Source organism: Burkholderia sp. Bp8986 (genome assembly GCF_003854225.1).
Lineage (GTDB): Bacteria > Pseudomonadota > Gammaproteobacteria > Burkholderiales > Burkholderiaceae > Burkholderia.
This window is the reverse complement of the sequence record NZ_QTQM01000027.1, coordinates 1-102,440: the sequence shown is the minus strand read 5'-3', so window position 1 is coordinate 102,440 and position 102,440 is coordinate 1. Positions and strand designations below refer to the sequence as shown.

The 102,440-nt window shown below is 67.7% G+C and carries 94 protein-coding genes, 1 pseudogene and 1 riboswitch; of the genes and pseudogenes, 54 read left to right on the top strand and 41 right to left on the bottom strand.

The genetic code is table 11. The features are described 5' to 3' along the window. The first annotated feature begins 113 nt into the window (after nucleotides 1–113). The 6 genes from DID99_RS23165 to DID99_RS23140 all read left to right on the top strand — a co-directional run bounded on the left by DID99_RS23165 (nucleotide 114) and on the right by DID99_RS23140 (nucleotide 7,613). Complete coding sequence (locus DID99_RS23165) at nucleotides 114–626, top strand: chemotaxis protein CheW (RefSeq protein WP_124486486.1); 513 nt, start codon at nucleotides 114–116, stop codon at nucleotides 624–626. After that, nucleotides 623–2,050, top strand: coding sequence for a protein-glutamate O-methyltransferase CheR (locus DID99_RS23160; RefSeq protein WP_124667584.1), 1,428 nt, complete (start codon nucleotides 623–625; stop codon nucleotides 2,048–2,050). Before DID99_RS23165 ends, DID99_RS23160 begins: the two co-directional genes overlap by 4 nt. A 45-nt stretch (nucleotides 2,051–2,095) precedes the next feature. Beyond that, entirely contained in the window at nucleotides 2,096–2,800 is a 705-nt protein-coding gene (locus DID99_RS23155) for a chemotaxis protein CheW (protein ID WP_124667585.1), read from the top strand. Further along, nucleotides 2,797–5,112 (top strand): hybrid sensor histidine kinase/response regulator, encoded by a 2,316-nt coding sequence (locus DID99_RS23150; RefSeq protein WP_124667583.1) that lies wholly within the window; start codon nucleotides 2,797–2,799, stop codon nucleotides 5,110–5,112. Before DID99_RS23155 ends, DID99_RS23150 begins: the two co-directional genes overlap by 4 nt. Continuing rightward, the gene (locus DID99_RS23145; RefSeq protein WP_044846626.1) at nucleotides 5,109–6,128 is read left to right on the top strand and encodes a chemotaxis response regulator protein-glutamate methylesterase; all 1,020 of its coding nucleotides are present in this window, start codon (nucleotides 5,109–5,111) and stop codon (nucleotides 6,126–6,128) included. Before DID99_RS23150 ends, DID99_RS23145 begins: the two co-directional genes overlap by 4 nt. 60 nt (nucleotides 6,129–6,188) lie before the next feature. Further along, a riboswitch (Fluoride riboswitch) is annotated at nucleotides 6,189–6,292 on the top strand. A gap of 79 nt (nucleotides 6,293–6,371) precedes the next feature. Further along, nucleotides 6,372–7,613, top strand: a complete 1,242-nt coding sequence (locus DID99_RS23140; protein ID WP_124667582.1) for a voltage-gated chloride channel family protein — start codon at nucleotides 6,372–6,374, stop codon at nucleotides 7,611–7,613. An 89-nt stretch (nucleotides 7,614–7,702) separates the two neighbouring features. Here DID99_RS23140 and DID99_RS23135 read toward each other — a convergent pair whose 3' ends face one another. Both DID99_RS23135 and DID99_RS23130 read right to left on the bottom strand, forming a co-directional pair. Continuing rightward, nucleotides 7,703–8,416 (bottom strand): riboflavin synthase subunit alpha, encoded by a 714-nt coding sequence (locus DID99_RS23135; RefSeq protein WP_124486482.1) that lies wholly within the window; start codon nucleotides 8,414–8,416, stop codon nucleotides 7,703–7,705. A 229-nt stretch (nucleotides 8,417–8,645) separates the two neighbouring features. Next, nucleotides 8,646–10,508 (bottom strand): ABC transporter ATP-binding protein, encoded by a 1,863-nt coding sequence (locus DID99_RS23130; protein ID WP_124646457.1) that lies wholly within the window; start codon nucleotides 10,506–10,508, stop codon nucleotides 8,646–8,648. Between the two features lie 486 nt (nucleotides 10,509–10,994). Between DID99_RS23130 and DID99_RS23120 the strand changes: the two genes are divergently transcribed. After that, entirely contained in the window at nucleotides 10,995–11,876 is an 882-nt protein-coding gene (locus tag DID99_RS23120; protein ID WP_124486480.1) for a Dyp-type peroxidase, read from the top strand. Between the two features lie 100 nt (nucleotides 11,877–11,976). Here the strand turns inward: DID99_RS23120 and DID99_RS23115 are convergent, their stop codons facing one another. Continuing rightward, complete coding sequence (locus DID99_RS23115; protein ID WP_124646458.1) at nucleotides 11,977–12,378, bottom strand: OsmC family protein; 402 nt, start codon at nucleotides 12,376–12,378, stop codon at nucleotides 11,977–11,979. A gap of 118 nt (nucleotides 12,379–12,496) precedes the next feature. Then, nucleotides 12,497–13,417, bottom strand: a complete 921-nt coding sequence (locus DID99_RS23110) for a LysR family transcriptional regulator (protein ID WP_124646459.1) — start codon at nucleotides 13,415–13,417, stop codon at nucleotides 12,497–12,499. 479 nt (nucleotides 13,418–13,896) lie between these two features. Here DID99_RS23110 and DID99_RS23105 point away from each other — a divergent pair, with 479 nt between their 5' ends. From DID99_RS23105 to DID99_RS23075, 6 genes are all read left to right on the top strand, one after another. Beyond that, nucleotides 13,897–14,970 carry a helix-turn-helix domain-containing protein gene (locus DID99_RS23105; protein ID WP_124486478.1) on the top strand — a complete coding sequence of 358 codons (1,074 nt, stop codon included), beginning with the start codon at nucleotides 13,897–13,899 and terminating at the stop codon, nucleotides 14,968–14,970. Next, a complete protein-coding gene (locus tag DID99_RS23100) occupies nucleotides 14,919–16,235 on the top strand; it encodes an Nramp family divalent metal transporter (RefSeq protein ID WP_124667581.1) in 1,317 nt (438 codons plus the stop codon). The genes DID99_RS23105 and DID99_RS23100 overlap by 52 nt, the downstream gene beginning before the upstream one ends. Before the next feature lie 80 nt (nucleotides 16,236–16,315). After that, nucleotides 16,316–16,903, top strand: a complete 588-nt coding sequence (locus tag DID99_RS23095) for a phosphatase PAP2 family protein (RefSeq protein WP_124522618.1) — start codon at nucleotides 16,316–16,318, stop codon at nucleotides 16,901–16,903. A 446-nt stretch (nucleotides 16,904–17,349) separates the two neighbouring features. Next, nucleotides 17,350–18,138: an SDR family oxidoreductase gene (locus DID99_RS23085; protein WP_124486474.1), complete on the top strand. Its 789-nt coding sequence runs from the start codon at nucleotides 17,350–17,352 to the stop codon at nucleotides 18,136–18,138. A 34-nt stretch (nucleotides 18,139–18,172) separates the two neighbouring features. Continuing rightward, nucleotides 18,173–19,189, top strand: a complete 1,017-nt coding sequence (locus tag DID99_RS23080; RefSeq protein ID WP_044846614.1) for an NADP-dependent oxidoreductase — start codon at nucleotides 18,173–18,175, stop codon at nucleotides 19,187–19,189. Nucleotides 19,190–19,361: 172 nt separating this feature from the next. Continuing rightward, nucleotides 19,362–19,865 carry a thioesterase gene (locus tag DID99_RS23075; RefSeq protein WP_124646461.1) on the top strand — a complete coding sequence of 168 codons (504 nt, stop codon included), beginning with the start codon at nucleotides 19,362–19,364 and terminating at the stop codon, nucleotides 19,863–19,865. A gap of 9 nt (nucleotides 19,866–19,874) precedes the next feature. On the opposite strand, the gene DID99_RS23070 is transcribed toward DID99_RS23075, so the two are convergent. The 4 genes from DID99_RS23070 to DID99_RS23055 all read right to left on the bottom strand — a co-directional run bounded on the left by DID99_RS23070 (nucleotide 19,875) and on the right by DID99_RS23055 (nucleotide 24,418). Beyond that, on the bottom strand, nucleotides 19,875–20,927 hold the full coding sequence (locus DID99_RS23070; RefSeq protein WP_044846613.1) for an AI-2E family transporter: 1,053 nt from the start codon (nucleotides 20,925–20,927) through the stop codon (nucleotides 19,875–19,877). Between the two features lie 231 nt (nucleotides 20,928–21,158). Beyond that, complete coding sequence (locus tag DID99_RS23065) at nucleotides 21,159–21,743, bottom strand: YSC84-related protein (protein WP_124486471.1); 585 nt, start codon at nucleotides 21,741–21,743, stop codon at nucleotides 21,159–21,161. Between the two features lie 51 nt (nucleotides 21,744–21,794). Next, nucleotides 21,795–22,181: a YqjD family protein gene (locus DID99_RS23060; protein WP_044846611.1), complete on the bottom strand. Its 387-nt coding sequence runs from the start codon at nucleotides 22,179–22,181 to the stop codon at nucleotides 21,795–21,797. Between the two features lie 338 nt (nucleotides 22,182–22,519). Next, nucleotides 22,520–24,418 carry an ExeM/NucH family extracellular endonuclease gene (locus DID99_RS23055; protein ID WP_124667580.1) on the bottom strand — a complete coding sequence of 633 codons (1,899 nt, stop codon included), beginning with the start codon at nucleotides 24,416–24,418 and terminating at the stop codon, nucleotides 22,520–22,522. Between the two features lie 209 nt (nucleotides 24,419–24,627). On the opposite strand from DID99_RS23055, the gene DID99_RS23050 reads away from it, so the two are divergent. The 9 genes from DID99_RS23050 (at nucleotide 24,628) to DID99_RS23010 (ending at nucleotide 31,673) form a co-directional block, all read left to right on the top strand. Then, entirely contained in the window at nucleotides 24,628–24,981 is a 354-nt protein-coding gene (locus DID99_RS23050) for a YciI family protein (protein WP_044846610.1), read from the top strand. A 125-nt stretch (nucleotides 24,982–25,106) separates the two neighbouring features. Beyond that, entirely contained in the window at nucleotides 25,107–25,526 is a 420-nt protein-coding gene (locus tag DID99_RS23045; protein WP_044846609.1) for a YciI family protein, read from the top strand. 35 nt (nucleotides 25,527–25,561) lie between these two features. Beyond that, nucleotides 25,562–25,978, top strand: a complete 417-nt coding sequence (locus tag DID99_RS23040; RefSeq protein ID WP_124486469.1) for a VOC family protein — start codon at nucleotides 25,562–25,564, stop codon at nucleotides 25,976–25,978. Further along, nucleotides 25,975–27,243, top strand: a complete 1,269-nt coding sequence (locus DID99_RS23035; protein ID WP_124522626.1) for an RNA polymerase sigma factor — start codon at nucleotides 25,975–25,977, stop codon at nucleotides 27,241–27,243. Before DID99_RS23040 ends, DID99_RS23035 begins: the two co-directional genes overlap by 4 nt. Nucleotides 27,244–27,487: 244 nt before the next feature. Further along, complete coding sequence (locus tag DID99_RS23030; RefSeq protein WP_040140994.1) at nucleotides 27,488–27,910, top strand: rubrerythrin family protein; 423 nt, start codon at nucleotides 27,488–27,490, stop codon at nucleotides 27,908–27,910. A gap of 125 nt (nucleotides 27,911–28,035) precedes the next feature. Then, complete coding sequence (locus DID99_RS23025; protein ID WP_124646463.1) at nucleotides 28,036–29,373, top strand: heterodisulfide reductase-related iron-sulfur binding cluster; 1,338 nt, start codon at nucleotides 28,036–28,038, stop codon at nucleotides 29,371–29,373. 44 nt (nucleotides 29,374–29,417) lie between these two features. Beyond that, nucleotides 29,418–29,999 (top strand): DUF3501 family protein, encoded by a 582-nt coding sequence (locus DID99_RS23020; RefSeq protein WP_124486466.1) that lies wholly within the window; start codon nucleotides 29,418–29,420, stop codon nucleotides 29,997–29,999. A gap of 151 nt (nucleotides 30,000–30,150) precedes the next feature. Then, the gene (locus DID99_RS23015) at nucleotides 30,151–30,504 is read left to right on the top strand and encodes a hypothetical protein (protein WP_185640889.1); all 354 of its coding nucleotides are present in this window, start codon (nucleotides 30,151–30,153) and stop codon (nucleotides 30,502–30,504) included. A gap of 227 nt (nucleotides 30,505–30,731) precedes the next feature. After that, nucleotides 30,732–31,673, top strand: a complete 942-nt coding sequence (locus tag DID99_RS23010; RefSeq protein ID WP_124486465.1) for a transposase — start codon at nucleotides 30,732–30,734, stop codon at nucleotides 31,671–31,673. A 129-nt stretch (nucleotides 31,674–31,802) separates the two neighbouring features. Here the strand turns inward: DID99_RS23010 and DID99_RS23005 are convergent, their stop codons facing one another. Continuing rightward, nucleotides 31,803–33,329: a mannose-1-phosphate guanylyltransferase/mannose-6-phosphate isomerase gene (locus DID99_RS23005; protein ID WP_124646464.1), complete on the bottom strand. Its 1,527-nt coding sequence runs from the start codon at nucleotides 33,327–33,329 to the stop codon at nucleotides 31,803–31,805. 426 nt (nucleotides 33,330–33,755) lie between these two features. Here DID99_RS23005 and DID99_RS23000 point away from each other — a divergent pair, with 426 nt between their 5' ends. The 10 genes from DID99_RS23000 (at nucleotide 33,756) to DID99_RS22955 (ending at nucleotide 46,684) form a co-directional block, all read left to right on the top strand. Beyond that, nucleotides 33,756–35,129 (top strand): undecaprenyl-phosphate glucose phosphotransferase, encoded by a 1,374-nt coding sequence (locus DID99_RS23000; protein WP_124486463.1) that lies wholly within the window; start codon nucleotides 33,756–33,758, stop codon nucleotides 35,127–35,129. A gap of 67 nt (nucleotides 35,130–35,196) precedes the next feature. Next, nucleotides 35,197–36,612, top strand: coding sequence for a UDP-glucose/GDP-mannose dehydrogenase family protein (locus DID99_RS22995; protein WP_124486462.1), 1,416 nt, complete (start codon nucleotides 35,197–35,199; stop codon nucleotides 36,610–36,612). 49 nt (nucleotides 36,613–36,661) lie between these two features. Beyond that, complete coding sequence (locus DID99_RS22990; protein WP_124486461.1) at nucleotides 36,662–37,105, top strand: low molecular weight protein-tyrosine-phosphatase; 444 nt, start codon at nucleotides 36,662–36,664, stop codon at nucleotides 37,103–37,105. Next, nucleotides 37,099–38,277 (top strand): polysaccharide biosynthesis/export family protein, encoded by a 1,179-nt coding sequence (locus DID99_RS22985; RefSeq protein WP_044846601.1) that lies wholly within the window; start codon nucleotides 37,099–37,101, stop codon nucleotides 38,275–38,277. Before DID99_RS22990 ends, DID99_RS22985 begins: the two co-directional genes overlap by 7 nt. 50 nt (nucleotides 38,278–38,327) lie before the next feature. Next, the gene (locus DID99_RS22980) at nucleotides 38,328–40,553 is read left to right on the top strand and encodes a polysaccharide biosynthesis tyrosine autokinase (RefSeq protein ID WP_044846600.1); all 2,226 of its coding nucleotides are present in this window, start codon (nucleotides 38,328–38,330) and stop codon (nucleotides 40,551–40,553) included. A gap of 62 nt (nucleotides 40,554–40,615) precedes the next feature. Continuing rightward, a complete protein-coding gene (locus DID99_RS22975; protein WP_044846599.1) occupies nucleotides 40,616–41,575 on the top strand; it encodes a glycosyltransferase family 2 protein in 960 nt (319 codons plus the stop codon). A 148-nt stretch (nucleotides 41,576–41,723) separates the two neighbouring features. Beyond that, nucleotides 41,724–42,860 carry a glycosyltransferase family 4 protein gene (locus DID99_RS22970; RefSeq protein WP_124646465.1) on the top strand — a complete coding sequence of 379 codons (1,137 nt, stop codon included), beginning with the start codon at nucleotides 41,724–41,726 and terminating at the stop codon, nucleotides 42,858–42,860. A gap of 10 nt (nucleotides 42,861–42,870) precedes the next feature. Continuing rightward, nucleotides 42,871–44,337, top strand: a complete 1,467-nt coding sequence (locus tag DID99_RS22965) for an O-antigen ligase (RefSeq protein ID WP_044846597.1) — start codon at nucleotides 42,871–42,873, stop codon at nucleotides 44,335–44,337. Then, nucleotides 44,334–45,518, top strand: a complete 1,185-nt coding sequence (locus DID99_RS22960) for a glycosyltransferase family 4 protein (protein ID WP_124646466.1) — start codon at nucleotides 44,334–44,336, stop codon at nucleotides 45,516–45,518. The genes DID99_RS22965 and DID99_RS22960 overlap by 4 nt, the downstream gene beginning before the upstream one ends. Before the next feature lie 41 nt (nucleotides 45,519–45,559). Next, nucleotides 45,560–46,684: a glycosyltransferase family 4 protein gene (locus DID99_RS22955; RefSeq protein WP_124486456.1), complete on the top strand. Its 1,125-nt coding sequence runs from the start codon at nucleotides 45,560–45,562 to the stop codon at nucleotides 46,682–46,684. Nucleotides 46,685–46,825: 141 nt separating this feature from the next. Here the strand turns inward: DID99_RS22955 and DID99_RS22950 are convergent, their stop codons facing one another. After that, the gene (locus DID99_RS22950) at nucleotides 46,826–48,061 is read right to left on the bottom strand and encodes an MFS transporter (RefSeq protein ID WP_124667579.1); all 1,236 of its coding nucleotides are present in this window, start codon (nucleotides 48,059–48,061) and stop codon (nucleotides 46,826–46,828) included. Between the two features lie 158 nt (nucleotides 48,062–48,219). On the opposite strand from DID99_RS22950, the gene DID99_RS22945 reads away from it, so the two are divergent. Then, nucleotides 48,220–48,678, top strand: a complete 459-nt coding sequence (locus tag DID99_RS22945) for a helix-turn-helix domain-containing protein (RefSeq protein ID WP_124571626.1) — start codon at nucleotides 48,220–48,222, stop codon at nucleotides 48,676–48,678. A 294-nt stretch (nucleotides 48,679–48,972) separates the two neighbouring features. On the opposite strand, the gene DID99_RS22940 is transcribed toward DID99_RS22945, so the two are convergent. Next, nucleotides 48,973–49,740, bottom strand: coding sequence for an AraC family transcriptional regulator (locus DID99_RS22940; RefSeq protein WP_124646468.1), 768 nt, complete (start codon nucleotides 49,738–49,740; stop codon nucleotides 48,973–48,975). A 26-nt stretch (nucleotides 49,741–49,766) separates the two neighbouring features. Beyond that, a complete protein-coding gene (locus tag DID99_RS22935) occupies nucleotides 49,767–50,108 on the bottom strand; it encodes an FKBP-type peptidyl-prolyl cis-trans isomerase (RefSeq protein WP_044846591.1) in 342 nt (113 codons plus the stop codon). 591 nt (nucleotides 50,109–50,699) lie between these two features. Here DID99_RS22935 and DID99_RS22930 point away from each other — a divergent pair. Both DID99_RS22930 and DID99_RS38510 read left to right on the top strand, forming a co-directional pair. After that, nucleotides 50,700–51,617: a metal-dependent hydrolase gene (locus tag DID99_RS22930; protein WP_124522642.1), complete on the top strand. Its 918-nt coding sequence runs from the start codon at nucleotides 50,700–50,702 to the stop codon at nucleotides 51,615–51,617. A 437-nt stretch (nucleotides 51,618–52,054) separates the two neighbouring features. Next, nucleotides 52,055–53,527, top strand: coding sequence for a sigma-54 dependent transcriptional regulator (locus DID99_RS38510; protein WP_124486452.1), 1,473 nt, complete (start codon nucleotides 52,055–52,057; stop codon nucleotides 53,525–53,527). 974 nt (nucleotides 53,528–54,501) lie between these two features. On the opposite strand, the gene DID99_RS22910 is transcribed toward DID99_RS38510, so the two are convergent. Beyond that, a complete protein-coding gene (locus DID99_RS22910; protein ID WP_044846588.1) occupies nucleotides 54,502–55,284 on the bottom strand; it encodes an ABC transporter substrate-binding protein in 783 nt (260 codons plus the stop codon). A 233-nt stretch (nucleotides 55,285–55,517) separates the two neighbouring features. Here DID99_RS22910 and DID99_RS22905 point away from each other — a divergent pair, with 233 nt between their 5' ends. Continuing rightward, entirely contained in the window at nucleotides 55,518–55,937 is a 420-nt protein-coding gene (locus tag DID99_RS22905; protein WP_044846587.1) for an MbcA/ParS/Xre antitoxin family protein, read from the top strand. 2 nt (nucleotides 55,938–55,939) lie between these two features. Then, a complete protein-coding gene (locus DID99_RS22900; RefSeq protein WP_124646469.1) occupies nucleotides 55,940–56,638 on the top strand; it encodes an RES family NAD+ phosphorylase in 699 nt (232 codons plus the stop codon). A gap of 100 nt (nucleotides 56,639–56,738) precedes the next feature. Here the strand turns inward: DID99_RS22900 and DID99_RS22895 are convergent, their stop codons facing one another. Further along, the gene (locus DID99_RS22895) at nucleotides 56,739–57,464 is read right to left on the bottom strand and encodes a metallophosphoesterase (protein WP_124667578.1); all 726 of its coding nucleotides are present in this window, start codon (nucleotides 57,462–57,464) and stop codon (nucleotides 56,739–56,741) included. 136 nt (nucleotides 57,465–57,600) lie between these two features. Between DID99_RS22895 and DID99_RS22890 the strand changes: the two genes are divergently transcribed. Next, nucleotides 57,601–58,254, top strand: a complete 654-nt coding sequence (locus DID99_RS22890) for a DUF1345 domain-containing protein (protein WP_124486449.1) — start codon at nucleotides 57,601–57,603, stop codon at nucleotides 58,252–58,254. A 254-nt stretch (nucleotides 58,255–58,508) separates the two neighbouring features. On the opposite strand, the gene DID99_RS22885 is transcribed toward DID99_RS22890, so the two are convergent. After that, the gene (locus DID99_RS22885) at nucleotides 58,509–59,219 is read right to left on the bottom strand and encodes a class I SAM-dependent methyltransferase (protein WP_124646470.1); all 711 of its coding nucleotides are present in this window, start codon (nucleotides 59,217–59,219) and stop codon (nucleotides 58,509–58,511) included. Between the two features lie 301 nt (nucleotides 59,220–59,520). Here DID99_RS22885 and DID99_RS22880 point away from each other — a divergent pair, with 301 nt between their 5' ends. Further along, the gene (locus tag DID99_RS22880; protein ID WP_124646471.1) at nucleotides 59,521–61,185 is read left to right on the top strand and encodes a DUF3459 domain-containing protein; all 1,665 of its coding nucleotides are present in this window, start codon (nucleotides 59,521–59,523) and stop codon (nucleotides 61,183–61,185) included. Nucleotides 61,186–61,222: 37 nt separating this feature from the next. Here DID99_RS22880 and DID99_RS22875 read toward each other — a convergent pair whose 3' ends face one another. The 5 genes from DID99_RS22875 to DID99_RS22855 all read right to left on the bottom strand — a co-directional run bounded on the left by DID99_RS22875 (nucleotide 61,223) and on the right by DID99_RS22855 (nucleotide 65,916). Next, on the bottom strand, nucleotides 61,223–61,807 hold the full coding sequence (locus DID99_RS22875) for a thiamine phosphate synthase (RefSeq protein WP_124646472.1): 585 nt from the start codon (nucleotides 61,805–61,807) through the stop codon (nucleotides 61,223–61,225). Nucleotides 61,808–61,829: 22 nt separating this feature from the next. Further along, entirely contained in the window at nucleotides 61,830–63,170 is a 1,341-nt protein-coding gene (locus DID99_RS22870) for a hemolysin family protein (protein ID WP_124486445.1), read from the bottom strand. 76 nt (nucleotides 63,171–63,246) lie between these two features. Beyond that, nucleotides 63,247–64,026, bottom strand: coding sequence for a sensor histidine kinase KdpD (locus DID99_RS22865; RefSeq protein ID WP_124522648.1), 780 nt, complete (start codon nucleotides 64,024–64,026; stop codon nucleotides 63,247–63,249). Between the two features lie 67 nt (nucleotides 64,027–64,093). Further along, nucleotides 64,094–65,017 (bottom strand): DMT family transporter, encoded by a 924-nt coding sequence (locus DID99_RS22860; protein ID WP_124646473.1) that lies wholly within the window; start codon nucleotides 65,015–65,017, stop codon nucleotides 64,094–64,096. Between the two features lie 41 nt (nucleotides 65,018–65,058). Next, nucleotides 65,059–65,916: a LysR family transcriptional regulator gene (locus DID99_RS22855; protein WP_124486442.1), complete on the bottom strand. Its 858-nt coding sequence runs from the start codon at nucleotides 65,914–65,916 to the stop codon at nucleotides 65,059–65,061. 109 nt (nucleotides 65,917–66,025) lie between these two features. Here DID99_RS22855 and DID99_RS22850 point away from each other — a divergent pair, with 109 nt between their 5' ends. The 3 genes from DID99_RS22850 (at nucleotide 66,026) to DID99_RS22840 (ending at nucleotide 69,074) form a co-directional block, all read left to right on the top strand. After that, nucleotides 66,026–66,409 carry a tautomerase family protein gene (locus DID99_RS22850; RefSeq protein WP_124486441.1) on the top strand — a complete coding sequence of 128 codons (384 nt, stop codon included), beginning with the start codon at nucleotides 66,026–66,028 and terminating at the stop codon, nucleotides 66,407–66,409. Nucleotides 66,410–66,548: 139 nt separating this feature from the next. After that, nucleotides 66,549–68,180, top strand: coding sequence for a CHAD domain-containing protein (locus DID99_RS22845; protein ID WP_124667577.1), 1,632 nt, complete (start codon nucleotides 66,549–66,551; stop codon nucleotides 68,178–68,180). A gap of 48 nt (nucleotides 68,181–68,228) precedes the next feature. Further along, nucleotides 68,229–69,074, top strand: a complete 846-nt coding sequence (locus DID99_RS22840; protein ID WP_124486439.1) for a TOBE domain-containing protein — start codon at nucleotides 68,229–68,231, stop codon at nucleotides 69,072–69,074. Nucleotides 69,075–69,256: 182 nt separating this feature from the next. Here the strand turns inward: DID99_RS22840 and DID99_RS22835 are convergent, their stop codons facing one another. The 4 genes from DID99_RS22835 to DID99_RS22820 form a co-directional block, all read right to left on the bottom strand. Further along, complete coding sequence (locus DID99_RS22835; RefSeq protein ID WP_124486438.1) at nucleotides 69,257–69,958, bottom strand: sulfate/molybdate ABC transporter ATP-binding protein; 702 nt, start codon at nucleotides 69,956–69,958, stop codon at nucleotides 69,257–69,259. A gap of 106 nt (nucleotides 69,959–70,064) precedes the next feature. Further along, nucleotides 70,065–70,742 (bottom strand): molybdate ABC transporter permease subunit, encoded by a 678-nt coding sequence (gene modB, locus DID99_RS22830; protein ID WP_124486496.1) that lies wholly within the window; start codon nucleotides 70,740–70,742, stop codon nucleotides 70,065–70,067. Between the two features lie 10 nt (nucleotides 70,743–70,752). Next, a complete protein-coding gene (modA, locus tag DID99_RS22825; RefSeq protein WP_124667576.1) occupies nucleotides 70,753–71,550 on the bottom strand; it encodes a molybdate ABC transporter substrate-binding protein in 798 nt (265 codons plus the stop codon). Nucleotides 71,551–71,686: 136 nt separating this feature from the next. Further along, nucleotides 71,687–72,385, bottom strand: a complete 699-nt coding sequence (locus tag DID99_RS22820; protein ID WP_124667575.1) for a phosphatase PAP2 family protein — start codon at nucleotides 72,383–72,385, stop codon at nucleotides 71,687–71,689. A gap of 248 nt (nucleotides 72,386–72,633) precedes the next feature. Between DID99_RS22820 and DID99_RS22815 the strand changes: the two genes are divergently transcribed. Beyond that, nucleotides 72,634–73,728: a PHB depolymerase family esterase gene (locus DID99_RS22815; protein WP_124486435.1), complete on the top strand. Its 1,095-nt coding sequence runs from the start codon at nucleotides 72,634–72,636 to the stop codon at nucleotides 73,726–73,728. Between the two features lie 96 nt (nucleotides 73,729–73,824). Then, nucleotides 73,825–74,001, top strand: coding sequence for a DUF3563 family protein (locus DID99_RS22810; RefSeq protein WP_006753395.1), 177 nt, complete (start codon nucleotides 73,825–73,827; stop codon nucleotides 73,999–74,001). Between the two features lie 108 nt (nucleotides 74,002–74,109). Here the strand turns inward: DID99_RS22810 and DID99_RS22805 are convergent, their stop codons facing one another. From DID99_RS22805 to DID99_RS22785, 5 genes are all read right to left on the bottom strand, one after another. Next, on the bottom strand, nucleotides 74,110–74,529 hold the full coding sequence (locus tag DID99_RS22805; protein ID WP_040139352.1) for an organic hydroperoxide resistance protein: 420 nt from the start codon (nucleotides 74,527–74,529) through the stop codon (nucleotides 74,110–74,112). Nucleotides 74,530–74,681: 152 nt separating this feature from the next. Then, the gene (locus DID99_RS22800) at nucleotides 74,682–75,134 is read right to left on the bottom strand and encodes a MarR family winged helix-turn-helix transcriptional regulator (RefSeq protein ID WP_044845259.1); all 453 of its coding nucleotides are present in this window, start codon (nucleotides 75,132–75,134) and stop codon (nucleotides 74,682–74,684) included. Between the two features lie 159 nt (nucleotides 75,135–75,293). Continuing rightward, nucleotides 75,294–76,103 (bottom strand): BPSS1780 family membrane protein, encoded by an 810-nt coding sequence (locus tag DID99_RS22795; protein WP_124522658.1) that lies wholly within the window; start codon nucleotides 76,101–76,103, stop codon nucleotides 75,294–75,296. Continuing rightward, nucleotides 76,094–77,092 (bottom strand): homoserine kinase, encoded by a 999-nt coding sequence (locus DID99_RS22790; RefSeq protein WP_124667574.1) that lies wholly within the window; start codon nucleotides 77,090–77,092, stop codon nucleotides 76,094–76,096. Before DID99_RS22790 ends, DID99_RS22795 begins: the two co-directional genes overlap by 10 nt. Before the next feature lie 107 nt (nucleotides 77,093–77,199). Then, nucleotides 77,200–77,607, bottom strand: a complete 408-nt coding sequence (locus DID99_RS22785; protein ID WP_044845262.1) for a hypothetical protein — start codon at nucleotides 77,605–77,607, stop codon at nucleotides 77,200–77,202. Nucleotides 77,608–77,747: 140 nt separating this feature from the next. Between DID99_RS22785 and DID99_RS22780 the strand changes: the two genes are divergently transcribed. Then, nucleotides 77,748–79,274 (top strand): AMP nucleosidase, encoded by a 1,527-nt coding sequence (locus DID99_RS22780; RefSeq protein WP_124646476.1) that lies wholly within the window; start codon nucleotides 77,748–77,750, stop codon nucleotides 79,272–79,274. 119 nt (nucleotides 79,275–79,393) lie between these two features. On the opposite strand, the gene DID99_RS22775 is transcribed toward DID99_RS22780, so the two are convergent. Together DID99_RS22775 and DID99_RS22770 are read right to left on the bottom strand one after the other, a co-directional pair. Continuing rightward, nucleotides 79,394–79,684 (bottom strand): hypothetical protein, encoded by a 291-nt coding sequence (locus DID99_RS22775; RefSeq protein WP_044845263.1) that lies wholly within the window; start codon nucleotides 79,682–79,684, stop codon nucleotides 79,394–79,396. A gap of 394 nt (nucleotides 79,685–80,078) precedes the next feature. Beyond that, a complete protein-coding gene (locus DID99_RS22770) occupies nucleotides 80,079–80,837 on the bottom strand; it encodes a TIGR00730 family Rossman fold protein (RefSeq protein ID WP_044845264.1) in 759 nt (252 codons plus the stop codon). Nucleotide 80,838: 1 nt separating this feature from the next. On the opposite strand from DID99_RS22770, the gene polA reads away from it, so the two are divergent. The 3 genes from polA (at nucleotide 80,839) to DID99_RS22755 (ending at nucleotide 86,521) form a co-directional block, all read left to right on the top strand. Further along, nucleotides 80,839–83,592, top strand: coding sequence for a DNA polymerase I (gene polA, locus DID99_RS22765; RefSeq protein ID WP_124667573.1), 2,754 nt, complete (start codon nucleotides 80,839–80,841; stop codon nucleotides 83,590–83,592). A 280-nt stretch (nucleotides 83,593–83,872) separates the two neighbouring features. After that, complete coding sequence (locus DID99_RS22760; protein ID WP_044845266.1) at nucleotides 83,873–85,207, top strand: NAD(P)/FAD-dependent oxidoreductase; 1,335 nt, start codon at nucleotides 83,873–83,875, stop codon at nucleotides 85,205–85,207. 438 nt (nucleotides 85,208–85,645) lie between these two features. Then, on the top strand, nucleotides 85,646–86,521 hold the full coding sequence (locus tag DID99_RS22755) for a dienelactone hydrolase family protein (RefSeq protein ID WP_124667572.1): 876 nt from the start codon (nucleotides 85,646–85,648) through the stop codon (nucleotides 86,519–86,521). A gap of 49 nt (nucleotides 86,522–86,570) precedes the next feature. On the opposite strand, the gene DID99_RS22750 is transcribed toward DID99_RS22755, so the two are convergent. Next, nucleotides 86,571–87,440 carry a sulfurtransferase gene (locus DID99_RS22750; RefSeq protein ID WP_124486430.1) on the bottom strand — a complete coding sequence of 290 codons (870 nt, stop codon included), beginning with the start codon at nucleotides 87,438–87,440 and terminating at the stop codon, nucleotides 86,571–86,573. Nucleotides 87,441–87,556: 116 nt separating this feature from the next. Continuing rightward, the gene (locus DID99_RS22745; RefSeq protein WP_044845269.1) at nucleotides 87,557–88,663 is read right to left on the bottom strand and encodes an aromatic ring-hydroxylating dioxygenase subunit alpha; all 1,107 of its coding nucleotides are present in this window, start codon (nucleotides 88,661–88,663) and stop codon (nucleotides 87,557–87,559) included. 270 nt (nucleotides 88,664–88,933) lie between these two features. On the opposite strand from DID99_RS22745, the gene DID99_RS22740 reads away from it, so the two are divergent. The 4 genes from DID99_RS22740 (at nucleotide 88,934) to folE2 (ending at nucleotide 93,057) form a co-directional block, all read left to right on the top strand. Next, a complete protein-coding gene (locus DID99_RS22740) occupies nucleotides 88,934–89,227 on the top strand; it encodes an exodeoxyribonuclease VII small subunit (protein ID WP_044845270.1) in 294 nt (97 codons plus the stop codon). Next, nucleotides 89,224–90,108, top strand: a complete 885-nt coding sequence (locus DID99_RS22735; RefSeq protein WP_044845271.1) for a polyprenyl synthetase family protein — start codon at nucleotides 89,224–89,226, stop codon at nucleotides 90,106–90,108. Before DID99_RS22740 ends, DID99_RS22735 begins: the two co-directional genes overlap by 4 nt. 80 nt (nucleotides 90,109–90,188) lie before the next feature. Then, nucleotides 90,189–92,093, top strand: coding sequence for a 1-deoxy-D-xylulose-5-phosphate synthase (dxs, locus tag DID99_RS22730; RefSeq protein ID WP_044845272.1), 1,905 nt, complete (start codon nucleotides 90,189–90,191; stop codon nucleotides 92,091–92,093). Between the two features lie 154 nt (nucleotides 92,094–92,247). Further along, nucleotides 92,248–93,057 carry a GTP cyclohydrolase FolE2 gene (folE2, locus tag DID99_RS22725; protein WP_124486428.1) on the top strand — a complete coding sequence of 270 codons (810 nt, stop codon included), beginning with the start codon at nucleotides 92,248–92,250 and terminating at the stop codon, nucleotides 93,055–93,057. 134 nt (nucleotides 93,058–93,191) lie between these two features. Here the strand turns inward: folE2 and tsaD are convergent, their stop codons facing one another. The 4 genes from tsaD to DID99_RS22705 all read right to left on the bottom strand — a co-directional run bounded on the left by tsaD (nucleotide 93,192) and on the right by DID99_RS22705 (nucleotide 96,517). After that, the gene (tsaD, locus tag DID99_RS22720) at nucleotides 93,192–94,232 is read right to left on the bottom strand and encodes a tRNA (adenosine(37)-N6)-threonylcarbamoyltransferase complex transferase subunit TsaD (RefSeq protein WP_124646477.1); all 1,041 of its coding nucleotides are present in this window, start codon (nucleotides 94,230–94,232) and stop codon (nucleotides 93,192–93,194) included. Nucleotides 94,233–94,669: 437 nt separating this feature from the next. Next, on the bottom strand, nucleotides 94,670–94,978 hold the full coding sequence (locus DID99_RS22715) for a YciI family protein (RefSeq protein ID WP_124522667.1): 309 nt from the start codon (nucleotides 94,976–94,978) through the stop codon (nucleotides 94,670–94,672). A gap of 12 nt (nucleotides 94,979–94,990) precedes the next feature. Beyond that, nucleotides 94,991–95,635, bottom strand: coding sequence for an FMN-dependent NADH-azoreductase (locus tag DID99_RS22710; protein ID WP_124667571.1), 645 nt, complete (start codon nucleotides 95,633–95,635; stop codon nucleotides 94,991–94,993). A 51-nt stretch (nucleotides 95,636–95,686) separates the two neighbouring features. Beyond that, nucleotides 95,687–96,517 carry an alpha/beta fold hydrolase gene (locus tag DID99_RS22705; RefSeq protein WP_124522671.1) on the bottom strand — a complete coding sequence of 277 codons (831 nt, stop codon included), beginning with the start codon at nucleotides 96,515–96,517 and terminating at the stop codon, nucleotides 95,687–95,689. 121 nt (nucleotides 96,518–96,638) lie between these two features. Between DID99_RS22705 and DID99_RS22700 the strand changes: the two genes are divergently transcribed. After that, a complete protein-coding gene (locus tag DID99_RS22700) occupies nucleotides 96,639–97,685 on the top strand; it encodes a GlxA family transcriptional regulator (RefSeq protein ID WP_124522673.1) in 1,047 nt (348 codons plus the stop codon). 126 nt (nucleotides 97,686–97,811) lie between these two features. Here the strand turns inward: DID99_RS22700 and DID99_RS22695 are convergent, their stop codons facing one another. Continuing rightward, the gene (locus tag DID99_RS22695; RefSeq protein WP_260426290.1) at nucleotides 97,812–98,855 is read right to left on the bottom strand and encodes an MBL fold metallo-hydrolase; all 1,044 of its coding nucleotides are present in this window, start codon (nucleotides 98,853–98,855) and stop codon (nucleotides 97,812–97,814) included. A 108-nt stretch (nucleotides 98,856–98,963) separates the two neighbouring features. Between DID99_RS22695 and DID99_RS22690 the strand changes: the two genes are divergently transcribed. Beyond that, nucleotides 98,964–99,857 (top strand): LysR family transcriptional regulator, encoded by an 894-nt coding sequence (locus DID99_RS22690; protein ID WP_124522674.1) that lies wholly within the window; start codon nucleotides 98,964–98,966, stop codon nucleotides 99,855–99,857. A gap of 180 nt (nucleotides 99,858–100,037) precedes the next feature. Here DID99_RS22690 and DID99_RS22685 read toward each other — a convergent pair whose 3' ends face one another. The 3 genes and pseudogenes from DID99_RS22685 to DID99_RS22675 form a co-directional block, all read right to left on the bottom strand. Continuing rightward, nucleotides 100,038–101,027: a dienelactone hydrolase family protein gene (locus DID99_RS22685; RefSeq protein WP_124646479.1), complete on the bottom strand. Its 990-nt coding sequence runs from the start codon at nucleotides 101,025–101,027 to the stop codon at nucleotides 100,038–100,040. A gap of 136 nt (nucleotides 101,028–101,163) precedes the next feature. Beyond that, nucleotides 101,164–102,243, bottom strand: a complete 1,080-nt coding sequence (gene hppD / locus DID99_RS22680; protein WP_124646480.1) for a 4-hydroxyphenylpyruvate dioxygenase — start codon at nucleotides 102,241–102,243, stop codon at nucleotides 101,164–101,166. 26 nt (nucleotides 102,244–102,269) lie between these two features. Continuing rightward, nucleotides 102,270–102,440: pseudogene (locus DID99_RS22675) on the bottom strand (electron transfer flavoprotein subunit alpha/FixB family protein); the annotation flags it as partial.

Genomic DNA, 102,440 nt, shown 5'->3' with positions numbered 1-102,440 from the left:
GAAGCCGCGCAGCAGACGGCCGAATCGCTGCGCCAGTCGTCGCAGGCGATCGACGACCTCACGCTCGTCGCGAACCAGTTGCGCACCAGCGTGTCGCGCTTCAAGGTCGACGCGTGACGCGCGTCGAGTCGCACGGCGCCGCGCACGCGCTGTTCCTGATGTTCGAGCTCGACGGCGAGCGCTACGCGCTCGACGCGGCCGACATCGACGAGGTGTTGCCGCTCGCGACCGCCAAGGCCGTGCCCGGCGCGCCCGAATGGATCGCCGGGCTGCTGATGCGCGGCGGCCAGCCGGTGCCCGTGATCGACGTGCCGATGCTCGCGCTTGGACGGCGCGCACATGCGTTGCGTTCGACGCGGCTGGTGATGGTCCGCTACCGCGCCGGGCAGCTCGACCGCGAGCGCGTGATCGGCCTGATCATCGAGCGCGCGACGCAGACGCTGCGGATCGACCGCACGGCGTTCCGCGCCAGCGGCGTATCGACCGCGCGCACGCGCTGGCTCGGGCGCGTCGCGAACACGCCCGACGGGATCGTGCAGCAGGTCTCGGTGTCCGACCTGATCGACGACGTTGCGCGCCTGTATCTGTTCGACGGCCTGCCGGGCCACGGAGGGGAATCCGCATGAAAGAATCCGATTCGCGATTTCGCGGCTGGCTGCTGCGCGAGACCGGCATCGACCCCGATTCGCTCGGCAACGATTTTCTGAGCCGCGCGCTGACGGAGCGCGTGCAGGCGCTGCAGGGCGACGGCGAGCGGCTGCCGTCGGCGGCGCGGCCGCCCGTCACGCCGGAAGCGCTCGACGCGTACTGGCAGCACCTCAACGCGTCGGCCGACGAACGGCGCGCACTGATCGAGCTGTTCATCGTGCCGGAGACGTGGTTCTTCCGCGATCGCGAGGCGTTCGCGACGCTCGCGCGGCACGCGGCCGAGCGGCTCGCCGCGACGCCCGGGCGCGTGATCCGCGTGCTGAGCGCGCCGTGCTCGACCGGCGAGGAGCCGTATTCGGCGGCGATGGCGCTGCTCGACGCCGGGCTCGAGCCGGCCAGCTTCACGATCGACGCGCTCGACCTGAGCCCGCGCGCGATCGAACAGGCGCGGCTCGGCTGCTACGGGCGCAATGCGTTTCGCGGCACGGCGACCGAGTTCCGCGGCCGCTACTTCACGCCGGTCGCCGACGGCTGGCTGCTCGACGAGCGCGTGCGCGCGTGCGTGCAGTTTCGCCAGGCGAACCTGGTCGAACCGGGCACCGATACGGGCATCCGCTACGATTTCGTGTTCTGCCGCAACGTGCTGATCTATTTCGACCGCGACGCGCAGGACCGGGTGATCGGTTCGCTCGAAAGCGCGCTCGCCGACGACGGCATGTTGTTCGTCGGGCCGGCCGAAACGGGCGTCGCGATGCGGCACGGGATGCGTTCGGCCCGCGTGCCGCTCGCGTTCGCGTTTCATCGCGGGCGCGATGGCGCCGCGGCGGACGGGTACGCGGCCCGCCATGCGGCGCCGATACCCGCGATTGCGCCGTACCGGCGCGCCGAGCGTTTCGCCGTGGCGCCGCCGGCTGCGACGCGCCCGCTGCTGGCCGTCGTCCCGCCGGCGTGGAGCGATGCCGCGCCGTCGCGCGCTGCCTTTGAACCGGCCGGGCGACCGACGGCGTTCGGGCCGCGGGCCGACGCGCGCGTCGATCCGCTGGGCGATGCGGCGAACGTGGCCGACACGCCCGCGCCCGCGCCGGCGGCCGCCGACGGCGCCGCGCCGACGCTCGAGGAAGCGCAGGCGCTGGCCAATGCGGGCGCATTCGACGAGGCCGAGCGCGTGCTCGCGCAGTTCTCCGCGCACGCCGGGCCGCACGCCGACGCGTTCTACCTGAACGGGCTGATCGCGGATGCGCGCGGGCGGGTCGCGGAAGCGGGCGATTTCTACCGGAAGGCGCTGTATCTGCGGCCGACGCACCACGAAGCGCTGACGCATCTCGCGACCTTGCTGGACGTCGGCGGCGACGGCGCCGGCGCGCAATGGCTGCTCGAGCGTGCGCGGCGCTCGGCCGGATAATGAGAGTACGGGTTGGGAGCCGACATCGGGATGACCGAGGAACGAATGAACCGCGACGCCGTTGCCACTGACGACACGACGATCGGCGTCGACGATTGCTGGAACCGGATCGGCACGCACGGCGACCGCTCGTGCGAGCGGCTGGCCGATTGCCTGCGCTGCCTGAACTGCCCGGTCTACGCGTATCACGCGGCGAAACTGCTCGAACGCCCGCTCGGCGCCACCGAGCTGGCCGACGCGACGCAGCGGATCAGCGCGTTCGACGCGACCCGCGCGCACGGCGACGACGATACGCATCAGGCGGCACTGGCGTTTCGCGTCGCCGACGAATGGCTCGCGCTGCCGATCGGCGTGCTGCGCGAGATCGCCGGCACGCGTCCGATCCATTCGCTGCCGCATCGTCGCCATTCGGCCGTGCGCGGCGTGGTCAACATTCGCGGCACGCTGCGCATCGCGATCTCGATCGGCGCGCTGCTCGGCCTCGACGCGGGCAAGGGCCGCGAGGGTGGCGCGGACGGCCGTTTCACGCGGCTGCTGGTCGCCGCGCACCAGGGCGAGCCGGTGGTGTTCCCGGTCGACGAAGTCGAGGGCGTGCTGCGCTTCGGCGCATCCGAATGGGTGCCCGTGCCGGCGACGGTCGGGCGCGCGAGCGCCGGCCTGTCGCGCGGCGTGCTGTCGTGGCGCGGCAAGTCGATCGGCTTGCTCGACGACGATCGGCTGTTCGACGCCGTGACACGGAGCATGCGATGAGCGGCGATGACGATCTGAGCCAACTGTCGCTGCTCGAGCTGTATCGCGAGGAGACGCGCACGCAGACCCAGGCGCTGTCCGAGCGCCTGCTCGCGCTCGAGTCGGGCGAGCCCGACTCCGTCGCGCTCGAGGCGTGCATGCGCGCCGCACATTCGCTGAAGGGCGCCGCGCGCATCGTCGGCGTGCCGCTCGGCGTCGACATCGCGGGGCGCATGGAAGAATGCTTCGTCGCGGCGCAGGCCGGCACGATCGCGCTGACGGCCACGCATGTCGACGTGCTGCTGGCCGGCGTCGACCTGCTGGTTCGCGTCGCCGATCCGCAGGCGCAGCCCGTGTCGCCGGCGGAGATCGAGGCGTTCGCGCTGGCGCTGACGGGCGCCGACGGCGCGCACGCGATGCCGGCACCGGCTTTCGCGCCGCCGCCGGCGGCCGCGGCGCCGTCCGTCGTGCCGTCTCGCGAGCACGACGGCGCCGCGAACGAGCCCGTGGGGGCCGGCGCCGCGGTGCCGCCGCTCGCGCTGCCGGCGGCCGTGCCCGATCCGGTCCAGGCCGGCCGCGCGGCCGGCGCGGGCGCGATGCGCCGCGTGCGGGCCGATACGCTGAACCGGCTGCTGAGCCTGTCCGGCGAGTCGCTCGTCGAATCGCGCTGGCTCAAGCCGTTCGCGGAGTCGATGCTGCGCGTGAAGCGCGCGCAGCGCGACGCGGCCCGTTCGCTCGATCTGTTGTACGAACAGTTTGCCGACGATCTCGACGCGGGCGTGCTCGCATCGGTGAACGAAGTGCGGCACATGCTCAACGACCTGCAGCGTTCGCTCGCCGAGCGCATGGACGAATTCGACCGCTTCGAGCGGCGCAGCACGCATATCGCCGAACAGCTGTACGACGAGGCGCTGCAGTGCCGGATGCGGCCGTTCGGCGATGCGACGCGCGCGTATCCGCGGATCGTCCGCGATCTCGCGCGCTCGCTCGGCAAGCAGGTGCGCTTCTCGATCGTCGGCGAAGGCACGCAGGTCGACCGCGACATTCTCGACCTGCTCGACGCGCCGCTCGGCCACCTGCTGCGCAACGCGATCGACCACGGTGTCGAAGCGCCCGACGCGCGCCTCGCGCGCGGCAAGCCGGCCGAGGCGAGCGTGACGCTCGAAGCGCGGCATAGCGCCGGCTCGCTGCTCGTCAGCGTGATCGACGACGGGCCGGGCGTCGACATGGATGCGTTGCGCGCGGCGGTGGTGCGCCAGCGCCTGACCGACGACGAGACGGCCGCGCGGCTGTCCGATCCCGAACTGCTCGAATTCCTGCTGCTGCCGGGCTTCTCGATGCGCGATGCGGTGACCGACGTGTCGGGGCGCGGCGTCGGCCTCGACGCGGTGCAGGAGATGGTGCGCGGCGTGCGCGGCGCGGTGCGCATCTTCAACGAGCCCGGCGCGGGCATGCGCTTCGTGCTGCAGTTGCCGCTCACGCTGTCGGTGATCCGCAGCCTGCTGGTCGAGGTCGGCGGCGAGCCGTACGCGTTCCCGCTCGCGCACGTGCGCCGCACGCTCGAACTGTCGCACGACGACATCGACGTGCTCGAAGGCCAGCCGCATTTTCCGTTCGACGGCCGGCGCGCGGGCCTCGTCGCCGCGCACCAGCTGCTCGATGCCGGCGAGCCCGGCGTCGCGCGCGCGAGCACGGCGGTCGTGGTCGTCGGCGGCGAGCCCGAGCTCTACGGTGTCGCCGTAGACCGCTTCCTCGGCGAACGGATGCTCGTCGTGCAGCCGCTCGACAGCCGCCTGCACAAGATCCAGAACATCGCGGCCGGTGCGTTGCTCGAGAACGGCGACCCGGTGCTGATCGTCGATGTCGAGGACCTGATCCGCTCCGTCGACAAGCTCGTGCGCGGCGGACAGCTCGCGAAACTCACGCGCGACCGGCAGCTCGCGCTCGCCGACCGGCGCCGCCGCCTGCTCGTCGTCGACGATTCGCTGACGGTGCGCGAGCTCGAGCGCAAGCTGCTGGAAAAGCGCGGCTACGACGTGACCATCGCGGTCGACGGGATGGACGGCTGGAATGCGGTGCGCAGCGACGCGTTCGACCTGGTCGTCACCGACGTCGACATGCCGCGCATGGACGGGATCGAACTCGTCACGCTGATCAAGGGCGATCCGACGCTCAAGCGCGTGCCGGTGATGATCGTGTCGTACAAGGATCGCGACGAGGATCGCCGGCGCGGGCTCGATGCCGGTGCCGACTACTACCTCGCGAAGAGCAGTTTCCACGACGAGGCGCTGCTCGACGCGGTGCACGACCTGATCGGAGACGCACGCGGATGAACATCGGCATCGTCAACGATCTGCCGCTTGCCGTCGAGGCGCTGCGCCGCGTGATCGCGCTGCGCACGGATCACCGCGTGCTGTGGGTGGCGACCGATGGCGACGAGGCAGTGGATTTCTGCGTCGCGCATCCGCCCGACCTCGTGCTGATGGATCTCGTGATGCCGAAGCTCGACGGCGTGGCCGCGACCCGGCAGATCATGGCGCGCGCGCCGTGCGCGATCCTGATCGTGACCGCGAGCGTCAGCGCGAACACGTCGTCGGTCTACGAGGCGATGGGGGCCGGCGCGCTCGACGCGGTCGACACGCCGACGCTCGCGCTCGGCCTGCCGTCGGATGCGGCGCCGCAGCCGCTGCTCGCGAAGATCGACCAGATCGGCCGGCTGCTCGAAAGCCGGACCACGACGCTCGTGCCGCCCGGGCCGGCACCCGCGCGCGGCCAGCCGACGCTGATCGCGATCGGCGCGTCGGCGGGCGGGCCGACCGCGCTCACCGCACTGTTGCGCGCGCTGCCGGCCGATTTTCCGGCTGCGCTCGTGATCGTCCAGCACGTCGACCAGGCGTTCGCGGTCGGCATGGCGGAGTGGCTCGACGGCTATACGCGGCTGCCCGTGCGCGTCGCGCGGCAGGGCAGCGTGCCGCAGGCGGGCGAGGTGCTGCTCGCGGCGACCAACGATCACCTGTACATCTCGCCGCGCGGCGTGCTCGGCTATACGCGGCATCCGGCCGAGACGCCGTACCGGCCGTCGATCGACGTGTTCTTCAACAGCGTCGCCGACGGCTGGGAGGGCGACGCGCTCGGCGTGCTGCTGACCGGGATGGGGCGCGATGGCGCGCTCGGGCTGAAGGCGATGCGCGCGAAGGGGTGCTACACGATCGCGCAGGACGCGGCGACGAGCGCCGTCTACGGGATGCCGAAGGCGGCCGCGGCGATCGGCGCGGCGTCGGCGATCCTGCCGCTCGACCGGATCGCGCCGCAACTGATTTCACGCGTGACGCGCATGCCGCTCGACTGACGGCGCGCCGCGGCCCCGGCGGGGCCGCATTGCGCGCGCCGTGCGGCGTCGCGTACAATTGCCGCCTGCGGAGATGGCATGCCTCCCTGCGGTCGATCCCGGCGCGTCGCGCGCGGTTCGGCCCTCAACCGCCGGTTTGCCCGGCTGATGATGCCTGCGTGTTCCTGGGTCGTCAGGAGGTCGCAGGCCGTCCATGCGGTATTCTGCCGCCCAGGTTTTGATGTCCCGTCGAATCTGGAAATCATGTTTTTCTCGACTTCTGCCGATTTTTTCGCGACCGTGCGCTACGTGTGCCGCTGGCTCGCGCTCTCTGCGTTGCTCGGCGCGCTGGCCGGCACGGCTTCCGCGTTGTTCCTGATCGCGCTCGACTGGGCGACCGGCACGCGCGTCGCGCATCCCTGGCTGCTGTGGGGGCTGCCGGCCGCCGGTTTGGCGACCGGCTGGGTCTACCACCGGTTCGGCCAGTCGGTCGCGCGCGGCAACAACCTGCTGATCGACGAGATTCACGACCCGAAGGCGCTGGTGCCGAAGCGGATGGCGCCGCTCGTGCTCGTCGCGACCGTCGTCACGCACCTGTTCGGCGGGTCGGCCGGCCGCGAGGGCACGGCCGTGCAGATGGGCGGCGCGCTCGCCGATCGCGTCACGCACCTGTTCCGGCTCGATCGCGAGCATCGGCGCGTGCTGCTGATGGGCGGCATCGCTGCCGGGTTCGCGTCGGTGTTCGGTACGCCGCTCGCGGGCGCCGTGTTCGGGCTCGAGGTGCTCGCGATCGGGCGCGTACGGTACGACGCGCTGCTGACCTGCGTCGCGTCGGCGATCGTCGCGGATGTCGTGTGCCGCGCGTGGGGTGTGCATCACACCGCTTATGCGATTCCGTTCGTGCCGGCCGTGTCGGCGACGAGGCTGGCCGCGACGGTCGTCGCGGGTGTCGCGTTCGGCGTCGTCGGCCGGCTGTTCGCGTTCGCGACGCATGCGCTGACCGCGTGGTTTCGCCGCCTGATCCGCCATGCGCCGCTGCAGCCGGTGCTCGGCGGCCTGCTGGTCGCGGTGGCCGCCACCGTGCTGAACGTGCCGCAGTACCTCGGGCTCGGGATTCCGACGATCGAAGCCGCGTTTCACGGGCCGCTGCCGGCTTACGATTTCGCGGGCAAGTTCGCGTTCACCGTCGTCACGCTCGCGTCGGGGTTCAAGGGCGGCGAAGTGACGCCGCTGTTCTACATCGGCGCGACGCTGGGCAACGCGCTCGGACAGGTGCTGGCGCTGCCGGTGCCCGTGCTGGCGGGGCTCGGTTTCGTCGCGGTGTTCGCGGGCGCGGCCAACACGCCGATCGCGTCGACGATCATGGCGATCGAACTGTTCGGCGCGGATGTCGGCGTGTATGCGATCGTCGCCTGCGTGGTCGCCTATCTGTTTTCCGGACACGCGGGGATTTATCGCGCGCAGCGGGTGGCGGTAGGGAAGGGGGCGCAGGTGGAGGTGGAGTAAGGCGGCGAGCTGGGCGGCCGGCCGCATCGCGACGGAAGCCGACGCCCGGTGATCCCGGGCATCAGCGGGAACGGCGGCGCTCTTCGCCGTTACGCCTTCGGCAGCTTCGCGACGTTCCGCGCGAGCAGTTCCTCGATATCGATGCCCTTCTCCGCGAGCAACGTCGTGACGACGCCGGTCAATTCCCCGAGGGTTTCCTTGACCGATTCGCGGATCGTATCCACGACGACCTGCGTGCTGCGCTCGATCTCGATATTGACCTTGTCGCCGACGCCCTTCGCATCGAAGGTGGTCGCGCGTCGCGTTTCGGGAATCAGCCAGACGTCGAACCAGCCTTCGTCGCGATTGACGTCCGACACGGTGAGGCTGCAGCCGTTGATCGCGATATAGCCTTTCGCAAACACGTAGCGCCTGAAATCGGCCGGCACGCCGATGCGGATCATCCGGTTGTGTTCGGACGACGCGATGTTCGCGATCGTTCCCATGAAGTCGACGTGTCCGGACAGCGGATGTCCGCCGATTTCAGCGCCGTCCTTCGCGGCCCGCTCGACGTTGATCCGGGCGCCGGTCGTGAGGTCGGCGAGCGTGGTGATGCGCAGGCTCGGCAACATCACGTCGAAGTCGATCAGCTCGGGCGAGTGGATGGTCGTCACGGTCAGGCAGACGCCGTCGACCGAGACGCTCGCGCCGATCTCGATGTCGGTGGTGAACCGCTCGGGGAATTCGATGCTGAACGTTCTCAGTTCGCCGTGATCCTTGATGGCCTTGATGACGCCAACACCCTGAACAATGCCTGTAAACATGATCCGCCTTTCGTCGCAAATTGCCTGGCCGGTATGATAAGTGATCCCGGCTCGCCTCGTTCGCAAGGGGTTTGCCGGGCAGCGCACGGCGGCTCGCGTGGCGCCATCGAATGGAATCGACGACGCACGCAACGGCCGCGTGAATTCCTCACGATCGCATCGACGTCCCGCATGACGCAACCGGCCGCGGCGGCGGTGCGCCGCGCATCCGGTTGCAATCGGGGCGCCTTCAGGCTTGCGCCGGCTCCCCAAGCGGCCCGGCATGACCGTCCGCCGTGCGCCGCGGCGGATCGATCAGGCCCTTGGCGAGTTCCAGCGCCTGCCGCTCGAACAGCCGGCGATACGTCCCGCCGTCGATGCGGATCAGCGCGTCGTGGCTGCCTTCCTCGATCACCTTGCCGCGCTCGAGCACGATCAGACGGTCGAGCGCGCGCACCGTCGACAGCCGGTGCGCGACGACGAGCGTCGTGCGCCCGACCATCAGCCGCTCCATCGCCTGCTGGATCAGCACCTCGCTTTCGCTGTCGAGGCTCGACGTCGCTTCGTCGAGGATCAGGATCGGCGCATCGGCGAGGAACGCACGCGCGATCGCGACGCGCTGGCGTTCGCCGCCCGACAGCTTGATCCCGCGCTCGCCGACGAGCGTGTCATAGCCGTCCGGCAGCGCGACGATGAAGTCGTGCGCGCTGGCAAGACGCGCGGCGCGCTCGATCTCCGCACGGCTCGCGTCGGGGCGCGCATACGCGATGTTCTCCGCGAGCGTGCGGTGGAACAGCACGGGTTCCTGCTGGACGATCGCGATCTGGCTGCGCAGCGAATCCTGCCGCACTTGCGCGATGTCCTGGCCGTCGATCGTGATGCGGCCGCCCGACACGTCGTACAGGCGCTGGATCAGCTTGATGAACGTCGTCTTGCCCGACCCGGAATGGCCGACGAGGCCCACGCGTTCGCCGGGCGCGATGCGCATCGAGAAGTCGTCGTACAGCGGCACCGGATGGTTGCCGTAGCGGAACGTCACATGCTCGAAGCGGATCTCGCCTTGCCCGATCCGGATCGCGGGCGCGCCGGGCCGATCGTCGATGCCGAGCGGCTGGCGCTCGAGCGCGACGAGCTCTTCCATGTCGTTGACCGAGCGTTGCAGGTTGCGGATGTGCATGCCGACGTCGCGCAGGTAGCCCTGCAGCATGAAGAACATCGTCAGCGAGAACGCGATGTCGCCGACGCTCGCTTCGTCGTTCGCCCAGAGCCGCAGCGCGACGCCGATCATCGCGGCCTGCATCGCGACGAGCATCGCGCCCTGCAGCCCCCCGTTGAACGTGCCGCGCACCCACGTGCGGCGCGTGCGCTGGCGCCACTTGCCGATCACGCGATCGAGCCGCGCTTCCTCGCGCGTTTCCGCGCCGAACGCCTTGACGACCGCGTTGCAGCTCACGGCGTCGGCGAGCGCGCCGCCCATGCGCGTGTCCCACAGGTTGCCGAGCCGCGCGGCCGGCGCGACGATGCCGAGCGACACCGCGACCGTTACCGAGATGTACAGCAGCGAACCCGCACCGACGACGAGCCCCATCACCGGCCAGTGCGTGCCGAGCAGCACGGTCGCGCCGACGAGCATCGTGACCGACGGCAGCAGCGCGATCAGCACCGTGTCGTTCAGCAGGTCGAGTGCCCAGATCCCGCGCGTGATCTTGCGCACGGTCGACCCCGCGAAGCTGTTCGCGTGCCAGTCGGTCGAGAAACGCTGCACGCGATGGAACGACGCCGCGGCGATCTCGCTCATCATCTTCAGCGTGAGCGTGATGATGTTCAGGTAGACGCCCTGCCGCAGCAGCGTCGCGCCGATGCCGAGCGCGGCCAGCGTGCCGAACGCGGTGACGGCCGCATGCCACGCGGCGGCGCGGTCGGTCGGGCCGCTCGACAGCGCATCGACGAGGCGCCCGGCGAACAGCGGCGTGAGCACGTCGGCAAGCGCGCCGAGCAGCGCCAGCGTCGTGATCGTCGCGATGCGCACCGGCTGCTTGCGCCAGTAGCGGAACGTGAAGCCGAAGACGGCCTGGAATGCCTGGCCGCCCAGATGGGTGGTTTTTCTGGTCATGTATCGTTGCCCGGCGCATCGCGCGACGGGACTTTCCGGTTCGGAGAACGTCGAAAACGCGACAGCCGGACCGCGCGCACGACGCGGGCGAAACGAAACGGGCTGTCGGGAAATTGCGCAGGCGGGCGGGTTAGCGGAGCACCCGGAAGCCGGCGCGGACGACGGGCTGGATCAGCCGCGCCGTGGGACCACGTTCGGGAAGGTTGCTGGCATTCGGAACATCTGCACCTCCCTGAAGTGAACGGTTGAAAGGACGCCGAAAAAGACGTGAAGGAATTTTATCAGCAGAGCCGGACGCGCTGCAACGTCTGACGAATGCGGCGTTGCAGCAGCGATGCGGTTAGTATTCGGGGTTTTGGCCCTCTTTCGTGCGCGTTCCGCGGTGCGGTGCCGCACGGGGCGGCGGGCGGCATCGATTACACTCTGCCGTTGCGCGCCGGCCGCTGCGGCCCCGCCGATTCACCCCGATACACTCCTGAGGAAACGATGAGCGACGTTCAGCAAGGCATCCTGGCTCCGATCGACACGGCGGCCCGATACCTCACTTTCACGATTTCGAACAACGTCAATGTGGCCGCGGCGCTCGCGGCATTGCGCGAGCTCGTCGACGGGCGCGACGCGGTCGCAGGCTTCGGGCAGGCGCTGGCCGCGCATCTCGGCCGCCCGGTTCCGGGGCTCACCGAATACCCGGCGTTCGCGGTGAACGACCGTACGCTGCCGATCACGCCGGCCGACGTCTGGGTCTGGCTGCGCGGCGACGATCGCGGCGCACTCGTGCTGCGCGCGCGGGCGATCGAGCGGGCGCTCGCGCCGGCGTTCGTGCTGCAGGACGCGGTCGACGGGTTCCGCTATTCGACCGATCGCGACCTGTCGGGTTACGAGGACGGCACCGAGAACCCGACCGGCGACGACGCGCTGGCCGCGGCGGTCGTCACGGGGCAGGGCGCGGGGCTCGACGGTTCGAGCTTCGTCGCGGTTCAGCAATGGCTGCACGACTTCGACCAGATGGAGCGCATTGCGTCGGGCGACATGGATCACATCATCGGCCGCCGCCGCTCGGACAACGAGGAACTCGACGACGCGCCCGAGTTCGCGCACGTGAAGCGCACCGCGCAGGAGAGCTTCGAGCCGGAGGCATTCATGCTGCGCCGTTCGTCGCCGTGGTCCGATGCGCGCCGCGCGGGGCTCTACTTCGTCGCGTTCGGCCGTTCGTTCCGCGCGTTCGACGTGCAGATGCGCCGGATGAGCGGCGCGGACGACGGCATCGTCGACGGCCTGTTCCGCTTCACGCGACCGCTGACGGGCGCGTATTTCTGGTGCCCGCCGGTGAAGGACGGCAAGCTGGACCTGTCCGCGCTCGGACTCTGAGCGCCGGACGACATCCGCAAACGGGCGGGCCGCGCATCGCGCGCGGCCCGCCCGTTTTGCTTGTGACGCGGCGATCGCGTGCGGCGCGGTACGCCGCCCGTCAGTTCAGCGTCGTTTCGATGCGCGTGCCGCGCTTGATGAACAGCGTCACCGGCGTCTTCTCGCAGATTTCCGCGAGCCGCTGGCGCTGCGCATCGCCGAGCGGGCCGTCGAGCGTCACGACGCGGCGCACGTATTGCTGCCCTTCACGATCGGCATGCAGTTCGGTGCGCACGTCGATGCGCGCGGCCGGCCACGTCTTGCGCTGCATGTACATGCGCAGCGTCGCGGCCGTGCATTGTGCGAGGCCGGCCAGCACGAACTCGAACGGCGCCGGCCCGAGGCCCTGTCCGCCTTCGCGCGGCGCTTCGTCGCCGGTCAGCGCGTGCGCGCCGGCCTGCAGCTGGACGACGTAGTCGGGCGCGTCGGCGGCGAGGGTGGCGGCAGCGTGGATGAGCGGCATGGCAAGTCTCCGGTAAGCGGGTAAGAGGCGGCCGCGACGATGCGCGGCGTGCGAGCCGTCAGCATACCGTCTCGAGGAAAAACGCGGGCGCCACGCGCGTCGACGGGGCTCGCCGGGATCAGCCGGCGACGCCGGCACTCCGGCGCACGAGCGTGGCGACGCGTTCGCGCACCCACTGGTGCGCGCGGTCGGTCTCGCGCGACTCGTGCCAGTACGCGAGCAGCGGAAACGGCTTGAGCCGCAGCGGCAGCGGCTGCACTGCGATCGGCAGCATCGCCGCCATGCGCAGCGCATACGTGCGCGGCAGCGTCAGCAGCAGGTCGCCCGCCGCGGCGATCTGGCATGCGGCGAAGTAATGCTGGCAGACGAGCTGGATGTGACGGAAGCGCCCGTCGTTGCCGAGCAGCACGTCGAGCGATTGCGGTTCGCCGAGCGACGACACCGCGACATGCCGCGCGGCGAAATAGTCGCCGCGCCGCAGCGGACCGCCGGTCAACGGATGATCGTGCCGCATCGCGACGACGAGCGAATCGTCGAGCAGGTGCTCGGTCACGATGCGCGGGCCGGTCTGCACGCGTCGATCGACAGCCAGATCGAGATTGCCCGACGCGAGTTCGCGTTCGATGTCGTGCACCGCGACGCGGCGGCTCACGAATCGCAGGCCCGGCGCTGCGCCGGCGAATGCGGCGACGATCTGCGGCAGCGCGATCGATTCGAGCACGTCGCGAATGCCGACCGCGATGCTCAGGTCGAGCGTCGCCGGGTCGAATGCCGCCGGGTCGCGCGCGGCGCGCTGCAGGCCGGCGAGGTGAAGCTGCACGTCCGCGATGATCGCGCGCGTGCGCTCGGTCGGCACGACGCGGTTGCCCTGGCGCACGAACAGCGGGTCGTCGAAATGCGCGCGCAGCCGGTTGAGCGCATGCGTGACGGCCGGCTGCGTCAGGTGCAGCGCACGGGCGGCCGCGCCGATGCCGCCGTGCACGTAGACCGCATCGAGCACGCGGAACAGGTTCAGGTCGAGACGATGGTCGGCGGGCACGGACGAAGGCGGCGTGGTGGGCGGTGGGGCGATTCTAATGGATGCGCGAACAACGGAACGCGGGTGCGCGTTGTACAGGCGACCGATGCCGTCCGATGCATGCCGATGACGATCGTCCCGCTACGCGAGCGTGCGTGGAGCCGATGCGCGATACGAGGCAGGCGTCACGATGCGAGTCCGCCCGTCGGCACGCGCATTTCCGCGCGGCCAGATCATCGGTCGGCGACAGCCTGTAGAAATCCGCCATCATGCTGTCCCGGTCGGCCATTTCGTGACAAAGAGACGACCCGTTCGGCTAGTTCGGCTAAGATGCCGTCGCTTCATATTTCGAGATAGCCGTCCCTGTCGCACGTGTTCAAACCAAATATAAGCCTGACAGTTCGACGGCAATTAAAAGAAGTCGAAACAGTCCGGGGGCTTGGCCAGTGGAAGCAGCAGATCAGAGGTGGGTCGTAATCTATTTGAGTACGGGGTTTTCCTTGGCCGAGGCCGCGCGTCTGAGCGAGGCCTTCAACCTGGCGAATCGCCTGAACGCGTTCAATGCGGATTACCAGCTGAAGTACGTATCCGAAAAGGGGGGCTTGCTGCAGTCGTCGTCCGGTGTGCAGATCGCCGCCGATTCGCTCGGCGACGAGCATGGCCATCGTGCACACGCGTTCTTTCATCTTCATGGTGAGCGCGCGTCGATCAACTGGAACGATGCGTTGCGGCGCCGCCTGAGCGACATCCGCCGCCATGCGCGCTGGATCGTCGATGCGATGGGCCTGTCGACGCTCGCCGCGTCGCAGCGGCAGACGGAAGCCGATCGCGCGCGAACCGATCGCGCCCGCGGTGCGGCGGCCACGATCGAACTGCAGGCCGGCGAGGCCGACGTGTTCGCGACCGTGCTCGACATGTTCCGCGCCGATCTCGGCGACAGCGCCGCACAGGAGATCGCCAGCAACCTGATGCAGCCGGTCGAGCAGCGCTATGCGCAGTCGATGTGGGCGTTTCGCGAACTGAGCGCGAGCCCGTCGATCCGGATGTCGGTGCAGCGGCTGCGCGCGCAGAGCGCGAACCGCATTTCGGTTGCGGAAGTCGCGCAGACGGTCGCGATGAGCGAGCGCAATTTCCTGCGGCGCTTCAAGAAGGAAATCGGCGTGACGCCGACCGAGTTCGTGCAGCACGTGCGGCTCGAGCGCGCCTGCCACATGCTGGTCCACACGACGCTGCCGGCCGACAAGGTCGCGCGGCGCACGGGCTTCGGCAGCGGCGAGCGTCTGGCCAAGCTGTTTCGCCAGCGCCTGCTGGTGTCGCCGACCGAATTTCGCGTCGCCGAGCGCGAGCGGATCCTGACGAACGGTGCCGGGACGCCGCACCCGCAGGCCGATCGGCAGCCCGCGCCGCGGCTCGCGACTGCCGACGGCGAGCGGGCGAGCCGGGGTGTGCGCGGCGATGCGCGGGAGAAAGCGGGGCGGATGAACGTAAAATCACCGTGTCGCGATCACGATCCCCGGTTTCCATGCCCCTGCTTCCCACTACCGCCACAGCCCCCTTCTGCCCGTCGGAAGTAAAGGGCAGCATCACGATCGACGCCGGCGCGTCGCGCTGGATGAAGCTCAAGCGCTTCTTCGGCCCGGGCCTGCTGGTCGCGATCGGCTATATGGATCCCGGCAACTGGGCCACCGACATCCAGGCCGGCTCGCAATTCGGCTATTCGCTGCTGTGGGTCGTCGCGTTCTCGAGCCTCGCCGCGATCTTCCTGCAGATGCTCGCCGCGCGGCTCGGCCTCGTCGCGGGCAAGGATCTCGCGCAGGCCAGCTACGACCGCTATGGCACCTTCGGCCGCATCGTGCAGTGGGTGACCGCCGAGGTGTCGATCATCGCGTGCGACATCGCCGAAGTGCTCGGCTGCGCGCTCGCGTTCAAGCTGCTGCTCGGCGTGCCGCTCGCGTGGGGGATCGTGCTGACCGCGCTCGATACGGTGATCGTGCTCGGGTTGCAAGGCAAGGGCGTCCGGCAGATCGAGGCGATCGTGCTCGGATTGATCGCGACGATGGCGTTCTGCTTCGTCGCGCAGGTCGCGATCACGCCGCCCGACTGGCATGCGGTCGCGAAGGGGCTCGTGCCGGGCAATCCGGGCCCTGACCGCAAGGACGCGATCGTGCTCGCGCTCGGCATCGTCGGCGCGACGATCATGCCGCACAACCTGTATCTGCATTCGTCGGTCGTGCAGACGCGCCATGTCGTCGGCGGCGCGCGCGGCCTGATCCGCGACACGCTCGCGCTGGTGCGCATCGACACCTGCGTGTCGCTGTTCGTCGCGATGCTCGTCAATGCGGCGATCCTGGTCGTCGCGGGCGCGGCGTTCCATGCGACCGGCCAGCACGACGTGACCGACATCGAACAGGCGTACCGGCTGATCACGCCGATCGCGGGCGGCGCGGCCGCGCTGCTGTTCGGCATCGCGCTGCTCGCGTCGGGGCAAAGCTCGACGCTGACCGGCACGATCGCCGGCCAGGTGATCATGGACGGCTTCCTGCATACGAAAATCCCGTGCTACCAGCGCCGGCTGATCACGCGCGGGCTCGCACTGGTGCCCGCGCTGATCGGCGTGCTGTGGCTCGGCGAAAACTCGGTCGGGCAACTGCTCGTCTGGAGCCAGGTGCTGCTGAGCCTGCAGCTGCCGTTCGCGATGTGGCCGCTGATCCGGTCGGTCAGCGATCGCAACACGATGGGCGAGCATGCGATCGGTCGCGGGATGCAGGCCGCCGCCTGGGTACTGTTCGCCGTCATAACCGGCACGAACCTGCTGCTGATCACGGGTGTCGCGGGCTGATACAGCTTGTCACAGGCTGAAACAGGCGCGTGGCGCGCCTGCGTTAAACTGCGCCTTTTGCCAGCCGTTCGACGTCCGTCATGTGGAGTGAAATCAGCAACATCGGCGATGCCGCGCTGACCTTGCCGGTCGCGCTGACCTGCGCCGTCTGGCTCGCGCTGTCCAACTGGCGGCTCGCGGTGCGCTGGATCGTGCTGCTCGCGGCCGGCATGAGCCTGGTCGGGGCGACCAAGATTCTCTATGCGGGCTGCGGTGTCGAGATCCCGCAGTTCGATTTTCGCGTGATCAGCGGCCATACGATGCTGTCGACGTCCGTGTGGACCGTCGCGCTGTCGATGCTGTGGCAGGCATTCCGTCCGGGCAAGGAGCCGGGCGTGGCGGCCGGTCTCGTCGTCGGCGCGCTGACGGGCGTCGCGCGCGTGTTCGACCATTCGCACACGGTCCCGGAAGTCGTCGTCGGCTGGCTGCTCGGCGCGCTGGTCGCGCTGGTGTTCCTGCGCGCCTACCGGCGGGCGCACAAGCGCGCGTTCTCGCCGCGCATCGCGGCCGTCTGCCTGCTCCTCGTGTCCGGCATCGCGTACGGGCATCGCGCACCGTTCCAGCAGATGATCGACACGCATTCCCCGCAGTTCTGCGCGTTCATGCGCACGTCCGGCGACGGGTTCTGACGGCTGTTCGTTGCCGCGCGTCGGTGCGCCGGTGCCGGATGCGGTCGTCGCCGCGGCGATGGCCCCCCGAGTCCCGTCCCATTCCTTCTTGGTTATTGTCAAAAGCCGTTTCCCGGTCGTTATCGAGCCGACATCGGCGATGATCGGCCGTGCCGTGCCGTGCCGTGCCGTGCCGTGCCCGTCCGTCCGTCCCGTCGCCCGCGGATCCGAAGGTCATGAGTCATGTCTATGACCGGGCATTACGAAGATTCATTTCATCGATTGGCGGCAATCGCGTACGCTGGCGTTCATTCGAGCGGGGCCGGCAGCGGCCGGCCGCCGGATTCGTCCGGCGCGGTGCGGCCGGCTCGCTATACTCGCGCATACCGCGCGGCCGTCGGCCGGCGCACGGCAACCGCCGTCGCGGCACCGGTCCGCCGCGACGACTCATGACAGGAGCAGGTCCCATGACAATCGTTTCCACGCGCCTCGCAGGCAAGTGCGCGTACATCACGGGCGCCGCCGGCGGCCTCGGCCGCGCGATCGCGCGCCGGATGGTCGAGCAGGGCGCGCGCGTGTTTCTGACCGACGTTGCCGACGCGGCGGTGCTCGATGCATTCGCCGACGAACTCAACGCGGGCCACGCGACGCCGGTCGCGTTTGCCGCGACGCAGGACGTCCGCGACGAAGCGCGCTGGCAAGCGCTGCTCGCGCAGGCGGTCGATGCGATGGGCGGGCTGTCGGTGCTCGTCAACAACGCGGGTGTCGGCTCGATCGGCTCGCCCGCGCAGATCGAACTGGACGAATGGCGGCGCGTGATGGCGGTCAACGTCGAGAGCATCGTGCTCGGCTGCAAGCATGCGCTGTCGTATCTGGCCGAGAGCCATCCCGCATCGATCATCAACATCTCGTCGGTGGCCGCGTTCAAGGTCGAGCCGGATTTCACCGCGTACAACGCGTCGAAGGCTGCGGTCGCGTCGCTGACGAAGTCGGTCGCGATCGACTGCGCGCGCCGCGAGCTCGACGTGCGCTGCAACTCGATTCACCCGGCGTTCATTCGCACGGGGATCGTCGAGCCGCTGTTCCAGTCGCTCGGCGAACGCGATGCGACGCGCAAGCTCGCACGCGGCATTCCACTGCGCCGGCTCGGCGAACCGGACGACGTCGCGCATGCGGCCGTCTATCTGGCATCCGACGAAAGCCGCTTCGTGACGGCCGCCGAACTCGTGATCGACGGCGGCATGTGCGCGGTCTGACGCGCATCGATAAACACAACCGGAGGAGCACATCGTGTCGACACCCGTGAACCGCCAGCTGCTGCTGAAGACACGCCCGGAAGGGCGGGTCGGCCGCGAACATTTTTCGCTCGTCGAAACGCCGGTGCCGGCGCTCGCCGACGGCGAAGTGCTCGTGCGCGTGCTGTATCTGTCGATGGATCCGACCAACCGCGTGTGGATGAGCGACGTGCCGCAATACCTGCCGCCCGTCGCGATCGGCGAAGTGATGCGTGCGCTCGGCATCGGGCGCGTGGTCGCGTCGCGCCACGCGGGGTTCGCGCAAGGCGATCTCGTGCAGGGGTTGCTCGGCTGGCAGGACTATGCGCGGGTGCCGGCCGACCAGGCCGCGCAACTCGTGAAGCTGCCCGCGCAGTCGGGCCTGCCGCTGCCGACGCTGCTCGGCGCGTGCGGGATGAGCGGCCTGACCGCGTACTACGGGCTGACCGACATCGCGCCGGTGCAGCCCGGCGAGACGCTCGTCGTGTCGGCGGCGGCCGGATCGGTCGGCTCGATCGCCGGCCAGATCGGCAAGATCCACGGCGCGCGCGTGGTGGGCATCGCGGGTGGCGCGGACAAGTGCCGCTACCTGACCGAGACGCTCGGCTTCGACGCGGCCGTCGACTACAAGGCCGACGATTTCCGTGAGCAGTTGAAGGCGGCGACGCCGGACGGCGTGCACGTGAACTTCGAGAACGTCGGCGGCGAGGTGATGCGCGCGGTGCTGTCGCGGATGGTGATCGGCGGGCGCGTCGCGCTGTGCGGCGTGATCTCGAACTACAACAGCGGCCGCGCGGCGGACGACGTCGGCGTGCTGATCTCGAAGCGGATCACGATGCGCGGCTTCCTGATCCTCGACTACCGCAAGAGCCGCGAAGCGGTGCAGACGCTCGCGGGATGGCTGCGCGACGGCCGGCTCAAGGCCGAGGAAACCGTCGCCGACGGGCTCGAAAACGCCCCCGACGTGCTGAACCGCCTGTTCGACGGCGACCATCGCGGCAAGCTCGTGCTGCGCGTCGATCCGGACGCATGAGCCGTCGCGCTCGCGCGCATTGAGTCCGAATATTCCGGTATCAGTTTAGGACTTGTCTCATTTATTGTTCCGGCCGCTCTCCCTAAAGTAATTGCCGGCAAACGGCGGCGTGACCTGCGCGTCACGCCGCCGTTTTCATTTGCGCGGCGAGAAGCGGGAAGGGAGGCGGAACATGCAGATGAAGACAACATGGGCAGCACCGACGGCGGCGCGCGATCGAACGAAGCGGCGCATCGGTGTCCGGGCGCGGATGGCGGCAGCGGGGATCGGTATCGCGCTCGCAGTGTCGAGCGCCGGTGCGGCCGGGCACGCGGGCGCGGCTGGCATCGTGCACTTCACCGGCGCGCTCGTCGATCGGTACGACGTGACATTCGACACGCCGTCGCTCGGGGCGTCGGGCAGCGCGAGCGCGGCGGCACTCCGCTTCGATGCGCATGGCCGGCGCTTGCCCGGTGCGCATCTGGCGCTCGTGGGGCCGGACGGCCAGCCGCTTTCGCAGCCTGCGGGCGCGGCGGTTCGCGCAACCTGGCGCGATGCGCGCGACGATCGAGCCGTGCCGCTGGAAGCGGGGCGCGCGCATCGTGCCGGGCCGTATGGCGGGGTGCTGACGATCGCGGGGCCGGACATGGAAACGGGCGCCGTGGCGCCCGTCGTGATCAGGATTCGTCATCCGTGACGCGCGGCGTCACTCCCCCTGTTCGGCGCGCGCGTAGATGTCCCAGCTCGCCATGAACAGCGCGGCGACGAGCGGCCCGATCACGAAGCCGTTGATGCCGAACAGCGCCATCCCGCCGAGCGTCGAGATCAGCACGACCCAGTCGGGCATCTTCGTGTCCTTGCCGACGAGGATCGGGCGCAGCAGGTTGTCGACGAGGCCGATCACGCCGACGCAGAACGCGACGAGGATCACGCATTTCCAGATCGCGCCGATCGCGAGGAAGTAGAGCGCGGCGGGCACCCACACGAGGCTCGCGCCGATCGCCGGCAGGAGCGACAGGAACGCCATCAGCGCGCCCCACAGCACGACGCCCTCGATCCCGAGGATCCAGAAGATCAGGCCGCCGAGCGCGCCCTGCACGAGCGCGACCGCGATGTTGCCCTTCACGGTTGCGCGCACAACCGTCGTGAACTTCGCGAGCAGCAGGTTCTTGTGCTCTTCGTCGAGCGGCATCGCGCGGCGCACGCGGCGGCCGATCTCGCCGCCGTCGCGCAGCAGGAAGAACACCATGTACAGCATCACGCCGAAGCTGACGACGAACTGGAACGTGTTCTGGCCGATGCTGAGCGCCTGGGTCGCCGCGAACTGGCTGATCTGCGCGGCGCCGTCGGTCAGCTTCTTCTGGATGCCGGGGATGTTGGTCAGCCCGTATTTCTGCAGCAGGTTCTGGATCGACGTCGGCAGCGCATGAATGATGTCATGGAAGTACTGCGAATAATTCGGCTGCGCGCTCTTCAGTTCCTGGTACACGTACGCGATTTCCTGCACGAGCGTCGCCATGACGAACACGAGCGGCAGGATCACGATCAGGATGATCAGCGACATCGTCACGAGCGCGGCCAGGTTGCGCCGCTTGCCGAAGCGCGCGGCGAGCCAGCGCTGCACTGGCTGGAACAGGATCGCGAGAATGGTGCCCCAGAAGACGGCGCCGGAGAACGGCGCGAGTATCCAGCACAGTCCGACGGTGACCGCGAACAGCAGGAAATAGAAGAATTTTTGGTGATCGTGTCCGCTATCCATGGATGGTTCGCGCAGATTGATGCCTGGTTTGATTGAATTTCGTTGCCTCGGGCGCGATCGGCTCGCGAACGTCACGGATGTCGCGGCGCAGCGCGGCAGGGCGGCCTGATCGGCAGTATGCCCGCAAAGGTGCCGCCATCATACCCGCCGCGCGCGGCGCACGAGAAAACGCCGCGGCCGGGGCCGCGGCGTTGCCGGGAAGCGAACCGGCCCGGGGGCCGTGCCGCATCGTCAGATGTGGAGCCGGGTGACCTTGGTGCCGCTGACCGACAGATCGCCCATCAGGCCCGCGTTGGTCAGCACCAGCACCTCGACCGGTGCGGTGGCCGTGTTGGAGTCGATCGCGCCGTTCGCGCCCATCTTCACGACCGCGACGGAGGCGTCGGCGCCGGCCGACCAGCCTTCGGACTTGCGGAACGAGTCGAGCGCATCCTGCGTCATGAACAGGAACACGATCGCCTTCGATTGCGCACCGGCCTGCAGGCCGACCGACAGCGACGACGTGTTGTAGTAGCCGACGGTGCTGCCGCCGACGCGCAGCGCGCCGTTGCCGGACTGGCCGCCAACGATGAGGCCGGCCTGCAGCACGTTCGGGAACACGAGCACGCCGCGCGATTTCGCGACGAGTTCACGCGAGCCCGGCACCGTCGAATAGAGGCGCGACAACGTCGCGTTCACGCTCGCGTCGATCGACTCGCGTTTCGACGCGCTGGCCGATGCGTTGTCGGGTTTGTTGGGGGTGGTGGTGCAGCCGGCAAGTGCGAGACTGCCGAGCATGACGGCGGCGGCGGCTTTCAGGGCGAGGGACTTCTGCATGGCGTTTCTCCTTCGTTGTCGGGGTGAGGAAGGACGGGGTGATCGCCCCGTTCAACGGCGGGAAAGGAGCAGGCCGGCGACGAACGCGAGGCCCGCGACGACACCTGCGGTCTGCCATGGATTGTCGTGCACGGCTTGCGATACGCGTTCGGCCGAATCGCGCAGCCGCGCGACCGCGGTGCCCGACGCGTAGTCGAGCGTGCTGCGCGCTTCGTCGAGCCGCGCCTGCACGCGCTTGCGCAACGCGGCGATATCGCCGTCGCCGTCGTTCTTCAGCAGGTCTTCCAGTTCATCGACCAGCCCGCGCAGATCGTCGGACACGTCCGCATGCAGGTCGCGAGCCGCCGAGCGCGTCGTGCGTCCCACGCGCCGGCCGGTGCGACGGATGTCGGACAGGCCGCGGTCCAGCTTGTGTTCGATCGAGTCGGTGAGCGCCATGGTGTTTATCCTCCTTCGATTTGATTTGCAGGCTAATTTGAAGATAAGACGAATCCCAGCAACCAATGTGATTCACATCAGCCAATTGAGTTTCGAGACAAATTTTCAATTCGCCGGCAAATTTCCCGGAAAGCCCCGCGCAATGGGGCGGGGCGGCGGTTGAAAAAATTTCGCGCTTTGGGGCGAAGCGACCAGCAAGCCGTTGGCGCGACGTGAAAGTCCGGTAAATATGGCGTCGCCCGATGCGCCAGGTAAATAGTGCCGTTGCACGCATCATGCTGATGCAATTGCACTAATCGCCCGTCTCTTGATGGAGCACGGTTTGTGCCCGCGATGGCTCAGGTGGCGCCTTCGTCCGGCGCGAGGTCGATGACGACGGGGTCGTGATCCGACGCGCGATAGGCATCGGGTGCGTAATAGGCCGCCCGTTGCGCCGCGGTTTTGTAATCGGGCACGGATTGCAGTGCGACCGGTTCGTCGGCATTGATGTGCCACGCATGCACGGCCTTCACGCGCGCGGCGAGCGGCGACGTGGCGAGTGCATGGTCGAGGTTGCCCGCTTCGCCGCGGTATACGTAGCTGTAGCCGGCGTTGCCGGCGAAGCGGGCGACGAGGTTCGTGTAGCCGCGCGATTCGAGCGCACGCAGCGGGTCTTCCTTCGCGTAGCTGTTGAGGTCGCCGATCAGCAGCACGCCGTCGGCCGGGGCGCCGGTCGGCGACGTGGCGAGCCACGCGGCGATGCGTTCGGCCGCACGCGTGCGCGTCGCGTTCCAGCAGCCCTGACCGTCCGACTGGTCGAGATCCGGGCCGCTCGCCCGCGGGCAGTTCTTCGATTTCAGGTGATTGACCGCGACCGTGAATGCGCGGGTGCCGCCGATGCGTCGGAACGTCTGCGCGAACGGCGGGCGATTCCGGCTATCGAGCGCGACGGTCGCGGCGCGCCCGACGGGTTCGATCGTCCGGCTGTCGTACAGCAACGCGACCGCGATCGCATCGCGGCCGAGTCGCGCCGTGCCGGGGTCGACCGCGCGCCAGCCGTCGCCGAGCCGCGCCGCGAGACGCTGCACGGCGCTCGTGGGGCCGTGGCCGTTGTTCGCGATTTCCATCAGGCCGATCACGTCGGCGCGCAGTGCGTGCAGTGCGGCGACGATCTTCGCTTCCTGGCGGGCGAAGACGGCGGGCGTCTTCGCGCCGCGATTGGCCGGATCGTCGAAGCCGCCGCCGCTTCCGTCGCCGTTGAAATAGTTGAAGACGTTGAACGACGCGATCCGCACGCCGGCCTGCGGATGCCGCGGAGGGGCATCGGTCCGCGGATTCGATGCGGCGTCGAAGACCGGCGCCGACGCCGGCACGGGCTGCACTCGCCACGTGCCGTAGCGCTGCTCGAGCACACCTTCGACGCCGCGCACCGTGTAGCCCGCGCGCAGCGTGTTGGCGGCGCCCAGCGCAGGCGGCGGATAGCGGGCGGTCGCGGGGTTCACGCGGCTCGAGCCGTCGTCGAGCACGATGCGGTTGCGGGCATTGGCCGCCGCCTGCGCGGCGGCGTCGGCCGGCGGCACCACGTGCGTCGGCATGTACAGGCGACCGTGGCTGAGCACGATGCTGCCGTAGCGGCCGAGGTCGTAGGTATCGCTGACGGTCAGCGTTTGCGGAAAGCGCACGCGCATGCCTTCATGCGCGGCGAATACTGACTCGCTGTCGACCGGCAGCACGAGCGCGGCCGGCGTGACGGTCTGCCCGCGCGCACAGACGGCCACGCGGCCCGACAGAGCCAGTTGCGTGCGGCCGTACTTCTGCTCGATCCTGCCGGTGACGTGCACGCGTTCGCCCGGGCGGACACGCGCGTGCGGCGCGTAGACGAACAGGCCTTCCGGGACGCCCGGCCGGTGGCGCCGCTGCGCATCCGCCTGCTGGACGAAGAATCCGCCGAAGCCGTCGGCGCCGCCGAATGCCGCGGTGACGATCGCTTCGATCGACGCGGTGCGCCCGGCCAGCGGCGACCGGCCGCCGGAATGCCGGAGGTCGGCGATCGCCGTCGTGGGGCCGCCGCAGCCCGCGCTGACCGGAGGCGCGGTGGCGGCGGCGGTGGCGGCCGGCGCTGAAAGGGCAAATGCGGCAAACGAGGCAAACGAGGCAAACGAGGCAAACGAGGCAAACGAGGCAAACGAGGCAAACGAGGCAAACGGGGCGAGCGATGCGGCGAGCGCGAGCGCGAGCGGCGGCGGCAGGCGTGACATGGAGTGCTCCACAGGAAGAAAATTCGAAGGTTCGGGCAAGCATCTTGACGGCAAAATCGCGTGCTGCGATCGAATTGGCCATCAGGCCAGTGTCGAACGGCCAACGATGACGGCAGGGCCGCCCGCGGCTGTTACGCTTCGCATCTGACGTGTCATTCCGGCCTGCGATCCGAACGCTTCTTGCGCACGGCCCCCCACTGGAGAGTTCCATGTCCTACATGCTGTTGATTGTCGAACCGACCGGCCAGCGCGCCGAACGCACGCTCGAGGAGGGGCAGGCGCTGTACGCGCGGATGGTCGATTTCGCTCAGACGCTGAAGGCGCGCGGCGTGCTGCGCGGCGTCGAGTCGCTCGAGCGCTCGGAGCGCGCGACGCGTGTGCAGGTGCGCGACGGCGAGACGCGCCTCGTCGACGGCCCGTTCGCCGAGGCGAAGGAAATGGTCGGCGGGTTCTTCATCGTCGACGTCGACACGCGCGAGGAAGCGATCGCGATCGCGCGCCAGTGCCCGGCCGCGCAATGGTGCACGGTCGAAGTGCGCGCGGTCGGCCCGTGCTTCCTGTGACGGCCACGGCTCGGTGTTAACCCGGATTCGTCGCGCCGTACGTCGATCCGGCAGTCTGCCGCCCGTCGTAGGGATAAGGCGCCGACGAACGGACGCCCCTTTCCACCGATGACAAGGAGTGAACGATGCGATTCATGATCATGATCCGGGCGAACGCCGTCAGCGAATCCGATGCATTGCCGGACAACCGGCTGGTCGAGGCGATGACGGTCTATCACGAGGAGCTGGCCAAGGCCGGCGTGCTGCTCGATGCGAACGGCCTGCGGCCGAGCGCGCGCGGCTGGCGCGTGCGCTACTCAGGTGGCAAGGGCACGGTGGTCGACGGCCCGTTCGCGGAGACGAAGGAACTGATTGCCGGCTATACGCTGATCCAGGTGCGCTCGCGCGACGAGGCGCTCGAATGGACGCGCCGGTTTCCCGCGCCGTTCGGTGCGGAGATGGACTGCGAGATCGAGGTGCGGCCGCTGTTCGAACTCGACGACCTGACGCCCAGCGAGGCGGTCGAGCGGTTCCGCGAACTCAATGTCGGGCACGGCCACGCCTGACTCCACCCCAAGCCAATCTCACCGGAGCACCCGTCATGCACAAGATGGTTTTCATCAACCTGCCCGTGGCCGACCTGCCGCGCTCGAAGACGTTCTACCAGGCACTCGGTTTCGAAGTCGTACCGGCCTATACCAACGATCAGGCTGCCTGCATCAAGATCAGCGACACGATTTTCGCGATGCTGCTCGTGCGGCCGTTTTTCCAGACCTTCACCGGCAAGACCATCGTCGATCCGGCGACGCAGGTGCAGGCGCTGTCGTGCCTGTCGTGCGACAGCCGCGCCGAGGTCGACGCGATCGTCGCGAAGGCGCTCGCGGCCGGCGGGTCCGCGCCGCAAGCGCCGCGCGAGTATCCGAACATGTACGGCCACGGGTTCGACGATCCGGACGGCCACGCATGGGAGCTGATGGCCATGCCGCTCGATGTGTCCGCCCAGGGGCAAGCGTCGTGACGCGTGAGGCGACTCACCGTGCGATCGAAGCGGTCTGGCGGATCGAGGCGCCCAAGATCATCGCGCGCGCCGCGCGCGTGGTGCGCGACGTCGGCGTGGCCGAGGAACTGGCGCAGGACACGCTCGTCGCGGCGCTCGAGCACTGGCCCGTCGACGGCGTGCCCGACAATCCGGCCGCGTGGCTGATGACGGCCGTGAAGCGGCGCGCGCTCGACCGGGTGCGGCAGGAGTCGCTGCATGCGGCGAAGCGCGACCAGCTCGGCCATGAAATGGACGCGCTCGAGGCGCACGTCGTCCCCGACATCGCGGAGGCGCTCGCCGACGCGCGCGACGACGATATCGGCGACGACCTGCTGCGGCTGATCTTCACGTCGTGCCATCCGGTGCTGTCGACCGATGCGCGCGTCGCGCTGACGTTGCGGCTGCTCGGCGGGCTGACCACGAGCGAGATCGCGCGTGCGTTCCTGTCGCCCGAGCCGACGATCGCGCAGCGCATCGTGCGCGCGAAGCGCACGCTCGCGGCGGCGCGCGTGCCGTTCGAGGTGCCGGCCGCCGACGCGCGGCCCGCGCGGCTCGCGTCGGTGCTCGAAGTGATCTATCTCGTGTTCAACGAAGGCCATGCGGCGACCGCGGGCGACGACTGGACGCGCCCGGCGCTGTGCGACGAGGCGCTGCGTCTCGGCCGCGTGCTCGCCGGGCTCGTGCCGGACGAAAGCGAAGTGCTCGGGCTCGTCGCGCTGATGGAACTGCAGGCGTCGCGCATGCATGCGCGGACCGATGCGCAGGGGCGGCCCGTGCTGCTGCTCGACCAGGACCGCAGCCGCTGGGATCCGCTGCTGATCCGGCGCGGCCTCGCGGCGCTCGAGCGGGCGACGAAGCTCGGCGGCGTGCGAGGCCCGTATGCGCTGCAGGCCGCGCTGGCGGCGTGTCATGCACGCGCGCGGCACGCGTCGGATACGGACTGGGCGCAGATCGTCGCGCTGTACGACGCGCTCGCCGAAGTCGCGCCGTCACCGGTCGTCGAGCTGAACCGCGCGGTGGCGGTGGGGATGGCGTTCGGGCCGGCCGCGGCGCTGGAAATCGTCGACGTGCTGCGCGACGATCCGGCGCTCGCACGCTATCACTGGTTGCCGAGCGTGCGTGGCGACCTGCTCGCGAAGCTCGGCCGCGCTGACGAGGCGAAGGTCGAGTTCCGCCGCGCGGCGGAATTGACCCGCAACGAGCGCGAAAGGGAATTGCTGTTGAAGCGCGCGACGGATGCGTGACGCAGACGGGCGACGCCGGTGTGCGTACACCGCGCGTCGCATCGGACGCCAGCGCCCCGCCTCCACCCGTCCCTCATTCCCGCTCCCCGCTATCGGACGGATTGAAAAAGCCTATTGGGGGATGCGAACGCCAGCGCCTAGATTAAAAGGCACGAAGCGTGCGTGTCCGGCGCACGCATCGTTCCCCATATCCATCATCGGCCCGGCTTCGCACGCGGCCGCGCCGACTCGAACGGAGGCGCACATGGCTCAACTCAAGGGCAGCAAGACCGAAGAGAATCTGAAGGCCGCATTCGCGGGCGAATCGCAAGCGAACCGGCGTTATCTGTATTTCGCTTCGAAGGCCGACGTCGAAGGCCAGAACGACGTCGCCGCGCTGTTCCGCTCGACTGCCGAAGGCGAAACGGGCCATGCGCACGGTCACCTCGAATACCTCGAAGCAGTCGGCGATCCGGCGACGGGTCTGCCGTTCGGCTCGTCGCGGCTGAACCTCGAATCGGCGATCGCCGGCGAGACGCACGAGTACACCGACATGTATCCGGGCATGGCGAAGACGGCGCGCGAAGAAGGCTTCGACGAAATCGCGAACTGGTTCGAGACGCTCGCGAAGGCCGAACGCAGCCACGCGAACCGCTATACGAAAGCGCTGGACGCACTCGTCGACTGACGCGGGCGTCGCCCCGAGGCCGCACGGCCCGGCCGGGCAGGTCCCGCGGCCGGCCGTGCGTTGATCGCCGCCCGCGCCGCGCGGGCGGCGCGTTCGCGCGCATGCGCGCCACGCTGGAGCGCCTCATGCCCCACAAGGAAGGCAGTCTCGAAGCCCCGACCCGGCATCCGCTCGACTGGCAGTCCGAAGCGTTCTACGACCAGGCCGCGATCGATGCGGAAATGACGCGCGTGTTCGACATCTGCGCCGGTTGCCGGCGCTGCGTGTCGCTGTGCGGCGCGTTTCCCGCGCTGTTCGATCTCGTCGACGACACGCCGACGGGCGACATCGAGGAAGTGCCGAAGGACGCGTTCGGCAAGGTCGTCGACCAGTGCTACCTGTGCGACCTCTGCTACATGACGAAATGCCCGTACGTGCCGCCGCATGCATGGAACGTCGACTTCCCGCACCTGATGCTGCGCGGCAAGGCCGCGCGCTACAAGCGCGGCGAGGCGCCGCTGCGCGACAAGGTGCTGTCGAACACCGACGCGCTTGGCCATTTCGCGGGCATTCCGATCGTCACGCAGACGGTGAACGCGGTCAATCGCACGCAGCCCGCGCGCCACGCGCTCGAAGCGGCGCTCGGCGTCGATCGCAACGCATGGCTGCCGGAGTTCGCGCCGCGCAAGTTCCGGCGCGCGGCGAAGCGCTCGGACGGCCCGCCGGTTCGCGACGGCGAACGCACGCCCGGCAAGGTCGCGATCTACGCGACGTGCTACGTGAACTTCAACGAGCCGGGCATCGGCCACGACCTGCTCGCGATCCTCGCGCACAACGAGATCCCGTACGAGCTCGTCACGCGCGAAGCGTGCTGCGGGATGCCGCTGCTCGAGCAGGGCAATCTCGCGGGCGTCGCCGCGAAGAAGGCCGTGAACATGCCGGTGCTGGAGCGCTATGCGCGCGAAGGCTATGCGCTGATCGGCGCGATCCCGAGCTGCGTGCTGATGTACAAGAGCGAACTGCCGCTGATGTTCCCCGGCGACGAAGCCGTGCGCGCGGTGGCCGATGCATTCTGGGATCCGTTCGAGTACGTGATCGCGCGGCATCGCGACGGGTTGCTGAAGACCGATTTCAAGCAGGGCCTCGGCACCGTGTCGTATCACGTGCCGTGCCACGCGCGCGTGCAGAACATCGGCCGCAAGACGGCCGACACGCTGTCGCTCGTGCCGGATACGCGCGTGAACGTCGTCGAGCGCTGTTCCGGGCACGCGGGCACGTTCGGCGTGAAGAAGGCCTTCCATGCGGACGCGATGCGGATCGGCGCGCCGGTGTTCAAGGCGATGGCCGAGCCGAAGCCGGATTTCGTGTCGTCGGACTGCGCGCTCGCCGGCCATCACATCGTGCAGGGCATCGACGAGAAAGGGTTGCCGGCCGCGCCGCTCGCGCATCCGCTGACGCTGCTGCGCCGCGCGTACGGCATCTGAACCGGCCGCTTCACGACGACATCGACGCTATCCGAGGACATCCCATGACGCTCACCCGCGACTCGCTGCTGACGCTCGAAGCGTACGCGAAGATCCGCAAGACCGAACATGCGCGGCTCGTCGCGCACAAGCGCCGCCGCGCGGTGGCGCTCGGCAACCATCTGCGCCTCCTGTTCGAGGACGAGACCACGATCCGCTACCAGATCCAGGAAATGCTGCACATCGAGAAGATCTTCGACGAGGCCGGCATCGAAGGCGAACTGGAAGCCTATCTGCCGCTCGTGCCCGACGGCACCAACCTGAAGGCGACGCTGCAGATCGAATACGAGCACGAAGCCGAGCGGCGCGCGGCGCTCGCGCGGCTGATCGGCGTCGAGGATCGCGTGTACCTGCGGGTCGACGGGCACCCTGACGTCTATGCGATCGCCGACGAGGATCTCGACCGCGACAACGCGGAGAAGACCTCGGCCGTGCATTTCGTGCGCTTCGAACTGAGCGGGCCGATGCGCGCGGCGCTCAAGGACGGCGCGACGCTGTCGATCGGCTGCGATCACCCGGCCTATACGGTGTCGCCGCAACGCATCGCGGCGGACGTGGCCGCGTCGCTGGCCGGCGATCTGCGCTGACGCGCGGCCGGGCGCCGCGCTCCATATCGCGCGGATCGCACGTCGTCCGGCCGCGAAACGCGGCGCCCGACCGTCGCGCCCGCCGCTGTCGCCTGCCCATTACCGCCGAAGATGTAACAGGCCCGTCCACGCTTGCATGCCGGGAAACAATGTGCATCGCCTGTCCGATCGCTTTCATTACTCGCCGAGAAACAATAAGAAGATTGTGCACGGAGAAATTTCGGTTCAAGGCAATTTGAATGATTTACCGATCCGTGAATATCTTGTTACGAAATTTTCCCTGATTTACCGATTTTGGCCGGGCATTCGCGGGGTGGTTGCCGGCAAGGGTCGGAACATGGCGGATCGCTTGCCGGGCGGGGTGCGGCCGCACCCCGCAGAGCCCCGCCAGACGGGGCTTCCCAGCGTTGCGCATAACGATCGCGTAAAAAAATTCAACGGTAAATGGATTGCGCATCCATGGCAGGTTGTTTCAGTGCGTAACATTAAGTCATTGTCATATTGAGATAAACCCTGAGGATGGTATGCTTCGTGCACAAAAATTCCCACATTGGAGTGAGACCGTGATTTGTGCGCCATTGCCGGGAATGGCGGCACCGTGAAAGTGCGGTGTCGCGCCGGCATGCACAACAAGCGGATAACCATAATGTGCAACCGGGCCGCCCCGTGACGCGATGCGTGACGGCGGCGCCGACAATCGCAGCCCCGGCCTGGCTGTGTGGAGAAACAACTATGTTCTTCGATGAGCTTAACGATGAAGAGTGGTTTCGTCTTTCAACGCTGATCGCCGACGAGCCGATTCGGCTGAACCGTCGAGGCCGTCCACGCGCGGAACCGCGCGTCGTCGCCAACGCGGTCCTCTGGATCCTGACGACCGGTGAAGCGTGGTCCAAACTGCCCGGGCGCTATCCGTCCGGGCCGACGTGCCGCCGCCGCTACGAGGAGTGGCTCGCGAACGGCACGTTGCTGCAGATGATCGACGTGCTGACCCAGTTCAGCGGGCGCACGTTCGCGTATGTGCCGCCGCCGCCGGCGCCGGTCGCGCCGGCATGCCGTGCGGAGCCGGCGCCCGACAACGATCGTCTGCGCGGCGTGTTCTGGCAGAACCCCGAGTCGTGGCAACTGCCGGTCGCGCACGCAAACGTTTGGGATGGCGAGGGCGCGACGCTGTCCGCGATGCCGAACGACGCCGCGCACGCGTCGTCCGGAGCGTCGTTCGCGGTCCCGGGCGCGCAGCCCGCGGGGCTGCGCCACGGGCGTCCGTCCGCCGCGAGCTTTGCCGCGGCCGAGCCGCAAGTCGATGAATACCGCGGCTATACGATCTGCGGCAGCGCGCAGCCGGTGCAGAACCTGATGTATCGCGCGTGGGCCGAGATCATGCAGGACGATCGGCGCGTCGAGCGCTCGGGCCTGATCGGCCCGCGCTTCACCGATGCGGAGGAAGCCGAGCAGTACGCGCTCGACTGGGCGCGTCAGTGGATCGATCGCCACGGTGCGAGCGACGAACCGGTGCGTGCGCCGCAAAGCGAGGTGCTGGCCGGCCTGTCCGCGCTGGCGCGGGCCGAGTCGGACATCAAGCGCTTCATCGCCGAGCGTCGCGCGGGCGCGCTGTCCGAGAGCCGCAACGACTCGGTGCAGTCGGACCGCCGCGAATACGCGTACCGTGTAGGTTGATCGTCGTCCGCACGAAAAGAAAACGCGCGGGCCGTCGTGTGTCACGGCGCCCGCGCGTTGTTTTTTGTCGCTTCCATTGCCCGTGATGCCGGGCGCACCGCCGCGACGGCGCGCCCGGCAGGCATTGCGTCACTGGCGTCCGTAGGTATCGTCGAAGCGGACGATGTCGTCCTCGCCGAGGTACGCGCCCGACTGCACTTCGATCAGCTCGAGCGGCATCTTGCCGGGGTTCTCGAGACGGTGCGACACGCCGAGCGGGATGTACGTCGATTCGTTCTCGGACAGCAGGAAGGTTTCGTCGCCGCGCGTGATGCGCGCGGTGCCGCGCACGACGATCCAGTGCTCGGCGCGGTGGTGGTGCATCTGCAGCGACAGTCGCGCGCCCGGCTTCACGACGATGCGTTTGACCTGGAAGCGCTCGCCCGTGTCGACCGAGTCGTAGTGCCCCCACGGGCGATGGACCTTGCGGTGATCGGTCGCTTCCGCGCCGCGTTCGGCCTTGATGCGCCCGACGATTTTCTTCACGTCCTGCACGCAGGACTTGTCGGCGACGAGCACGGCGTCGGGCGTTTCGACGACGACGAGATTCTGCGTGCCGACACATGCGACGAGCCGGCTTTCCGAATGCGCGAAGGTCGATTCGGCATTCTCGAACAGCACGTGGCCGCGGCCGACGTTCTCGGCATCGTCCTTCGGCAGGATCTGCCAGATCGCGTCCCACGAACCGACGTCCGACCAGCCTGCGTCGAGCGGCACGACGACGCTTTCGCACAGCTGCGGCAGGTTCACGAGCCGCTCCATCACCGCGTAGTCGATCGAGTTCGACGGCGAGGACGCGAACGCGTCGCGGTCGACGCGGAAGAAGTCGCCGTCGTCCTTGCCGCGTGCGACGGCCTGCTCGCAGGACGCGAGGATCTCGGGTTCGAGCTGGCGGATCGCGTTCAGCCACACCGATGCGCGCACGATGAAGATCCCGCTGTTCCACCAGTATTCGCCCGAGGCGACGTACTGCTGCGCGAGTTCGAGATGCGGCTTCTCGACGAAGCGGTCGAGACGGCGCACGTCGAGGTTGCCGGTGCCGGCATCGCCGAGCGGCGCGCCGACGCGGATGTAGCCGTAGCCCGTTTCGGCGCGGCCCGGCACGATGCCCATCGTCGCGATCTTGCCCTGGGCCGCGCAGTGCACGCCGGCCGCGACGGCCGCATGAAAGCGCGGCTGGTCGGCCACCGCGTGGTCGGCCGGCATCACGGTCATCACGGCATCGCCGCCGCCGGCGACGATCCGCAGCGCCGCGAGCGTCAGCGCGGGCGCGGTGTCGCGGCCGAGCGGCTCGAGCATGATCGACGCACGCTTGCCGGTCAGGCGCAGTTGCTCGGCGGTCGTGAAGCGGTGATCCTCGCCGCACACGATCAGCACGTCGTCGTTCAGCGGATGACCGGTCGCGAGGCCGTCGAGCCGCAGCGCGGTGGATTGCAGCAGCGAATGATCGCCGAGCAGGCCGATCAGCTGCTTCGGATAGTGTTCGCGCGACATCGGCCACAGACGCGTGCCCGAACCGCCGGCAAGGATCACCGGCTGCACCGCGACGCGCAGGCTGGCGTCGCTGGCGGCGGAAGAAGAAGGGCGCGTATCGGCTGCCACGGCCGGAGCATTCATGATGACACTCTCCTCGATTGAAGTCAGTGCCTGTTTGTAGCATGAAGTAAATCGACAATAAAACCGGACGCTTTGCAAGATATTCGTCGCACACGGATCCGGGAAAATTTTCCGCGATAGCATCCGCTGCAAATAAAAAAATAAAAAATAATTCGGGTGAGCGCGCTGGAGCCCTTTCCCGTAAAGGGATGCCGGGAACCGTAAAGTTTCCGAAAAAATCCCGATTCACGATCGATTCGGGAAAACGTGCCGAATTAATTCGAGAATGTCGCGGCAAGAATTTCCGATTATTTTTCGAAATACTTGTGCGCTTGAGAAGGGATTTTCTTACCGCTTCAATAGCGTCATGCAACGTTTGAATCGAAGGTGCGGCACGGGCTGCACGAGGAGCTGTTCGGCAAACGCCTGTTCAAAGAGGAAGCGGACATGTTGAGCGTGCTGGCGAGAGTCATCGATATCGCGATGGTCGTGTTGGGGGCGTTGATCGCCGCCGCGCTGCACGGCGGCAGCATCTGGCTCAACGACCTGCAGCGCACGACGGTGCTGTTCGACTGCCTGCTGGTGGTCGTGTTCTTTCCGGCCATCGGCATCTACCAGTCGTGGCGCGGCAAGCGTCTCGTCGGGCTGGTGGGGCGCGTGGCGTTCGCGTGGCTGGTGGTCGAGCTCGCGGGCATCCTGATGAGCTTCAGCTTTCACCAGTCGGGCGACCTGTCGCGGCTGTGGCTGGGTTACTGGGCAGTCGTGACGATGGCGCTGCTTGCCGGCTCGAAGGCCTGCGTGCACGTCGTGCTGCGACAACTGCGCCGCGGCGGCTACAACCTGAAGGCGGTCGCGATCGTCGGCGGCACGCCGGCGGCGCGGCGGCTGATCGCGCAGATGCGCTCGCGGCCGGAAGCGGGCTTCAACCCGGTGTGCGTATACGACGAAAGCGAAGCGCCGGGCGAAGTCGCGCTCGACGACGTGCGCATCGAGCGGCAGTTCGAATCGCTGGTGTGGCTGGTGCGCAGCCGCGCGATCAGCGAGCTGTGGCTCACGCTGCCGATCACGGAGGAGCGCCGGATTCACCAGATCGTGACGGTGTTCCGCCACGACTTCGTGAATATCCGTTTCATCCCGGACGTGCGCACGCTGTCGTTCTTCAACCAGGAAGTGGTCGAGGTGCTCGGCGTGCCGGCGATCAACCTCGCGGCGTCGCCGATCACCGACGTGCGGATCCTGCCGAAGTTCGTGTTCGACCGGCTGTTCGCGCTGGCGGCGCTCACGGCGCTCGCGCCGGTGATGGTGCTGATCGCGTGCCTGATCAAGCTCACGTCGCGCGGGCCGGTGTTCTTCCGCCAGAAGCGCAAGGGCATCGACGGGCACGAGTTCGAGATCTACAAGTTCCGCTCGATGAAAGTGCATCACGAAGTCGCGGGACAGGTCACGCAGGCGACCAAGAACGACACGCGCGTGACGCCGGTCGGGCGGTTCCTGCGCCGCACGAGCCTCGACGAACTGCCGCAGTTCATCAACGTGCTGAAGGGCGAGATGTCGGTCGTCGGCCCGCGGCCCCATGCGCTCGCGCACGACGACATCTACAAGGATCTGGTGAAGGGCTACATGTTCCGCTACCGGATCAAGCCGGGCATCACCGGCTGGGCACAGATCAACGGCTTTCGCGGCGAGACCGACCAGATCGAGAAGATGATGGGACGCGTGAAGCTCGATCTGTACTACATGCAGAACTGGTCGTTCTGGCTCGACATCAAGATCGTCGTGCTGACGCTCTGGAAAGGCTTCACCGGCAGCAACGCTTACTGACGCGCAACGCGCGCGGACACCCCGGTTTCACGAATTTCGAATCATTGGTCACGAGGTCCGACACATCATGAATCTGACTATCATCGGCAGCGGTTACGTAGGTCTTGTCACCGGCGCCTGTCTCGCCGACATCGGGCACGACGTGTTCTGCCTCGACGTCGATCAGGCGAAGATCGACGTCCTGAACAACGGCGGCGTGCCGATCCACGAGCCGGGCCTCAAGGAAGTCATCGCGCGCAATCGCGCGGCCGGCCGCCTGCGCTTCTCGACCGACATCGAGGCCGCGGTCGCGCACGGCGACGTGCAGTTCATCGCGGTCGGCACGCCGCCCGACGAGGACGGCTCGGCCGACCTGCAGTACGTGCTCGCGGCGGCGCGCAACATCGGCCGCTATATGAAAGGCTTCAAGGTGATCGTCGACAAGTCGACGGTGCCGGTCGGCACGGCCGAGCGCGTGCGTGCGGCGGTCGCCGAGGAACTCGCGAAGCGCGGCGGCGACGCGCCGATGTTCTCGGTCGTGTCGAATCCGGAATTCCTGAAGGAAGGCGCGGCGGTCGACGATTTCACGCGGCCGGACCGCATCGTGATCGGCTGCGACGACGACGTGCCGGGCGAACGCGCGCGCGAGCTGATGAAGAAGCTCTACGCGCCGTTCAACCGCAACCACGAACGCACGCTGTACATGGACGTGCGCTCGGCCGAATTCACGAAATACGCGGCCAACGCAATGCTCGCGACGCGCATCTCGTTCATGAACGAGCTCGCGAACCTGGCCGACCGCTTCGGCGCCGACATCGAGGCCGTACGCCGCGGGATCGGCTCCGATCCGCGCATCGGCTATCACTTCCTGTACGCGGGCTGCGGCTATGGTGGCTCGTGCTTCCCGAAGGACGTCGAGGCGCTGATCCGCACCGCCGACGAGCACGGCCAGGCGCTGCAGATCCTGAAGGCCGTGTCGTCGGTGAACGCGACGCAAAAGCGCGTGCTGGCCGACAAGATCGTCGCGCGCTTCGGCGAGGACCTGACCGGTCGCACGTTCGCGATCTGGGGTCTCGCGTTCAAGCCGAACACCGACGACATGCGCGAAGCGCCGAGCCGCGAGCTGATCGCCGAGTTGCTGTCGCGCGGCGCGCGCATCGCCGCGTACGACCCGGTCGCGCAGCAGGAAGCGCGCCGCGTGCTCGCGCTCGATCTCGCGGATCACCCGAGCTGGCTCGAGCGCCTCAGCTTCGTCGACGACGAGGCGCAGGCCGCACGCGACGCCGATGCGCTCGTGATCGTCACCGAATGGAAGGCATTCAAGAGCCCGGATTTCGTCGCGCTCGGCCGCCTGTGGAAGTCGCCGGTCATTTTCGACGGCCGCAACCTGTACGAGCCGGAGACGATGAGCGAGCAGGGCATCGAATACCACCCGATCGGCCGCCCCGGCTCGCGCCAGGCCGTCGCCGCGCGCGTGCCGGGCGCCGCGCGCGCGAACGCGTAACCGGCGCGTTGCCGTTACCCGTCGTTACCCGTTACCGAATCGAGACGCCATGTTCCGCAACATCCTGATCGTCTGTCACGCGAACGTCTGCCGCAGCCCGGCGGCGGAACTGCTGTTCAAGTCGCACGCGGCGTCGCGTGGCGGCCCGCGCGTGACGTTCCACTCCGCCGGCGTGCGTGCCAACGACGGCGACGGCATCGATCCGGTGATGCGCCAACTTCTCGCCGAGCGCGGCGTCGATGCGACGACGCACCGTTCGCGGCGGCTGTCGCGCCGGATCGTGCGCGACGCCGACCTGATTCTCGTCAGCGAGCGCGAACAGATCAAGGCCGTCGAGGCGGTCGATCCGTTCGCGCGCGGCAAGGTCCACCTGCTGGGCAAGTGGGAGGACGCCGAGATCGCGGATCCGCATGGCGGCCCCGAGGCCGACTATCGCGAGAGCTACTCATTGATCGAACGTCTGGTTCAAGGATGGCTGCAAAAACTATGCTGAAACGTCCCATGCGCCCGCTGGCGCTCGCCGTCGCGATGACGACATTCCTGTCGGCCTGCGCGAGCGCGCCCGGCAACTATCTCGACTCGTCGAACCTGAAGGACGAAGGCCGGCAAGGGCAGGCCGAAACCTATCCGGTTCATTACATCGACGCGAAGCTGGTGATGGATCAGCTGCAGAAGCAGCAGGTCGAGCATCCGCTGCCGCCGGGCCGATACACCGATCCGTCGGAGTACGTGTACCGCGTCGGTCCGCAGGACATCCTCGGCGTCACGGTGTGGGATCACCCCGAGCTGACGACGCCGCAGGGCCAGTCGTTCTCGAGCGGCGGCAACACGACGCAGTCGGTCGCGGGCGCGCTGCAGCAGCCGTATACGACTGCGCTGCCGGGCCAGGCCGATCCGTACGGCCAGACGGTCGCCGCCGACGGCACGATCTTCTTCCCGTTCGTCGGCCGCATCCGCGTGGCGGGCAAGACGGTCGCGCAGATCCGCGAGCAGATGGCATCGACCCTCGCGCGCTACGTGAAGAATCCGCAGCTCGACGTGCGCGTGCTGTCGTTCCGCAGCCAGAAGGTGCAGGTGACGGGCGAGGTGAAGCAGCCGGGCCCGCTCGCGGTGAGCGACGTGCCGCTGACGCTCGTCGACGCGATCTCGCGCTCGGGCGGTTCGACCAACGAGGCCGACCTGCAGCGCGTGCGCCTGACGCGCGACGGCAAGCTCTACACGCTCGACGCGAACGGCGTGCTCGATCGCGGCGAAGTGAAGCAGAACGTGATGCTGCAGCCGGGCGACATCGTCAACGTGCCGGACCGCAGCGACAGCCGCGTGTTCATCATGGGCGAGGTCAAGACGCCGGTCACCGTGCCGATGCTCAAGGGCAAGCTGACCATCGCCGACGCGCTGACGGCCGGCGGCGGCATCCTCGACACCGACGCGAACCCGCGCAAGATCTACGTGATGCGCGGGATGCGCGACAACCCGACGAAGCCGGAAGTGTTCCGCCTCGACATGACGCAGCCGGATGCGCTGATGCTGTCGAGCCGCTTCCCGCTCCAGCCGCTCGACGTCGTCTACGTCAGCACGGCCGGCTCGGTGCAGTTCAACCGCGTGCTGCAGCAGGTGTTGCCGACGATCCAGACGATCTTCTACATGCGGCAAATCACGCGCTGATAGCCCGCCGGGGCGGCGCCTGCCCCCCGGCACCACTCAAGCGGGAACGAATGGTGAACACGCAAGCGAAACACTCCTACGCGGATCTGACCGCGAAAACCGAGGAAGAGGACGTCGTCCTCGGCCAGCTGCTCCAGGTGCTCATGGACGACATCTGGCTGCTGCTCGGCATCGCGGTGACCGTCATCGCGATGGCCGGCCTGTACTGCTACATCGCGAAGCCGGTCTATCAGGCCGACGTGCACGTGCGGGTCGAGGGCAACGACAACACGTCGCAGGCGCTCACCCAGACGCAGACGGGCGCGATGATCAACAGCGGTCCGCAGCAGGCGCCGACCGAAGCGGAAATCGAGATCATCAAGAGCCGCGGCGTCGTCGCGCCGGTCGTCGAGCAGTTCAAGCTGAACTTCTCGGTCGCGCCGAAGACGCTGCCGGTGCTCGGCAGCCTGGCCGCGCGCGTCGCGACGCCGGGCGAACCGGCGCGTGCGTGGTTCGGCCTGCGCTCGTACGCATGGGGCGGCGAAGTCGCCGACATCGACACGATCAACGTCGTGCCCGCGCTCGAAGGCAAGAAGCTGACGCTGACGGCCGGCCCGAACGGCACCTACACGCTGGTCGACCAGAACGGCAACCGTCTTCTGTCGGGCCGTGTCGGCGAATCGGAGCAGGCAGGCGGCGTGACGCTGCTCGTGCAGAAGCTCGTCGCGCGTCCGGGCACGCAATTCACGGTGGTCCGCTACAACGATCTCGATGCGATCACCGGCTTCCAGTCGGGCATCCAGGTGTCCGAGCAGGGCAAGCAGACGGGCGTCGTCCAGATCTCGCTCGAAGGCAAGGACCCGGATCAGACCGCCGCGATCGCGAACGCGCTCGCGCAGTCGTACCTGAACCAGCACGTGATCGCGAAGCAGGCCGAAGCGACCAAGATGCTCGACTTCCTGAAGGGCGAGGAACCGCGCCTGAAGTCCGACCTCGAGCGCGCGGAAGCCGCACTGACGCAGTACCAGCGCACGTCCGGCTCGATCAACGCGAGCGACGAGGCGAAGGTCTACCTCGAAGGCAGCGTGCAGTATGAGCAGCAGATCGCCGCGCAGCGCCTGCAGCTCGCGTCGCTCGCGCAGCGCTTCACCGATTCGCACCCGATGGTGATCGCCGCGAAGCAGCAGCTCGCGGAACTGCAGGGCGAGAAGGACAAGTTCAGCAACCGCTTCCGCAGCCTGCCGGCCACCGAAGTGAAGGCCGTCCAGCTCCAGCGTGACGCGAAGGTGGCCGAGGACATCTACGTGCTGCTGCTGAACCGCGTGCAGGAGCTGTCGGTGCAGAAGGCCGGCACGGGCGGCAACATCCACCTCGTCGATTCGGCGCTGCGCCCGGGCGATCCGGTCAAGCCGAAGAAGGTGCTGATCCTGTCGGCGGCGGTGTTCCTCGGGCTGATCCTCGGCACCGGCATCGTGTTCCTGCGTCGCAACCTGTTCCAGGGCATCGAGGATCCGGACCGCGTCGAGCGCACGTTCAACCTGCCGCTGTACGGGCTGGTGCCGCAAAGCGCCGAGCAGGTGAAGCTCGACGCCATGGCCGAGAAGGGCGGCGGCCGCGCGCGGCCGATCCTCGCGAGCCTGCGTCCGAAGGACCTGAGCGTTGAAAGCATGCGCAGCCTGCGCACCGCGATGCAGTTCGCGATGATGGACGCGAAGAACCGCGTGGTCGTGCTGACCGGCCCGACGCCGGGCATCGGCAAGAGCTTCCTGACGGTCAACCTCGCGGTGCTGCTCGCGCATTCCGGCAAGCGTGTGCTGCTGGTCGACGCCGACATGCGCCGCGGCATGCTCGACCGCTACTTCGGCCTTACCGCGCAGCCGGGCCTGTCCGAGCTGCTGAGCGACCAGTCGTCGCTCGAGGACGCGATCCGCGAGACGCCGGTGCAGGGCCTGTCGTTCATCTCGGCCGGCACGCGCCCGCCGAACCCGTCGGAACTGCTGATGTCGGCCCGTCTGCCGCAATACCTGGAAGGGCTCGGCAAGCGCTACGACGTCGTGCTGATCGACTCGCCGCCGGTGCTGGCGGTGACCGACGCGACCATCATCGGCCGTATGGCCGGCGCGACCTTCCTGGTGCTGCGCTCGGGCATGCATACCGAAGGCGAGATCGCCGACGCGATCAAGCGCCTGCGCACCGCGGGCGTCGATCTGGAAGGCGGGATCTTCAACGGCGTGCCGCCGAAGGCACGCGGCTACGGCCGCGGTTATGCGGCCGTCCACGAATACCTGAGCGCCTGACCGCATTGCACGAAACCGGGCCGGCGCGAGCCGCATCGGCCCGGCCGACTGGAGAACTTTCGATGAAAATTTCCGTGCTCGTTCCGACCTACCGGCGTCCCGCCGACCTCGCGCGCTGCCTGCTGGCGCTGCAGCGCCAGGCGCGGCTGCCCGACGAGGTGATCGTCGTCGCGCGCCCGGAGGACGATGCCACGCACGAGCGCCTCGCCGATCCGTCGGTCGGCGGCGCGCTGCCGTTGCGGATCGTGCCGGTCGACGTGCCGGGGCAGGTCGCCGCGCTGAACAAGGGGCTCGACTCGGCGCACGGCGACATCGTCGCGATCACCGACGACGACGCGGCGCCGCACGCCGACTGGCTCGCGCGCATTGAGGCCGTGTTCCTCGCCGACCCGCGCGTCGGCGCGGTGGGCGGCCGCGACTGGGTGCACGAGAAGGGTCGCGTGCTCGACGAATCGCGCGAACTAGTCGGCCAGCTCACACTGTCCGGCAAGATCGTCGGCAACCATCACCTGGGCGTCGGCGGCGCGCGCGAAGTCGACATGCTCAAGGGCGCGAACATGAGCTACCGCCGCGCTGCGATCGAGCGGCTGCGCTTCGACACGCGGCTGCGCGGCGCCGGTGCGCAGGTGCACAACGACATGGGTTTCAGCATGCACGTGCAGCGCGACGGCTGGAAGCTCGTCTACGACCCGGCGATCGCGGTCGACCATTTTCCGGCCGAGCGTTTCGACGACGACCGGCGAGACGCCGCGTCGCTGAATGCGATCAGCAACGGCGCGTACAACCTGCACCTGATCCTGCGCGAGCATCTGCCGCCGCTGCGGCGCGAGATCGCGTGGTGGTGGTGGACGCTGGTCGGCACGCGCGTCTACCCGGGTTTCGCGCACGTGCTGCTGTCGCTGCACACCGCGCGGCGCGACCGCGTGCGCGACCACTGGCGCGCGGTGCGCCGCGGCGCGCGCGAGGCGCGCCGCGCGAATCTTGCCCCCCACCGTGCGGCGATGCCGCCGGTGACGTCTTGAACGGGCCGCGCGCACGATGCACGGCCACCCGCGAAGGGCATGAAATGGTCCGACTCCCGCGCTCATTTGATTCGCCTGGAGGGGCGCAGCCTCTCCAGCTCCCTGAAGCTTGCCCGTCGGTGCATCCGACGGCCTGGCGGAGGCTGACATGACTTCGACGAAGGTTCACGTTCACCTGTTTTACGGCGCCGATCCGCGTACCTATCGGCAAGGCGAGAATATCGGCTGCCTGTACGGCTATCACCACGCGGAATCCGACGAATTCCGGCTGACCTATTCGCAGGACCGCCGCGAGAACCGCGTCGCGAGCCTCGCGCGCCGTGCGCTGAAGGCGGCGCTCGGCTTCGACGTCGTGCACGCATGGCGCAATCGCGCCGCGCTGCTGAGCACGGACGTGATCTGGACGCACACTGAGCAGGAGCACCTCGCCGCCGCGCTGGTCCTGAAGCTCGCCGGCGCGCAGGGCAAGCGCCCGCTGCTGCTCGCGCAGAGCGTGTGGCTGTTCGACAAGTGGAACACCTTCGGCGGCCCGCGCCGCTGGCTGTACCGCAAGCTGCTCGCGCGCGCCGACGCGCTGACGACGCTCGCCCGCGACAACGCCGAGCTGTGCCGCCGCTATCTCGGGCGCGAGGCCGAGTTCGTCTACTACGGGCTGAACACGCAGGACTTCCCGCCGGCCGAACCGCAGCAATGGAAGCCGAACCGGCCGCTGCGGATCGCCGCGATCGGCAACGACCGCGACCGCGACTGGCGCACGTTCCTCGCCGCGTTCGGCGGCGACGAGCGCTACGACGTGCGGCTCGCGACGCGCCGCCGCGTGCCGCGCGAGTGGCATGCGCCGAACGTGAAGATCGGCTCGGCATCGGGCCTCGCGAAGCAGCACGAGCTGTACGCATGGGCCGACGTGATCGTCGTGCCGCTGCGGCCGAACTTCCATGCGTCGGGCATCACCGTGATGCTCGAGGCGGCGGCGGTCGGCAAGCCGATGATCGTGTCCGACGTGGGCGGCCTCAGCGACTACTTCCCGCACGACACGGCCGCCTACGTGCCGGCGTTCGACGCAGCGGCGATGCGCCAGGCTGCCGATCGCTTCGTGGCCGATCCGGCCGCCGCGCTCGAATGCGCGCGTGCCGCGGCCGCGTGCCTGCGCGAGCGCGACCTGACCACGCAGGCGTTCGCCGAGCAGCACGTGCGGATCACACGCGACCTGCTGCGCCGGCGTCGCACGCCGGCGGCCGCCGGTCTCGCGATGCCGCTCGCGGATTCGCGCCCGTCGTCGCGGTGAGAGCGGATCGATGAGTACGATTGCCGCCGAACGCGCACCGTCGCGCAGCCGCAGCCGGTTACCCGAACCGAAGCACTGGGTCGGGCAGGCCGGGCTGTGGACGTTGACCGCCGCGCTGATCGCCATTCACCAGGGCAAGGTGCTGACGCTCGCGTTTCCGGTGCTGGCGATCGCGGTCGGCATCTGGCTGTATTTCAAGAGCCCGGCGCGCTACGTCGGCTTCATGTGGTGGGTGTGGTTCCTGAGCCCCGAAGTGCGGCGTCTCGCCGACTGGTCGAAGGGCGCGTTCACGCCGACGAGCCTGATCCAGGTCGCGCCGCTCGCGGTGACGATGATCGCCGGCTTGGGGCTGCTCAGGCATTACCGCGTGCTTGCCCAGCGGCGCGGGATTCCCGTGCTGCTGATGCTGTTCGGGCTGACGTACGCGTACCTCGTCGGGATCGTGTCGAGCGGCGTGATGGCCGCGACCTACGACCTCGCGAACTGGGTGTACCCGGTGCTGATCGGCTTTCACATCATGGTCAACGCGCGCGACTATCCCGAGTACCGCGACGTGCTGCTGTCCACGTTCATGTGGGGCATGCTCGTGATGGGCGTGTACGGGGTCGTGCAGTACTTCGTGATGCCGCAGTGGGACGTGCTGTGGATGATCGGCTCGGACATGGGTTCGCAGGGCGAGCCGGTGCCGTACGGCGTGCGGGTATTCAGCACGATGAACTCGTCGGGGCCGTTCGCGTTCGCGATCATGGGCGCGCTGGTGTTCGTGTTCGCGGCACCGCAGAAGGTCCGCTGGTTCGCGGGCGCCGCCGGTTTCGTGTCGTTCGCGCTGTGTCTCGTGCGCTCGACCTGGGGCGGCTGGGTGATCGCGCTTGCGATCCAGCTCGTGCAGTCGAGCAATCGCGTGCGGATGCGGATCCTGATCAGCGGGGTCGTGCTGGTCGGGCTGTGCGTGCCGCTCCTGACCGTCGGGCCGGTGGCCGACCGGCTCGGCGCGCGCCTGCAGTCGATCACGAACCTGAAGGACGACCGCAGCTACGACGACCGCAACAAGTTCTACGCAACCTTCGCGCAAACGGCGTTCACCGACGTCGCCGGCGAAGGGATGGGCGCGACCGGCGCGTCCACCAAGCTGTCGAGCGACAGCGGCGAGCTCGGCAAGTACGGCAGCTTCGACAGCGGCGTGATGAACGTGCCGTTCGTGCTCGGCTGGCCCGGCACGCTGCTGTACCTGTCGGGTGTCGTGATGCTGCTCGCCCGCACGCTGCGCGCGGCGTTCAAGCTGCGCAAGGACAAGTTCGTCGGCGCATGCCTGAGCCTGTGCCTGTCGGTGTTCGCGATGCTCGTGTTCACGAACTCGCTGATCGGCACGGGCGGCCTGCTGCTGTTCACGGCCATTTTTTCCATACTATCCGCGGCGCACTGGCAAAAGGCACAGCGCCTGCTGGCCGCCGCGCGTTCACGGGGAGGCGACCATTGAGAATCGCGATCGTCACGCACGTCGTGCGACATAACGACGGGCAGGGCCGCGTCAATTACGAAATCGCGCGCGCGGCGCTGGCAGAACACTACGAGGTCACGCTGGTCGCGTCGCACGTCGCGCCCGAACTGCTGGCCGACCCGCGCGTGCGCTGGGTGCCGGTCAAGGTCGGCGGTTTCTGGCCGTCGAATCTCGTCAAGCAGCAGGTGTTCGCGCTCAAGAGCGCGGCCTGGCTGCGCGCGCATCGCGGCGAATACGACGTGCTGCACGTGAACGGCTTCATCTCGTGGATCAAGGCCGACGTGAACACCGCGCACTTCGTGCACGGCGGCTGGTTCAAGAGCCCGTACTACCCGTTCGGCCCGACGAAGGGGCTGTGGTCGGCGTACCAGTACGTCTATACACGCGTGAATACGGCGCTCGAGCGCTGGGCGTACAAGCGTTCGCGCGCGATCACGGCCGTGTCGCAGAAGGTGGCCGACGAGATCGCCGGGCTCGGCATCGACAGCCGCAAGATCAGCGTGATCTACAACGGCGTCGACGGCAGCGCGTTCGCGGGCGCGCAGGCCGATCGCGCGGCGTTCAAGCTGCCGGACGACGCGTTCCTGCTGCTGTTCGTCGGCGACCTGCGCACGCCGCGCAAGAACCTCGGCACCGTGCTGAAGGCGCTGACGAAACTGCCGGTGAACGTCCATCTCGCGGTGGCCGGCTATCTGCCCGGCAGCCCGTATCCGGACGAGGCGCGCGCGCTCGGCATCGCGTCGCGCGTGCATTTCCTCGGGCTCGTGAAGAACATGCCGACGCTGATGCGCTCGGTCGACGCGTATGTGTTTCCTTCGCGCTACGAAGCGATGAGCCTGTCGCTGCTGGAAGCGATGGCGGCCGGGCTGCCGGTCGTCACCGCGCGCACCGCCGGCGGCGCGGAGATCATCACGCGCGATTGCGGGATCGTGCTGGAAGACCCGGACGATCCGGCCGCGCTCGCGCAGGCGATCGGCTCGCTCGCGGCGTCGCGCGACACCTGTCGCGCGATGGGCGACGCGGCCCGCGAACTGATGACCCGTTTCGGCTGGGCCCACATGGGCGCCCAGTACGTCGCGCTTTACCGGCGCATCGGCCAACCCACGCAGCCGTCCGCCTTCGAGCGGGTCGAGCATGCAATCACGCAGGAGCAACCGTGACGTCTCAATCTTCCCGGCCGATCAAATCGTTGCAAATCGGCATGCACTGGTTCCCCGAACGCGCGGGCGGCCTCGATCGGATGTACTACTCGCTCGTCGGCGCGCTGCCGGGCGCGGGCGTCGCGGTGCGCGGGCTCGTCGCCGGCTCGCCGAAGGTCGCCGACGACACGGGCGGTGCGATCCAGGGCTTCGGACCTGCGTCGCAGCCGCTCGCGCGCCGCATGCTCGCCGCGCGCCGCGCGCTGCGCGACGAGATCCGCAGCGAGCGGCCGGACGTGATTTCGTCGCACTTCGCGCTGTACACGTTCCCGGGGCTCGACGTCACGCGCGGGATTCCGCAGGTGTCGCACTTCCAGGGGCCGTGGGCCGACGAAAGCCAGGTCGAGGGCGCCGCATCGCTCGGGCAGCGCGCGAAGCGCTATCTCGAACAGGCCGTCTATACGCGCTCGTCGCGCCTGATCGTGCTGTCGCAGGCGTTCGGCCAGATCCTGACGAACCGCTACGGGATCGATCCGTCGCGCGTGCGCGTGATTCCCGGCTGCGTCGATACCGCGCAGTTCGACACGCCGCTCACGCCGGCCGAGGCACGGCACAAGCTGCAACTGCCGCAGGACCGGCCGATCGTGCTGGCCGTGCGCCGGCTCGTGCGGCGCATGGGGCTGGAGGACCTGATCGACGCGATCGGCCTCGTCAAGCATCGTCACCCGGACGTGCTGCTGCTGATCGCCGGCAAGGGCAAGATCGGCGAGGAACTGCAGCAGCGCATCGACGAAGCCGGGCTGCAGGACAACGTGAAGCTGCTCGGTTTCGTGCCCGACAACCATCTCGCGGCGCTGTACCGCGCGGCGACGGTCAGCGTCGTGCCGACCGTCGCGCTCGAAGGCTTCGGGCTGATCACCGTCGAATCGCTCGCGTCCGGCACGCCGGTGCTGGTCACGCCGGTCGGCGGGCTGCCGGAGGCGGTCGCCGGGCTGTCCAACGACCTCGTGCTGCCGTCGACGGGCGCGGACGCGATCGCGGAAGGGCTCGGCGGCGCGCTGTCGGGCGCGATCGCGTTGCCGGACGAAGCGGCGTGCAAGCGCTACGCGCGCGACCATTTCGACAACGCGGTGATCGCGCGACGCGTCGCCGGCGTGTACGAAGAGGCGATCCAGGCGGCGGGGTAAGCGAACGCGGCGCGTCGCCGCGACGGTCGAGCCGGCATACACGTCCGGTTCGCAGGCCGGCCGCCCGATCCGGGCGAGCCGGCTTTTGTCGTTCGAAGCCGGGCATGCGGCGGCTCGCGCGCCGGGCTCGACACGCGTCGTTCAGGCACGCCCGAGCGTCACGGCCCATACGCCGAACGCGGCCACGCTGACTGCCGCGCCGAGCCCGCAGACACCGATCCATCCCGCGTGCGCATACGTCATCGTCGACGCGATCGCGCCGAGTCCGCTACCGATCGAATAGAACAGCATGTAGCAGCCGACGAGGCGCGCATGCGCATCGGGCCGCGCGCCGAGGATCATGCTCTGGTTCACGACATGGACGGCCTGCCCGCCGACGTCGAGCAGCACGATGCCGACGACCAGCAGCGCGATCGACGTACCGGTGAACGCGAGCGGCAGCCACGAGCATGCGAGCAGTGCGAGCGCGGCGCCGGTCGTCGCTTCGCCGAGCCCGCGATCCGCGAGCCGGCCCGCGCGCGCGGCGGCCGCCGCACCCAGTGCGCCGACGAGCCCGAATGCGCCGATCTGCGTATGCGACATCGCGTGCGGCGGCGCGCTCAGCGGCAGCACGAGCGCGCTCCAGAAGATGCTGAACGCCGCGAACATCAGCAGCGCGATCGCCCCGCGCACACGCAGCACGCGCTCGTTGCGCAGCAGCGTGACCATCGAACCGAGCAGCGCTGCGTAGCCGATGCGCTCGCGCGGCGCGTCCGCATCGGGCAACAGCCGCGCCAGCGCGATCAGCATCGCGATCGCAAGTGCGCCCGACACCAGGTAGACCGCACGCCAGCCGGCGATATCCGTGACGACACCCGCCAGCGAACGTGCGGCCAGCAGGCCGATCACGACGCCGCCCTGTGCCGCGCCGACCACGCGGCCGCGCTCGCCGGCCCCCGCAAGCGCGGCCGAGCAGGCGATCAGCCCTTGCGTCATCGCGGTGCCGAGCAGCCCGACCGCGACCATGCCCGCCAGCAACGCGACGCGCGTCGACGCGGCGGCCACGCCGATGCAGGCCGCCGTCAGCAGCAGAAGCTGGACGGCGAGCAGGCGTTTGCGGTTCAGCAGGTCGCCGAGCGGCACGACGAACAGCAACGCGAGCGCGCAGCCGAGCTGCGTCGCCGTGATGACGCCGCCGACCGTCGCCTGCGATACGCGGAAATCGCGGGCGATCGAATCGAGCAGCGGCTGCGCGTAGTACACGTTTGCGACGCTTGCCGCGCAGCAGACGGCCAGCAGCGCGACGAGCGCCGTGGATACGCGCGCGCGATCGGCCGGGCGCGCGGCACGCGATGTCGCGCTGGACGCGACGGTTCCCGAACGACAAGACGATTCCATGGGCTGCCTCGCACTCGCTTAAGTAGTTGCAATTTGAAACCAGTGTAAGTGTAGGAAAAGTAGTTTTAAAATGCAACTTGTGGGGCGGCGGGCAACGGGTCCGCGCACCGACGTGCCGGGCGCGTGCGAAGGCGACCGGCGCGACAGCGGAGAACAACATGGCCAGGCAGAAAAGTCTTGCGGATTCGCCGTGCCCGGTGGCACGGGCGACCGATATCGTCGGCGATCGCTGGGCGTTGCTGATCGTGCGCGACGCGTTCGACGGCGTGCGCCGGTTCGGCGATTTCCGCGCGAGCCTCGGCGTCGCGAGCAATATCCTGTCGGACCGGCTCAGGATGCTGGTGGACGCGGGCGTATTCGACGTCGTGCCCGCGTCGGACGGCAGCGCGTATCAGGAGTACGCGTTGACGAAGAAGGGCGAGGGGCTGTTTCCGGTGATCGTGATGCTGCGGCAGTGGGGCGAGGCGAACCTGTTCGCGCGCGGCGAGCCGCATTCTGTCCTGGTCGAGCGCAAGACGGGCCGCGCGATCCGCAAGCTCGCGCTGCGGCACGACGATGGTCGGCCGTTGAAGGCGGCGGATACGGTCGTGCGGAAAGTGGGCGACGAGCGGGGGTGATACGGGCGTGATGATCCGGACGTGATGACCCCGGACGCCGTGCCCAGGACGCCGTGCGACGCAAGGACCGTGTCTTTACCGTTGCGCGGCGTCGCCGCATCGGTCGCGCGCCCGGTGGCGGCCGAGAGTCCCGTTCAAGCGGCTGCAGACCCCGCCCGGTGCGCACCGCTTTCATGCGCGCCACGATGTCGCGCGCGATGACAACGACTGTCGAAAACCATCCGGCCATGACGCATGGGCGCGATCGGCGCAATCGCGTTCGCTATTGCAGGAAAACGGGTGGCGTCCGGCCGCTCAGTGCCGTTCGCCGCGCCAGCGCCCCGGCGCGACGCCGAAGCGTTTCGTGAACGCGTGCGTGAAGGTGCTCTGGTCGGCGAAGCCGACCATGCCGGCGATGTCGACGAGCGGATGGCGGCCGTCGGCGAGCAGCACGACGGCGGCGTCGAGCCGCAGCCGCTGCAGGTAGCGATGCGGGGTTTCGCCGAACGCGTCGACGAACAGCTGGTGAAACCGGCGCATCCCGTAGCCGCAGTGCGCGGCGAGATCGGCGATGCGCAGCGGCTCCGCGAGCCGCGCGCGCAGCCAGCGGTCGATGCGCGCGAAATCGAGGCCCGCCGCGGGCGCGGCGAGGCTGGCGTCGCCGAGCAGCGCGTCGCACAGACGCGCGGCGGCCTGCCACTGGAAGCGATGCGCGTGCCGCGTGTCGCCGGCCGGGCCGTCGAGCTGCGCGGCCGCTGTCGCGACCTGCGCGACGAGCGACGTCAGCGCCGGGTCGATCGACACGGCACGCGCGCTGTCGAACAGCCGCTGCGGCACCGCGAGCGACGCGGCGGGCAGGTCGAGCACGAGCTGGCGATTGTCGCCGAGGCCCGCGTAATCGTGGCGCGAGCCGGCCGGAATCAGCCAGGCCGCGTGCCGGTCGATGCGCTGGCCGACGCCGTCCACCGCCATCACCATCGCGCCGTCGACGCCGAGCACGACCTGGTGAAAGTCGTGCACGTCGGACGCTTCGCACGTGTCGTAACGGCGCAGCGCGATGGCGGGAGACGCGATGCGTTCCATCGTAAGGACGTCGGCCGGCGGCGTCGTCAGACGGCGAGCAGTTCGACTTCGAACACGAGCGTCGCGTTCGGCGGGATCACGCCGCCTGCACCGCGCGGGCCATAGCCGAGTTGCGGCGGGATCGTCAGGCGACGCACGCCGCCGACCTTCATGCCCTGCACGCCTTCGTCCCAGCCCTTGATGACCATGCCGCCGCCGAGCACGAACGCGAACGGGTCGTTGCGGTCCTTGCTCGAGTCGAATTTCTGACCGTCGGTCAGCCAGCCCGTGTAGTGGACGCTGACGGTCTGGCCGGCTTGCGCTTCCGCGCCGGTGCCTTCGGTCAGCTCTTCGATCTTGAGGCCCGATGCGGTCGTGGTGACAGACATGACTTCTCCTGAAAGGGGTTGGGTAAAACCGCTATTGTAGGCGAGCGCGCAGGGGGCCGCCGCAGGCGGCGAGGGCACGGCCGCGCGCCTGTCGCGCGCCGGTCGCGGCGGTGCTGACGCATCTCGCGCGATACGCGAATGGAACGCATGTTTGAATCGTTCGCGGACCGGCTCGAAGGGGTTGCGCCGCGCGAACGCCACGCGCGTATGAAGCGGCGCTATCCGGCCGCTCGGCGTCGCATCGAAAAACCGTCGCGCGACGCCGCAAACGCCCGTCGCACGGGGCTTGCGCGCCGATTGCGATTCGCGCGCGCGTCGCCCACCTGCGCGGTTGCGCACGGATGCGCGCGTTCGAATCGCGACCCACCCGAACGCCACCCGAACGCCGCTTTTGTCGCGTTGCCGACCGTGCCCTGTTTGGAAGCGCGCATCTACCGCGCGGCTTGCGCACGGCGTTCGCCGGCGCCTATCTTTACAGCTATCGATGTCAAGATCCGTGCGATGCGCGATGCGCTGCCCGGGCCGCGCCGGTACGGTCGCAATGGCCGCAACGGCCGGCCGGGCCGCCCGGAAACAAGGAGAACGACGAACATGAAGTCAGCCGCTTCCGCCACCGCGGCCGAAGTGATGCCGGTGCGCCGCGACCTGCGCTTCGACCTGCCGGTCGAACGCGCGAAGGACTGGCACGGGCTCGGCCCGCACGTGACGCACTTCTTCAACGCGCTGTCGCTGCTGTTTCCCGCCGGCGAACGATTCTTCATGGATTCCGTGCGCCACTATCGCGACCGGATCGACGATCCGGTGCTGAAGCGGCAGGTGCTCGGCTTCATCGGGCAGGAGGCGATGCATACGCGCGAGCACGTCGAATACAACGAGCTGATGCAGGCGAACCGCCTGCCCGCGCGCAAGCTCGACAAGCGCATCTGGACCGTGCTCGGTTACATGAAGCGCAAGCTGCCGCATTCGGTGCAGCTCGCGCATACGGTCGCCGCCGAGCACTACACGGCCATGCTCGCCGACTGGCTGCTGCGCGATCCGACGCGCCTCGAAGGCTCGGTCGACGGCTACCGTCAGATGTGGGTGTGGCACGCGCTCGAGGAAACCGAACACAAGGCCGTGTCGTTCGACGTCTGGAACGTCGCGATGAAGCCGGGCCTGCGCCGTTATCTGATCCGCATCGGCGTCTATCTGCTGACGACGCTGACGTTCTGGCCGACTGTGTTCCTGCTGCACGCGACGCTGTTGTCGCGCGATCGCGACATCGAGCATCGCGTGCGCGGCATGCTGCGCATGCTCGCGTTCCTGTACGGGCCGCGTCGTGGGCTGTTTCCGCGGATCGCGGGCGAGTGGCTGAGCTTTTTCCGGCCCGGCTTCCACCCGTGGGACCGTGACAACCGCCATCACCTCGCGCGGGTCGACGCGCTCGTCGCCGCGTACGGCGAACACGACGGCGCGTCGGCCGGCCGTGGTCGCGCCAACGCGCTCGCGCCGCTCGCATCGGGACGCTGACCCGCTCGCCGCGCTGCGCTGCGCGTGTTGCATTCCTGCATCATCCCCGTTTTATCCGACGATTGACCGGCATCAAGCGGAAACGGTTGCGGGTACCGGGCCGGTGCGGCCGACCGGGCGTGCCGGCCCGTGACGCCGGTCCGATCCCGTGTGCCCGGCCTCGCGTGCCGTCCCCGCGCGCCAGCACCGGCGCGGCGTCGGGTGTTCGCGATTGGTCCGGCCTCGCTTCGCGCCCGCCGCGCCACCGGGATAACACCCATCTAGCCGCGCGTCGGCGGCGTCGATATACCGTTCATGAAAGGGTTCGCCCGGCACGCGATTATTCCCCGGGGGGATTTTATTCGGACGAAAATGCGGCCAATATGTCGGTTCGATCGACGTCCGTCGGACGCGGCGGCGAGCCAGCGCACGATACCAACGCCAAGCGGGGAACAACGATGGTTGCAAGGTCACCCGACGCAAGCGGGACGGCGGCGTCCGAGACGCCGCTCGTATCCGTCACCGCTCCCGAGGCCGGACGCAAGCTGTTCGTGATCATGCGTTCGCCGGACGAGCCGTTGCTGGCGCAACTGCGCGGGCTCGGCTGGGATATCTCGGTCGCGAAGACGGCCGGCGCAGCGCAGAACATGACGTCCGGCGTGAACGTCGCCGCCGGGCTCATCGATTTCTCGGGCTTCACGTCGCGCGACTATCCCGCGCTGAAGGCGTGCCTGAGCCAGCCGGCGATCGGCTGGATTTCCATCGCGCAGGCCGGCATCACGATCGGCGCTGCCGTGCGCGAACTGATCCGCAGCTATTGTTTCGATTACGTGACGCTGCCGCTGCCGTACGAATGGATTTCGCACGTGCTCGGCCACGCGCGCGGGATGGCCGCGCTCGATCGCGTCGACGGCGCCGCATACGCGGCATCGATCGGCGAGCACGGGATGATCGGCAACTGCGAAGCGATGCAGCAGCTGTTCAGCACGATCCGCAAGGTCGCGAAAACCGACGCGAGCGTGTTCATCTCCGGGGAGTCGGGCACCGGCAAGGAGCTGACGGCGCTCGCGATCCACGAGCGCTCGGCACGCGGCAAGGGGCCGTTCGTCGCGATCAACTGCGGCGCGATCCCGCATCACCTGCTGCAGTCGGAACTGTTCGGCTACGAGCGCGGCGCGTTCACCGGCGCGAACCAGCGGCGCGCGGGCCGGATCGAATCGGCGAACGGCGGCACGCTGTTTCTCGATGAAATCGGCGACATGCCGGTCGAAAGCCAGGCGAGCCTGCTGCGTTTCCTGCAGGAAGGGAAGATCGAGCGGCTCGGCGGCCAGGAATCGATTCCGGTCGACGTGCGGATCATCTCGGCGACGCACGTGGACCTCGACGGCGCGGTCGAAGCCGGCCGCTTCCGCGCGGACCTCTATCACCGGCTCTGCGTGCTGCGCATTCACGAGCCGCCGCTGCGCGCGCGGGGCAAGGACATCGACATCCTCGCGCATTACGTGCTGCAGAAATTCAAGGGCGACAGCGGCCGCAAGATCAGCGGCTTCACGTCGGCCGCGCTCGACGCGATGCGCCGCTACGAGTGGCCCGGCAACGTGCGCGAGCTGATCAACCGGGTGCGCCGCGCGATCGTGATGGCCGAGAGCCGGCTGCTGACGCCGCACGATCTCGGGCTCGAGGTTCCGGGTGAAACGGAGCCCGTGACCCTCGAACAGGCGCGTTCGCTCGCCGAGCGCGTCGCGATCGAGAACGCGCTGCTGCGCAACGATCACCGGATCAACAAGGCCGCCGCCGAACTCGGCATCTCGCGCGTGACGCTGTACCGGATGATGATCGAGCACGGACTCAACGACCACGACAACACCGGCGACAACGGCGGGAAGGACGGCTCGCCGCCCGACGACGCCGACCACCAGCGAGTCGGCTGAAGGCGGCCCGGAAGCGTCCGCGGCCGGTCCGTGCGCGGGCGTCCGGCGGCATGTAAAGGGCGTGAAACGTTTCCTGCCGACGGCTGTGCAAAAAGCCCCGGCAAACGCGGGCGGCGACGCGCGGCCCGCGCCGGGAAAATTTTCCGGCTCGTCCGCGCGCCTTGTCCGGCAAGGCGTTGCCGCCACGCGACCGAGGCCGCTCGCGCCCGGCATGTTTCAGTTTCGCAACGTCCGGCATGTCCCGCCCGTCCGGGCCGCACACTGGTCCGATGAAAGGCTTGTGCCGCCGGCCCCGAACGAAGCTGGCGTGCTCCTTGCACAGGTTGGGGTGCGAGAGTCGACGACGCGACGTCCGGCCGGTTCGGCAGCGAACCATTCGAGAACCGGCTAGGACGCAGTCCGCGGGGATGACGGCCGGACGGGCAGCATGGCCCCGCTCCGGGCGGCATGGGCCGTCGTCGTCGGATCGTCGGAGCACCGGCGGTGTCCGGTTGCCGGCACAAGCAACGACTCGAATACGGGGTAGAAAAATGAACGATCTCAACACGCCGCGGCCGGCAGGTCGCGATCGCAGTGATTCGACCCATCGCCGGTCGACCGCGCACCTTGCTGCCGGCCGGCACGCGTCGACAGGCCACCTCTCCGCGCCCGGTGCGAGGCGGATCCGGCTGATACCCGGTCATCCGCGCCGGGCCGGTGCTTTCCCGCTCGCCAATCCGGTCCGCATGGGGATGTGCACGCGGGCGCCGATACCCCGGCGCCCGGTCTTCGCTTATTGACGACGTCGAGCGCCTGCGGTCGCCAGCGCAGGCGATCCGTTTGCCATGCGAATGACGTGCGGCATCCGGTTGCGCGATACGGACGATGAAACCGGTGCGACGGCAGACGTCAGGGAGGCGTCGCCGTCCGGCGAGCAGGGGAGGGGCGGTCGGGCCGCGCGCGACGGGCATCGCACCCGTGCGCGCGGCGCCGCTTCAGCCGCCGTAGATGTCGAAGTCGAAGTACTTCGACGCGAGCCGCTTGTAGGTGCCGTCCTTGACCATGTCGAGGATCGCGCGATCGATCTTCGCCTTCAGGTCGGCGTCTTCCTTGCGCAGCCCGATACCGGCGCCGATGCCGAGCACCTTCTCGTCGACGAGTTCGGGCCCGACGAACTGGTAGCCGGCACCGCGCGGCGACTTCAGGAACCCGATCGCGGCCTGCACCTCATCCTGCAGCGCGGCGTCGAGGCGGCCCGACGTCAGGTCCGCATACACGCCGTCCTGGTTCTGGTACGACACGACGTTCGCACCCTGCTTCGCCCAGTACGCCTTCGCATACGCTTCCTGCGTCGTGCCCTGTTCGACGCCGATCGACTTGCCCTTCAGCGATTCGGCCGTCGGCAGCAGCGGCGAGCCCTTCTTCACGACGAGCCGCGTCGGCTGGTTGTAGATCTTCGTCGTGAAGCCGATCTGTTCCGCACGCTGCGGCGTGATCGACATCGACGACAGCACCGCGTCGAACTTCTTCGCCTTCAGCGCCGGGATCATCCCGTCGAAATCGTTCTCGAGCCACACGCACTTCGCTTTCAGCCGTGCGCAGATCTCGTTGCCGAGGTCGATGTCGAAGCCGACGAGCTTGCCGTCGGGCGCCTTCGATTCGAACGGCGCGTAGCTGGCGTCGGTGCCGAAGCGCAGCGTGGTCCAGTCCTTCGCGACGGCGGGGCCTGCCGATACCGCGAGCAGGGCGATCGAAACGGCGGCAATCAGTCTCTTCATGGTGGTTCCTTGGCGTGGTCTATCCGGTTCTGGGCGACACGGTTGCTGCGGGGACGCACCGCGTCCCGGTGCGCTGTCCGCACGGACATTAACGCAGAAAATAAAATCGCAGTCCAGAATGGACAAAAAATATCGATCCTTCGGAAGGACTGCCGGCACGCCGGGGGACGACCCTTGCAAAAATACGAAAATGGACTAATCTTGTTAGTAAATTCGTTTCGAGACTAACGATCATGTCACAGCCCGCCTTCGATCCGCATTCCGCCCCGCGGCAGGCTTCGGTCGCGCAGATGTCGGCGGCCGGCTTGCGCGCGTTCTTCAACATCGCGCGCGACTGGGAACTGACGATCGACGAACAGATCGTCCTGCTCGGCTCGCCCGGCCGCTCGACGTTCTTCAAGTGGAAGGCCTCGCCCGAATCGGCGCGCCTGCCGCGCGATACGCTCGAGCGGCTATCGCTGCTGCTCGGCATCTACAAGGCGCTGCAGATCCTGCTGCCGCAGCCGGCCGCGGCCGACACCTGGGTCAAGCGGCCGAACGACGCCGCGCCGTTCGGCGGCAAGCGCGCGCTCGACCGGATGCTCGCCGGCAACGTCGGCGACCTGGTCGCCGTCCGGCAATATCTCGACGCGATGCGGGGTGGCTGGGCGTGACGATGCCGATCGAAGCAGTACAGCACTGGCCCATGACCGTCGTCGACTGGGCACCTGCCTATCGCGTGATTCCCACTCGTTTTCCAGCCATCAACCTGTTCGACCGCGTCGCGTCCGCCGAGGATTTCGATGCGCTCTATGCGCTCGAATCGCTGACCAACGATCGCATCCGCAACGAAGTCGGCACGCTCGAACTCGTGCCGCCGGCGGAGCGTCGCTACGGCCCGGGCTGGGGGCCGATCATGGCCGCGTTCACGCATCTGAATCCGCAGGGCAGCCGCTTTTCGGACGGCAGCTACGGCGTGTTCTACTGCGGGCGGTCGCGCGATACGGCGATCGCCGAAACGCGCTATCACAGCGGGCTGTTCCTGGCCGCGACGAAGGAGGCGCCGATGCGTCAGCAGATGCGGCTCTACACGGTGTATGCGCAGGGCGACGTCGCCGACGTGCGCACGTGGCCGCAGCGCAGCCCGGCGCTGCTCGATCCGCTCGATTACGGCGCGGGGCAGGCACTCGGCCGCGCGGTGCGCGACGCGGGCGGCGCGGGGATCGTCTATCCGTCGGTGCGCGACCCGCGCGGCGAGTGCCTCGCGGCGTTTCGCACGACGCTGCTGCGCGATTGTCATCACGCTGCGTATCTCGAATACAACTGGAACGGATCCGCGATCGACGCGGTGTTCGAGCTGAACCAGGTGGGTTAGCGCAGTGCTCGCGCACGCAAACGCGCGCGCGTGAGCGTGAGTCCGCCGAGGGTTGCCGGCCCGCGGCCTGCGCAGGCCCGTTATCGGCGTGAACGTGGGCCTAAGGCAGCGGCAGGTCGCCCGCATGACGCGCGCGCGCGTCGGCCTGCGTCAGCGACCACGTGTCGCCCGTGCGCGGCTCGACGATCGTCAGGCGTCCCGACGGTGCGAACGCGCCGGTGTCGATGAACCATTGCGCGCCGATACGCTGCGGCGCATGCACCGGCGTGTGGCCGGTGCAGGTCAGCGACAGGCCGGCCTGCCGGGCCGGGTCGACGAGCCCCTGGACCAGGTCGCGCCCCCAGATCAGCCGCTCGCGCACGTCGGGCGAATAGCTGCCCGCGTCGAGTTCGGCGTCCGGACCGAGGAATTCCGCATGCAGCACGTTGAAGCGCGCGGGGCCGTCGCCGATCACGCGTACGAGCGGCAGCGCGTCGACGCGCGCCGCGTGCGCGTGCAGCCGTTCCGGCGGGAGGTCGGCGCCCCAGTCGCCGCCGATCCCGCGCCACGCATCGTGCGACAGCTTGCCGCGCGCGACGAGGCTCAGCACTTCTTCGTGATTGCCGCGCACCACGTGGCACCACGGGCGGTCGAGCAGCTCGAGCGCGGTTTCGGACGCGGGGCCGCGGTCGACGAGATCGCCGACCGAGAACAGCCGGTCGCGAGCCGGATCGAAGCCGATGTCGTGCAGCAGCGCGCGCAGCACATCCACGCAGCCGTGCAGATCGCCGACGACGAAGTCGCGGCCGGCCGCGTTCGCGGGATGGTGGCAGAGGACGGGAGTCATCCCGATATCTTAGGCGCTCACGCCAGTCGCAACGTCATGCAGGAATGGCGATAATCGGGGCGGTACCCGCCGGCGCTGCCCGGCGGGCCGTTCGCACGCGGGCCGAACCCTTTCCATCCGCTTTCGGAATCACACGATGACGCTTTATCCGCAGGTATTACGCAACCGGCCGCGCATGGTCGCCGCCTTCGCCGCGGGCGTGCTGTGCGCGTTGCTGCTGCCGTTGCAGTTGAGACCGACCGCGCGTGCGCTGATCGGCTGGGATTGCACGGTCTGGCTGTATCTCGTGCTGATGTGGGGGCGCATGGTCACCGCACATCACCACCAGGTGCGCGAGATCGCGATCCGCGAGGACGAGAACGCGACGACCGTGCTGACGGTCATCTGCATCGCGACGGTCGCGAGCGTCGCCGCGATCGCGATCGAGCTCGCCACCGCGAAGAACGTCGGCTTTCGTGCCGGGCTCGGCCACTATGCGGTCACGGGCGCGACGCTGTTCGGCGCATGGTTCCTGATCCCGACGATCTTCACGCTGCACTATGCGCGGCTCTATTACGGCTCGCCGAGCAGCGATCGCGCGCTGCGGTTTCCCGACCGCAACCCCGAGCCCGACTACTGGGATTTCCTGTATTTCGCCTTTACGCTCGCGGTCGCGTCGCAGACGGCCGACGTGTCGCTCGCGAATCGCTCCGCGCGCCGCGCGGTGCTCGCGCAGTCGATCCTGTCGTTCTACTTCAACATGGCCGTGCTCGGGCTGTCGATCAACGTCGCGGCAGGGTTGCTGAGCTGACGCGGATGACTCGAGCCGTTCGTACCGATCGCCGCGCTCAAGCGCGGCGGTCGGCGGGCCGCGCGCGGCTCGCTATCGAGACAGCGAGCGATCGGCGGATGCGTGCCGCCGTCGCCACGCGCCATCGCGGCTTCGAGCGGAAAGCTTGTCCGGATAGTGGCCGCGCTGACGCTGCGGCTCGCCGCCTGGCCCCGACTCGCGCCGACTCGCGCAGACTTACGCCGACTCACGCAGACTTACGCCGACTTACGCCGTCACGCGCCGCGCCGTACCGCGATCCACGCGCCCCAGAACAGGCTCGAGAAAAAGCGCAGCGGCGCATCGAAGCCCGCATCGTGCAGCAACGCGAAGACGGCTTCCTCGGCAGCGGGCGGATCGGCGCCCTGCAGGATTTTCGCCAGCTGCGCACGCACGGCGTCGGGCGTCGCGCCCTTCATCCGCCAGCGCTGCTGCCAAGCGTCGAGCAGGCGAGGGTGCTCCGCATAGCGGCGATAGTTGCCCGCGATCACGAGCGGTGCGCCGGGCTTCAGGCGGCGCGCGATCGCATCCAGCAGCGCGGCCTTCGCCGCATCGCCGGGGACGTGATGCAGCACGCCGATCAGCGTCGCGCCATCGAACGCCGGCGCATCGGGCAGTGCGTCGACGCCGGCCTCGACGAATTGCGTGCGGGCGGCGAACCCCGCCGCTTCGACGTTGGCACGCGCGAGCGCGAGCATCGGCGCGGACGGATCGACGGCCGTGAACTGCCAGCCCGGTTCGAGCGCCGCGGGCACGCAGATTTCCTGCCCCGTGCCGCCTGCGCCCACGACGAGGAGCCGCGCATCGCGTACACCGATCGCCGACGCGAGCATGCACGCGGCGAGTTCGTGGCACGCGTCGTAGCCGGCGAGCGCGATGCGGGATTGTTCGGCGTATTCGTGCGCGCGTGCCGGATCGAACTTCGCGGCGCTGGCGGGGAGCGACATGGAGATTCCTCGAATTCGGGCGCGGGCGGGGTGCTCACGCGCATCGCACCGAGCGTAAGCGCGGGGCTGCGGCGCAACAAGGCGAGCAGCCATTCCGGTATGCGAACTACCCGATTCTGCGCGCATCGCGACGCAATGGATGCCGGGGTCGATTCGCATTTAAAAATGTGAGGATTCGATGCGTCGCGATCGTGAAAGCGGCGCATACTTTTCTTCCCCCCTGCCTGGCCGTCGCATGCCGGGCCCGATGCGCCGCGCGAATCGCGCGGCCATGCCGCTCGGCACGCACGAGGAGCGCATCATGTCAGATTGTCCGCACGATCCGTATGCGCAGCACTTCATACACTGCCTGCCGTCCGGCGCGCAGCCCTGCGGTGCGCTCGGCACGTCGCCGCGCACGCATTTCCGCGTGTGGGCGCCGGGCAGCACGCATGTTCAGCTCGAACTCGATACCGGCTCCGGCCCGACGCTCGTCCCAATGATGGCGGCCGGTCCGCACTGGTTCGAAGTGTTCGTCGAATGCGGTGCGGGCGCGCGTTACCGTTACCGGCTCGACGATGTCGTGTCGATTCCCGATCCCGCGTCGCGTTCGCAACCGGACGGGCTCACCGGCCCGAGCGAGGTCGTCGATCCGCGCGCGTTCACATGGCGCAACACGTTCTGGCGCGGCCGCCCGTGGGAAGACATCGCGCTGTACGCGATTCGTCCGCACGCGGTGGGCGGCTTCGACGGCGTGCGCCGCCGGTTGCCGCAGCTCGCGCGCCTCGGCGTGACCGCGCTGGAGTTGCTCGCGTCGCCGCACGACAGCCTGCCGTTCGCGCCGCTCGCGTCCGAGGGCGGCCCCGACGCGCTGAAGGCATTGATCGACGCCGCGCACGGCTACGGTCTCGCGGTGCTGCTGGAACTCGATTACGCGCGCTTCGGCAGCGGCACCGACGCGCTGCGCCATTACGCGGTGCCGTTCTTCCATACGCGCGACGATCCGCTGCAGGCGGCGCCGCTTGCGCTCGACCATCCGGAAGTCTGCGACTTCTTCTGCGACAACGCGCTGTACTGGATCGACGAATACCGTTGCGACGGCCTGCGGCTGCGCGAGGCCGACCGGATCGGCACGTCGTGGCTGCGCGAGATCGCCGACCGCGTGCGCGCGGCCGTGCCGGCCGACCGGATGATCCACCTCGTGCTCGGCAGCGAGCGTCATCCGGTGCACCTGGCCGATACGCATTTCGATGCGCAGTGGAACGGTTGCGGAGAACGCGCATTGCACCGGCTGACGGGGCGCGACACGTCGGCGCACGAAGGGATTTCGCCCCACCAGTCGATCCACACGCTCGCGCGCGCGCTGACCGCGGCAGGCGCGGCGTTCCAGCCGGCCACGGCGGGCGACGGCCCGTGCGCCGAAGGGCTGGCGCTCACGTCGCTGGTGCTGTCCGACGGCGCGTGGCGCGAGAGCGAACAACGCGACAGCGAACAGCGCGACAGCGAGCAGGCGGCGGGCCTCGCGGCGCTTGCGTTGTCGCTGCTCACGCCGCAGATCCCGCTGATCTTCGACGAAACCGCGCGCGATGTCGATCGTGCGCATTTCGTGCAGTCGGCGCTCGCGGTGCGCGCGAAGCTGATCGCGCCGCGGCTGTCCGATTGCCGGCCGCAGGACGCGCATGCGCTGAAGGCGAGCGGTGACGGCGATGCCGACGCGCTGCTCGCGTCATGGCGGCTCGCCGACGACGAGACGCTGACCATCGCGTTGAACCTGTCGCCCGACGCGGTGCCTTTCGATGCGCCGGGGGGGCAGGTCGTGTTCGAGACGCCGGCACGCGCACGCGACCGGGTCGACGAAGGGGAGTTGCCGCCGTATTCGCTCGTCGCGTGGCTGACGGGCGACGTCAACCAGTACGCGCTGACGCACGACGTGCGTCGGATCGACGACCGCGCATGGCGCGCGATGCGTCCTGTTCCGCACGCGTGATGCCCGGAGGGTCGGGCGCTGGCGCGCCCGGCCGCCCTTACCAGAAACCGCGAATGCCCGCGACGCCGTACGCGCCGTGGCGGCGCGCGTCGTCGAGATGCGCGCGCGTCATGCCGCCGAGCGCATAGACCGGCATCGCGGCCTGCGCGGCCAACGCAGCGAACTGCGTCCAGCCGAGCGTCGGCGCGCCGGGATGGCTGAGCGTCGGCAGCACGGGCGACAGCGTGACGAAATCCACGCCCGCGCGCGCGGCCAGCACGAGATCGTCGGCCGAATGGCAGGCGGCCGACATGCGGCGAGCGGCCGGCAGCGGCCGTTGCGCGACGGCGCGCAGCGCGGCGCCGTCGAGATGCCAGCCCGCGCCGTCGAGCCGCATCACGCCGGCCGCGTCGATCGGCCCGTTGAGCATCAGTTGCGCGCCGGCCGCGTCGCAGCGCGCGAGCGCATCGGCGGCCAGCCGCGCGAACGCGGCCGCGTCGAACGACTTCACGCGCAGCTGCACGAGCGTCTCGCCGCGCGCGAGCACGGCCGACAGCGTGTCGAGGAATGCGTGGCAATCGGCGGCCGACGCGGATGCCGGCTCCGGCGTGATCACGCAGCAGCGCGGCAGCGTCGGCGTCATCGCGCGCGGCCCGCGGCGGCCGTCATTCGTCGGCCTCCTTCGCGATCTTCGGATAGACGCGCACCAGCACGATGCGCGGACCGTTCATCTTCTTCACGACGACGTCGAAGCGATCGAACGACACGCGCTGCCCTTCGGTCGGCAGATCGCTGAGCGCCTGGATCACCAGGCCGCCGACCGATTCCGCACGCCCTTCGTCGATGTCGATGCCGAGCGCCTGCTCGAGCGACACGACGGGCAGGCTGCCTTTGCCCATCAGCGTGCCGTCGTCGAGGCGGCTCCAGTCCGCGTCGCCCTGGCGGAACTCGTCGTGGATCTGGCCGACCAGCGCACCGAGCAGGTTGTCGAGCGTCAGGAAGCCGATCGGCTTCTCGCCCTTGTTGCCGACCAGCGCGAAGTGCGGCGCGCCCTTGCGGAAGCGGCGGAACAGTTCCAGCGCCGGCGTGTCGGGCTTCACGTACTGCACCGGGCGCACGTAGTCGGACAGGTCTTCGAGCGCCGCCCCGGCGTGACGCGCGAGCAGCAGGTCCTTCAGGTGGATCAGCCCGCTCACCTGCTCGCGCGACGCATCCTCGAACAGCGGATAGCGGCTGAAGCGGTGTCGCGCGACGATTTCCATGTTGTCGGGCAGCGGCAGGTCGCGGCGCAGGCCGATCATTTCATGCGCTGGCCGCATCAGGTCCGACACCGTCATCGACGAGAAATCGAGCGAGTGCGCGAGCGTGTTCCACTCGTCGTTGGTGTACGTGCCGCGCGCCGGCTGGGCCGCGTTGCCCGCGCTGCGGCGGCTGCGCAGGATCAGCTTCAGCTCGTCGGTCGAGTAGTGCGCATCGCCGCCGTGGTCGGCCGACAGGCCCGCGAGCTTCAGCACCGCGTTCGCGCTGGTGTTGAGCACCCAGATCGCCGGATACATCGCCCAGTAGAACGCGTAGAGCGGCAGCGCGACCCACAGGCCGACCTTCTCCGACTGGCGGATCGCCATCGATTTCGGTGCGAGCTCGCCGACCACGATGTGCAGGAACGAGATCAGCGAGAACGCGAACACGAGCGAAATCAGGTGCACGATGCGCTCGGACTGCACGCCGATCAGGTCGAGCAGCGGCCCGATCAGTTCCGCGAACGCCGGCTCGCCGACCCAGCCGAGGCCGAGCGACGCGAGCGTGATGCCGAGCTGGCAGGCGGACAGATACGCGTCGAGCCGGCCGTGCACGATCGCGAGGATGCGCCCGCGCAGGCCGTGCTTGCGGGCAAGTGTCTTGACGCGCGTCGCGCGCAGTTTGACGAGGCCGAATTCGGCTGCGACGAAAAACCCGTTGAGGGCCACCAGGAACAACGCGCCGATGAGCGCGAAGATCTGTAACAAAGAATCGCTCCAGTCATGACAGGCCCAACAGTATAGGGCCGGAAAGGGAAATGTAATGTGTCGGGCGGCCGATGGCTTACACCGGCGCCTCGCAGGGGACGGTGAGCGACAGGGTGACGGCGGCGCCGTCGGCGAACGGAGCGTGGGTGAAGGAGCCGCCGTGCGCGAGCGCGACACGCTGGCACAGCGCGAGCGCCGCTGCGACGCGCTTCGCGTCGCGCGGGTGCAGCATCTCGCGGCGCGCGAACGGTTCGAATGCATGCGGCAGCGCCGGATCGGCGAGGGCGGCGGCGTTCACGTCGCAGGCGACGTGCGCGACGTACTGCGCGCCGTCACGCGCGCACGTGAACGTCACGCGGCTGCCGGCGGCGCTGGCTTCGACGGCCGTCGTCAGCATCGTCCAGAGCGCCTGCGCGATGCGCTCGCGGTCGGCGGTCAGCGACGGCTCGCCGTCGGGCAGCGTCGCGTCGACGCTCACCTGTCGTGCGTCGGCGAGTGCGCAGCGCACCAGTGCGAGCGTGTCGTCGAGCAGCGGGCGCAGCGCGAACGGCTGTGCGGCGATCGCCAGGGTGCGCGTGGCCGCGCGCGGTGCGTCGAGCACGTCGTCGATCAGCGCGACCTGCTGGTCGATCCCCGCGCGGATGCCCGCGAGCGCGCGTTGCAGGTTCGGGTCGGCGCTGGCGAGTTGGCGCTCGAGCACGTACGCCCAGCTGTGCATCGCGTTCAGCGGGCTGCGCAGGTCGTGCGAAGCGATGGACAGCGCCTGGTCGCGCTGGAACAGCGCGGCCTCGGCGGCATAGTGCGCTGCGCGTTCGCGCAGCAGGTCGGCGGCGGGATCGACGGGATTGGACGTCACGGGGCTGGCCTGTCGGAAGCGGTTGGCATGAAAAGCACGCGAACCGCCATTATAGGGATCGTGCGTGTCACGCCGGCAGCGCGTCCTCGTCCTTTTTCCGTGCGTCGCCGTTCGGCAGCAACTGGCAGGCGAGCAGGCCGGCGAGCATCAGCGCGCAGCCGACCAGCGCGCGCAGCGTCAGCGTCTCGCCGAGCGCGGCCCAGCCGGCGATGGCCGCGAACACTCCCTCCATGCTGAAGATCACGGCCGCGTGCGCCGGCGCCGCATCGCGCTGCGCGACGACCTGCAGCGTATAGCCGATGCCGACCGACAGCAGCCCGCCGTACAGCAGCGTCGGCAGCGCGCGCTTCAGCATCGCGAGGTTGACCGGCTCGATCGCGAGGCCGGCCGCGAGGCACAGCACGCCGCACGCGACGAATTGCAGGAACGCGAGCACGAGCGGATCGTGCCGCTTCGCGAAATGGCCGACGGTCATCACGTGCGCGGCGATGACCACGGCGCCCGCGAGCTGGAACCAGTCGCCGTAGAGCACCGAGAAATGCTCGTCGATGCTGAGGAAGTACAGGCCGATCGCCGCGAGCAGCGCGCCGAACCACGTGCCGGCGCCGATCCGGTGGCGGACGAACACGCCCATCAGCGGCACGATCACGACGTACAGCGAGCTGATGAAGCCTGCGTTCGCGACCCGCGTGTACTGCAGGCCGACCTGCTGCAGCGAGATCGATACGGCGAGCAGCACGCCGAGCGCGAGGCCCGGCGAGAGCAGGGCCGGCTCGCGGCGAATCGCCGCGAACTGCGCGCGCGAGCCCGCGTTGACCATCAGCAGCGGGAGCAGCACCAGCGCGCCGAGCAGGAAGCGCAGCCCCGTGAACAGGAACGGCCCGATCACGTCGAGGCTCAGTCGTTGCGCGACGAACGCCGAGCCCCAGATCGCGGCGGCGGCGAGCATCAGCAGGTTGGCACGGAGGTGCTTGCGGGCGTCGGGTTTCATCGGAATTCGTCAGGGGATTGCGGGCAGCGGAACCGCGTAGTTTACGCCGAGATTGCAAGGCTGTCGGAAAACCTGCGAAGTGCGGCCGCCGCGCGGGCGTCGCGCACGCGTGAATACAGCACGACCTGCGAATGCGGCAGCGGCGGCAGGCCGAATTTCGTGCCAACGTCGACCAGCGTGCGCGGCGCGACCCGCCGGGCCAGCGGGCAGACCGCGAGCCCGGCCGCGGCGGCGGCCGTGACCGCCGCGACGCCGCCGCCCGTAAAGCGCTCGCGCCACGGCCGCCCCGCATGCTCGAGCGCACGCAGCGCGGCGGCCCGCACGCCGCACGGCCCGGCCAGCACCGCGAGCGGCAGCGGCTCGCCCGCGCGCGGCGCCCAGTCGGGCGCAGCGAGCCATGCGAGCGGTTCGGTGAACAGCAGCGTGCCGTCGTCGCGCGGCGGATCCTCGCCCGGTTCGTGTCGCACGATCGCCGCGTCGAGCCGCCGTTCGTCGTATTGCGCGAGCAGGCTCGCCGACATGCCCAGGTGCATCTCCAGCGACAGCCCGGGATCCTGCCGGTGCAGGCTCGTCAGTACGGCCGGCAGGTCGGGCACCGCGACGTGCTCGCTGACACCGAGCGACAGGCGGTGCGTGCCGGCCGAAATCGCGCCGAGCGCCTGGTCGTGCGCGTCGAGCAGCGCGCGGGCGGCCGGCAGGAAGTTCTCGCCGTCCGCCGCCAGCTTGACGACGCGCGGCGTGCGTGCGAGCAGCGGCTTGCCGAGGTGCGCTTCGAGCCGCTTCAGCTTCAGGCTGACGGCCGATTGCGTGGTGCCGAGCGCGTCGGCGGCGCGCGTGAAACTCGCGAGATCGGCGACCAGCACGAATGCGCGCACAGCATCGAGGTCGAGGACTTTCATTGCAAATGTAAATGAATGAAATATCGGATGATGACTGTTCATTATAGTTCTGCGCGCCTAACCTGACCTTGCGTTTCCGATTCTCAACGTCACCGAAAGGAGCAGCACCATGCCATTCACCCGTATCGCAGTGCGCGAAGGCAAACCGGCCGCCTACCGTGCGGCGCTCGTCGACGGCGTGCACCGCGCGCTGATGCACACGTTCAACGTGCCCGAAGACGACATCTTCATGGTCGTGACCGAGCATTCGGCCGAGAACTTCTTCTTCGGCCGCCACTACCTCGACATCGAACGCAGCGACGATCTGGTGATGGTCCAGATCACGGCGAACAACACGCGTACGCTCGAGCAGAAACAGGCGCTGTACCGGACCATCGCCGAGAATCTCGCGCGGCAGCCCGGCGTGCGGCCGCAGGACGTCTTCATCAGTCTCGTCGAAGTGCTGAAGGAGGACTGGTCGTTCGGCAACGGCATCGCGCAATACGCCGTCTGATACGTCGTTTGATGCGTGACAGGGGCGACAGGGCCAGATCGTCGCCAGCGCATGTTGGCCGCGTGTACTATGGAAGCTGCTTCACGGACGACGCCGGCACGGAGGACGTGCCGGCGATTCTTCATGTGCAGGAGCCTCCATGTCGCGTGTGCTGGAAATCGTGTTGTGCCTGTCGCTGGAAGGTTGGCCGGTCAGGGCGGGAAGCCGGGCCCGTGGTGAGCAGCGCGACTTCGGCGCCGAACTCGTCCGTGCGTGGCGGATCTGTCCGCAGGTGCGGATGCGGCGCGGCCAGGAACGCGTGACGATCGAGCCATGCCAGGTCGAGGAAGCCGAGCCGAGCCCCGGCGAGTGCTGGTGGACGTGGATCGAGTCGAACGCGCACGGGCGGCGGGTCGTCGCGTCGCGCACGAAGGCATTCGCGCCCGGCGTCGTGGAGCGCGAACTGTTCGATGCCGAACACGCGGGCATCGCGGTGGCCACGCCCGCATCGGCGCCGATCGCCGATGCGGATGCGCCGCAGGCGACCGGCGAGGGCGACCGCGTGACGCCCGACGCCGTTGCCGAAGCGGCGCTCACCGCATCGTCCGGGCCGGCGCCGTTGCGGCTCGTCAGCGAGCGGCGGCGCGGGCGCTGGGCGGACGACAGCGGCGTGGTGGTCGAGATGACGCTCGACGACATCATTCTGCACCGTGGCACCGAACCACCGCGCCGCCAGGTCGAGCTGCGCCTCGCGGCGCCCGACTGGGAAACCGTCGCCGCGCGCACGGCCGCGCTGCGCGCGCTGTTCGCCGCCGCGCGCGAGCTCAGCGGCGCATGGCCCGCGTTCGTGCAGCTCACCAGCGTGATCGATCGCGCGTGCGCGGGCGAGCCCGCCGTCGCCCGGCCGGTCAAGGCGCAACTCGTCGACCTGACCGGCATCCGCACGCAGCGGGCCGCGCTGTTCGCGCTGTCCGGCGACATTGCCGCGCAATGGCTCGGCAACGAGGGCGGTGTGCTCGATCGCGACGATCCCGAGTTCGTGCACCAGATGCGCGTCGCGCTGCGCCGGCTGCGCACGCTGATGCGCTTCTTTCCACGCTTCGCGGACGAGCAATGGAAGGACACGTTCGGCGCCGACTTGCGCTGGGTCGCGTCGCTGCTCGGCACGGTGCGCGACTGGGACGTGTTCTCGACCGAAAGCCTGCCCGCGCTGATCGCGGCCGACGGCGGCAGCGCCGACTGGGACGGCACGCTCGACGCCGCACGCGTCCAGGCGACGGCGGCACGCGTCGAATTGCGCCAGGCGTTGCATTCGGCGCGCTATGCACGCCTGACGCTCGGCTGGCTCGAATGGCTGAGCACGCTCGCGCTGCCGCCGGCCGCCGGCGACGACGACACGCCGTCGCTGCGGCGCCACGCGACCAAGCGCGTGCGGCGGCTGTTCGGTCACCTGTATGCATCGCCGTCGCTCACGTCGCTCGACACGGCCGCGCGGCACCAGGTGCGGATCGACGCGAAGCGGCTGCGCTACGCGCTCGAGTTCTTCGCGTCGCTGGCCTCGCGCCGCACGCGCAACGAAACGGTCAAGACGCTCGCGCGCGTGCAGAGCGTGCTCGGCGAGGCGAACGACACGATCGTCGCGCTGCATCATCTCGAGCAACTGGCGGCGCCCGCGTACCAGCTCGGTTTCGTGCGCGGCTACGGTGCGGCGCTCGAGCAACGCGCCGCGCGCGACGCCGAGGCGCTGCTCGCGAGCCTGCGCCCGCCGAAGCTCGACGGCAAGCCGCGTTGAGCGGCGCGCGCTCACTATAATGGCCACCCGTTTTCCTCCGACAGACCGATGAGCGACGCATCGCCTCCTTCCTCTTCCGCCGGGCCGCTCGAACTGGGCGGCGAACTGTGGCTGCGCGCGGGCGAGCAGACGCTCGGCGGCGCCACCCGCATCGCGCTGCTCGCGGCGATCGGCGACACCGGGTCGATCACGCGCGCGGCAAAGGCCGTCGGGCTCAGCTACAAGGCCGCGTGGGAGGCGATCGATACGATGAACAACCTGGCCGGCGAGCCGCTCGTGACGCGCTCGACGGGCGGCAAGGGCGGCGGCGGCACGACGCTGACGCCGCGCGCGACGTCGCTGATCGCCGCGTTCCGCACGATCGAGCGCGAGCATCGCCGCTTCATCGACGCCGCGAGCGCGGCGGTGTCCGGCTTCGACGTCGACTGGGCGCTGATCGGCCGGATCGGGATGAAGACGAGCGCGCGCAACCAGTGGTTCGGCAAGGTCGAGTCGATCGTGCGCGGCACGGTGAACGACGAGGTGACGCTCGTGCTGCCGGGCGGGCAGGCGATCGTCGCGGTGCTGACGCACGAAAGCGCCGACGCGCTCGGCCTGCAGCCGGGCGCGGATGCGTGCGCGCTCGTGAAGGCGTCGTGGGTCGTGCTGGCGGTCGACGACGACGGCGGAGCCGACGCGACCTTGAAGGTGTCCGCACGCAACCAGTTGCACGGGACGGTCGAAACGGTCACGGCGGGCGCGGTGAACAGCGAGGTGACGCTGGCGCTCGACGGTGGCGGGACGCTCACGGCCGTGGTCACGAACGACAGTGTCGGCGCGTTGCAACTCGACGCCGGCCGGCGGGCGATCGCGCTGTTCAAGGCATCGAGCGTGATTCTCGCGGTGACGGGCTGATCGCACGACGGCGGCGCGCGCCGTCCCTGTCGATGACCGTGGGCGGACGCGGCGAAACCGGCGCCGCCCGACATGCACGAGGCGCCGGCTTCGATCCCGTTTTCAGCTCGTTCCAGCTTCTGCCGCCCGTGCGGCTTCTCTCAGGCTCAAACGTGGCCGCGTGGGCCACCGCCTTCGCGCGATCACGTGACGCGCGTCGGCCACTCGGCGTGCGGCGTTGCGGCCTGCACGCGTCCTTCGCTCAATTGCACGACCTGGTCGCCGAACGCGGCGACGTCGTCGGGGTCGTGCGAGATGAGCACCATCGGAATATCGAGCCGCGCCTGCAGTTCGGCGAGCTCGTGGCGCATGCGCTGGCGCAGCGCGCCGTCGAGCGCCGCGAACGGCTCGTCGAGCAGCAGGATGTGCGGCTGCGCGACCAGCGCGCGGGCAAGCGCGACGCGCTGTTTCTGCCCGCCCGACAACTGCGACGGGAATTGCCCGGCGAGCGTGTCGAGCTCGAACGCCTGCAGCCAGTACGCGACTTCGGGCGGCACCGCCTTCGCACGCGGGTTGCGCAGGCCCGGCGTGAGCCCGAACGCGATGTTCTGGCGCACGTTCAGGTGCGGAAACAGCGCATAGTCCTGGAACAGATACGCGACGCGGCGTGCACGGGTCGGCACGTCGATGCCGCGCGCGGAATCGAACAGCGTTTCGCCGTTCAGCGTGATCGTGCCTTCGTCGGGTGACAGCAAGCCGGCGATCGCCTGCAGCGTCATGCTCTTGCCGGCGCCGGACGGCCCGAACAGCACGACGCGCTGCGTGCCGGCCGTAAACGACACATCGAGCGTGAAGCGGCGCTCGGCGTTCGCGTAGGTCTTGCGGATATCGACGGCGACGCTCATGCGGGCCTCCGTCGTGCCGCGCCGTGCGTGCGCGAAACCGCCCGCCCGACGGGACGGCGTGTTGCCGCGACCGGTGCGGCGCAGCGGTGCGGATGCGGCCGGCGCGTCATGTCGGCTGGCTCCGTCCGGCACGCGACGGCACGAGCCAGCCGGTCGCGAGCAGCACGAGCACGCAGGTGATCGACGTCACCAGCACGAGGAAGTTGGCCGTGCTGTCGTCGCCGGCCTGCACCGCCGCATAGATCGCGACCGACAGCGTCTGCGTGCGACCGGGCAGGTTGCCCGCGATCATCAGCGTCGCGCCGAATTCGCCGAGCGCGCGCGCGAAGGCAAGCAGCGCGCCGGCCAGGATGCCGCGCGTGGCGAGCGGCAGCGTCACGCGGAAGAACACCGCGGCTTCGCCGAGCCCGAGCGTGCGTGCCGCGCGCTCGAGATGCGGATCGACGCTTTCGAACGCGGTGCGCGCCGATTTCAGGATCAGCGGAAACGCGACGACCATCGACGCGATCACCGCGCCCTGCCACGTGAAGACGAGTTCGATGCCGAGCGTGTCGAGCCACGCGCCGAACACGCCGTGCCGGCCGAGCAGCACGAGCAGGTAATAGCCGAGCACCGTCGGCGGCAACACGAGCGGCAGCGTCAGCAGCGAATCGACCACGTCGCGCAGCGGCGAGCGCCAGCGCGCGAGCACGAAGGCGGCGGCGACGCCGAGCACGATGTCGAGCGCGGTCGCCCAGCCGGCGACCTTCAGCGACAACAGCAGCGGTACCCAGGCGTCCTGCATCATGCTGCGCTCACTTGCCCGCGGGCTTGAAACCGAAGGTCGCCAGCACGGCCTGGCCCTGCGGCGACGCGACGAAGTCGATGAACGACTGCGCCTGCGCGGCATGGCGGCTGTCCTTGACCACCGCGATCGGATAGGTGATGGCCGTCTGCGTCGGCACGGTCAGCGCGACCTTCACGCGGCCCGGCATGATCGCCGCGTCGGTGCCGAACACGAAGCCCGCGTCGACTTCGCCGCGCGCGACGTAATCGAGGCTCTGGCGCACGTTGGCGGCCAGTACGCCCTTCGCGCTGACGGCGTCCCACACGCCTGCCGCGCGCAGCGCGCCTTCGGTGTAGCGGCCGACCGGCACCGACGCCGGGTCGCCGTACGCGATGCGCTTCACGCCGGGCGCTGCCAGGTCGTTCAGCGACGTCGGCGCGGCCGCACGGCTGTCCGCCGGCACGATCAGCACGAGCGAGTTCGCCGCGAAATCGCGGCGCGTGCCCGGCACGATGACCTTTTCGCTGACCGCGCGATCCATCGCCTTCTGGTCCGCCGAGGCGAACACGTCGGCCGGTGCGCCCTTGGCGATCTGCTGCATCAACACGTCCGACGCGCCGAAGTTGAACAGCACCTTGGTGTCCCGATGTTGCTTCTGGAACGCATCGCCGACGGCCTTGAACGCGTTCGTCAGGCTCGCGGCCGCCGACACGACCAGCTCGTCGGCAGCGCAAGCCGGCGCGCTGAAAGCGATGCCCGCGGCAAGCGCGGCGAGCGGCAGCAGGCGGAGCAGGGTGCGGCGAAGCGGGCGGACGGTCGAGCGCATGGTCGGGGCGTTTGAATGGTTGGAAACCGTAATCGTAATATAGGGCGGGTTATAACGCTCGACATACCGTTCATGCAATGGCGCGCATGAGGATCTTCAGACTTGAACGGCGACCGGATGACGTGCGTGCGGCCCGTCACGCGTGCAGCAGCGGCTGCGACGAATCGGTGCGCTGCAGCGACGACGGCTGCGATGCCGGCCGGTAGTTCGGATTCGCTTTCCAGCGGGCGCGGACGAACGTCCGCTCGTGCCCCGACAGCTCAAGCGCGACCTTGGTGACCCAGCGGTGCGACGGCACCGTGATGCCGTGCAGTGCGACGGTGACGAGCGCGAGGCTCGCGACGACCGCCGCCACCGACCAGCGGTGCGGTACCGCGTGCCACGAGCCGGCGATGAACGCCAGCGCGGTGATCGCGCCGACGATGCAGCCGGTGATCGATTCGGACGGCGAATGCGCGTCGAGCGCGACGCGCGACACGCCGACCGCGATGCCGGCCGCGAGCCCGAGCGCGATGCCGGCGATCCGCACCGGCGTGCGCGTGCGGATCAGCGCGAGGAAGATCGCGACGGGATAGACCGACGTCGACAGCATCGCGTGGCCGCTGAATCCCGTGAAATCCCACGCGCGGATGCCGATTCCCCAGCCGAGGAAGGCGATCTTCGTGAGCGCGACGACCCCGATCGCGGCCGCGAGCACGCCGAGCCACGCGGCCGCGCGCTGCCACGAGTAGCCGAGCGCGAGCCATACGGCGATCGTGATCGCGAGCGGCAAGGTCAGGCCGGCGCCACCGAACGCGGTGATCGTGATCCACAGGTGAGAGGGCAGGTCGAACATCGGGAGGGGAACGAGCAGGGGCGGGACGAATGCTTAAATCAACGCGCGAGCCGGGAAGAACGACTACAACGGATACAAGCGGCCAAACCCCAGTATAGCGCCGCGTGTGTTCGAGGCCCGTTTTTTGCGCCGAGGGGAACTCTCCGCGCGCAGGAAAAATCCCAGAAACAATGTTATGGTGCATTGCACAAAGTCGAATGATGCACCCCGTGTCGTATCCCTATTTTTCCTGACTGCGAGCCCGATTGATGACCAAAAGTCTGACGAAGGTATGGCTAGGCGGCATGAAACGAATGCTGTCTCCGGCCGCCAAACGCGCGGCGCGCGAGGCCCAGCGGATCGCGCGCGATACGCTCGAGGCCGCCGCATCGCCCGCCGCAACCGATCTGTCCCCGCCACGTGAGTCGCGCGTGCGGCCGCGCGCGGCCGCCTGGGCGGCTGGCGAGTGGACGCGCGGCGAGCATCCGATGGCGCCCGCGCTCGGCCGCCTGGTCCAGCAGCTCGCCTATGGCCTGTACGTCCCGCCTGGCCGCCGGCGCGGCGCGATACCGCTGGTCGTGATGCTGCACGGCTGCCAGCAATCGGTCGACGAGTTCGCGCAGGGCACCCGGATGAACCTGCTGGCCGACAAGTACGGTTTCGCGGTGCTGTATCCGGAGCAGTCGCTGCGTGCGCATGCGCACGGCTGCTGGCACTGGTATGAAGACACCGACCGCGCGGGCCGCGGCGAGGCGGATGCGGTCGCGTCGCTCGTCGATGCGCTCGTCGACGAGCACGGCTTCGATGCATCGCGCGTCTACGTCGCCGGGCTGTCTGCCGGTGCGGGCCTGGCGGCGCTGCTCGCGCTGCATCACCCGGACCGCTTCGCGGCGGTCGCGCTGCATTCGGGCCCCGCGCTCGGCGAGGCGAATTCCGGGATCAGCGCGATGGACGTGATGCGGCGCGGCTTGCGGCAGAACCCGGCTGCGGTGGTCGACACGCTGGTCGACACCGGGGCCTATCCGGGCATGCCCGTGCTGATCGTGCAGGGCGACGGCGACCATGTCGTCGCGCCGAAGAATGCGGACCAGCTGACGGTGCAGTTCATGCGCCTGAACGGGCTCGCGGACAGCCGCGGCGCACTGCGCGGCGGCGAGCGGGTGGAGACGCGCGAGGCGGGCGCGCAGATCACCGACGTGCGTCGCGACGGCGAGTCGATCGTGCGGCTCTGTCACGTGAAAGGGCTCGATCATGCATGGTCGGGCGGCGACGAGGCGGTGCCGTTCCACGCGGCGGTAGGCCCCGATGCGAGCGCAATGATCTGGACCTTTTTCGAAGAGAATCGCCGCACTGTGGCGACCTGACGACGCACCTTCCGATCGACGCTGGCCAAATGCTAGGGTTTTCCCTATAATTCGGGAAAACCCTAGTCAAAGAACCTTTGGATTGCGAGATCGACCATGTACCTGCTGAGCCACCTCTTCCTGATGCTGACCAAGAACGCTGAAAAGGCCGCGAAAGAGCGCGCCGACGCGTACCTTTCCGAAGCAACCGACATCTACGATCTCGAATTCCGCATGCGCAAGATCGATCGCGAAGCGGCGATGAACCGTCCGTTCTCGTTCGGCTCGCGTTAAGCAGCGCAGCGCGGGCCGGCATGTCAGCCGGTCCGGCGAATCACGCAAAAGGGCGTGTGCGGCAAGCAGCCGCACACGCCCTTTTTGCATTCGACGTCGTGCGTCGCGTCAGACGACCGTCAGGCGCACCGGCACGTTGTTGCGGGTCGCGTTCGAGTACGGGCACACGTGGTGCGCCTTGTCGACCAGCGCCTGCGCATCGGCCTTGTCGAGCCCCGGCAGCGACACGCGCAGTTCGATGTCGAGCCCGAAGCCGCCTGCGTCGTTCGGGCCGATGCCCACTTCCGCGGTCACTTGCGTGTCGGCCGGCAGCGTCTGCTTGTTCTGGCCCGCGACGAATTTCATCGCGCTGAGGAAACAGGCCGAGTAACCTGCGGCAAACAGCTGTTCCGGGTTCGTGCCCTCCGCGCCGGTGCCGCCGAGTTCGCGCGGCGCGGCCAGCTTTACTTCCAGCCGGTTGTCGGCGGATACCGCGCGGCCGTCGCGGCCGCCCGTGCTCGTGGCGCTGGTCTTGTACAGAATGTTCATGGTGCAGCTCCTGTCGGAAGAATGGGAGAAGCGGTCCGGTCGGACGGGTGTCGCCGGCCACGAGGAAAATATAGAACACAAATGATTTGTGTGCAAATGAAATTTTGAAGAAAAGGCCCGGCAGTGCCGAGCCGTTTGCGACCGCGGGTTCGTCAGCCTTCGTTGGCGGCCGACAGCGCGTGGCGCAACTGCTGGAGATCCGCGCGCAGCCTGACCAGGAACTCGGGCGTTTGCTGCATCGCGCAAAAGAGATCGGCGGGCACCGAGCGCGCCTTGTCCTTCAGCGCGCGGCCTTCCGTCGTCAAGCGCACGTTGACGATGCGCTCGTCGGTGACGCTGCGCACGCGTTCGACGTAGCCGAGCGCCTCGAGCCGCTTCAGCAGCGGCGTGACGGTGGCCGGATCGAGGTCGAGGCGGGCGGCGATGTCCTTTACGGCGATGTCGTCGCGCTCCCACAGCACGAGCATCGCCAGATATTGGGGATAGGTCAGCGACAGCTTGTCGAGCAGCGGCTTGTACGCCTTCGTCATCGCATGCGATGTCGAGTAGAGCGCGAAGCACAGTTGCTCGTCGAGCGTCTGGGGCAGCGGGGGCAGGCGGTCCATGATTCGGGCGGCGCGGCGGACGCGCTAACGATTTGTACGCAAATTATTTTGCGCGCAAAAGATTCGGTTGAACAGGGGTGGGGCGTGGCGCCGGGGATCCGCGCCGGGCCGGCCGGGAGGAGGGATGGACGGCCGGCGGCGGGCGCCGGCCGAACGGCGTCAGCGGCCGGTGGTGGGCGTCGCGGCGCCCGGTTCCTGCACGCCGAAGCAGCCGCGATAGGTCGCGTAGAACGAGCAGTACATCATCGTGACGATGAGGATCGTCACCGGCATCATGATCGTCAGCACATAGGCGCCGGCGCCGAGCGCCTGCAGCAGCAGCGACAGGCCGAACGACGTGCCGAGCGCGACGCCGAACCACAGCAGCCCGTACACGACGAATGCGCCGCGATTGCGCCAGCAGCTGACGATGCTGAAGAACAGCGCCTTGGCGGGCGGAATGTCGTGCCACGCGGTGAGCACCGGCGCGAACCAGAACAGCATCGCGACCGGCGCGTAGAGCAGCGTCGCCAGCAGCAGCGCGCCGAGCGTGCCTTGCGCGGCGAGCGTTTCCGGCGTCGGACTCGCGTCGTTCGTGGCGCCGAGCATCATCTGGAGCAGCCCGCCGCCGTCCACGAGGGACGACGCGGCGAACACCAGCACCATCAGCGCGACATAGACCACGCCGAGCACGAGCAGCCGCTGCGTCGTCGCGGTGCCGTACGAGCGGAAGCCGTCGATGAGGATCGTCGGCATCACCGGCTTGCCGGCCACCGTGTCGCGGCATGCCGCCATGAAGCCGACCGCGATGCCGGGGATGAACAGCAGCGGCAGCGCCGCGCCGATCACCGGCACCATCGACACCAGCGTGATCGCCAGCAGGTACGTGAAAAACAGCGTGATGAACGCGAGCGGGTTCCGGCGGAACAGCCAGATGCCTTGTCGGAACCAGACATAGCCCGCTTTCGCGGGCACTTCGATCAGTTGCATGCGGTATGGGTCTCGGGAAGCGCGGGCGTGTGGGCGATACGCTCACGCAGGATGCGTTCGAAATGACCGGGATCGTGCGGTTTGAGCATTTCGGCCGCGCGCGGCAGGTAGAAGTCGTACAGGCGCGACACCCAGAAGCGGTACGCGCCCGCGCGCAGCATGTCGCTCCAGTGGCGGCGTTCCTCGGCCGTGAACGGCCGGACCGTCTGGTAGGCGCGCACCAGCGCATCGGCGCGCGCGACGTCGAGCACGCCCGTCGCGAGGTCGACGCACCAGTCGTTGACGGTGACCGCGACGTCGAACAGCCATTTGTCGCAGCCCGCGAAATAGAAATCGAAGAAGCCGCCGAGCCGTACCTCATGACCGGTGCCGGGCGCCGCGTGCGCGAACAGCACGTTGTCGCGGAACAGGTCGCAGTGGCACGGGCCGCCCGGCAGCGCCGCGTAGTCATCCGACGCGAAGAACGCGGCCTGGTGCGCGAGTTCGTCCTCGAGCAGCGTGCGCTGCGCGTCGGAAACGAACGGGACGATCGCCGGCACGTTCTCCTGCCACCACGGCAGGCTGCGCAGGTTCGGCTGGTGACGCGCATAGTCGCGCCCCGCGAGGTGCAGGCGCGCGAGCATCTGCCCGACCTCGATGCAGTGTTCGACCCCCGGCGCGAGTTCGGCGGCGCCGTCGAGCTTCGTGACGATCGCCGCCGGCTTGCCGTGCAGCTCGCCGAAGAGTGCGCCGTCATCGCGCGGGACCGGATCCGGCACCGGCACGCCGTGGCTCGCCAGATGGCGCATCAGGTCGAGGTAGAACGGCAGCTGTTCCGCCGTCAGCTTTTCGAAGATCGTCAGGACGTACTCGCCGCGCGTCGTCGTCAGGAAGAAGTTGCTGTTTTCGATGCCGGACGGAATGCCGCGGAACGCCAGCACGTCGCCCAGTTCGTAGTGGCGCATCCATTGCGCGAGATCGGAGTCGGAAACAGCGGTGAAAACGGCCATGCGAGATGCGTCTGGTCAGTTGTCGGCACGCGCGCGGCGTGCGGCGCGACAGGAGGTGAAGGGAATGCCGGCGCGCCGCGTCGGGACCGACGCGGCGCGGCAGGAAATCAGTAGCGCAGGTTGACCGACGGCAGGCGCGTGATCGGGACGCCCGCGTCGTGCGGCTTCGGCGACGTGTCGAGCGTCGAGCTCATCTGGTAGCGCGTGCCGAAGTTCGACTTCACGTCGATTTCGACCGGCTTGCCGCGATCGCGATACTCGGTGACCTCGGTGCCGCTCTTGCTCTTTGCGTGGAAGCTCGGCGTGCGGCGGATGTCGGCGAAGTCGACTTTCGACGTGACTTCGGCGCCCGGCCGGTTGATCTTGCGGAGATCGGGCAGGCCGGCGGCCTCGTTGGCCTCGGCCCGGGCCTGCGCGTCGGCGTCGGGCGTGCCGCCGGCGGCGTAAGCGGCGCCGGCAGCGGCAAACGTGCCCGCGAACACGGCGGCAGCGGCGACGAGAATGAGCGGCTTCATGATGAGTCTCCAGTGAACCTTCCGATTTTAGCAAATACTGCGCGCGGCCCGGCCCTCGCGTGCAAGCGGCGTGCAAGCGAGTGGCCATGAGCATGACCGGGTTCCGTGGTAATGTCGTTCGATCAGACGAGGTGATGAAAATGAAGAACGATTTGAGCCGCCGGCATCGGGTGCTGACGCCCGAGAGCCCGCCCGTCGAAGCATTCGACGATTCCGTCGCCGCCGTCGCGCGGCTGTCGGCCATCTACGACACCAACACGGGCTTCCTGCGCGATGCCTTCGCGCGTTATCGCCGCCACGAGCCGATCACCGAGCACGTGCGTGCGTGCTATCCGTTCGTGCGGATTCGTACCGACGTCAACACGCACGTCGATTCGCGCCGTTCGTACGGTTTCGTCGCGGGTCCCGGCGTGTTCGAGACGACCGTCACGCGCCCCGACCTGTTCGCGAACTACTATCGCGAGCAACTGCGCCTGCTGTCGAAGAATCACCATGTGAAGATCGAGATCGGCGTGTCGTCGCAGCCGATCCCGGTTCACTTCGCGTTTCCCGAAGGCATCCACCTCGAAGGCGAGCTCGACCGCGACCGCCTGCTCGCGATGCGCGACATCTTCGACACGCCCGACCTGTCGTACCTCGACGACCGCATCGTCAACGGCACGTTCGAGCCGGCGCCCGGCGAGCCGCATCCGCTCGCGCTGTTCACCGCCGCGCGCGTCGACTTCTCGCTGCACCGGCTGCGTCACTACACGGCGACGTCGCCCACGCATTTCCAGAACTACGTGCTCTACACGAACTACCAGTTCTACATCGACGAATTCGTGAAGCTCGGCCGCACGATGATGACGGAGAGCGACGATCCCGAGGTGCGCGAGTACCGCAGCCAGTACAGCGCGTTCGTCGAGCCGGGCGACGTCATCACGTACAACGCGAACCTCGGCAGCGAGCCGGCCGAGGGCGCCGCGCCGCCGCGGCTGCCGCAGATGCCTGCATATCACCTGAAGCGCGCGGACGGCAGCGGGATCACGATGGTCAACATCGGTGTCGGCCCGTCGAACGCGAAGACGATCACCGATCACATCGCGGTGCTGCGACCGCACGCGTGGGTGATGCTCGGCCACTGCGCGGGCCTGCGCAACACGCAGCGCCTCGGCGACTACGTGCTCGCGCACGGTTACGTGCGCGAGGATCACGTGCTGGATGCGGACCTGCCGCTGTGGGTGCCGATCCCGGCGCTCGCCGAAGTGCAGCTCGCGCTCGAGCGCGGCGTGGCCGAGGTCACCCGTCTCGAAGGCGCCGAACTGAAGCGCGTGATGCGCACGGGCACGGTCGCGAGCGTCGACAACCGCAACTGGGAGCTGCGCGATCACCGTGAACCCGTGCAGCGGCTGTCGCAGAGCCGCGCGATCGCGCTCGACATGGAAAGCGCGACGATCGCCGCGAACGGGTTCCGGTTCCGCGTGCCGTACGGCACGCTGCTGTGCGTGTCCGACAAGCCGCTGCACGGCGAGCTGAAGCTGCCGGGCATGGCCGACACGTTCTATCGCGGGCAGGTCGACCAGCATCTGCAGATCGGCGTGAAGGCGATGGAGATCCTGCGCACGAACGGGCTCGACAAGCTGCATAGCCGCAAGCTGCGGAGCTTCGCGGAAGTGGCGTTTCAGTGATGTGAACGCCGCGCAAGCCGCGGGCGTAACGACAAAGGCCGCACGCGAACTTTCGTTCACGTGCGGCCTTGTTCTTTGTCCTGCAGTGCGCGAGCCCGATCGAACCCGCACTCGGATGCTCAGCACTCACCCTTCTTCGCGTGTCCCGGCGGGCAGTGGTAGCCGCCGTGACCATGATGGCGCTCGTGATCTTCCCACTCGCGGCGTTCCCAGTAGCGGCGGCCGTCCCAGTAACGATCGCCGTGCCAGCCGACGATGACCGCGGGAGCCGGTGCGACCACGACAGGCGCGGGCGCGACGACGACCGGCGCGGGCGTGCCGATGTTGACGTCGACGTTGACGGCGTGGGCGAGGCCGGACAGCGAAACACCGAGGCCGGCGAAGGCGAGGGCGATCAGCGAACGTTTCATGTTGTTTTCCGTGATGTCGTTGTCAAAAGGCCGGCGCGACGCGATGGACGCGAGGGGGGATCGTTCCACCGGGGGGACGCCACGCCGACAAGAGGCAGTGTGCGGGCGCCGCACGGAAAAGGCGAGCGGCATTTGTTACGGCAGATTGACGTCAGGCCGGCCGGCTGGACCGATGGACGGCAGCGTGATTTGACAATGGTCGGTCCCGGGCGTGGCACGCGTCGAAGGCGTTGTGCGGCACCGGCCGCCCGAATTTGACATTCGACGGCGCGCGGCCGCGTTGCGGGATTAACGCGGCGTTACAAAATGACGCGCGGCAGGTGGCGGAATCGCCATGCCTGCCGCGCGGGAAGCGGGATGCCGGCCGCGAAGGCCGGCCATCGAGCCGATCGAATTACAGATAGAACATGCGGTCTTCTTCGGGCCGCGGCGGATGATCGTCGCCGTCCGCGCCTTCTTCCTCGCCGCTGTCCTCGTAGAACGCGAGCACGGCGTCGAGCACCTGGTCGGGATCGTCGATCACCTGCATCAGGTCCATGTCTTCCGGATTGATGAGCCCGTTCGGGATCAACTGGTCGCGGAACCATTGCAGCAGCCCCTGCCAGAACGTGCTGCCGACGAGAATGATCGGCACGAGGCGCGACTTCTTCGTCTGGATCAGCGTGAGCACTTCGGACAGTTCGTCGAGCGTGCCGAAGCCGCCCGGCATCACGATCACCGCGTCGGAGTTCTTCACGAACGTGACCTTGCGCGTGAAGAAGTGGCGGAAGCGCAGCGAGATGTCCTGGTAGTGGTTGCCGGCCTGCTCGTGCGGCAGCTCGATGTTCAGGCCGACCGACGGCGCCTTGCCGGCGTGCGCGCCCTTGTTCGCGGCTTCCATGATGCCGGGGCCGCCGCCGGAGATCACCGCGAAGCCGGCGTCGGACAGCTTGCGCGCGATCTGCACGGCCAACTTGTAGTGCGGCGTATCGGGCTTCAGACGGGCAGAACCGTAGATGCTGACGGCCGGGCGGATCTCCGACAGGTACTCGGTCGCCTCGATAAACTCTGCCATAATCGTGAACATCTGCCACGATGCGCGCGCCTTCTTGGCCGTCGCGCGTTCTTGATCTGCGAGCGAACGCAGACTCGGAATCACTTTTCTCTTGTTCATAATGCCTGAAGAACGAAATCTGGAAGGTAAGACCCTGCTATTGGTTGACGGTTCGAGCTATCTGTATCGGGCTTACCATGCGATGCCTGATTTGCGTGGCCCTGGCGGGGAGCCGACCGGAGCGCTCTACGGAATCATCAACATGCTGCGTCGTATGCGCAAGGAAGTCAGTGCAGAGTATAGCGCTTGCGTGTTCGATGCAAAGGGCAAGACGTTCCGCGACGACCTTTATGCCGACTATAAGGCAAACCGTCCGTCCATGCCGCCCGATCTTGCATTGCAGGTCGAACCGATTCACGGCGCCGTGCGCGCGCTCGGCTGGCCGCTGCTGATGGTCGAGGGCGTCGAGGCCGACGACGTGATCGGCACGCTCGCGCGCGAAGCCGAACGGCACGGGATGAACGTGATCGTATCGACCGGCGACAAGGACCTCGCGCAACTCGTCACCGATCACGTCACGCTCGTCAACACGATGACCAACGAGACGCTCGATCGCGACGGCGTGGTCGCGAAGTTCGGCGTGCCGCCCGAGCGGATCATCGACTACCTCGCGCTGATCGGCGACACCGTCGACAACGTGCCCGGCGTCGAGAAGTGCGGGCCGAAGACGGCCGTGAAGTGGCTGTCGCAATACGACAGCCTCGACGGCGTGATCGAACACGCAGGCGAGATCAAGGGGGTGGTCGGCGACAACCTGCGCCGCGCGCTCGACTTCCTGCCGCTCGGCCGCAAGCTCGTGACCGTCGACACGGCCTGCGATCTCGCGCCGCATCTCGAATCGATCGAAGCGTCGCTGAAGAGCGACGGCGAAGCACGCGACCTGCTGCGCGACATCTTCGCGCGCTACGGCTTCAAGACGTGGCTGCGCGAAGTCGACAGCGCGCCCGCCGAAGGCGGCGGCGCCGATGCGCCGGAAGGTGACCCCGCACCGGTGGTGGCCGCAGACATCGTCCGCGAGTACGACACGATCCAGACCTGGGAGCAGTTCGACGCATGGTTCGCGAAGATCGACGCGGCCGCGCTGACCGCGTTCGACACCGAAACCACGTCGCTCGACCCGATGACCGCGCGGCTCGTCGGCCTGTCGTTCTCGGTCGAGCCGGGCAAGGCCGCATATCTTCCGGTCGCGCATCGCGGTCCCGACCTGCCCGAGCAGCTGCCGATCGACGACGTGCTCGCGCGCCTGAAGCCGTGGCTCGAATCGGCCGACCGCAAGAAGGTCGGCCAGCACCTGAAGTACGACGCGCAGGTGCTCGCGAACTACGACATCGCGCTGAACGGCATCGAGCACGACACGCTGCTCGAATCGTACGTGCTCGAATCGCACCGGACGCACGACATGGACAGCCTCGCGCTGCGTCATCTGGGCGTCAAGACGATCAAGTATGAAGACGTGGCCGGCAAGGGCGCGAAGCAGATCGGCTTCGACGAAGTGGCGCTCGAGCAGGCCGCGGCGTATGCGGCCGAGGATGCGGACATCACGCTGCAGCTGCATCAGGCGCTGTATCCGCAGGTCGCGCGCGAGGCGGGCCTCGAGCGCGTGTATCGCGAGATCGAGATGCCGGTGTTGCTCGTGCTGCGCAAGATGGAGCGCACCGGCGTGCTGATCGACGACGCACGCCTGCAGGCGCAAAGCAGCGAGATCGCGACGCGGCTCATCGAGCTCGAGGGCCAGGCGTACGAACTGGCGGGCGGCGAGTTCAATCTCGGCTCGCCGAAGCAGATCGGGCAGATCTTCTTCGAGAAGCTGCAGTTGCCGGTCGTGAAGAAGACGCCGAGCGGCGCACCGTCGACCGACGAGGAAGTGCTGCAGAAGCTCGCCGAGGATTACCCGCTGCCGAAGCTGCTGCTCGAGCATCGCGGGCTGTCGAAGCTGAAGTCGACCTACACCGACAAGCTGCCGCGCATGGTGAATCCCGCAACGGGCCGCGTGCACACGAACTATGCGCAGGCGGTCGCGGTCACGGGCCGTCTCGCGTCGAACGATCCCAATCTTCAGAACATTCCGGTGCGCACGGCCGAAGGCCGGCGGATCCGCGAGGCGTTCATCGCATCGCCGGGGCACCGCATCGTGTCGGCCGACTATTCGCAGATCGAGCTGCGGATCATGGCGCACATTTCCGGCGACGCGTCGCTGCTGCGCGCGTTCTCGCAGGGCGAGGACATCCATCGCGCAACCGCCGCCGAAGTGTTCGGCGTGACGCCGCTGGAGGTCAATTCCGACCAGCGCCGGATCGCGAAGGTGATCAACTTCGGGCTCATCTACGGGATGAGCGCGTTCGGCCTCGCGTCGAACCTCGGCATCACGCGCGATGCGGCGAAGCTCTACATCGACCGCTATTTCGCGCGGTACCCGGGCGTCGCGCAGTACATGGAAAACACGCGCGCGGTGGCGAAGGAGAAGGGCTACGTCGAAACCGTTTTCGGCCGCCGCCTGTGGCTGCCGGAGATCAACGGCGGCAACGGCCCGCGCCGTCAGGCCGCCGAGCGCGCCGCCATCAACGCACCGATGCAGGGCACGGCGGCCGACCTGATCAAGCTGTCGATGATCGCGGTGGACGACTGGCTCACGCGCGACCGGCTCGCATCACGGATGATCATGCAGGTGCACGACGAACTGGTGCTCGAGGTGCCCGACGCAGAACTGTCGCTCGTGCGCGAGAAGCTGCCGGAAATGATGTGCGGCGTGGCGAAGCTGAAGGTGCCGCTGGTCGCCGAAGTGGGCGCCGGCGCGAACTGGGAAGAGGCACACTGACGCACCCCCGTGCGATTCCCGTTTCCCGCGGCATATTGTTGCAGGGATGCTGAATATCGAGATGGTTTGCTTGTGGTCAACGCGCAAGCTCCCGGACAATGCAAGTCAGTCAGGTCATTGTCGCGGGGGCAGCGCGCCCCGTGTTCCGGCATCGGACGCATCGAAGTGTTTCGAACTGCACATCGATGATGTCCGAACCGGTTAATCCAACGGGCGGCGCGAACGCATCGCGTCTGCCTCGTGCGGCGGCAGCAGTTTCGAATCGCAAAGGGGGAATCAGATGCATCGGATCATCATCGTAGGCGGCGGCGCAGGCGGCCTGGAACTGGCGACGCGGCTCGGCGACCGTTACGGCGCGCGCGGCAATCGTCCCGCACGTGCGCTCGTCACGCTCGTCGACCGCAATCCGACCCACATCTGGAAGCCGTTGCTGCACGAGGTCGCGGCCGGCAGCATGGACCCGTTCACGCAGGAGCTCGAATACGCGGCGCAGGCGCGCTGGCATGGCTTCGAGTTTCAGCAGGGCGAACTGACCGCGCTCGACCGCACGGCGAAGCGCATCACGCTGTCGCCCGTCAACGACAGCGACGGCGCGGAGCTGCTGCCGGCGCGCGACCTGGAATACGACACGCTCGTGATCGCGATCGGCAGCACGACGCACTTCTTCGGCGTGCAGGGCGCGGCCGAAAACGCGATCGCGCTCGATACGGTCGGCGAGGCCGAGCGCTTCCGCAAGCGCCTGATCGCCGCGTGCATGCGCGCCGAGCATCAGGCGCCGGCGCAGCCCGCGCCCGGGGCGGCGGCCGAACCGCGCATCCAGGTCGTGATCGTCGGTGGCGGCGCGACGGGCGTCGAGTTGTCCGCCGAGCTGCGCAATACCGCGCAGGTGCTGTCCGTCTACGGGCTGCACAAGCTCGACCCGCAGCACGACGTCGGCATCGTGCTGATCGAATCCGGGCCGCGGATTTTGCCCGCGCTGCAGGAGCGCGTATCGACGGCAACGGCCGAGCTGCTCGAAAAGCTCGGCGTGCGCTTGATGCTCGCCGAGCGCGTGACCGAAGTCGCGCCGGGTTTCGTGCACACCGCGAGCGGCAAGACGGTGCGTGCGGATCTCACGGTCTGGGCGGCCGGCATCAAGGCGCCGTCCGTGCTGTCGAATCTCGACGGCCTGCAGGTCAACAAGCTCGGCCAGCTCGACGTGCGCCGCACGCTGCAGACCTTCACCGACGACAACGTATTCGCGCTCGGCGATTGCGCGGCCTGCGTATGGCCCGGCAACGAGCGCAACGTGCCGCCGCGCGCGCAGGCGGCGCACCAGCAGGCGAGCTTCCTGCTGAAGGCGATCGGTTGCCGGCTCGACGGGCGTTCGCTGCCGGAATTCACGTATCGCGATTTCGGATCGCTCGTGTCGCTCGGTCATTTCAGCGCGGTCGGCAACCTGATGGGCGGGCTGATCGGCGGCAACATGCTGATCGAAGGGTTGTTCGCGCGCTTCATGTACATGTCGCTGTACCGGCTGCACATCGCGGCGCTGCACGGCTATCCGCGCATGATGCTCGATACGGTCGCGCATTGGCTGCGCCGCACGACGCTGCCGCGCGTCAAGCTGCACTGACGCGGCCGCACGTTCGTGCGCCGGGCGGGCAGGAAATGCGCATCGCGCGCATTTCCTGCCCGTTGTCGTTTCAAGTGCAGGGTGGTCGTGCGTTCGCGTGCCGGGCCTGTTTATTGCGCATCTCTATTGCGCGTCGTTTCGTGCCGACCCGCAAGCATTCGAGCGCGTGAAGGCGCTTGCCGCATGTGCGCCGCGGATGAACTTGCCGGGCCGGATCGCGGTTGTCGATACCGTTACGGACGCCGCCGGATTACGCCTTCGTAATCGAGTCTTACACATCTGACAGTTGACGTGACAACGGATTATTGGGCATCTTGTGCGGGTTTCCGCTTGCGGCGGAGTGTCAACCGCCGCGACATCCGCGCCGTCCGCCGGCGCGATGCCCCGTCAGGTCCAAGCCATGACCGTGACGGCGGCGCCCAATCGAGGAGTGCATTCATGTTGAAACCCGAAGTCGACAGCCTGGTTCCCCGAGTTCCGTTCTCGCGCCGCAAGTTCATGCAGGCCGCGCTGGGCGGCACCTTCGCGGCGGCCGTGCTGCCCGTGTCGGCGCAGACGATCACGACCGACAGCGCCGGGCTGGACGTCGACACCATCGAGATCCGCTCGGGCGACGCGAGCATCCCCGCGTATCGCGCGCAGCCGGTCGGCAAGACGAACCTGCCGGTCGTCATCGTGATCCACGAGGTCTTCGGCGTGCATGCGCATATCGCCGACGTCTGCCGTCGCTTCGCGAAGCTCGGCTATCTCGCGATCGCGCCCGACCTGTTCGCGCGCCAGGGCGACGTGTCGAAGTATCCGACCATCCAGGCGCTCGTCGACAACATCGTCAACAAGGTGCCGGACCGTCAGGTCACCGAGGATCTCGATGCGACCGTCGCGTGGGCCGGCAAGAACGGCGGCGACCTGTCGCGTCTCGGCGTGACGGGGTTCTGCTGGGGCGGCCGCCAGGCGTGGCTGTATGCGGAGCACAATCCGCACGTGCTGGCGGCCGTCGCGTGGTACGGGTTCGTCGAAGGCAAGACCGACGAGATGACACCGTTCAATCCGGTCGATCATGCGTCGTTGCTGAAGGTGCCGGTGCTCGGGCTGTACGGCGAGAAGGATACGAACATCACGCAGGCGGCGCTCGCGAACATGCGCAAGGCGATCCAGGCGAGCGATTCGAAGCTCGCGCGCCAATCGGAGATCGTCGTCTATCCGGATGCCGGTCATGCGTTCTTCGCCGATTACCGGCCGAGTTACGTGAAGGGCGATGCCGAGGACGGCTGGAAGCGCGCGATCGAGTGGTTCCACAAGTACGGCGTGATGTAAGCGACGAGGCGGCAGATGCCGTCGCCTCGTCGACGTGTCGCGCCGGTGCTTACGGGTTCGGGCCGGTCGCGATCGGCCGCGACGGATCGGCGCTCCATTCGCTCCACGAGCCCGGATACAGCGACGCACCGTGAAGCCCGGCGATCTCGAGCGCGAGTGCGTTGTGGCACGCGGTCACGCCGGATCCGCATTGCAGGATCGCGTTGTTCGGTTCGGTGCCGGCCAGCAGCGCGGTAAACGTCTCGCGCAGTTCGTGGCCGGTCTTGAAGCGGCCGTCGGCAGCCAGGTTGTCCTTGAAGAACCGGTTGCGTGCGCCGGGAATATGGCCGCCGACACGATCGATCGTTTCGTTTTCGCCGCGATAGCGATCCGGCGCGCGCGCATCGATCACGACGCGCTGGGCCGACGTCACGTTCGCGAGCACGGCCGCCGCGTCGACCGTCGATTCGAGCGGGGCTGCCGCGCGGAAGTCGCCGGCGGCCGGGTGCGGCACGTCGGCGGTCAGCGGCTGGCCGGCTGCTTCCCATGCCTGCAGGCCGCCGTCGAGCACCGCGACGGAATCGTGCCCGAGCCAGCGCAGCAGCCACCACAGGCGCGCCGCATAGGCGCCGCCGTGTGCGTCATAGGCGACGACCTGCTGGCCCTGCTTGACACCGCGGCTGGCGAGCAGCGTGGCGAGCGCGTCGCGGGTCGGCAGCGGATGGCGGCCGTTCGTGCCGGTCTTGCGGCCGGACAGGTCGCGGTCGAGATGGAGATACTGTGCGCCCGCGATATGGCCGGCTGCGTAGGCGGCTTCGCCTGCGCCCGGATCGGCGAGATCGAAGCGGCAGTCGAACACGGCAACGCTGCCCGGCGCCGCGGCCAGGCGCTCGGCGAGATTGGTTGCTGAGATGAGCGTGGTGTAGTGGGTATGTGGCATGACGGCTCCCTGGAGTGCAAACGGCCTGATACTCCAAGTCTAAACAAAAAAAGACGGGCCGGAACCCGTCTTTTTATATGCCGAATGCCGTGCGGCGCGCAAGCACCGCGCGCAGGTCAGAGATCGCCGAGATGGCGGCGCAGGAACTCGTGGAAGTGCTGCATGCCGTCTTCCATCGGGCTCTGGTACGGGCCGACCTGCGATTCGCCGCGCGCCATCAGTGCACGGCGGCCTGCGTCCATCCGCATCGCGATTTCGTCGTCCTCGATGGCCGTTTCCATATAGGCGGCGCGCTCGGCCTCGACGAACTCGCGCTCGAACAGCGCGATTTCCTCGGGGTAGTAGAACTCGACGATGTTGGTCGTCTTCTGCGGGCCGCGCGGAATCAGCCACGACACGACGAGCACGTGCGGATACCACTCGATCATCAGGCCCGGGTAGTAGACCATCCAGATCGCGCCGAACTCCGGCGGCACGCCGTTGCGGAACTTGAGCACCTGCTCGTGCCAAGTCTTGTAGGTCGCGCTGCCCGGTTTCGCGAGCGCGTTGTGCACGCCGACCGTCTGCACGCTGTACCAGTCGCCGAACTCCCATTTGAGATCGTCGCACGACACGAAGCTGCCGAGGCCCGGGTGGAACGGGACGACGTGGTAATCCTCGAGGTAGACCTCGATGAACGTCTTCCAGTTGTAATCGCACTCGTGCACTTCGACGTGATCGAAGTGATACTCGGAGAAGTCGAAGTGATGCTTCGTGCCGAGGTTCGCGAGATCGCGCGCGACGTTGCGGCCTTCGGCCTCGAACAGCAGCCCCTGCCAGTTCTGCAGCGGGCTCTTGCCGAGGTTCAGGCACGGCTTGTCGGGGAAGTGCGGCGCGCCGAGCAGCTGGCCTTCCAGATCGTACGTCCAGCGGTGCAGCGGACACACGATGTTCTGCGTGTGGCCGCGCCCGTTCAGCATGATCGCCTGCCGGTGGCGGCACACGTTCGACAGCAGTTCGATCTGGTTCGCCGGGTTGCGGACCAGCACGCGGCCTTCCTTCTCGGACGGCAGCGCAAAATAATCCCCCGCCTCGGGCACCATCAACTCGTGCCCGACGTAACGAGGTCCTTTCTTGAAGAGGGTTTCGATCTCGCGCTCGAGCAGCGCCTCATCGAAGTATGCAGTGACTGGAAGCTGGCTGTGAGCCGACTTCAACTGAAGCGCATCGCTCAGATTGGACATTCCCACTCCCGGTGTTAGCGTGAAAGCAGTGAACAACCCAACCATCGAAAAATCGATTTAGGGAAACGCGGAATTATACCCGGTTCGCCTCGCAAGGCTAGGATTAAGTGCCTGATTTGTGTCAATTTTTTGTCCGGCGGCGATCGGGTGGCGCACAATGTGTGTCGAAGAAGGGGCCCGAATGCGTGCCCGGGTGCCAAGTCGGCAGGTCGGAAAATTCTCTTTTGCCGTAGAATGTCCGACTTGTTTTGAAATTTGACACCCTCGTCCATGGCGAAAACCGCATCCCAAGGCGCCACCCCGCCCGGCAATGGCACCGAACCGTTGCCGGACAACTATGAAACGGCGCTCGCGGAACTCGAGACGCTGGTTGCCCGGATGGAAGGCGGCACGTTGAGCCTCGAGGATTCGCTCGCTGCGTATCGCCGCGGTGCGACTCTCGTTGCGTTTTGCCAACAGCAGCTCGAGAAAGTGGAACAGCAGGTTCGCGTGCTCGACGGCGCGACGCTGAAGCCGCTTTCGTCCGGAACGGCCGCCACGGACGGCGAAGACGACGATCTATGACATTCGAACAATGGATGCGGTCCGTGCTCGACCGTGTCGAGGACGCACTCGGCCACTATTTGCCGGCTGACAACGTGGTGCCCACGCAACTCCACGAAGCGATGCGCTACGCGGTCCTCGGCGGCGGCAAACGCGTTCGCCCGCTGCTGTGCCATGCAGCAGGCGAACTGACCGGCGCGACCGAAGCGGCGCGCAACGCGGCAGCGGCGGCGCTGGAGATGATCCACGTCTACTCGCTCGTGCACGACGACATGCCGTGCATGGACGACGACGCGCTGCGACGCGGCAAGCCGACCGTGCACGTGCAGTACGACGAGCCGACGGCGCTGCTGGTCGGCGATGCGCTGCAGTCGCAGGCTTTCGTCGCGCTGACCGACGCCGCCGCGCTGTCGCCGGTGCAGCAGGCCGCGCTCGTGCGCGAGCTGGCGCTGGCGAGCGGCTCGATCGGCATGGCCGGCGGGCAGGCGATCGACCTGGCGAGCGTCGGCCTCAAGCTGACGCGCGAGCAGCTCGAGACGATGCACCGGATGAAGACGGGCGCGCTGTTGCGCGCGGCCGTGCGGATGGGCGCGCTGGCGGGCGACACGCCGTCGGCGGAGGCGATGGCCGCGCTCGACGTCTACGCGGGGGCCGTGGGTCTGGCCTTCCAGGTCGTCGACGACATTCTCGACGTCACGACCGATTCGGCGACGCTCGGCAAGACGGCCGGCAAGGATGCGGCGAACGACAAGCCGACCTACGTATCGATCCTCGGCCTCGACGCGTCGCGTGAGCTCGCAGCCCAGCTGCGCGCCGAAGCGCATGATGCGCTGAAACCGTTCGGCGCACGCGCACAGCGTCTCGCCGAACTTGCCGACCTGGTGGTGAACCGGGTCAGCTGACGCGAAGCCCGCCGCTGCGCACACGCTACGGTGCGTGCAATAGAATGCGGGCGCGTTTGATTTCCTACAATGGAACGACGATGTACGACTTGCTGAAAACCATCGACGACCCGGCGGATCTGCGCCGCCTCGATCGTCGCCAACTCCAACCGCTCGCGGATGAACTGCGCGCGTTCGTGCTCGACAGCGTGTCGAAGACGGGCGGCCATCTGTCGTCCAACCTCGGGACGGTCGAGCTGACGATCGCGTTGCACTACGTGTTCAACACGCCGAACGACCGGATCGTCTGGGACGTGGGTCACCAGACCTACCCGCACAAGATCCTGACGGGCCGCCGCGACCAGATGCATTCGCTGCGCCAGTACGACGGCATCTCGGGTTTCCCGCGCCGCAGCGAGTCGGAATACGACACGTTCGGCACCGCGCACTCGAGCACGTCGATCTCGGCGGCGCTCGGGATGGCGATCGGCAGCCAGCTGAACGGCGACGACCGCTTCTCGATCGCGGTGATCGGCGACGGCGCAATGACGGCCGGCATGGCGTTCGAGGCGATGAACAACGCGGGCGTGTCGGAGGATGCGAAGCTGCTCGTGATCCTCAACGACAACGACATGTCGATTTCGCCGCCGGTCGGCGCGCTGAACCGCCATCTCGCGCGCCTGATGTCGGGCCGCTTCTACGCGGCCGCGCGTGCGGGCGTCGAGCGCGTGCTGAGCGTGGCGCCGCCGGTGCTCGAACTCGCGCGCAAGCTCGAGGAGCACGCGAAGGGCATGGTCGTGCCGGCCACGCTGTTCGAGGAGTTCGGCTTCAACTACATCGGCCCGATCGACGGTCACGATCTCGATTCGCTGATCCCGACGCTGCAGAACATCCGCGAACTGCGCGGCCCGCAATTCCTGCACGTGGTGACGAAGAAAGGCCAGGGCTACAAGCTCGCCGAAGCGGATCCCGTGCTCTATCACGGCCCCGGCAAGTTCAACCCGGCGGAAGGCATCAAGCCGTCGGCCACGCCCGCGAAAAAGACTTATACGCAAGTATTCGGCGAATGGCTGTGCGATGAAGCCGAGCGCGATACGCGCGTCGTCGGCATCACGCCCGCGATGCGCGAAGGCTCGGGCATGGTCGAGTTCGAGAAGCGTTTCAAGGATCGCTACTACGACGTCGGCATCGCCGAGCAGCACGCGGTGACGTTCGCGGGCGGTCTCGCGACCGAAGGGCTGAAGCCCGTCGTCGCGATCTACTCGACGTTCCTGCAGCGTGCGTACGACCAGCTGATCCACGACGTCGCGCTGCAGAACCTGCCGGTCGTGTTCGCGATCGACCGCGCGGGCCTCGTCGGCGCCGACGGCGCGACGCACGCGGGCGCATACGATCTCGCGTTCATGCGCTGCATCCCGAACATGACGATCATGGCCGCGTCCGACGAGGACGAGTGCCGCCAGATGCTGCACACGGCGCTGCAGCAGCCGAACCCGACCGCGGTGCGCTATCCGCGCGGCGCGGGCACCGGCGTGCCGACGGTCAAGGAATTCACCGAGATTCCGCTCGGCAAGGGTGAAGTGCGTCGCCGTACGTCGCAGCCGGAAGGCAAGCGCGTCGCGATCCTCGCGTTCGGCACGATGGTCGCGCCGTCGCTCGCGGCGGGCGAGGAGCTCGACGCCACGGTCGCGAACATGCGTTTCGTGAAGCCGGTCGATGCGGCGCTCGTGCGTGAACTCGCCGAGACGCACGACTACCTCGTCACGGTCGAGGAAGGCTGCGTGATGGGCGGTGCGGGCTCGGCCTGCGTCGAAGCCCTGATGGAGAGTGGGGTTATCCGACCCGTAATACAATTGGGCCTCCCTGACCAGTTCATCGATCACGGTGATCCCGCGAAGCTGCTGTCGCAATGCGGCCTCGACGGCGCGGGCATCGCGAAATCGATTCGCGAACGCTTCCTGAGCCCGGCGGCCGATGTCGCCGATCAGGCGAAGCGCGTCGCATAAGCTGGCGCCGCCTGCGGGCGGCGTCGGTGCGACTGGCGCAACCGGTCTACATTGATGCGGAAAACATGGGCCTGCGGGCCCATGTTGCTTTTCCGGCTGCCGCGTGACGCGGCGTGCGCGTCGTCGAACGCGCGGCTTACAAGGATTGAACAAGATGAACCAGATGAATCCCGCCTTCGTGATGCCCGACGTGCAGAGCACGGTGGATACCCGCCAGATTCCGATTCAGCGCGTGGGCGTGAAGGCGGTCCGGCATCCGTTGACGGTGTGTACCGAGAGCGGCGACGTGCAGCCGAGCGTCGGCGTCTGGAATCTCGACGTGCGCCTGCCTGCCGATCAGAAGGGCACGCACATGTCGCGCTTCGTCGCGCTGCTCGAAGAGAACCGTGCGCCGCTGACGGTCGAGCGCTTCCGCGCGATGCTCGCGTCGATGCTGGAGAAGCTGGAAGCCGAGGCCGGCCGCATCGAGGTCACGTTCCCGTACTTCGTGAACAAGACGGCGCCGGTGTCGGGCGTGCAGAGCCTGCTCGACTACGAAGTGACGCTCGCGGGCGAATGCCGCAACGGCGAAACGCGCCTGTTCCTGAAGGTGCTCGTGCCGGTGACGAGCCTGTGCCCGTGTTCGAAGAAGATTTCGCAGTACGGCGCGCACAACCAGCGCTCGCACGTGACGATCGATGCCGAACTCGCAGCCGACCTGCCGGTCGAGGCGCTGATCCGCATCGCGGAAGAAGAGGCGTCGTGCGAGCTGTGGGGCTTGCTGAAGCGTCCGGACGAGAAGTTCGTGACGGAGCGCGCATACGAAAACCCGAAGTTCGTCGAGGATCTGGTGCGCGACGTCGCGCAGCGTCTCGACGCGGACGAGCGCGTGATCGCCTACGTGCTCGAAGCCGAGAACTTCGAATCGATCCACAATCACAGCGCGTATGCGCTGATCGAGCGCGACAAGCGACACGCTGCGTAACGTCGGGGCACTGCGGCGCTGCGGCGCTGCGTCGACTTGCCGCTGCAATGAAAAAGGCCGCTCGAATCGAGCGGCCTTCTTGTTTTCCGTCCGGCGCGTGCAGGTGCGAGCGACGTTGCGCCGCGCCGCGCGACTCAGCGTGCGAGCGACGCGAGATCCCAGCGTGGCTTCACCGTGAACGCGTAGTCCGCATTCGCCTGCTCGGGCCAGCGGCCGAGCCGCAATGCGCCGGCAAGCGCGATCATTGCGCCGTTGTCGGTGCAGAGCGCGAGATCGGGGTAGTGCACGTCGAAGCCGCGCTTGGCCGCGGCGTCCGACAGCGCCGCGCGCAACTGGCGGTTCGCACCGACGCCGCCCGCGACCACGAGACGCTTGAGCTTCGTCTTCTTGAGCGCGGCGAGCGATTTCGCGACGAGCACGTCGACGGCTGCGTCGACGAAGCCGCGCGCGAGATCGGCCTTCGCGCGCTCGAGCGCAACGCCCTCCAGCTTCGCCGCTTCGAACTTCTTCATCTGCGTGAGCACGGCCGTCTTCAGGCCGCTGAAGCTGAAGTCGAGATCGCCCGAATGCAGCATCGGGCGCGGCAGCACGACCGCGCCCGGCGTACCCGTTTCCGCGAGCTTCGACACTTCCGGGCCGCCCGGATAGCCGAGGCCGATCAGCTTCGCCGTCTTGTCGAACGCTTCGCCGGCCGCGTCGTCGAGCGTCTCGCCGAGCGTCTCGTACACGCCGACGTCGGTCACGCGCATCAGTTGCGTGTGGCCGCCCGACACCAGCAGCGCAATGAACGGGAACGGCGGCGGTTCGTCGACGAGCAGCGGCGACAGCAGGTGGCCTTCGAGGTGATGGATGCCGACGGTCGGCTTGTTCCATGCGAGCGCGAGCGCGTTCGCGATGCTCGCGCCGACCAGCAGCGCGCCGGCGAGGCCGGGGCCTTGCGTGAATGCGATCGCGTCGATGTCGTCGCGGCGCGTGCCGCTTTGCGCCATGACTTCCTCGAGCAGCGGCAGCGCGCGGCGGATGTGGTCGCGCGACGCGAGCTCGGGCACGACGCCGCCGTATTCGCGGTGCATCGCGATCTGCGAATGGAGCGCATGCGCGAGCAGGCCGCGCTGCGTGTCGTAGAGCGCGAGGCCGGTTTCGTCGCAGGAGCTTTCGATGCCGAGAACGAGCATGGGTCAGGGCGGGGCGCGCTGCATCGAGCGCGCCGCAGGAAGGTAAACGTAACCGCAAATTATAGCAGGCGATGGCCGGCCGCCGCCGGGTGCGGCCCGGGCGCGCTAGCTGAAGACGAGCCGAATCTCTGCCGCGCTGGGCGTGTAGACTGTTCCAGTTCTGCCCCTTCCAGCCCGTCAGGGAGTCTCGGGTACGCCGGTTCATGAATCTGAGTCATCGATACTGTTTTGGTCCTGGCAGGCTCCACAGACTGGTTAGTTTGATCAGCGCTTAGGTGGATCGAGATGCCCTGACAGCCTAGATGCGGCGAGGTCGGCATGGCCCGTGCGCATGATCTGGCAGATGGCGCTGTGGCGATGCGTTGGTCAGCGTCAGGATATGATCCTACGGCGCTGATCTGGATGCCTGCGCGAACACGCGCCGAAAACGGAGCCAATCATATCGACCAGGCGCCTGCTGCCCAGTTTGCAGGAAAACCCGCCGCACATATGGCAGGTTCGCAGCAGTGAGCATCGAACGTGGCCAGCCCGTGAATATGGAATGGGTCTTCGGCAATCATTTTCTCGATATCCCGTGGTTGGCCCGCATACGCGAGCACGAATCCGCCGTTTTCTTCATGCAGCGGGCCCGCGGCAAGGATATTTCCCGCCTGTGCGTATCTGACGAGCCATGCCTTGTGGGCATCGAGATGCGCCTGGATTTCTTCGATGGGACGGACGTAGCCGAGCTTGATGGCGAACAGCATAAGCGACCCCTGTTACTGGATGGTTTGCTCACCGGACGTGCGCAAGTTGACGAGTACCTCGGTCAGGGACGCCATGGCGAGTGCGATGCCCTCGTCCCGGACAGCTTGACCTTTCGACGCCCCCTCTGCTCGTACGAACCGGACGTCGGTGATGCCCAGGAAACCGAAGAACGCCTGCAGGTAGCTTTCCTGGAAATCCATGTGTGCGAGCGGCGCTTCCACGTAAAACCCACCGCGCGCCGAGGCTACGATCACCTGCTTGCCGCCCGCCAGGCCGACCGGGCCGTTTTCGGTATACCGGAACGTGCGCCCGGCCTGGGCCACACGATCAAGCCATGCTTTCAACTGACTCGATACCGAAAAGTTGTACATCGGCGCACCGACGACAATGACGTCGCTCGCTAGAAACTCCTTGACGAGTGCTTCGGACAGCTCATGTTCGTGCGCGGTGGCGTCGTCGAGAGCACCGACGTCGATCTGGCGAAATCCTGCTGCGATTGGGCCGCTGAGATGCCGGATTTCGTCACGGACGAGATCACGATACGTCACATGCGCCGATGGATGCTGCGCCCGGAGAACAGCTGCCACGGCCGCGGACAGCTCTCGCGTGATGGAACTGTTGCCGAGCATGCTCGAATCGAGATGAAGGATATTCATTGAAGCCTGCCTGTCAGGGGAGGAGTGAAGCGCGTCGAAACGCGCTGGAATTCATTGCGATGCCTTCCGGGCGGCCAGATCGATCAGCCTCGCGACCTCGTCCGGGTGAGATAGCATCGACATGTGGCTGGAGCGAATCGACCTGACCGTTGCCCCGATGTGCTGCGCAATGGCTTGCTGCACGGCGGGCTTCAGCGCATTGTCGTTGGTGGTTCGCAGATACCAGACAGGCTTGTCGTGCCAGGCCGCGTGCTGGATCTTCCCGGTGAAGCAGGCCGCCGCGACAGGCTGTTGAACCGATGCCAGGACGCGAGCCTGTTCGAGCGGAATGTCCGCCGCCATGACGTGCTGAAACGCTCGCGCATCGTCGAGCCAGATCAGCCCGTGGGCGTCCGGTGCGAGGCCGGTCATCGGCGCGTGGAGGCGTTGCAGAAGGTCGGCGACGGACTCGCCGTCGTCCGGTACCAGCGCGGACAGATAGACCAGGCCTTTCACATTGGCAGCGTTGCCGGCCTGCGTGACGACCGCGCCGGCCCAGGAGTGGCCCACCAGCAGTACGTCGCCGGTTTGCCGATGCAGGACGCTTTCGGTGGCGGCAACGTCGTCTGCGAGCGAAGTGAGAGGGTTTTGCACAGCAGTGACGCGGTAACCCATGCGCTGTAGCCTGACGATCACGTGGCTCCAACTTGATCCGTCCGCAAAGGCGCCATGCACGAGGACAATGTTGCGCACAGCCGGCGCCGCAGTCGCTGCCGCATGAGCCGTCGTCAGCGTCGCCGTGAAGGCTACGGCAGCAACCAGTCGGCTGAACCATGCGGACCGACGGCGCGCGCGTCTCTGAAAGAGCGAGACCGGACAGTCGTGAAGGAATGGGAATTTCATGTGAAAGCGAATCGTTGAGGGGACGTGCCAAATTTATCCGGCTTCAGTGAACCGTTGCAGGTGGCAAACTCGCCAACATTCATGCAAAATTCGCCACCCCCCCTGAGACACGGAGCGCGCCGTGCGCATAGGAATCGTTGCAGTCGAAGGCAGCCTGCTCTCCGCCATTAGCGGCCTTGCCGATCTGTTCTGGATGACGGAGCAGGCGTTACGCGCACCGCCTGCCGAAGCGTCATATGACCTGCCCGGCCGAGCCCTCCCAACCTTCGAGACCGTCATCGCAAGCGCGGATGGGAAGGGCCTGCGCGATCCGCAGGGCCGGCTGATTCCGATCGATGCCTCGTTTCGGGAATTAACGCAATGCGACGTGGCGCTTGTCACCGGTATGGCACTGGGGCCGGACCGGCTACCCCCTGTATCCGCATCGATCGGCCACGCGGCAACGTGGCTGCAAGAGCGTCATCAGGCCGGTGCGCTGGTGGGCGCTGCGTGTGCAGGTACCTTCGTGCTCGGAGAGGCCGGCTTGCTGAACGGCAGGCGCTGTACGACCACGTGGTGGCTCCACCATGCGTTCAGGCAGCGGTTTCCCAAGGCACGCGCGGTGTGGGGCACGGCAGTGGAAGAGCAGGATCGGATCGTGACGACAGGCGGTCCGCTGTCCTGGGTGGATCTGGCCTTGCACGTGATCAGGCGCGAGGCAGGGCCCGATGTGGCCCGTCTCGCCGCAGATATCTCCGTGGCCGACAGCTTGCCGCTGCCGCAACTGGTTTATGCGCCACGTGGGTTCGTCAACGCCACCGACCCGCTGCTTCTGCAAGCAGAGCAGATCGTTCGCCATGCCAGCCCTGGATTGACCGCTGAAGCGCTGGCGAGCGCGCTGAGTCTCAGTGAACGGACACTGCACCGGCGGCTGAAGCGCTTGACCGACGAGTCACCCAAAGGGTTCATTACCCGCGTGCGGATCGAAATGGCTTGCGTGTTGCTCGAGCGGCCTGGAGCAAGCATTAAGCAGGTAGCACTGCAATGCGGCTACAGTGAGGAAACGTCGTTTCGGCGTGCCTTCAGCCAACTCACCGGCATGACGCCAGCCGACTACAGGCGCTGGTCAGATGGGCGGAACGTCAGGCGTCTACCCAGTCCCCACGCACTCGAGGCCAGCGGCGATTGACGCCGTGGCTGTCGTGTCTGCAACGATGGCGGCGCTATTCGACTGGAACCTCGCTGACGTTGCGCATCCCTGTCCTCAAGTAAGCCATTACGTCGGCGACCGCTGCGTCGCGCGCGTGCGCGCACCTTAGCCAATAGGAATCAATCGATAGCCGTCCTGTTCTCGCGCCAAGTGGCCCAAAGCCGGAAATGGAAAGTGGAATCCTTGAATGAGCATCCCTTCCGCTACGGCCCGGTCATACAGTTTGATTCGTGCTTGCTGTGCCATCTCAGGATCCATGTCCGTGGCTCCGTGCCAGTGCGGATGGCGGATGAATAGCGCTGGATGTGTGGTCACGTCGCCTTGAATGACCACCTTATCGGCGCCAGATTCGACGACGAAGGACGTATGTCCCGGCGTGTGACCGTGTGTGGCCATGGACGTGACGCCCGGTGCAACCTCTGTGTCCGGCTCGAATGTTCTGACTGAGTCGCCGAGAATTCCGAATATGCGGCGTGCACGCTGGAAATTCGCCATTGTGGCTTCCGATTCCGCTCGAGCCATGTTTGCGTCGTTCAGCCAAAACGCGTATTCGGCAGCAGGTACCCAGATTTCGGAATTCGGAAATGCCGCGCGGCCATCTGCTGTCACCAGTCCACCAATGTGATCGGCATGGAAATGCGAGATCAATACCCTGTCGACTGCGGCCGCATCGTAGCCGGCCGCTTCAAGGTTGGTATGGAACTGTCCGCCGACGCCGTTGCTCTGTCTGAAGGCCGCTTCCCCGAGCCCGGTATCAATTACGATCACGCGCCCATTAGTCTTGAGGACGACGGGGGTGAACGTTAGCGTAATGGTGTCTGTCGGCAAACGAGCCGCCTGCAGTGCGCGGACGACGTCCGCTGGCGGAACATTCGAGACGAAGTTTTCTCGACGCGGAAAGCTGTTGGCGCCATCGGAGACGGAGAGCATCTCGATCTTCCCGACAGTCCGCTGGAATACTCCGGGTATGGGTGCGGTCATGGCCGGCGACGAAGCCTCGCGAGCCGTTGCGTATTTCCCCGGCGCCAGCGTCGCGACTGCGGCTGCTGCGGTTCCTGCGAGGAAAGTTCGACGCGAATGATTTGTCATGGCTGTTACGTCCGTGGTGGTTTGGAGACCAGACGATGTGCGGGGAATATCGCTCGTCATCTGTTATGTCTTGAACACCCTCATTTTGCGGGTTTACACCATTGAATTGCAGATATAAATAAGTAAAACAGTTATATTGGCAAATCATGAAACCGGGGCGGGAAACACATGAACCGAGATGACCTAATCGACCTGAATGCCTTCGTCGCTGTTGCAGAGGAAAGGAGTTTCACGCGCGCCGCAGCGCGCCTGCTGACGTCGCAGTCCGCTCTAAGCCACACTTTGCGGCGGCTTGAAACGCGGCTCGGTGTTCGTCTTCTGACGCGCACGACACGGAGCGTCGCGTTGACTCCGGCAGGCGAAACCTTCTTGCAGGGACTGAAGCCGGCTTTCGAAGCCATTGACCTGACACTTGGTACTGTCGGCTCTCTACGGGAAAGCCCCCGGGGCACTCTCCGCATCACTACTCCGCGGCATGCCGCGGTTAGCGTGTTATGGCCTGTGCTGCAGAAATTCGTCAGAGACTACCCGGACATACAAGTCGAGGTGAACATTGACGCGGCTTTCCGAGACCTCGCGGACGATCGATTCGATGCCGGTATCAGGCTTGGGGAACTGGTGGCGCCAAACATGGTTGCGGTAAAAATCGGACCTGACCTCCGCCTGGCGATCGTGGCCACGCCCGGCTACGTTGCCCAACGCGGCATACCTACCCATCCCCATCAGTTGGCCCAGCACGCCTGCATCAATTTTCGCCTGCCCGGCTCAGGGGCGCTTTATGCCTGGCAATTCAAAAAAGGCCGACAGGAAATGAAAGTGCGCGTTGAAGGACCTTTGACTTTCGATGACCCGGACATGATCCTGGCGGCTGCGGTGGACGGGCAGGGTGTTGCCTGCCTCGTCGAAGACCATGCTGCCCCGATGATTCGCGATGGTCGTCTCGTCCGTCTTCTCGAGGATTGGTGTTCACCCTTTTCCGGCTACCATCTCTATTACCCAACCAGAAAGAACAATTCTGCAGCGTTCCGCTTGCTGGTTGACCGACTGCGCACTCAGCACTGACATTCTTCAGTGGCCGGCAGTCTTCCGCGCGTTGTGAATTCCGTGCTTGCCAGAATGACAAATTCGTTTGCCCGACAGACCAGTTGTCAAACTGGCGGAACGTAAGAAGCCTGACGCCCCCAAAGCATGCGAGGTGGCCGCCATTGACGCCGCGGCGAGCCTGATTGCCGCGACGACGGGCTAGTTGCCCGGCGCGTCGCCGCCGCTACCCAGCACTGTCTTGAGATACGCCATCACGTCGACGATTGCCGCGTCGCGCGCCTGCGCATTGCCTCCAACGTGGGGGTCGGTCTGAACGCAATCGTCGTGAAAGGAAAAGGGTGAACCGGTGGCCTCGTTCATCAGTTCGCCGCTTTCGTTTTCGACGATACGGCACGCCCGTACCGTTTGCGCGCCCTTTACGACGACAGTGGGCATCGCGTACGGCATGTCGAACGCATGCGATGCGTGCGGAAAAACCGTCATGGTGGCGTCTTTGCCGGCCTGTTGCAGCCGCTCGAAGTATGCGGCACAGGCCGGCGCAGGGTCGTAATCGTCGTCTGCCCCATGGAATTCGCGGATTGGCCCGTTGACGTCGGTGTCGTCGCGATAACGGGTCATGCAGTCGGGATAGAAGGGCATATAGGCACGAAAGCGAACACCAGACGTATTCCACAGGCGATTGAGTCGCGTCATGGCGGCGTAGAGCGTTGCCTGTCCACCTCTCGAAAATCCCATCAGCATGATCTTGTCCGGATCGACGCGGGAATCGTGCGAGAGCAGGTCCAGCGCCCGATATGCGTCGAGAACGAGGTTCAGCCGACCAAGCTGCGACTGATCCTGGCTGGTGGCCCTGATCCCGCGGCCGGTGAATCCATCGATTGCGAACGTCCCGATACCGTTCTCGTTGAACGTGCGCTCCCACATTTCGATGTTCGCGCCCATTCCGCTCGAACCATGAATCAGCACTACTACCGGCTGCCTTCCCGTGTGCTTCGCGAGGCGCAGGATGCCGGCTACCGTCACGGCCTTTCCATTCTTGTTGCCGGTCAGCATCTGACTGTCGGTGAGGGTGAGTGAGGAAATCTGGTGGACCTCGACGTGGGCGGCCATGTCGGAACTGCTTCGCGCGTGTGCACACTGCGCGGCAATCCATAGTGCGGCGACGAGCAGCGCTTTGATGAGCTTCATTGATGCGTCTCCAGGATGACGGGCTGACGGCTGCGCTGCCTCAAGCGCCCGATTCTTTTGATTACTCCGTGGCGGTCGCGTATCGCCGGCCGGGCAGCCCGACACAAACGCTCGGCGCCGCCCGCGCTCGATGTCGTCAATGTCCGGTTTGCAGCGTGCCCCGCGCGATTTGATCGCGTTCGAGTGACTGGAACAAAGCCTTGAAGTTGCCTTCGCCGAAACCGTCGTCGCCTTGTCGCTGAATGAACTCGAAAAAGACGGGCCCGAGCAGCGTTTGAGAGAAGATCTGCAGCAACAGGCGTGGCTTTTCATCTGCCGTGCTGCCGTCCAGCAGGATGCCGCGCGTTTTCAGTTGGTCGACCGGCTGGCCATGCCCCGGCAATCGCGCTTCCAGCGCGTCGTAGTAGAAATCGTTGGGCGCGGTCATCAACGGCACACCGGCGAACTGTAACCGGTCGATCGTGTCCACGAGGTTATCCGTAGCGAGGGCGATATGCTGTATTCCTTCGCCGTTGAACTGCATCAAGAATTCCTCGATCTGTCCGCTGCCGCGCGACGATTCCTCGTTGAGCGGGATGCGAATTTTGCCGTCAGGCGCTGTCATCGCCCGCGAAGCGAGGCCCGTGTACTCGCCCTGTATATCGAAGTAGCGAATCTCGCGGAAGTTGAAGAGCTTCTCGTAGAATCCGGCCCAGTGCGCCATTCGGCCGCGGTAGACGTTGTGCGTCAGATGATCGATGCGCGTCAAACCGTGCCCGACCGGATGTCGGTCAACGCCTTCGATGAACGAAAAGTCGATGTCGTAGATGGACTGGCCATCTTCGAACCGGTCGATCAGGTAGATCGGTGCGCCGCCGATGCCGCGAATCGCGGGGAGCCGCAGTTCCATCGGCCCAGTCGGAATGTCGACGGGCTGGGCGCCCATTGCAAGGGCGCGATCGTAGGCATGGTGGGCATCGCGGACGCGGAACGCCATTCCGCAGGCGCTCGGACCGTGCTCAGCAGCGAAGTACGCAGCCTGGCTTTGTGGCTGACGGTTGACGATGAAATTGATATCGCCTTGTCGGTACAGCAACACGTCTTTCGAACGATGGTGCGCAACCAGCGTGAAACCGAGTTTTTCGAACACGGTTTCGAGGATGCCGGGAATAGGGGACGCGAATTCGACGAATTCGAATCCCGTCAGCCCCATTGGGTTCTCAAAAAGATCAGTCATTGTGCTTCTCCGCGAAATGTACAGGGTCAGGCCGCATTACTGCAGAGTTCGCCGACGAGCTCCGGCACCAGAGAGAACAGATCGCCGACGAGGCCGTAGTCGGCCACGCTGAAGATCGGCGCTTCCGGATCCTTGTTGATCGCGACGATCACCTTCGAATCCTTCATGCCGGCCAGATGCTGGATCGCACCCGAGAT

Bases quoted from the DNA above. Each gene is read 5' to 3' on its own strand.
- DID99_RS22970 (WP_124646465.1), top strand. From the start codon at position 41,724: ATGACTTCGACGAAGGTTCACGTTCACCTGTTTTACGGCGCCGATCCG.
- DID99_RS22950 (WP_124667579.1), bottom strand. From the start codon at position 48,061: ATGGAATCGTCTTGTCGTTCGGGAACCGTCGCGTCCAGCGCGACATCG.
- DID99_RS22890 (WP_124486449.1), top strand. From the start codon at position 57,601: ATGACGCTTTATCCGCAGGTATTACGCAACCGGCCGCGCATGGTCGCC.
- DID99_RS23060 (WP_044846611.1), bottom strand. From the start codon at position 22,181: ATGGCGCTCACCGACTCGATCGAACACAAGCTGGACCGCGGCCTGTCC.
- DID99_RS22835 (WP_124486438.1), bottom strand. From the start codon at position 69,958: ATGAGCGTCGCCGTCGATATCCGCAAGACCTACGCGAACGCCGAGCGC.
- folE2 (WP_124486428.1), top strand. From the start codon at position 92,248: ATGAACCAGATGAATCCCGCCTTCGTGATGCCCGACGTGCAGAGCACG.
- DID99_RS22965 (WP_044846597.1), top strand. From the start codon at position 42,871: ATGAGTACGATTGCCGCCGAACGCGCACCGTCGCGCAGCCGCAGCCGG.
- DID99_RS23115 (WP_124646458.1), bottom strand. From the start codon at position 12,378: ATGCCGCTCATCCACGCTGCCGCCACCCTCGCCGCCGACGCGCCCGAC.
- DID99_RS22770 (WP_044845264.1), bottom strand. From the start codon at position 80,837: ATGAACAAGAGAAAAGTGATTCCGAGTCTGCGTTCGCTCGCAGATCAA.
- DID99_RS23005 (WP_124646464.1), bottom strand. From the start codon at position 33,329: ATGAATGCTCCGGCCGTGGCAGCCGATACGCGCCCTTCTTCTTCCGCC.
- DID99_RS23070 (WP_044846613.1), bottom strand. From the start codon at position 20,927: ATGGATAGCGGACACGATCACCAAAAATTCTTCTATTTCCTGCTGTTC.
- DID99_RS22820 (WP_124667575.1), bottom strand. From the start codon at position 72,385: ATGTTCGACCTGCCCTCTCACCTGTGGATCACGATCACCGCGTTCGGT.
- DID99_RS22735 (WP_044845271.1), top strand. From the start codon at position 89,224: ATGACATTCGAACAATGGATGCGGTCCGTGCTCGACCGTGTCGAGGAC.
- DID99_RS23120 (WP_124486480.1), top strand. From the start codon at position 10,995: ATGAGCGACGTTCAGCAAGGCATCCTGGCTCCGATCGACACGGCGGCC.
- DID99_RS23135 (WP_124486482.1), bottom strand. From the start codon at position 8,416: ATGTTTACAGGCATTGTTCAGGGTGTTGGCGTCATCAAGGCCATCAAG.
- DID99_RS22705 (WP_124522671.1), bottom strand. From the start codon at position 96,517: ATGAAATTCCCATTCCTTCACGACTGTCCGGTCTCGCTCTTTCAGAGA.
- DID99_RS22750 (WP_124486430.1), bottom strand. From the start codon at position 87,440: ATGCCACATACCCACTACACCACGCTCATCTCAGCAACCAATCTCGCC.
- DID99_RS22795 (WP_124522658.1), bottom strand. From the start codon at position 76,103: ATGCAACTGATCGAAGTGCCCGCGAAAGCGGGCTATGTCTGGTTCCGA.
- tsaD (WP_124646477.1), bottom strand. From the start codon at position 94,232: ATGCTCGTTCTCGGCATCGAAAGCTCCTGCGACGAAACCGGCCTCGCG.
- DID99_RS22845 (WP_124667577.1), top strand. From the start codon at position 66,549: ATGTCGCGTGTGCTGGAAATCGTGTTGTGCCTGTCGCTGGAAGGTTGG.
- polA (WP_124667573.1), top strand. From the start codon at position 80,839: ATGCCTGAAGAACGAAATCTGGAAGGTAAGACCCTGCTATTGGTTGAC.
- DID99_RS22755 (WP_124667572.1), top strand. From the start codon at position 85,646: ATGTTGAAACCCGAAGTCGACAGCCTGGTTCCCCGAGTTCCGTTCTCG.
- DID99_RS22995 (WP_124486462.1), top strand. From the start codon at position 35,197: ATGAATCTGACTATCATCGGCAGCGGTTACGTAGGTCTTGTCACCGGC.
- DID99_RS22905 (WP_044846587.1), top strand. From the start codon at position 55,518: ATGTCACAGCCCGCCTTCGATCCGCATTCCGCCCCGCGGCAGGCTTCG.
- DID99_RS23075 (WP_124646461.1), top strand. From the start codon at position 19,362: ATGCAGATGAAGACAACATGGGCAGCACCGACGGCGGCGCGCGATCGA.
- DID99_RS23040 (WP_124486469.1), top strand. From the start codon at position 25,562: ATGCACAAGATGGTTTTCATCAACCTGCCCGTGGCCGACCTGCCGCGC.
- DID99_RS22740 (WP_044845270.1), top strand. From the start codon at position 88,934: ATGGCGAAAACCGCATCCCAAGGCGCCACCCCGCCCGGCAATGGCACC.
- modA (WP_124667576.1), bottom strand. From the start codon at position 71,550: ATGCGCTCGACCGTCCGCCCGCTTCGCCGCACCCTGCTCCGCCTGCTG.
- DID99_RS22745 (WP_044845269.1), bottom strand. From the start codon at position 88,663: ATGTCCAATCTGAGCGATGCGCTTCAGTTGAAGTCGGCTCACAGCCAG.
- DID99_RS23055 (WP_124667580.1), bottom strand. From the start codon at position 24,418: ATGTCACGCCTGCCGCCGCCGCTCGCGCTCGCGCTCGCCGCATCGCTC.
- DID99_RS22885 (WP_124646470.1), bottom strand. From the start codon at position 59,219: ATGTCGCTCCCCGCCAGCGCCGCGAAGTTCGATCCGGCACGCGCGCAC.
- DID99_RS22975 (WP_044846599.1), top strand. From the start codon at position 40,616: ATGAAAATTTCCGTGCTCGTTCCGACCTACCGGCGTCCCGCCGACCTC.
- DID99_RS22685 (WP_124646479.1), bottom strand. From the start codon at position 101,027: ATGAAGCTCATCAAAGCGCTGCTCGTCGCCGCACTATGGATTGCCGCG.
- dxs (WP_044845272.1), top strand. From the start codon at position 90,189: ATGTACGACTTGCTGAAAACCATCGACGACCCGGCGGATCTGCGCCGC.
- DID99_RS22775 (WP_044845263.1), bottom strand. From the start codon at position 79,684: ATGAAACGTTCGCTGATCGCCCTCGCCTTCGCCGGCCTCGGTGTTTCG.
- hppD (WP_124646480.1), bottom strand. From the start codon at position 102,243: ATGACTGATCTTTTTGAGAACCCAATGGGGCTGACGGGATTCGAATTC.
- DID99_RS22900 (WP_124646469.1), top strand. From the start codon at position 55,940: ATGCCGATCGAAGCAGTACAGCACTGGCCCATGACCGTCGTCGACTGG.
- DID99_RS22715 (WP_124522667.1), bottom strand. From the start codon at position 94,978: ATGCTGTTCGCCATCAAGCTCGGCTACGTCCGTCCCATCGAAGAAATC.
- DID99_RS22990 (WP_124486461.1), top strand. From the start codon at position 36,662: ATGTTCCGCAACATCCTGATCGTCTGTCACGCGAACGTCTGCCGCAGC.
- DID99_RS22875 (WP_124646472.1), bottom strand. From the start codon at position 61,807: ATGACGCCGACGCTGCCGCGCTGCTGCGTGATCACGCCGGAGCCGGCA.
- modB (WP_124486496.1), bottom strand. From the start codon at position 70,742: ATGCAGGACGCCTGGGTACCGCTGCTGTTGTCGCTGAAGGTCGCCGGC.
- DID99_RS22955 (WP_124486456.1), top strand. From the start codon at position 45,560: ATGCACTGGTTCCCCGAACGCGCGGGCGGCCTCGATCGGATGTACTAC.
- DID99_RS23150 (WP_124667583.1), top strand. From the start codon at position 2,797: ATGAGCGGCGATGACGATCTGAGCCAACTGTCGCTGCTCGAGCTGTAT.
- DID99_RS23020 (WP_124486466.1), top strand. From the start codon at position 29,418: ATGACGCTCACCCGCGACTCGCTGCTGACGCTCGAAGCGTACGCGAAG.
- DID99_RS23085 (WP_124486474.1), top strand. From the start codon at position 17,350: ATGACAATCGTTTCCACGCGCCTCGCAGGCAAGTGCGCGTACATCACG.
- DID99_RS22910 (WP_044846588.1), bottom strand. From the start codon at position 55,284: ATGAAGAGACTGATTGCCGCCGTTTCGATCGCCCTGCTCGCGGTATCG.
- DID99_RS22690 (WP_124522674.1), top strand. From the start codon at position 98,964: ATGAACCGAGATGACCTAATCGACCTGAATGCCTTCGTCGCTGTTGCA.
- DID99_RS22780 (WP_124646476.1), top strand. From the start codon at position 77,748: ATGAAGAACGATTTGAGCCGCCGGCATCGGGTGCTGACGCCCGAGAGC.
- DID99_RS23140 (WP_124667582.1), top strand. From the start codon at position 6,372: ATGTTTTTCTCGACTTCTGCCGATTTTTTCGCGACCGTGCGCTACGTG.
- DID99_RS22800 (WP_044845259.1), bottom strand. From the start codon at position 75,134: ATGGACCGCCTGCCCCCGCTGCCCCAGACGCTCGACGAGCAACTGTGC.
- DID99_RS23000 (WP_124486463.1), top strand. From the start codon at position 33,756: ATGTTGAGCGTGCTGGCGAGAGTCATCGATATCGCGATGGTCGTGTTG.
- DID99_RS23160 (WP_124667584.1), top strand. From the start codon at position 623: ATGAAAGAATCCGATTCGCGATTTCGCGGCTGGCTGCTGCGCGAGACC.
- DID99_RS22760 (WP_044845266.1), top strand. From the start codon at position 83,873: ATGCATCGGATCATCATCGTAGGCGGCGGCGCAGGCGGCCTGGAACTG.
- DID99_RS23130 (WP_124646457.1), bottom strand. From the start codon at position 10,508: ATGACCAGAAAAACCACCCATCTGGGCGGCCAGGCATTCCAGGCCGTC.
- DID99_RS23095 (WP_124522618.1), top strand. From the start codon at position 16,316: ATGTGGAGTGAAATCAGCAACATCGGCGATGCCGCGCTGACCTTGCCG.
- DID99_RS22810 (WP_006753395.1), top strand. From the start codon at position 73,825: ATGTACCTGCTGAGCCACCTCTTCCTGATGCTGACCAAGAACGCTGAA.
- DID99_RS22790 (WP_124667574.1), bottom strand. From the start codon at position 77,092: ATGGCCGTTTTCACCGCTGTTTCCGACTCCGATCTCGCGCAATGGATG.
- DID99_RS22710 (WP_124667571.1), bottom strand. From the start codon at position 95,635: ATGAATATCCTTCATCTCGATTCGAGCATGCTCGGCAACAGTTCCATC.
- DID99_RS22855 (WP_124486442.1), bottom strand. From the start codon at position 65,916: ATGAAAGTCCTCGACCTCGATGCTGTGCGCGCATTCGTGCTGGTCGCC.
- DID99_RS23010 (WP_124486465.1), top strand. From the start codon at position 30,732: ATGTTCTTCGATGAGCTTAACGATGAAGAGTGGTTTCGTCTTTCAACG.
- DID99_RS22860 (WP_124646473.1), bottom strand. From the start codon at position 65,017: ATGAAACCCGACGCCCGCAAGCACCTCCGTGCCAACCTGCTGATGCTC.
- DID99_RS22930 (WP_124522642.1), top strand. From the start codon at position 50,700: ATGAAGTCAGCCGCTTCCGCCACCGCGGCCGAAGTGATGCCGGTGCGC.
- DID99_RS22985 (WP_044846601.1), top strand. From the start codon at position 37,099: ATGCTGAAACGTCCCATGCGCCCGCTGGCGCTCGCCGTCGCGATGACG.
- DID99_RS22815 (WP_124486435.1), top strand. From the start codon at position 72,634: ATGACCAAAAGTCTGACGAAGGTATGGCTAGGCGGCATGAAACGAATG.
- DID99_RS22945 (WP_124571626.1), top strand. From the start codon at position 48,220: ATGGCCAGGCAGAAAAGTCTTGCGGATTCGCCGTGCCCGGTGGCACGG.
- DID99_RS22695 (WP_260426290.1), bottom strand. From the start codon at position 98,855: ATGACGAGCGATATTCCCCGCACATCGTCTGGTCTCCAAACCACCACG.
- DID99_RS22935 (WP_044846591.1), bottom strand. From the start codon at position 50,108: ATGTCTGTCACCACGACCGCATCGGGCCTCAAGATCGAAGAGCTGACC.
- DID99_RS23025 (WP_124646463.1), top strand. From the start codon at position 28,036: ATGCCCCACAAGGAAGGCAGTCTCGAAGCCCCGACCCGGCATCCGCTC.
- DID99_RS38510 (WP_124486452.1), top strand. From the start codon at position 52,055: ATGGTTGCAAGGTCACCCGACGCAAGCGGGACGGCGGCGTCCGAGACG.
- DID99_RS22840 (WP_124486439.1), top strand. From the start codon at position 68,229: ATGAGCGACGCATCGCCTCCTTCCTCTTCCGCCGGGCCGCTCGAACTG.
- DID99_RS22940 (WP_124646468.1), bottom strand. From the start codon at position 49,740: ATGGAACGCATCGCGTCTCCCGCCATCGCGCTGCGCCGTTACGACACG.
- DID99_RS22980 (WP_044846600.1), top strand. From the start codon at position 38,328: ATGGTGAACACGCAAGCGAAACACTCCTACGCGGATCTGACCGCGAAA.
- DID99_RS23145 (WP_044846626.1), top strand. From the start codon at position 5,109: ATGAACATCGGCATCGTCAACGATCTGCCGCTTGCCGTCGAGGCGCTG.
- DID99_RS23065 (WP_124486471.1), bottom strand. From the start codon at position 21,743: ATGCAGAAGTCCCTCGCCCTGAAAGCCGCCGCCGCCGTCATGCTCGGC.
- DID99_RS22850 (WP_124486441.1), top strand. From the start codon at position 66,026: ATGCCATTCACCCGTATCGCAGTGCGCGAAGGCAAACCGGCCGCCTAC.
- DID99_RS23100 (WP_124667581.1), top strand. From the start codon at position 14,919: ATGCCCCTGCTTCCCACTACCGCCACAGCCCCCTTCTGCCCGTCGGAA.
- DID99_RS23045 (WP_044846609.1), top strand. From the start codon at position 25,107: ATGCGATTCATGATCATGATCCGGGCGAACGCCGTCAGCGAATCCGAT.
- DID99_RS23050 (WP_044846610.1), top strand. From the start codon at position 24,628: ATGTCCTACATGCTGTTGATTGTCGAACCGACCGGCCAGCGCGCCGAA.
- DID99_RS22895 (WP_124667578.1), bottom strand. From the start codon at position 57,464: ATGACTCCCGTCCTCTGCCACCATCCCGCGAACGCGGCCGGCCGCGAC.
- DID99_RS23155 (WP_124667585.1), top strand. From the start codon at position 2,096: ATGAACCGCGACGCCGTTGCCACTGACGACACGACGATCGGCGTCGAC.
- DID99_RS23030 (WP_040140994.1), top strand. From the start codon at position 27,488: ATGGCTCAACTCAAGGGCAGCAAGACCGAAGAGAATCTGAAGGCCGCA.
- DID99_RS22785 (WP_044845262.1), bottom strand. From the start codon at position 77,607: ATGAAGCCGCTCATTCTCGTCGCCGCTGCCGCCGTGTTCGCGGGCACG.
- DID99_RS22880 (WP_124646471.1), top strand. From the start codon at position 59,521: ATGTCAGATTGTCCGCACGATCCGTATGCGCAGCACTTCATACACTGC.
- DID99_RS22805 (WP_040139352.1), bottom strand. From the start codon at position 74,529: ATGAACATTCTGTACAAGACCAGCGCCACGAGCACGGGCGGCCGCGAC.